Below are 114,510 nucleotides of genomic sequence, written 5' to 3'. Positions count from 1 at the left end.
GATCGACGCCGGCGGGACCGGGTCGCGGACGGGACTCAGAGCGAAAGTTACGCGCGCCGACGACAACGGCAACGTCCGACTTCTACTCCGGGACGGTTCCAGCGTCCAGGAGAACCGTATCGTGACGACCGCGATGGACAGAGAGACGGGCGAGTTCGTCCGCGACGACCTCAACGACGCGCTTACCGACGCCGAGTTGCGAGAACAGTAGCGGTCCGAGAGTGCTGTGCGACGCTCACTCGAGCGTGCCGGAGCGAATCGCGTCCTCGGCGGCCGCGAGAGCGCGCTCGCGGTCGAACTCGCGCACGATCGTCTCCAGTTCCCCCCGTGAGGCCTCCTGTAGCGTCCGCGCGTGTTCGGTGATGTTCGGCACTGCGCGGAGGATGTTGTCGATGATCGGCACTGTCGCAGTCTGTGCCGAACGCGACAGCGGGTTCAGGTCGATCACGATCTCCCGTTTCCCCATCTCGGCGAGCGCTTCGGCCCGATCGCCGTCTTCGAGCGGCACGAGCACGACGTCGGCCGATCCGATGCCGTCGGCATCGACTTTCGCGCGCTCGTGATCGAGCCCGGGGATCCGGGCGTCGGCGGTGAGCCCCTTGATTTCGACGCCCGCCTCGCCCGCGTCGTGCTCGCGGAGGTGTTCGACGATGGCCTGCATCCGCTCGTCCGTCCGGTTGAACAGATTGACCTCGATGTCGGCCCCGACCACCGACGCCAGTTCGATCATCTCGCCGGGGACGAGCGCGGCGGCGTTGCCGTTGACCGAGAGGACCGGATGATCCGCGAGAAGCAGCAACGCGGCGGCGGCGCGCTCGGCTCGATCGGCCGACTGCGTCGTCTGCTCGCCGAGCAAGTAGTCGAACGCCTCGCCGCGGCCCTCCGCGATGAGGCCCTGCTTGCTCGTGATCCCCTTCTCTACGCCCGCTTCGATGCGGTGTCGCGTGAGCAGCGACTCGTATCGGGGGTGGCTCTCCGGGACGTCGATCTCGCTCATACCCCGATATTTACGGGGCAAACAAAAAGCGAGCCGATTCGACGAGCAGCCACAGCAGCCGTCACGCGTCGATCGCGGACCGTCGGCGGAAACGTCAGGTGTCAGGTTCGCTCAGGCGTCGCGTGCGCCCTGCGCGCGGAGCGTCGCCCCCGCGGCGTGGACGGAACAGACCTCGGGGTCGTAGCCCGCCGCCGAGAGGTCCCCTCCGAACGCGAATACGGTGTCACCCAGCATCGCCATCGCTGCGTCGCCGCCCGCGGCGCGAACGGCCGCGATGGCGTCGGCGACGTGGTCGGTCAGGAGGTCGGCCTCGCGAGCGAAGCGGCGCGACAGGGAGACGAGACGGTCAGGCGTGGGCCGCTCGCGGAGGTCCGCGAGCGCACGCTCTCCCGCAGCCGTCAGCGCGCGGGTGTCACCCGAGAGGACTTCCTCTGTGGAAACCGAGCCGAACGAGAGGTACTCGACGCGCGGGCTGGCCGGGACGCCGTCGAGCCGGCCGTGTTCGGGCGCGCCCGGTTCGAGCCGGATCGGGAGTCCGCCGCGGGCCTGCGCGACCACGTCGCCGAGCCCCGTCCCCGCCTCGACTTCCGCGCGGTGGGCGACGGCGACGAGGGCGTTCTCGGTCCGACGACAGTCGTACGCCGCGTTGACCGCGTAGGCGGTTCCGAGCGCCATCGCACCGGAGACGCCGAAGCCGGCTCCGAGCGGGAGGGGCGTCTCGGCGGTCACGGCCGCGTCGGTCGCGCCGAGCGCGTCGAGTACGGCGTCGACGGCGTCGACGGTGAGAACCTCGCCGTTGAGCGTCACGTCCGAGGCTCCGGCGTCGCGTTCGATCCGCACCTCGACGCCGTGTGAGAGGGTGATGCCCGCACCGCGCGAGCCCGCAACTAACGGGTCCTCGTCCGGGTGCGCGCTGAAAAACCCCGTGACGTGCCCGGGAACGAACGCCGTCGCCTCGTCGGTCATCGTGCGTCGGTTGCGCACGCGCCGTTAAATCGGGCGCGGTTTCGGCGGGGGTTGCGTCGCCACAGCCGACGTCACGATACTGCGGCCTATGAGAGCGTCATAAGCGACTTTCCACCCGAGAAAAGGAACCGCTCACGCAGCGTGTACAGATATATAGTAGCGTTTGCAAGTCTTCACTCACCTAATCGCACGCAGTCGTGCGATTGGCTGTGTAATCCGTTGCAAACGCTACTATAGCGTTCGCTCGGAGCCTGTCGTCTGATAGGGATTATCGTAACTATTCGGAGATTCTCGCCGTACCGTCCGGCGAGAGATCTATGCGGACTTACGATAATCCCTATGAAAATCGAGATGGTGTCTGTCGCTGTGAGCGACAGGTGTGTCTCGGTATTACTGTCGAACGACGTTCGCCGCGCGAGGCCCCTTGGGCGAGGACTCGATGTCGAATTCGACCTCAGTACCTTCCGTGAGGTCTTCGCCGCCGACATCCTCCATATGGAAGAAAACGTCTTCGTCGTCGTCGAGGTCGCCGTCGTCAGTCGAGATGAAACCGTAGCCGCCTGTGTCGTTGAAGAAATCAACCTTACCGTGTGCCATTACAACTAACCCGAAGGTCGTGGGAGGGATAACCCTTCTGAGGGTCGAGGTACCACGACCCCTCATTAGAGACGCCTTCGCTCTAGGGACTCAGGCGCTGGCGGTCTCGCAGGAACAGGGCGATCCCGAAGGAATCGCTTGCCCCCGCGATAGTGTCGCGTCGTCGCTTACGGCGACAGACGCTGGCGGTCTCGCGGGAACAGCGAAAAGCTCACTTCGCTCGCTTTTCTGGCTCCCGCTCGACAGCGACGCCTTCGCTCTAGGGACTCAGGCGCTGGCGGTCTCGCGGGAACAGCACAGCTTCCCGGATGTTATCGAGACCGAGCATCGTCATCACGAGACGCTCGCCGCCGAGACCCCAGCCGGCGTGCGGCGGCATCCCGTATTTGAACATCTTCGTGTAGTACTCGAACTGGTCGGGATTGAGACCCTGCTGCTCGAAGCCGGCGACGAGGTGATCGTAGCGGTGTTCACGCTGCCCGCCGGAGACGAGTTCCATCCGCGGGTGCATCATATCGAACCCCGTCGAGAGCTGCTCGTCGTCGTCGTGGTCCTTGATGTAGAACGGCTTGATCTCGCTGGGCCAGTCGGTGATGAAGTAGTGCTCGCCGACGTCCTCGCCGAGCGCGCGCTCGCCCTCGGTCGGGAGGTCGTCGCCCCAGACGAGCTGTTCGTCGAGTTCGCCCGTCGCGTTGATCCGCTCGATGGCCTCCTCGTAGGTGAGCCGCGGGAAGTCGCCCTCGGGCACCTCGAACTCCTCGTCGAGACCGAGCAGTTCGAGCTGACGCTGGCAGTTCTCTGCGACGCCCTCGTAGGCGCTCTTGACGACGTGTTCGCAGGCGTCCATCGCCTCCGTGTGATCGACGAACGCCGACTCGAAGTCGATCGAGGTCGCCTCGTTGAGGTGCCGCGGCGTGTTGTGCTCTTCGGCGCGGAAGATCGGACCGATCTCGAAGACGCGTTCGAGGCCGGAGCCGACCATCAGCTGCTTGAACAGCTGCGGCGACTGGTTCATAAAGGCCTCCTCGCCGAAGTAGGTGATCGGGAACAGCTCGGTGCCGCCTTCGGTCCCGGTCGCGACGATCTTCGGCGTGTTGATCTCCGTACAACCGATGTCGCGGAAGGCGTCGCGGACAGAGCGGAGGATCTCCGCGCGGATCTCGAAGATCGCTTTCACTTCCTCCTTGCGGAGGTCGAGCGTTCGGTTGTCGAGCCGCGTCGAGAGTTCGGCGTCGACCTTTCCGGAGGGGTCGAGCGGCAGTTCGGTGTCGGACTCCGCGAGCACCTCGATGCTCTCGGGGATGATCTCGACGTCGGTCGGCGCGCGCGGCTCCTCTTTCACCGAGCCGGTGACGGTGATGACGCTCTCCCGAGAGACGTCGAGTCCGGTCTCGACGAGATCTGCGTCCATCGAGTCCTCTTCGAGTTTGATCTGAATCTTCCCAGACTTGTCTCGGAGGATCAGGAAGGCGATCCCGCCGAGGTCACGGACCTCGTGGACCCAGCCAGCGACAGTGACCTCGTCGCCAGGCTCGGCGTCGGCCGTGAAGGTTCTGCCTTGCATACTCCGTGTTACCGACCGCCCGGTCTTAAAAACGGTCGGTTCGGACCCGAAGTGTGTCGTCCCCGCACGGAACTGCGAGCGGTGCGCGCGGCTCAAGCGATCGGTCGTCCGAGGAGACGCAAAAACGAAGGCGAATGCGAGGGCGAAGACAGCGACGAAACGTGCGGGAGAGCGGCGAAAATAGCGGCGGGGAGTGAAGGCCGGAGCAGAGCGCGCTACTCGACGACGGCTTCGGCGTGGGCGTCCTTGACGCCTTCGACGGTTTCCCGAACGGCGTCGACACCTTCGTCGTGGAGGAGGTCGCCGACCACGATCGTGTCGGCGTTCTGCCCCATCTCGTAGGCGGTGTCGTAGTCGTGGATCCCGCCGCCGTAGAACAGCGTCGACTCTTCGAGCGCGTCGCGGGCGGCCGCGACCTTCTTCGGATCGCCGAAAGTACCCGAGTACTCGATGTAGATGATCTCCTGGCCGAACATCTTCTCGGCGACGGCCGCGAACGAGGCGACGTCCTCGGCGGTCTGGTCGGTGTCTGCCTCGGTCACTTCGGCGACGGACGCGTCGGGGTTCAACACGACGTAGGCTTCCGTCGTCGTTCGGTCCCAGTCGAGGGGACCGTCGATGCGGACCCACTCTTTGTGTGCGCCGGTCACCCAAAACGAGGACTCGGCGTTGAACACCGTCGGGACGAGGTAGCCGTCGAGGTCCTCGGATTCGATGACGACCCCGGGATTCGACGGCTCCTGGTACAGCGGCACGTCGTAGCGCGAACACGCGTCGACGACGCGCTGCATCTTGTCGGTCGTGATGTCGAGCGTTCCCCCGATCTCGATCGCGTCGGTTCCAGTCTCACAGACGTCTTCGAACGTCTCGCCGTCGACGAGATCTTTGTCCGGGTCCACTTTCAGCACGTGGTCCCACTCCGTCCAAGGCCCGGTCATTGACGATACGTCTCCCGGGGAACGTTAAAAATGGCGCGGAAGCGGTGGCCGTCGACCGGCGTGCTAGGCCTGTTCACTGTCGTCTTCGCCGCCTTCATCCTCGTCGCCGTCGCCCTCGTCACTAGCGTCGTGAGCGTCGTCGTGCTTCGGGTCGTCGCCATCCTCGCCGACAGTGATCGTGACCGGCCCGACGCTCGTCTCGCCCTCGTCGTCCGCGTCGTCACCGAGTCGGCGGTCGAGGTTGAACACCGTGTTCAGTTCCGACTGCACCTGCTCGGCGACGCCGCGGACCAGTTCGCTCGGCGCGATCGCGGTGTACTCGTAGGGGTTGTTGCCCGCGCCGGCGCTCTCGCGCTTGCGACGGGTGACGGTCTCCTCGTCGTGCAGTTCGGCGAGCGCCTCGCGGACGGTGCTCGGGTAGAGCCCGGTCCCGTCGGCGACCTCCTCGCTCGTCGAGTGGGGGTTCTTCCGGAGATAGACGTAGATCCGCGCGCGGGTTTCCGTGTCGAGGAGCCACGCGAGGAGGTCGACGATTCCCTCGTCGAACTCCGAGACGGCGCGGTCGGCCTCCGCTTCGAGGCGTGCACGCGTACTCTCGCCGTCCGCATCGACGTCCGTCTCCGCCTCCTCGGCCGCCGCCGCGTCGCTGGATCCGTGGTAGGTGTCCTCGCCGACTTCGATGTCGATACCGTCGTCTTCGCTCCCGTCTGCCGCGTCTGCGTCAGTCAGTCGGTCAGTTCCGTCGCTCTCGGTCTCGTCTGTCGGCTCGTCAGGGGACATCGTGTTCTAGTCGAAAGGTCAAAACTCGCGAGACAAAAGCCTTTCTCGGGATCAGTCGAGACAGAGCGCTTCACAGAGTGCGTCGAGTCCCTCCTCCTCGTGAATCCGACGCTGCCACGCCGCGCCGCTCTCCATCTCGAAGCGCGTCCGGAGGCTGTCGATGCCGAGACGGTCGGACTCGGCAGCGACGAACTCGCCGAGCGTGATCGTGTCTTCGACGTCGCGCGTGATGAACGACGCGTCGTAGCCGTAGCGGATCGCGTGCCACTTGTTGGCGTCGAGGATCTCTCGGCGGATGTCTGTCCCCGACTCGCCGTCCTCGTAGCGGGCGGCGAGGTCTTCGACGAGCGCGTGCACGTACTCGACGAACGCCACGGTCGCCGCCGGGTCGGTCTGGGCGTCGGGCGTGCGGACTTCGACGGTCCCGTGGCCCGTGTGTGGCCGCACGTCGTACCAGAGCTCCCCGCGGTCCTCGATCGATCCGAGTTCGACCATTTTGCGCTCGAACTGCTGGTAGGTCTCGAAGTCCTCGAAGTACGTCGGCATTCCCGTGTTCGGGAGCGCCTCGAAGATCTTCGCACGAGCGGATGCTAATCCGGTGTCGAAGCCGTTCCAGAACGGGGAGTTGACAGAAAGTGCGAGCACCGGCGGGAGGTACCAGCGGAGCTCGTTGGCGATCCACGTCGCCTTGTCGGCGTCGTCGACGCCGACGTGGACGTGGAGACCGGCGGTCGTGTTGCGGTGCTGGGGATACTGGATGCGGTCCAGCTGAGACTTGTACCGTGGCTTCGTGGCGTGATCGAGTTCGCGCCACTTCGCCGCCGGGTGGAGTCCGGCGGCCGCGATCCGATAGCCGTGTTCGGCGGCGTGATCGACGAGAGCCTCGCGAACCTCACGGACCACCTCGTCGACCGCGTCGACGTCCTCGATGAGCGGCGTCTGCGTCTCGATCGTGAACTGGAACAGTTCGTGGTCGATTCGGTCCTCGAGGATTCCTCCGGGGGGATGATCGTAGACGAGATCCGAGATGCCCGACGCCGGGTAGCCCCGCTCGTCGACTATGTAGAACTCCTCTTCGACGCCGAGCGTGCCCATCCGGTCGAAGGCGTCCGCCGACCCTAGCTCCATCGGCACGTGGTTTGCGGCGGCCGATTAAATATGTCGCGGGCTGCGGCGAACGATTCGCCCATCCGCGCTGGGGGCGACCGTCGGCCCGAAGCCGATGGCGCCACTCCCGGAACCGACGCGGTCGTCGGCGCGCTCACTCGGACCCCTCCGGTCGCGGCTCGGCGACGACCGCGAGGTGATCGTCGTGGAAGCGGTCCAGCCGCTGGGTTTCGAGGATCTCGTAGCCCGCTCGAAGTTCGGCGAGCACGTCGTCGAAGACCTCCGCGGGGTCGCTGAGGACGTCCTCGCTCCGCGCCTTGAACGCGGCGAGCAGCCGGCCGTCCGGCGCGAGGAACTCCCGGTTCCGCAGCGCCACCGTCGCCTGCCCGCGGGTCGCGACGTCCTGGATCAGACAGTCCAGGTCGGATTCGACGACGTGGGCGTACGTCTCCGGCTCGCGGGCGTCTTTCAGCAGCGGGAAGAGATTCGGCCGCGACTCGGCGACGCCGACGAGGTCACGCGTCGGGCGCGGGGCGAACTCGACGGCGTACGTCGGGCCGGCGAAGTCCGCGACGTGCGAGACGGTCGTGCCCGAGGCCGCGCCGAGATAGAGCACGCCGTCGTCGCCGTCGATGCCGAGGTCCATCCCGATTTCGAGCATCGCACCGAGTTTCGACCGCCCGGCGTCCCACGCGCGCCAGCCCTCGTCGTCCTGCGGTTCGCCGTAGACCGGGTCGCCACGGGTGGCGAGTCGCTCGCGGCCGTCGAATCGCCGGCGCTCGACGCCGGCAGGGAGCGCGGGGCTCATTGGCTCACCTCCCGCTCGCGGATCGTCGCCATCCGCTCTGTGAGGTCGTCGTGGACGGACTGCTTGAACTCGCCCGAGTAGTAGTCGATCCGGGCTGCAATCGCGAGCTTGCCGGCGAACGCCCGCGCGGCCGACCCACGGTGGTCGGGGTGAGTCCCACGGACGTACTCGTGCGTGAAGATGACGCCGTGTTTCGGCGAGGAGCCGCGGCCGCGCAAGTGCGCGAAGAGCGCGTCCTCCGCGCCGAGCACCTGCACCGTCCCGGCGGGCTTTTTCGCCAGCGACTCCAGTCCGCCGGCGAGCGAGAGCAGTCGCGCTGCGAGGACGGGACCGGCCATCTCGGCGAGGTTGGGGGCGACGTCGGGGGCGTGTGACTCCACGAACGAGCGGAGCTCGGCGCGCTCGTCGTCGAGGTCGACGACCCGCTCGGCGAGCGAGACGACGCGCACCTCGGCGGGCGTCTCGGGGGTCCACGCTGCGACCTCGCGGGCACCGTCGACGCCGCCGGGGACGTCGCGGTCGAACGTGCCTGCCCACTCGGCGAGACGCTCGGCGAGTTCGTTCGCGGTTCGCTCGGCGTCGTCCATCGCGCGGACCGCGTGCGTGAGCTGTTTGTCGTCCGAGCGCTCGCGCTCCTGGACGGCCTCGCGGGTCGCCGCGAGCGTCGCCTCGTGAAGCGCGCCGTAGTAGTCGGCTTCGTCGGCAGCGAAGCCCGCCCGGACCGCTTCGGCCGGCCAGTCCCGAGGGTGCTCGGCCGTTCGGTCGTAGATCGCCGCCGCGCCGGCGTCGAGGTCCCCCGGATCGACGTCGACGAACCATCCCGCACTTTCGGGACGCTGATCGCTCATACCCGTCCTTGCGTACGGACTCGTATATGTATTCTCGAAGGCGTCGGCGGCCGTCGCCGCTCAGGCGATCGGGAGTTCGACGGCGAACACCGCACCCTCGGCGTCGGTCGCAGCAGCGGGCGCTGTACGCGTGTCGGCGGGCCGCCCCGCCGTCTCGTCTTCTATCCAGACGTCCCCGCCGTAGGCCTCGACGAGCGTGCGAACGAGATAGAGTCCGACGCCCGTGCCCTCGCTGTCGAGACCCTTCTCGCCTTTCCCGAAGATCGACGGTCGGAGGTCCTCGGGGACCCCGGGGCCGTTGTCGGCGACGCGCACGGTGACCGCCCCCGCGTCGTCGTCGACCGTCGCCGAGACCGTCACTTCGGGAACGTCCTTGTCGTTGTGCTGGACGGCGTTCTTCAGCAGGTTTCGAAACACCGACGAGAGCATATCGTCGGCCAGGACCTCGACCGCCGGCAACGACCCCGCCACTGCGACTGTGGCGCCATCGAACGTCTCACAGACCTCGGTGATCTGCGTCTGGAGGATGTCGTCCAAGCAGACACGGGTCGGGTCGCGGTCCGGATGGACCATCACTTCCGCGAGGTCGGCCGCCGTGTGGGTCAGTTCGACTGCCGACTCGGCGTTGTTCAGAATCTTGGTCAGGTGCTCGTTCCCGTCGGCGTCGACGTAGGGGCCGAGCAGGTCGCCGTAACCGAGCACGACCTGGAGGTTGTTCCTGATGTCGTGTCGGACGACCTTGTTCAACAGGTCGAGGCCGTCGCGCTGCTCTTCGAGTTGCTGTTCGTACGCCTTGCGTTCAGTAATGTCGCGGCTCACACCGACGAGTCCGATGATCTCGCCCGACTCGTCGCGGTAGGGGAACTTGTTGTCGATGAAGACGTGTTCAGTCCCATCGACGTAGCGGACGCGCTCCCACGTCTCCCCGGATCCGGTCTCGAAGACGTGGCGGTCGTCGGCTCTGACCGCGTCGGCGCTCTCGGTGTCGAACAGTTCGTCGTCGGTCTTGCCGACGACCGTCTCGGGCGTCTCATCGAAGATGTCAGCACCGACCTCGTTGATGAAGACGTACTCGCTCTCGCGGTTCTTGATGTAGATGGCTTCGGACGTGTTGTGTACGATCGCGTCGAGGCGACGCTTCGCTTCCGTGAGTTCCCGTTCGCGCTGTTTGCGCTCTGTAATCTCCCGTGAGAAGATCGAGAGGCCGTCCTCGTCGGGGTGGACATCGACTTCGACCCAGTAGTCGAACGGCGCTTCGACGTACATCTCGAACGACTGCGGCTCGTTCGTCTCCATCGCAGCCCGGTAGTTCGACTCGGCTTCCGTCCCGACGATCTCGGGGAACGCCGTCCAGAGCCGTTCGCCGAGGGCGTCCGCGGCCGACACGTCAGTTCGATCGGCCATCTGGTCGTTCCAGTACGTGATCTCCCACTCCGAGTCGACGGCGTAGTACGCGTCCGAGATGCGCTCTGTGAGCTGCTCGTACTGGCGCTTCTGGGCCTCCAGGTCTTCGCGGGCCAAGACGCCGCCGATCGCGGTCCCGATCGTCGCGCCGAGTTCTGCCAGGAGCGTCTGCTCGGACGCCTCGAAGGCCTCGGGCCGTCCGGAGTACACGTTCAAGACGCCGTACGCCCGATCGCCTTCGACGAGCGGAACGGCGGCGCTCGATTCGAACCCGTGGGCAAGCGCCTGCTCGCGCCAGGGTTCGTAGTCCGGATCGTCCCGAATGCGCTGCATAATCTGCGCCGTACCGGTGCGGAGCGCCACCGCGGTCGGGCCGTTCGCCTCCGCAGAGTCGTCGAGCGCGATCGAGATCTCGTCGAGGTACTCTTGTCCCGTCCCTGCAATCGCGCTCGGAACGACGGCGTTAGTGTCGGTATCGTGCACCCCGATCCAGGCGAAGACGTACGGCTCAGAGTCCGCAAAGGCTCGACAGACTGCGGCTTCGAGTTCGTCTCGTGTCTTCACTTCCACGAGTGCCTCGTGAACACGGCGGATGACCCCGTCGATGCGTAACCGCGTGTCGTCCCCCGAACTGCTCATTGTACAGAACAGTTATCTGTGAGAATGAATAGATTGTGATTCGTCTGTGATGTCTTGTACGATGGTTACACTATTAAGCAATTCAATATGTCGTCGCCCGTGAACACACCACGGTAAGAGTTAACACGCCAGGATCCTTTCAGGCGGAGTGATGAGTGGTCGACAATCCTTCGTCTGTCAGGACTGCGGTTTTCGCGTCTCTCCCGGCTCGTTCCGCGCTCGATGTCCCGAGTGCAACGGTGACCTCGGCGCACCCGACACCGCGCGGTGGGGCGCGGGGTGAGATGACGGAGCACGATGGGACGGGAGAGGACCCCTCTCGTCCACCTTCGTCTGTGGATTCGGCGTCGTCCGCGACGGGCCCGCATCGGATCAGATCGCTCGCCGTGACGACAGCGGACGTCGTCGACGGACTCGAAGCGGCGTCCCGGAGCCAGCGGGCGGTCGTGCTGCGCGTGACGCCGCCCTTCTCGGGTCGAATGCGAGCGCGGATCCACGACGCTGGCATCGTCGGTCCGGACGAGGAAGCGGCGTCCAGTTCGGAGACGGACACAGTGGCAGTCGACAGTGAGAGCGGCTCCGGCGACGCGCCGTCACCGATACACCTCGCCCCCGAGCGGTTCGTTGCAGACCCGCCGTCGTATCCGACCGTCGACGACACCGAAGACGAACTCCGCGCCTCGGAGACGCCCTACACGCGAGAACGGCATCGCGAACGCCACCAGGAGGCTGTCGACCAGTGGCGCGAACAGGTCCGGGAACGACTGGTTGAGGAAGTCACGTTGGAGACCGCGACTGGCCCACACACCGTTTCAGTCTCGTATCTCGGGTAACGAGATATAGGGATTATCGTAAGTCTCCATAGATTTCTCGCCGGACGGTACGGCGAGAATCTCCGAACAGTTACGATAACCCCTATAGTAGCATTTGCAACTGATTGCGCACCCGATCGTACACTGTCGGACGATCGAGCGGGTGATGACGTGCAAATGCTGCTATCGTCGACGTCGGGGTCGACCCGCGGATTTAAACCCGATCGGGTGAGTACCTCCGGTCGTGATATCGAACCGTCGCGTGGTAGCCGCTGTCGCCGTCGCGCTCCTGCTCTCGACGAGCGGCTGTATCGGCTTTCTCACTGGAAGCGAAGCGCTCACGTTCACCGCGGAACCGGCTGCCGTCGCTGATTCGGCAGTCGAAGAAGCGGGGTACGAGTCGAATGGGACGCGGGAAATCACCGTGAACCGGACGTTCGAGGTCGCCGGCCAGGAACGCCGCGTCGTCGCCACGAACCAGGTCACGAGCTACGATAAGAGTCTGGACCTCGGACCGCTGGGCGAGACGCGCCTCGGTGTCTTCACCGTGGTCTCGACGCCCGCCGTCGAGATCGCCGGCCAGACCCTCAACCCGATCGGGCAGTTCTCGAACGCGCGGCTGGTCGAGTTCGTCCAGCAGCGCTACTCCGGCCTGAGCGACATTCGACAGGTGAGCGAACGGAACATCACCGTCCAGGGGACCGAGACGACGGTGACGAAGTTCGCGGGAACGGCGACCGTAGAGGGCCGAGAGATCGACGTCTTCGTTCACGTGACGAAGTACCGCGACGGTGAGGACTTCGTCCTCGCGATCGGCGTCTACCCCCAGCAGCTCGACGGTGAGGAGGAGAACGTCCTGTCGATGATGCGCGCGCTCGAACACCCGGTCTCGGACTGATACTGTCAGACAGAACTATGTGAAAAGTATCGGCACCCCGTCGGTGCCAATATGATTCACGAACCTCTGTCTGACAGTATGACGACGCCGGAGCGCGCACCGTATCCGCTTTTGACCCGAACAACGCTTTTGTCCTCGCTCCGAGAGTGTCAGCTATGCGACGAACGCGGCTGATCGGAATCTCGCTCACCGCGCTCGCTCTCGTCGGGTACGCGGTCGGTGTCGCCGCGCCGTATCCGGGGCGCTCGGTGACGATCGTCGGCGTGATGGTCGGTGTGACGCTCTACGCCATCAGTTACGACGGGAGTGGGACGACGTGATCTCGGCGATCGTCTACGACGTCGGGCGGGTCGACCACCACACGATCGAGAGCGAATCGGACCTCCGAGCGGCACGCGAAGCCCCCGGAACGACGTGGGTCCGAGTGAGTGCGCCGACACGGGAGGAAGAGCAGATGGTCGCCGAGGCGTTCTCGTTGCACCCGCTGGAGATGGAGGACGTTCGCGGCGACGTCAGGCCGAAGACCGCAGAGTTCGAGGGCCACACGTTCGTGTTAGTGAAGACGGTCGCGCTCGAACGAGGCGAGACGACGTTCGACGAAGAGATCCGGACGCAGCCGATCGGGCTGTTTCTCGGCAGCGACTGGCTCGTGACGGTGACGGCCGAAACCGGGCACGTCGACGTCGTCTCCGACGTCTGGCAGTCCGTCGAGAATCAGGAGGGTCGGACGCTGAAACAGGGGCCGGACTTCGCGGCCTACCGCGTGATCGACCACGCCGTCGAGGACTACTTCGACCTGCTCGACACCGTCGGCGACACGATCGAAGAGATCGAGGAGGCGATCCTCTCGACGCCGGACGAGGAACTCATCGAGGGGCTCAACGCCGTCCGGCGGGACTTGCTCTCGTTCCGGAAGGTCGTCTGGCCGATGCGGGAGGCGGTCGGGGTGCTGGCGCGTGGCGACGTCGAGCGCGTCAGCGAACCGACAGAGAAGTTCTACCGCGACGTCTACGACCACCTGGTCGAGATCGTCGATCTCACCGAGACGTACCGGGATCTCACGCGTGGAACGCGCGACATCTACCTCAACGTCGTCTCTCAATCGACGAACGACGTGATGAAGCGGCTGACTGTCGTCGCGACGATCTTCATCCCGCTGACGTTCGTCGTCGGCGTCTACGGGATGAACTTCGGCGATCACGCGACGAACCTCCCGGAACTGACGTGGCCGTACGCCTATCCCGCAGTCGTCGGCGGAATGGGACTGGTCACGGCAATATTGCTCGTTCACTTTCGGCGAGAGGGCTGGCTCTGAGCGACGGCCCCCCGAAACCTTCGGAACGTATATATAGCCTTGGCGGGCCACCAGTGGCAGGTCGTTTGAGGGCTAATATGCACGTATTGGGGCTCAAAGATCGTGAATAATCGGCTTTCAGCCGCCAAAATATTTAAATACTTCGGGTACTTACAGATAGTAAGGTCAGTTCGGGCCGGGTTCTCTCTTATTCCTCCCGGTCGCGAACGAACCTCCCTCCCCATCATGAGTGATACACGCACCAGAGAGCACGTAGCGGGCCGCAGCACACGGCAAGCGGACGAACGCGAGGACGATACACAAGTGACAACCCACAATACTGAAACGCGAACCGACGGAGAACGCACCGAGAGCGAGCACGAAGAGCACGCTCACGAAGAAGAGACCGAAGCAGAAGAGCACGTCTGCCCGGAGTGTGGCGGCACGCTCATCACCGACGAAGCCCGCGGCGAGACGGTCTGTGCGGACTGTGGCCTCGTCGTCGACGAGGGCTCGATCGACCGCGGCCCCGAGTGGCGGGCCTTCGATAGCGCCGAGCGCGACCGCAAATCTCGCGTCGGCGCGCCGACGACGAACCTGATGCACGACAAGGGGCTGTCGACCAACATCGGCTGGCAGAACAAAGACGCCTACGGCAACTCGCTGTCGTCGCGACAGCGCGAGCAGATGCAACGCCTCCGCACGTGGAACGAGCGCTTCCGCACGCGCGACTCGAAAGAGCGCAACCTCAAACAGGCGCTCGGCGAGATCGACCGGATGGCCTCGGCGCTCGGCCTCCCGGAGAACGTCCGGGAGACCGCGTCGGTCATCTACCGCCGCGCGCTGAGCGAGGACCTACTTCCCGGCCGTTCGATCGAGGGCGTCGCGACCGCCGCGCTGTACGCCGCGGCCCGACAGGCCAGGACGCCCCGCTCGCTCGACGAGATCGAGCGCGTCTCGCGCGTCGACAAGATGGAGTTGACTCGGACGTACCGCTACGTCGTCCGTGAGCTCAAATTGGAAGTCGAGCCCGCAGACCCCGAACAGTACGTCCCCCGGTTCGCCTCGGAACTCGGCCTCTCGGACGAGGCCGAACGACAGGCGCGACAGCTGCTCCGAAACGCGAAGCAGGCCGCGATCCACTCGGGGAAGTCGCCGGTCGGCCTCGCGGCCGCGGCCGTCTACGCGGCCGCCCTGCTCACCAACGAGAAGGTGACCCAGAGCCAGGTCAGCGAGGTCGCCGACGTCTCCGAGGTCACGATCCGGAACCGGTACAAAGAGCTCCTCGAGGTCGACGACCCGGGGATGCTCGCGTAGGCGACGACGCAGCGCCGAGGGAGGACGTAGCGAATCGGGAAGAGAGGGAACGGGTCAAATCGTCCACGCGGACGAACGGCCCGGGACGGTTCCCGTCGAGCGGCCCGAGACAGCCCCCGTCGAGCAGCTATTCGGCCGTCGACGGTACCGGCGCAACAACCTTTATTGACGTACCGGGAGTCGATTGGGCTATGGTCGAAGCGTTTGTCCGACTGCTGTGCCCTGAATGCGGGAAAGGCTGGGAGGCGAAGCCGACGTCGCTACCCAATCACCGTGAAAACTATACGTGCTCTTCTTGCGGTGCGACCCGTCGGCTCGCGGAGTTTATGCGGACCGAACGCGACCTCGACACCGTAAAACAGTTCGAGTGAAGCAGCAGGCTGTGCCGACGGCCCGCGGCAGACGCGACTGGCATCGTGCTACGGACCTCGGGGCGACCCAGGTCCGTCCTCGCGACCGTATCAGAGGTCAGGAACCGTCGAGAGCGCGCCGCAGGCGTCGCATTTCAGCATCGTCGTGCCGCGCTCTTCGACGAGTCGCGTGTCCGGCGATCCGCATTCGCTGCACGTGACGAAGTCGTCGACGTACGTTTCGAGCGCCTCCGCGACCCGCCGTTGTTTGAAGTCGCCCGTGAAGCGCGCGCGGCCGCGGTCGTCGATCTGCGCGCTCGTCCCGAGCTCCGACTGCAGAAACCGGACCAGATGATCCGGGTCGCGCGCGAGCCGGTCGTGCGTCGACTCGAAGTTCTCCCAGACCGTGGCGTTGCCCTCCTGGCGGACCTCCGGATCCGGGACCTCGAACCGGTCTCCACCTTCGGCGATGTCGGGCGACTGGTCGAGTGCGCGGTCGAGTTGATCGTCGTAGTCCATACCCTCGTTATGGGGCCGCGTCGTGTAAAGCGTTCATATACTGTCGATCCTGTCGTGGTTCGTGTTTCTCTAGAAACACTTTTTACGGCCCTGATGTATAGAACAGTATAACGATCAATGACACTTGTCCAACAATAACCGGATAATCGGTGGGCCGTCCCGGAATCCTTCATCATTGTCGACCTGAAATCGGTCGATTTGGGGCGTTTCATCGGGATATTCGGCAGGTCCGTGTTAACGAGACTCAGGATAGTAATATATTCTTCGAGTCTCAACAGACTTTTGCTCATGAAGAAGCAGGAGCTCATCCACCTTCACGGCCTGCTTGCGGAAGTACACACACAGGTCGAAGCGTGGGAAGACGAGGAAGTTTCGCTCGAAGCATACAACGAACTCGGCGTCCGACCGACCTCGATTCACAAGTCGAAAACCGATCACAAAGCCGCCGTTTTTAAACTAGTCAAAGGAATCACCTCCTCGATGGACGAAGTCGAGCAGGACCGCGTCGCAGCCGCCGCCGACTGACCCCCGACGACTCGCCGCATCCTCCGCACACCACGTCTCAGAGCGATAGCCACAGCGACACACGGGGCCGTCGTCCGCCGGCGCACCCACGCGCGTCGCATCCGATCTACCTACGATCGCGTCTGTAGCCGCCTGCTCACCGGTCCGCGCGCGCCAGTAACTCCTCCTCGTACGCCGCGACGGCCTGCACGACTTTCGCGGCGTCGTCTTCCGGAACGTCGAACGCGTCGAGACTGTCCGAGAGGTGCTCGATAGCGCGCTCGATATGCTCCTCAGTGAACGGGACGTGAAGGTGCGCCTCGCGGATCGGGGCGGCGTCGTACGTTTCGGGTCCACCTGCGGCCTCACACAGAAAGTCGGTCTGTGTCTGTCGGAGACGTTCGACGTCAGCGTCCTCGAAGAACGGGCCTATGTCCTCGTCCGCGACGAGTCGGTCGTAGAAGTCGTCGACGACGGTGCGAATCCCCTCGCGTTGGCCGAGTCGATCGTACAGCGTCTCGTTCACCATATCTCGCGGTGAGTACTGCAGCCTCACGATACTGTCGGCTGTCACGGATACGTACCTAGAGAGAAGAACCGCGCGGCCACCCGTCCGCAACGCCGATCAGCCGTCTTCGACGAGGTCGTCGAACTCGGGGATGAGGTCGTCGTCTGCCGAATCGTCGGTCGATCTGTCTTCGGTCTCGGAGTCCGCGCCGTTTCTGCCGTGCTCGTTGGATTCGTCCTCGCCTGTCGCGTCCTCGTCGGTCTCGTCACCCTCCTCGACGGACTCGACCGAGAGAACCTTCAGCGGGACGTTTTCGAGCCGCTGGCCGATCTCCTTCCGGGCGATCCGGGAGGCGTGTTCCTCCTGTTCGACGTTGAAGACCGTCATCTCCAGTTCCAGCGCGACGAGCGCCTCGTCGGCCGCGATGAACGCTGGCGGGAGTTCCTCGCCGTCGGGCGAGGTGCGCGAGCCCATCGAGATCTCGACGTAGCTCAGATCCGGATTCAGCATCTCTCCCGTCTTCGAGATGGCGATCCGAATCGCCTCGTCGGGCGTCGTCACGTCGTACACCGGTATCGCGGCCTCGACGACGACTCTGCAGTCCATACAGGATAGTACGGTCGCCCGTGGCATCAAAGGTTCGCCGATCGATACCAATATCCGATCAAACCGATCGCCGGTCAGTCGTCGCCGCGAGCGCGGAGGTAGTAAAAGAGGTACGTCTGGGCGTAACCGGCGTACTCGCCGCCGAGACGTTCGCGGAGGGCGCGCGACGTCTCGGTGTAGTTGCCGCGGTCGCACTCGGGGAAGTGCTCGGCGATGGCGCCCTGTATCCAAGTGTCGAGTGGGACCGCCTCCAGATAGCCGAGCGAGAACAGCAACACGCAGTCTGCGACCTTGTCGCCGACGCCGACGAACTGCGTCAGATACTCGCGGGCGTCCTCGTAGTCGCGACCGACGGCCTCGCTGGGGTGAGCCTCTCCGCCGGCGACCATCGCTGCGGTCCGCTGTACGTAGGGCGCGCGGTAGCCGAGTTTCAGGTCGCGGAGGTCGTCCTCGCTCTGTGCGGCCAACTGCGCAGGCGTCGGGAACGCCTCGAAGGCCTCGCCGTCGACATCGTGGTGCGTCCCGAACTCACTGGCGAGCGCCATCTGCATCCCGTGGATCCGCGAGACGCGCATCTGCGCCGAACAGATGAACGAGACGAGACAGGGAAACGGCGGGTCGCGGACGAGTCGCATCCCGCGGTAGGCGTCGTAGGCGCGCTCGATGAGGTCGTCGTCGGGCGTCGCCGCGTAGATCGCGTCGAGGTCGTCGTCGAGGCGCAGGAGGTGCGTCAAAAGCGGCACGGGGTCGGTCGTCGCTTCCCACTCCAGGTCGCCGTCGCGCTGGCGGACGCGGACGACGACGTCCTCGTCGGTGACGCCGTCGACCGGCGGCACGACCGTCTCGTACCACGCGTCGCCGCCGTAGACGTCCATCGACTCGTACATCCGTCCGTCGGCGCGGTCCCACAGGTACGACTGGCCGCTTTCGAGCGTCGCCTGGAGATCGAACGGCCCGGGGATCGAGGAGAGCGGGATCGCGCCGGATTCGAACGTCATCGAGACAGTGGACGGCCCAGGCGCGTATCGGGGTTTCGATGCGTCGAGGAGCGGGTGGGAACTGGGCGGCGGGGAGCGTAGTGCTCAGTTCCGGATGTGCTCGTCGGTGGCGCGCGCGAGCCGCGCCGCGGTGTCGTCTTCGAACGCCTCGTCGGTGCAGCGCCACGTCCAGTTGCCCAGCGCGGTTCCCGGGCGGTTGAATCGCGCGTGTTTGTCGAGGCCGAGGACGTCCTGCATCGTCGTGAAGACGAGCACGGCGTCCGAGCGCCAGACTGCCTCGATCATCGACCAGTGGATCTCCGAGCCGTCCGCGCCGATGTTGTACTCAAGGCAGTCGCGCTGGCGCGGCGGGAGCGCGTCGTAGTACCCGACGAGGGTGTTCGTGTCGTGCGTCGAGGTGTAGCCGACGCTGTTTTCGGGGTAGTGCATCGGCTGGTACATATCGCCCTCGCGGCACCAGTCGGCGTAGTGAGGCACGCGCATCGACGGGAAGTCGAAGCGCTCGCGGAGGTCGACGAGCCCCTGATCGAGGAACCCGAGATCCTCGACGACGAACGGCAGTTCGCCGAGTTCCGCTTCGACGGTCTCGAAGAAGTCCACGCCCGGCGCGTCGCGCCACTCGCCAGCCGCCGGCGACTCGGCGTCGGCGGGGATCGCCCAGTACTCGTCGAAGCCTTTGAAGTGGTCGATACGCGTGACGTCGACGAGTTCGAGGAGGCGTTCGAGTCGCGCGAGCCACCAGTCGTATCCGGTCTCCGAGAGCGCGTCCCAGTCGTAGACGGGATTCCCCCAGCGCTGGCCCTCGTCGCCGGGGTTCGGCGGGACGCCGGCGACGGCCGCCGGCTCGTGGTCGTCGGTCAGATCGAACGCCTCCGGGTTCGCCCAGACGTCGGCGCTGTCGAGCGCGACGTAGATGGGGAGATCGCCGACGAGGTCGATGCCGCGCTCGCTGGCGTACTCTCGCATCGAACGCCACTGCCGATCGAAGACGAACTGGACGAACTCGCGGTAGGCCACCTCGTCGGCCAGTTCCTCGCGGTGGGTCGCGAGCGCGTCCGGGTCGCGCGTCCGGATCGGTTCGGGCCACGACGTCCACGCGCCGTCGTACCGCGTCCGCAACGCCATAAACAGCGTGTAGTCGTCGAGCCAGGCCGACTCGCGCTCGCGGAACGCCGCGAACGCCTCGCGGTCGGCGTCGTCCGCGTCGGCGTGGAACCGCTCGGCCGCGAGCCGCAACTTCCCGGTTTTGTACTCGCGGACGCGGTCGTACTCGACGTCGTGCGCCGGGAACGAGGGGACCGGTTCGAGGTCCGCCTCTTCCAGATACCCGGCGTCGACGAGTCGGTCGAGGCTGACGAGCAGCGGGTTCCCCGCGAACGCGGAGTACGCCTGGTACGGCGAGTCGCCGTGGACCGACGCCGTCGGGCCGACCGGGCAGAACTGCCAATACGACTGCGCTGCGTCCGCGAGCCAATCGAGGAACGTGCGGGCGCCGCGGCCCAGGTCGCCGATGCCGTGTGGGCCGGGCAGGGAGGTGACGTGGAGGAAGACCCCGGACCGTCGATCGAATCGCATACTCGGACCACCCCGGGCAGAAAGTTAAGCGTGTGGCAACGGACCGACGCCGGCGCGCACCGGGGCGGGCGGCCTGCCGTGAACCGCACACAATTAACACCGCGCGGGTCGTTGCTCGGATCGTGCATCCGAAGACGGTCCTCATCACCGGCTGTTCGTCCGGCATCGGCCGCGCCACGGCGCTCGCCTTCCTCGAGGAGGACTGGTGCGTCTACGCCACGGCCCGCAACCCAGCAGACATCGAGACGCTCGGTGAGAAGGGCTGCAACATCGCCACCCTGGACGTCACCGACCAAGACGACGTCGACCGCGTAGTCGACCGCATCATCGAAGAGGAGGGTCACGTCTCCTGTCTCGTCAACAACGCCGGCTTCGGGCAGATGGGGCCGGTCGAAGACGTCCCCACCGAGCAGGTCCACCGGCAGTTCGAGGTGAACGTCTACGGGCCGCATCGACTGCTTCGCGCGGTCCTCCCGCATATGCGCGAACAGGAGGACGGCACCGTCGTGAACGTCTCCAGCGCGGCGGGGCGAGTCTCGTTCCCCGGCGGCGGCATCTACGCGGGGTCGAAGTTCGCGCTCGAAGCGATGAGCGACGCGCTCCGCAACGAGGTCGACGAGTACGGCATCGACGTCGTCGTCGTCGAACCCGGCCCGGTCGAGACGCAGTTCACAGACCGCGTCGAGCGTGAGGTCCACGGCGACGACGGGGACAGAGGCGACGACGACGCCGACGACATCCCGGGAATCGAACGCTCGGGCGCGTACGAGTCGTTCTACGAACTCTTCTCGGACACGCAACTGATCGGCGGCGGCGGACTCGGCGCAATCTCGGCCGAGCGCGTCGCAGAGGACATCCTCGACGCCGCCTCCTCGACGAAGCCACGACCCCGGTATCAGCCCGGGACGGCCGCGCGGATCTCGGTGCTGGCGCGACACCTCCCTGCGCGGTGGCTCGACACCGCCTACCGGTACCTCAGAAAGCTCTAGCGTGCGGTTCTGCGCGTTTCGCTACTCCAGACACGCCGCGACGACGCGGAGCGCCCGCTCGCCGCGCACTTCTTCGGCCAGAAGCGGCACGCGCTTTACGTCCCGACTCCTGAACAGTTCGGTCGCGCGACCGATGGCGTCCTGCTGGACCTGCCAGCGACGCTGACAGAACTCACAGTGCTCTAAGTCCGGCGAGACCACCCAGCGGTCGTCGACGTCGGCGCTCGTCACCTCAGCGAGGTCCTCCATCACGCGGTTGACGACGAGCGTCTGGACGGGGATGCCGTAGCCGTCGAGGCGCTCGACGAGGCGCTCGGATTCGACGACGCTCATTTCCTCGGGAATCATCACCACGCGGAAGTCCGTCTTCGCGGGATCGCGCAGGACGGTCCGGAGGCGTTCGATCCGCTCGCGGAGTTCGTCGAGGTCGGGCGCGGCGGCGTTCTCCTCGTTGCCCATCCCGAACATTCCTTTGACGCCCTCCATCATCCCCGAGAACTGCTGGCGGAACTTCGCGATGCGGCCGACCATCGAGTCCATCAGTTCCGGGAGTTCGAGCAGTCGGAGCGTGTGCCCCGTGGGTGCGGTGTCGACGACGACCCGGTCGAATCGGGGGTCGTCGAGGTACTCCATCAGTTGCTGCATCGCCGCCGCCTCGTCGGCGCCGGGCATCGACCCCGGACCCATCGCGCCGCCGATGAGGTCCTCCATCCCGCCGAGGTCGCCGAAGGGCGACGCCCCCGCGCCCGCCGCGTCGCCGCCGGCGAAGGGGTTGTCCTCGACGTCCGCGTTCTGATCGAATCCGCTGCTGGCGTCGGCGTCAGATCCGAACCCGGCTCCTGCGCCCGCATCGCCCGCAGCGCCCGATCCGGCCGCCCCCGGTCCGCCCTCGCCGCCGAACGGGCCGGCGACGACCGAGTCCGGATCGATCTCGGCGGCGTACAGCGGGATGTCCTCGCGAATCCGCGTCGGCTCGGCCGGCACGTCGACGTCGAGCGTGTCCGACAGCGAGTGCGCCGGGTCCGTAGAGACGACGAGCGTAGCCGTGCCCGCGGCCGCGGAGGCGAGCGCCGTCGAGGCCGCCATCGTCGTCTTGCCGACTCCCCCCTTCCCGCCGTAGAGGACGTAGTCGGGAGCGTCGACCTGGTCGGGCAGCCCCGTCGCGTCCTCGGCGTCTTCGATCGGGTCGACGTGATCGACCGCCTCGACGTCGACGGTGTGGTCGTGGCTCTCCTCCGGCGAGTCGCTCTCGGTACGCGCGTCGTCGCCCTCGTCGGCGGCGTCGACGTCGATACTCGACATACGAGGGGGGACGAGATGCGGACTTGTGTACTTCTCGGTCGGCGGATGCGAGAGTCGCCCGAGCCAACGCGGTCCGCTCAGCGTACGCTTGCACCGCCCGCAGCCTTCAGCGGTCGTCGAAATACGCGGCGAGTCGGTCCGCCGCCTCCGCCGCCCGGTCGGTACAGAGCGCAAAGCGGATCCAGTCGTCGTAGGCCTCGCCGAACGCTTCGCCGGGCATCCCCGCGACCCCGGCCTCGTCGATCAGCCGCTCGACGTTCGCCATCGTCCCCGGGAAGTCCTCGAAGCGCGCCAGGACGTAGAACGCGCCCTCCGGGGTGGTGTAGTCCGCGCCGGCCGCGTCGAGCGCGTCGGTGAACGCGTCGATCCGCTCGCGGAGCGTGTCGCGGACGGACTCGTAGTACGACGGAGGCGTCTCCTGTAAGGCGTTGGCGACGGCCGCCTGCGCGGGGCGGCTCCCGGTGACGTTGACGAGCATATGCCGCGCTCTCGCGTCGCCGACGAGGTGGTCGGGGAAGACGCCGTAGCCGACGCGAAAGCCCGTGATCCCCATCGACTTCGAGAACGACGAAGTGACGACGACGTGCTCGCGGTCGAGCGTGAGCGCGCTCTCGAAGCGTCCGGTGAAGTCGAAGTGGTCGTACACCTCGTCGACGAGGAGGAGGGCGTCGTGCTCGGCAGCGGCGTCCGCGATTTCGGCGACGGCGTCGCGGCTGTAGACGGTGCCGGTGGGGTTGTTCGGCGTGTTGAGCACGATCATCGCCGTGTCGGACGAGGCCGCCTCGCGCATCCCCGGGACGTCGACGTGGCCGTCGTCGTGGACGGGCACGCGCGTCACGTCGCCGCCGAGCATCGTCGCCTTCCCCGGGTAGTACGGGTAGACGGGGTCGGTCAGGAGGAACTCCGAGCCCGACCCACGCTCTATCGCCTCCGCCATCGCGAGGTAGTTCGCCTCGGCCGCGCCGTTGGTGACGACCAGCCGCGATTCGTCGACGTTCCGCCGTTCAGCGATCACCTCGCGAAGCGCACCGAGCCCCTCGCTCGCCGGGTACTGGAAGTCTCGCGGGTCGCTGTCGGCGTAGGATTCGAGTCCATCTCGGAGCGCCTCCGGTGGTCCCCAGTCGGGGTTGCCCGAGACCATCGTCACGACGTCGCGGTCGGCGGCGACGGCGTACTGGATGACGCGGTAGAAGAGCGGTTCGTCGTACGCGTCGTCCGTCTCTGTCATCTCGTCTGCGGCGACGGATGCGAGAAGGGTGTGTTTTTCGACCGCGCCGTGCGGGCGTTCTTTACTGTTCGCCGCCCACCACACGGGTATGCGAGAGTTCGCATCCGATCCCCCGGTCGAAGTCCGCGTCGGCGACGCCCTCCGCGAGACGGGCGAGACGGTCGCCGTCGCCGAGTCGTGCACGGGCGGCCTGATCGGGTCGCTCCTGACCGACATCCCCGGCTCTTCGGACTACTTCGACCGTTCGCTGGTGACGTACTCCTACGACGCGAAACTGACTGCGCTCGGCGTCTCACGGGAGTCGCTGGACGAACACGGGGCGGTCTCAGAGCCGGTGGCCCACGAGATGGCGGCCGGCGTCCGCGACACCGCCGGGACCGACTGGGGAATCTCGACCACCGGGATCGCCGGGCCGGACGGCGGCACGGCAGAGAAGCCGGTCGGGACCGTCTTCATCGGCGTCGCCTATCAGGGCGAGTGGGGAACAGGGGAGTCCTACACGCGCGTCGAGCGCTACGAGTTCGACGGCGGTCGAACCGAGATCAAAGAGCAGATCGCACGGCAGGCGCTCGAAACAATCCTCGTCGCCGTGGAGGCGTAGTCGGGACGGTCTGACGGGGTGAGAAAGTGGCCGACGGCGCGGCGCTCGATGAGACACAACGTTTGTAGGGGCGGCACGCAGACTCACAGCCGATGAACAAAGACGGGCACGTGCTGAACGGGGCGATCCTCGCGATCGGGCTCGGGGTGATTCTCTCGGTGGATCCGACGTCGGGACCGCTCGTCGGGGGAGAGAGCGGGGCCGTCACGGTCGACGCCGCCGTGACGCTCGCCAGCGACACCGCCTGGTCGGTCGCGGAACTGTCGCTGCCGGTCGTCCTCGGCGCGCTCTTTCCCGACGTCGACACCGCGTTCGGCCGCCACCGAAAGACGCTGCACAATCTGCCGATCCTGGCCATCTTCCTCGCGTTTCCCTACGTCTTCGGGAACCTCCAGTTCGTCTGGATCGGGGTCGCGACGCACTACCTCCTCGATATGGTCGGCTCGAAGCGCGGGATCGCGCTCTTTTACCCGTTTTCGGCAACCGAGTACGACCTCCCGACCGGCGTGGCGACGTCGAGCAGCTGGGCGATCCGAGTGACGGTCCTCGTGACAGTGCTCGAACTGGTGTTGCTCGCGCTCGTCCACAACTACGTCTTCGCGCTCGACACGTCGCTGGCGGAGGCGACGAACACGTTCGGGGTCTTCATCGGACTGTGAACGAACAGCACTGAACCGGTCTCCGAGACGGAGGTCAGTACTCTCTGACGTCGTCGAATCGATTTTCGTAGGCGACGTGTCCCGGATGGGTTGGCTCCATTCCCGAGAGAAACAGTCGGTCGATCTTCCCCCAGGAGTTCTCATAGCCCAGATGCGCGAACTCGGTCAGTCCGCGAACGGAGTGAGCGAGGCCGCTGCGCCGGAGAACGCGACGGGGCGCTTGCTCTCGGAGCGCGTCGACGAGGTCGGTCGCGGAGTCGATCGCGCGCTCGAACGTCGTCCACACCTCGCCGACGCTGCCGCGGAGGTGGGCGTACGAGGAGCCGAACCCCGGGAGACCGACGTCGTTCGCGAGGGTTCGAGCGTGGCGGTTCTGCCGCGAGGGCACCTTGAAGTTGTGCGTCTCGACGGCGTGGATTCGCTCGGCGAAGGCTGCGATCGTCTCGCGGTCGAGACTCACGTTGAGGAAGTTCGGGTGGGGGACGAGCACGGCCGCGTCCTGTCTGTCGAACTCCGCGAGCGCGCCGTCGAGCGAGATGAAGTCCGGGACCGGTTCGGAGAGCCCGATCGCGAGGACGTGGTTCCGATTCCGCCAGGAACCGGTGAACACCTCGCGGGCGGGGACGACGAGCAGGTCGTCGTCCGAGAAGCGTTCCGCGCGCTCGCGGATCGTCGGCAGGCGGACGAAATGCGGCGCGTACACTAAGGCGTCGAGGCCGCGTGCCTTCGCACGAGCGACGACGCGCTCGTTCAGGATCTTCACGTGAGGGTCGACTCGGGTAGTCGTCGCCGCGCCGCCGTCGGTGCGTACGGCTGCCGCCACGTTCGAATCGGCGTCACTCGTTTGGTCCGGTCCGGACGCGGCCGTGTCGGTCACGTCCGTCGGTCTGCACGGCGCCGGGTTAGTGATTTCTATTTCTCATCCGCTGCGGAACGGTTTTGTCGGACCTGTGCGTGCGTTCCGATATGTCCCTGTGGAAGTGCGGCATCGGCGACTGTGGGGAGCGCTTCGAGGACGTCGAGTCCGCGATCATCCACCAGACGGTGGAACACGCCCGCCACGAGTGTACGGTCTGTGGCAGCATCGTCCCGGACGGCTACTTCGCGATCCGACACGCCTTCGAGGAACACTCCCGAGCGGAGTACGTGCGCGCCTACGACGCAGATTCGACGGCCGTGCGCGTCCGCGAAGACATCAAGGCAGATATCGAAGACGAAGCTAACCTCCGGGACGTCGTCGAAGAACTCAAACGGCGCGACGCGCTGTGAGCGTCGCCGGAGCGCCCCCATCCGTATTCGCCAGGTCCCGTCCGCAGACGCCGGGATCGTCGTCGCCGTCGCCCTCCTGACACTGCGACCCAGTGCCCGTTTTCGCGTCTCGACTGCGCACAGGCCGCTCTCACGACGACGTGGACACTACCGACCGGCGGGAAAACGGCTCAGCGCTCGTCGCTGTCGAGGACGCGGATCTGGTCGCCGCGGACGGTGACCGGAATCGGAACCGTCGCCTCGTAGAGTTCGACTGTGACCTGGTCTTTCGTCTCGTCGATCCGCTGGACGCGAGCCTTCTCGCCCTTGAACGGACCGGCGATCAGTTCGACGATGTCGCCCTCGGCGATGCCTTCGACGTCCGGCGTCGGCGAGAGGAAGTGCTCGACTTCCGCGATCGAGGAGCGGCCGGCTTCCCCGCCGCTCTTGACGAGGCCGCGAGCGTGCGGAATCTCCTCGAGAACGCGCGTGATCACGGCATCGTTGTCCGATTCCACCATCACGTAGCTCGTGAGCGAGTCCGGAGCTAACACGGCGTGGATCTCCGGTTCCTCGCGGTTGGCGATCATATCGGCGACCGTCCGCTCCTGGCTGGCGGTCGTCTTCACCGAGTAGATCGGCACGTCAGACACCCCCCGGGAGGAAGCTCATCACCGCGTAGATGAGAAAGCCCAGGAAGCCGACGAGAACGATGCCGGCGCCGGCGATGAGACCAATCTGTGAGAATTCCTCCCACGAGGGGGTGCTCGCCAGCTTCAGCACCCGCACGTAGCTGGTCAGGTCGTACTTGACGTCCATCGTTGTGCCGTAGCTTGTATGCCGGGCTTTTTCTATCTATTGATGCCCGCTTCGCGCTGCGGCAGCACTGGAGGGAAGTGATGAAGCAAAAAACCGGAAGTCCCAGAGCAGCAGTACGGAACCAACAGTCGAGGGTCCCGAGAGACGGAACCACGCGACGGGGATAGGGTCGCTATTCGACGTAGTCGATCTCGGCGCCGCCGGCCTGTCCCTGTGGCGGGGCCTGCGGTTGGGGTTGGGCCTCGTCGTCGTCGCTGCGGCCGTAGATCTGCGGCGATTCGACGCCCGTGACGACGATCATCGTCCGCATCGTGCCGTCGATCTCCTCGTCGACGGAGGTCCCCCAGATGATCCGTGCGTCGGGGTCGATCCGGTCGTAGATCTCTTCGACGACGCCCTCGGCCTCCTCGATGCTCATATCCGACCCGCCGGTGACGTTTACGAGCGCGGAGTTCGCCCCCGAGATGTCGACGTCCAAGAGCGGCGAGCGGAGCGCGCTCTTGACGGAGTCTTGGGCCTTCGATTCGGAGTCGGACTCGCCGAGGCCGATCATCGCGACGCCGCCGCGCTCCATCACGGTCTTCACGTCGGCGAAGTCGAGGTTGACCAGCCCGGGCTTTGTGATGAGTTCGGTGATCCCCTTCACCGAGCGCATCAGCACCTCGTCGGAGACTTTGAACGCCTGGCGAACCGGAAGTTTGCCGACCGCGTCGAGCAGGCGGTCGTTCGGCACGACGATGACGGTGTCGGCGACGTCGCGGAGGCGTTCGAGCCCCGCTTCGGCGTTGGTTCGGCGGACCTCGCCCTCGGCGGTGAACGGCGTCGTGACGATGGCGATGGTGAGTGCGCCGGACTCGCGAGCAGCCTTCGCGACGACCGGGGCCGAGCCGGTGCCGGTCCCGCCGCCGAGCCCGGCCGTGACGAACACCATATCCGAGCCGTCGATCGAGTCGTAGATCTCCTCTTGGGACTCTAAGGCGGCTTCCTCGCCGACCTGCGGGAGCGAGCCCGCGCCGCGGCCCTGCGTCTTCTGTTCGCCCATCAGGATCTTCGTGTCGGCTTCGATCTCTACGAGGTGCTGGACGTCGGTGTTGGCGGCGACCAGCGTCGCGCCCTCGATGCCCTCTTCGTGCATTCGGTTGACGGTGTTGCCGCCGGCGCCGCCGCAGCCGACGACCGTGATGTCAGTCTGGAGGTCGACGAGGACTTCCTGCAGTTCCTCGTCGGTCATCGTTCCGGTGCGGGGCATCTCCCCGCCCGTGGGTGCGTCGACGGCGTTCCCATCCCCCGTCTCCTCGGCCTCGTCTATCGCATCGTCGACGATGGAGTCCATAGTATGGCCATTCGTACCGAATACAGCCTAATTATCTTTCCCCCTTTCGTCGGACGCGCGTCTGACGCTCAGGTGGCTTGACGAGGGGGTTCGGCGGAGTTCCCGGGGGCGAGGGGATGATCCGCTGGGAGTCGACAGTCAGATCGACCAGGGATCGATGGGCGAAGCGGTCAGGAATCGGCGGCCGTATGAGGTCGAATGCGACGCGCAGACTACGGCGAGTTCGTCGGCCGGGGCGCGCTGCCGACCGGGAACGTTACGGTCTCCTCGGCGTGGACCTCCGCGGGCGTGACCTCGCGCCCGTCGACCTCCACGGTCTCGCCCGCGGACAGTCGGCCGAAGGCCGGCCCCTCCGGGACGCCCAACTCGGCTGCCGCCGCCGGGTCGAACGTCTCTCGCGTCGCGACGACGCGGCCGTCCTCCCTGCGGACCTCGTCGTACTTCGATTCGAGGATGGAAGCGAGCGCGTCAGCGAGCGCGTCGAGAGCGCTGGCGTCGTCGACAGCGGCGTTCTCCTGGGGTTTCGTCCCGCCTTCGACCGTCTCGAAGGCGAGGAGCGTGGCGCTTGCGGCCTCCATCGTCGCCGCCTGGTCGATGCCCGAGGCCTCCGCGAGGAGGTCGTCGGGGAGCGAGACGACGTCGAAGGCGTCGCGGTCGGCCACGTCGTCGGTGGCGTCTCTCGCCGGGGTCCCGAGCCGAAGTCCGGCGTCGATCGGCGAGAGCGCTGCTTCGAGGGTTTCGACGAGGTCGAGGTCGACGCCGGTCGTGACGCGGAGCCACGTCTCGCCGACGACGCGGTAGCCGAGGTCGTCGATGACGGCTTCGAGTTCGGGATCGTCGGCGGCGACGAGCGCGCGTGTCGCCGCCGACTGCTCGAACGCCTGGTCGACGACCGCCGCGTTCGCCTCGGGGGCGCCCATCGACTGGAGGACCCAGTCGGCACCGATGTGGCCGATCGCCCAGTCCGTCTCGCGGAGGACCCGTTCGAACTGGGGTGCGTAGTGGCCACCGCCGAATCCGACGATCTGGCGCGGTTCGTGGCCCGAGTCGGCGCCGCCGGTCGGGGCAGCGTCGACGGACCGCGTTGCGTCCGGAGCCGTCCCCGAAAGCGAAAGCACTGCGCGGGCGACGGCCGCGGCACCCTCGGGGTCGTCCCACTCGGTCTCGCTGCTGCCGAGTTCCACGAACAGGGAAGGGGCGCCGACGTCGCTCGGGCCGTGGTGCGTGCACTCGATGCCGACGTCGTAGCCCTCGGGCGCGTGGCGGTCGAACGCCTCGACGACCGCTCGCTGGGCGTTCGGACACGTGCGAGCCAGCTCGCCCGGTTCACCGCCGTGTTCGGCCGGGCCGAAGTTCCCCGTGAAGTGCGCTGTCAGGAGCGGACCGGTATCACCCGAGTGCCGCGAGAGAAAGGCGACGAAAGCGGGCTGTTCCGAAAAGGCGGCCGCGACGCCGTCGAGTTCGAGGTGCCAGGCGTCGAACTCCCGGAGCTCGAAGTCCTCGTAGCGGTAGTACGTCCCACCACCGTCGGCGTCGCTGCGCGCGGTGTCTTTGTGCGATTCCCACTCGACGAGCGAGCGGAGTGCCTCGCCGATCGCGACCGAGGCGGAGTCGGCGCGGCTGACGACCAGTCCGATCACGACCGGGAGTGGTCGCCGCTCGGTATAAAAACTCTCGGAGCGGCGGGAAGGCGGACGCTTCGTCGCTCAGTCCGCGCGCTCCGGTTCCGGCATCGGCGTCCCGCGGATGTTGGCGACGGTGAGTTTGGCGAGCCGCTGGAGGTCACGCCGACGGCTGGTGAGGAGTCCGGCGGCGAGCACGACGTAGACGACCGAGTACGCCAAGAGCAGGTAGATCGAGTACGTCTCCGCGAGCGCTTCCGAATAGACTCGGATGAGCGCGAACTCGATGACGACCTGCGAGACGAACAGGACGAGAAGCGTCACCGCCTCGCGGACGCTGATCCGGAAGTTCACGAGGACCGCGAGCGCGAAGAAGCTCTGTGCGGCGGTGAGCCAGATTTCGGCCGCCTGCTTGAACTCGAACGGCAAGACGCCGTAGGAGCCGAGCGAGATGCTGTAGACGACCGAAAGCGTCCCGATCAGGAGCGTCCACTGATTCAGCTTCGAGGAGATGAGCGCGTTGAACGCCGCCGTCGCCCGCGCCTTGTTCACGAGGTAGGCGGTCACGATGAGTTCGGGGCTCTCAGACGCCAGCGGCGCGATCCACTGGATCATAAAGAACTCCGGGATACCGTACTGCAGTCCCAGTCGCTCCAGTCCGTGCGCGAACGGTTCGACCGCGGTGATGATCAGGAAGCCGGAGTAGACGAACAGCGTGAGGACGATGGGGACGCGGACCTTCCGGGGATACGACTGGAAGTACGCCGGCACGCCGACCTGTTCGTCGTGGTCGTCGACGTCACCGCGGACGATGATCGCGATGTAGGTGACGTAGAGACCGACGAGGACGACCGTGTCGACGATGTCGATACCGCCGCTGAGCGGGACGAAGAAGGCGAAGATCGTAGCCAAAAAGAGGAAGAGAATCTCCGTCGAGATGCTCGGATCGAGTTTCACGGCGTCGCGGAGCGTGCCCTCACGGTTGACGACGCTCCCATCGTCACGGCCGCTGGCGGTCGCTTTGTAGATCGAGAACAGCGCGATCCCGGACCAGCCGAGACCGATGAGGATGCGGTTCGCGCCGGTCATATTGGCGACCGCGAGGTTCGCCTTCGCCGGGTCGGTCGCCGCCTGCCAGGCGTACAGCGCGTCGACGGCGTACTCGGGGGCGACGGCGAGAACGGCGAGAACGGCCAGCGCGAACGCCCGCGGCACGTCTTTCTCAGCCGTCTCAGCCCCCCACGCGAGGAGGAAGGACGCCCCGAGGACGGCGAGGCCGCTGACGCCGACGATCGAGAGCGGCGCGAAGCCGTCGGCCAGTCCCGTCGCCCACGCGACGACCCACGGGAGCGTCAACACGACGCCCCCCGCGACGGCGGTGAGCGGGTGGCGTAAGCGCGAAGTCATCACTCAAAGTGGCCGCTTGCCCCGCCTATCTCTTGCGGTTCATACTGTCGGACAGAACGATGTGAAAAGTATCGGCATCCCGTGGGTGCCAACATCATTCACGAACTGCTGTCCGATAGTATCAGTGATAGCGACAGCGTGAGCGCGGCCGCGACGCCGCCGGAGACGCGCGAGACTGGCCGCCGGGCGACCATTTAATTCGATCGCGTGGCGACGCGTGGGTATGGATGTATACGGACTCTTGGGGAATCCGGTCGAGCACTCGCTGTCGCCGCCGATGCACGAGGCGGCCTACGAGGCGCTCGGGATCGACGCGCGCTACGTCACCTTCGAACCCGACCGCGACGCCGCTGCGGAGGCCGTCGCGGCCGCGGAGACGCTCGGAATCGCGGGGTTGAACGTCACGATCCCGTTCAAGCAGGACGTCCTCGACGCGGTCGAATCGGACGACGTCGCCCGCCGCGTCGGCGCGGTAAACACGATCGACTTCTCCGACGAGACGCCGCGGGGGTACAACACCGACGTCGCCGGAGTCGAACGCTCGTTCGCGCACCACGGCGTCGTCATCGACGGTCGCGACGCGGTCGTCGTCGGTGCAGGCGGGGCCGGGCGGGCCGCGTCGTTTGCGCTCGCGGACGCCGGGGCGTCGGTCCACATCGCGAACCGGACAGTCGAGAGCGCGGAGTCGCTCGCGGCCGACGTGCCCGGCGCGACGGCCGGCGGCCTCGACACACTTGACCGCGTCGCCGACGCCGATCTGCTCGTCAACGCGACGAGCGTCGGAATGGAACCCGACGTGGGCGAAACCCCCGTTCCAGTCGACCATCTCCACGCTGACCTCGCCGTGCTCGACGCGGTCTACGCGCCGATCGAGACGCGATTGCTCCGGGAAGCCGCCGAGGTGGGCGCGACGACCATCGACGGCGCGTGGATGCTCCTGTTCCAGGGCGTCGAGGCGTTCGAGCGCTGGACCGGACGCGACGCGCCGGTCGACGCGATGAACGAGGCGCTGCGGGCTGAGTTGGAGTAAGGATCGAGGGACTGGCGGGGGCGAGAGCGAAAGGTTGACTCAGTCGTCGGCGTCACTTTCGACGCTCGTTCGCGAGGCGCGGCGGCTGGCGCGCTCGACGAACTCCTCGGGCAGTTCGTCGATCTCGCCGGCCTGGACGCCCCAGAGGTGCGCGTAGAGGTCGTCGTTCGCCAGCAGCTCCTCGTGGTCGCCGCGTTCGGCGATACGGCCGTCTTCGAGGACGACGATCTGGTCGGCGTCCTTGATCGTCGAGAGCCGGTGCGCGATGCTGAACGTCGTTCGGTGCTCGGTCAGGCGGTCGAGCGACCGCTGGATGAGCATTTCTGTCTCGGTATCGACGTCCGAAGTCGCCTCGTCGAGTACGAGGATCTCGGGATCGCGGAGGACGGCGCGAGCGATCGAGAGCCGCTGGCGCTGGCCGCCCGAGAGCTTCACGCCGCGCTCGCCGATCTCGGTGTCGTAGCCATCGGGGAGGTTCTGGATGAAGTCGTGCGCTTCGGCGGCCTTCGCGGCTGCGACGACCTCTTGGTGGGTCGCGCCGAACGTCCCATAGCGGATGTTCTCTTCGACGGTGCCGTAGAACATGAATGTCTCCTGGCTGACGTAGCCGATCGAGCGCCGGAGGCTCGGGATCGTGACGTCGCGGATGTCGGTTCCGTCGATCGAGATCGATCCCTCGTCGACGTCGTACATCCGGAGGAGCAGTTTGAGCACGGTCGACTTGCCAGCCCCGGTCGGCCCGACTAACGCGAGCGTCTCGCCGCCGTCGACGCTGAACGAGATGTCTTCGACGATCGCCTCCTCGTCGCCGTAACCGAATGTGACGTCGTCGTAGACGACGCGACCCTCGTCGACGACGAGGTCCTCGGCGTTCGGGTCTTCCGCGATCTGGGATGGCTCGTCCATCAGGCCGAAGATCCGGGCGGCGGAGGCGTACGCACGCTGGTACATATTGATGATCTGGCCGAACTGCGCCATCGGCCAAATGAAGCGCTGGGTGAAGAGGATGAAGCCGACGAACTCGCCGGGCGTGAGTTCCCCGGTGAAAAACAGCGGCGCGCTGCCGGTCTGACGATAGGTGAGCACCCAGGCGCCCCCGAGGAGGAACGTGAGGACGAATCCGACGCCCGAGAGAATCCGGAGGCTGGGGAAGAACTTGATCCGCGTGCGGATCGCCCCCCAGTTGGCGTCGAAGTAGTCCTGGGAGACGTCGTCGACGCGGTCGGACTCGAAGTCCTCCGTGTTCGCGGACTTGATGACCTGGATTCCGCCGAGGTTGTTCTCAAGTCGGGAGTTGAGTTGCCCGACCGACGAGCGCACGTCGGCGTACTGCGGCTGGATCGTCTGGACGAAGCGGTAGGTGAAGTAGCCGATCAGCGGGACGACGGTCAGCGTGATTGCCGCCAGTTGCCAGTTCCAGTACAGCAGGATCGCCGCGATGCCGAGGACCATCACGCCGAGGCGGAACGCCGAGTTCATCCCGTCGTTGAGGAAGCGCTCTAAGCGATTGACGTCGTTCGAGAGGATCGACATCATCTCGCCGGTCTGCTTGTCGGCGAAGAAGTCCATATTCAGCCGCTGCATCTTGTCGTAGGTGTCGGTCCGGATCGCGTGCTGGATATGTTGGGCGAAGGCGTTCCAGCCCCAGTTGCGCGTCCAGTGGAACGCCGCGCCGCCGAAGAAGGCGACGGCGATCAGCCCCGCAGAGAGATAGAGTTGCTCGGCGGACGTCGCCGGCAGCCACGCGTCGGGGACGAGCCACAGCGAGAACGGCCGCTCGTCGAAGAAGATGGAGTCGACGGCGACCGCGAGGAGGATCGGCGGCAGGAGATCGAGCACTCGCGCGACGACGCTCGAAACGAGCCCGATGAGGAACGCAAACGCGTTCTCGCGGCCGTACTCGGCGAAGAGTCGGCGCATCGGGTTCTCCGCGCGCTCGCGCTGGCGCTCGAAGGGATCGTCTTCGTCCGCGAGGGAGTCCATCATCGCGTCTCAGGGCTCGTCGGTACTAAAGGGTTGGATCGTAGCGGTATTCGAGGAGGCTCACAGGGACCGGCGTTCGACGTCGGGATCGATCCCTGCCGCTTCGAGGTCCTCGCGAACGCGCCTCCGGAGTGGATCGGGAACCGTCTCCCGGCCGACGGGGACGGCGGTCTCGCCGTCGCCCTTCACCTTCCAGTAGAGGACGCACTCGGAGGGTTCGTAGAACTCGATACTGTAGTGGTCGTCGGTGCCGCGGTAGTGAACGCGCGCAGCGTAGCCTTCGGCCTGCCAGCCGTCGAGGGAATCGAGGCCGTCGAGCGAGCCGTCCATACGAACCCCGACGGGCGCGGTCACCCTCGGCCTTTCGTTCCGGGCCGGTGCGTCGACGACGGGAGTGCTACCCGTCTGCCGGCCCCCAGCGTCCCGCGACTCGAATCCGATCGCCCGGCTCGATACCGTGTTCTGTGGTGTAGTTGTACGGCACTTCCAGCACGTACTTGCCCCGGCCGCGGTAGCGCGTCAGGTCCGAGCCGGAGGTGCCCTCGGGCGGGAGTTCGGCGTGGTGGATGGTCGTGATCGTCCCGTTAGCGTCGACGAAGGCGATGTCGAGCGGGAAATCCATCTCACGCATCACGTAGGCGTGCTGTTCGTCGGCGTCGTGGACGAAGAGCATCCCCTCGTTCGGGCCGAGCGAGTTGGTGTCGCTGAGTCCGGTGTAACGCTTCTGTCCCGTGTCGGCGACGCGGACGTTCACCGACGCGAGCGCCTCGCCGGTCGCGTCGTCGACGACAGTGACTGTCGTCCGCTCGTACTCGCCGGTCGGAAGCAGCCCGGGGTTCATCGCGACGGCGACGATGCCGAGCGCGAGGAGGGCAGCGAGCGCGAGCGCGACGGTACCGAGCGTCGACCGATCGACCATACGCTGGGATTCGAGCGAGTCGGCGTAAGGATTCCGTCGTCGGGATTGGAAACCGTTCATCTTATACACGTGTGCAGACTGGTGTCGCCTACGGGCTCGTGGTCTAGCTGGTTATGACGCTTCCCTTACAAGGAAGAGGCCGGTGGTTCGAATCCGCCCGAGCCCATACGAGTGCCCGAGCGTAGGGAGGGCCGAGTCTGTCCCGAGCGGTGGATTCTGAACCAGGGAGCGAACGCAGTGAGCGACCGAGGTTCGAATCCGCCCGAGCCCACTAATTCTGTGCGAGCGACAGCGAGCACGAATTCGTGAACTGAGGAAGGAATCGAACTCAGAGAGTCGCAGCGTCGAGCGGAGCGAGGCGACCGTCTCTCGATTAGTTCGAATCCGCCCGAGCCCATCAGATTTTGTGACGGCAGCGACGACGAGTCCGAATGCCGTTACAGAGGTGGTGGGTTCGATGCAGGAAACGATGCAGGTCGGGCAATCGAATCGACCGACACCGGCGGCGGCGCGACAATCCGAAACCCTTTTTTATATACTCGGCTTCGATCGAAGTGCGCGCCGCCTTAGCTCAGACTGGGAGAGCACTCGACTGAAGATCGAGCTGTCCCCGGTTCAAATCCGGGAGGCGGCATTTTCCTGCGACCGAAGGGAGCAGTGAAAATGTTCCCGACCGCGATTTGAACCAGACGAGTCGCGCACAGCGAACGAAGTGAGCGAGCACGTCTCGGCGAGGTTCACAATCCGGGAGGCGGCATCCAGTTTCTACACGGTTTCCATTCGAGCAGCTTCCGCACTCGACTGAAGGTCGAGCTGTCCCCGTTCCCGCGAGCGGAGCGAGCGGGAAGTCGGAAGACGAGCGCAGCGAGTCTTTCGGGAGTTCATACTGTCGGACAGAAGTTCGTGAATCATATTGTCACCCACGGTGTGCCGGTGATTTTTACAAGTTCTGTCCGACAGTATCAGATGAGCAGGAGCGGCTCGTCGAGCCGACGGGCGACCTCGTGGGCGATGTGGCCCAGATGGACCGCTTCGTAGCCGCTCTCGCCGTGCGTGCCGAGGACGACCAGTTCGATCCCGTGGGTATCGACGTATTCGAGTATCTTTTCGTGGGGCGTTCCTCGGTCGACGTGAGTCTCGACGTAATCCACGGAGGAGTTGTACGCCTGCGCTTCGAGATCTGCGACGATTCGTTGGCCTTCGTCCTCGAGGTCGTCGAGCATCGTTTCGATCTCCGCCTCCGGTTTATCCGCAGAGAACTGCTCGGAATCAGCCACGTAGAGCAGGTGTAGGTCCGCGTTGAACAGGGTGGCCAACTCGATCGCTCGTTCGACGGCGTTCTCGGCGCCGTCGCTGCCGTCGGTGGGGGCGAGAATCGTCTCGTACATAACTAGCGTTTCTCCGCCTAGATAGTAGTTTGTTGGGGTGTAACACGGTGACGCTGCCCGCGATATTATGTGTATCCGCACTGAACGTACGGCTATGGCACCCGACGTCGAAGCGGAGAGCGACCTGCCGGCCAGCCTCGAGGAACTGTTGGACCAACACGAACCCGAGACGATAGCGGCGATTCGCGACTACTGTGATCAGTTGCTCGAAGCGTACGACATCGAAGAGGACCTCGACGAACGGACCTACGGGTAGCCGGCTGGAGAGCCGAGAACGACTAGGTGTAGCTGTCGATGAGCGCGGATACCTCGTCGATGTAGTCCTCGCGGACGCGTCTGTTCGACATCTCCTGGACGTGCGTCGACGTCTGATCGATACCCGGGCTCGTTCCGAGTGGTCGATCGACGAGGTCGTACTGTGAAATCAGTTCGACCGTTCCCTCGACTGCTTCGAGATTGTCGATGATCGCGTCGACCGCCTGCCTCACCTCGGTCCGGTCGGCAAAGTCGGGGCACCGCGTCATCCACCCACGATCGCCGCCGTGTTCGTAGGCGGCCCACACGTCGGCCTCGAAAAAGCTCGTTTCGCCCCGGTGTTCGATGTTCGAGGTGGCGTCGTCCTGCACGTAGATGGCGTACTCGGGCGCTTCCTGGTCGAGTCCGAAGATAGAGAAGAAGTCGTCCCACTCGGTCGGCAGGTCGTCGAGTTGGCCAGTCAACGCGACGTCCCACACCTGATTGCGGGCGTTCGTCCGCTCTGCGCGCCACGAATCGAAGCGGCCTTCGTCGACGAAGACGGGGATCGAATTTCGGCCGATCCCCTCGTACAGCCCCGCGTAGTAGACGCCCTCCATCGGCTCCAGCCGGACGACCGGTTGCCCGGAGCTGATGCTGACGAGCGCGTCGATACTGGTCGGTGCGTCTGTCGAGAGGGCGTCTCTGAACTCGAAGTGTCGCTGCTTGATGAGTCGTGGATCCCCGAAAATCATCGGGGCGTACAGAGACAGCGTCCCCTCGACTGTAACGTACGACCCAGTGTCGAGCGTGTCTCGGCGATGGGCGCTCCAGAACTCCTTGACCCCGCCGATTTCGTCGACGCCCCCGTCTGGCACGATGGACTTTCGCTGGTGGTAGGCACTCGCGGCGTTGACACCAAGCGTCAACGCTCCGAGCGTCGCCGAGATCGGATCGACCATATCGTACCCTCCAAACGACACTACTTAACAGTCATCGATCCCGACATCGGGCGTCGGTGCTCCGAGGACTCATAGTGATTACTCTCACTGTGTACCGCCGAGCGCCACTCTCGGTGGCGATGGTCGGCGGTAAGTGACGAGAGTAATCATTATCACACGTGCTGGGGGCTGCGATTTTTCCGGACTTGCCCGGGGGGCGAGGACGACGGACCACTATAGTAGCATTTGCGACTGATAGGGATTATCGTAACTATTCGGAGATTCTCGCCGTACCGTCCGGCGAGAAATCTATGCGGACTTACGATAATCCCTATGATTGCGACCCGATCACACGCTGTCGGGCGATCGGGTGCGTGAAGACGTGCAAATGCTACTATAGACAGAGACGAGAGCCAGCAACACCGGGCGGCCGCGAGTCCAGTTCTGGAGGCTCTCGGTCACACGGCGTGGTACCACGAGTCGCACAACAGTTATACATCGGCGGGGATTCGGTACGGTCGCAATGGCAAACGGCACTGTCGACTTCTTCAACGACACAGGCGGTTACGGCTTCATTTCCACCGAGGACGCGGACGAGGACGTCTTCTTCCACATGGAAGACATCGGCGGCCCGGACCTCGAAGAGGGTCAGGAACTCGAGTTCGAGATCGAGCAGGCCGACAAGGGCCCGCGCGCGAAGAACGTCGAGCGTCTGTAAGAAGTCGACGTACCACATACGTAGCGGACGGAGGCTGGCGGTCGAGCGGGCAGCTGATTCCGGTTCGGTTGCGGCAGTTCTCTGAAAAATCCTTCTTTCGGCACCGCGATCCCAGAGTTGCGACGCCGTCTCCGAGCCCACGATGAGATCGGGAGCCGATCGGTTCCGACCCCCACAATAGCCGACACGTTCTCGGCGACGGCGGTCAAAGCAGGCGTATGGTCGAGATGGAGTACGTCGAGGCGTACGGCGCGCGCGTCCCGAAGGTGGGACTCGGGACGTGGCAGCTCACGGGCGAGGAGTGCTACGAGACGGTGTCGACCGCGCTCGACGTGGGCTACCGGCACATCGACACCGCGCAGTTGTACGACAACGAGACGGAGGTGGGCCGCGCGATCGCCGACGCCGACGTCGATCGCGAGGACCTGTTTCTGACCACGAAGGTCTCGCCGCGAAACGCCGGCTACGACGACGTAATCCGATCGACGAAAGAGAGCCTGGAACGACTGGACACGCCCTACGTCGATCTGCTGTTGTTGCACTGGCCGAATCCGCTCGTCTCGGTGGGTGAGACGATGCGTGCGATGGATCGGCTCGTCGAGCAAGGGCTCGTCTACAACATCGGCGTCAGTAACTTCCCGAAGGTCTTCTTGGAGCGCGCACGCGAGGCTGCGGAGACGCCGATCGTAACGAATCAGGTCCAGTTTCACCCCTACAAGCCCCAGCGGCGAATGCTCGGCTACTGCCAGCGAGAAGAGATGTTCCTCACCGGCTACAGCCCGCTCGCCCGCGGCACTGCACTCGAAGACGATGACGTCCAGCGGCTCGCCGAAGCGTACGACAAGACGCCCGCCCAGATCGTTCTCCGGTGGGCCATCCAGCACCGCGACGTCGTCGTGATTCCGAAAGCCTCCGGCGAAGCCCACCTCCGCGAGAACCTCGAACTCTTCGACTTCAAACTCACCCGCTCGGAGGTCGAAGAGCTCACCAAGTCGTCGCTGCTCAGATCCGGGAAGGCGATGCTCGATGGGATGCTGAGCGAGCTCCGCTGATGGCTGCTCGCGGACGCACCCCGGATCGATGACCGACGCCGACGACCGCGGACGCGAGCACCCCTCTCGATCCCGACGCAGAGCGGGGAGCGTCGCTGCCGCGTGGACACTCATCGTCGTGCTCGCGTCGGTCGTCGACCCGGCAGCGATACTCGGCCCGGCCGCCGGCGGGGCCCCAGCGCAGAGCACCGGGACCGCGGGGGCAGTCGGGATGGACGTCTACACCGTCGCACACCTCGTCGCCTACGGTGTCCTCGCGTGGCTCGTGGGGGTGTGGTTCGACTCCGGCTCGGCCGACTCGAACGCTGTCCGCACCGCACTCGTCGCGGTCGGCGTCGCAGCGGCTGTCGGCTTTGGTGTTGAGGTCCTGCAGATCCCGGTGGCTGCGCGGGCGGGGAGTACGGCTGACGCCGTCGTGAACGTCGTCGGCGCAGTAACGGGCGTCACGACGCGTGCGACCGTCCGGACGGTCATACTATCGGACAGAAGCTCGTGAATCATTTTGGCACCCACAGGGTGCCGGTAATTTTCACATCGTTCTGTCCGACAGTATCAGGACCGCGCGAGATGGCGCGCGCCGGGGTCGGTGACAGCGGGGACGCGCGGTTTTTATTCACAGAGCCGAAACGGGATGGAGATGTCGGTCACGACGCTGCACCGCCCGACGCACCGCGACGCGCTCGGACTCCTAGAGACGGCGTTCGGCGACGGGCGGCTGGTGACCGTGTTCGGCCGATGTACCGTCGAGTACGACGGGCGAGCGTCGTCCAGCCTCGGCCCCGGCGATCGACTCATTATCTGCAAGCCCGACGGCACGATCCTCGTGCACACCGACGAGAAGCGCAAGCCGGTGAACTGGCAACCGCCGGGCTGTACTCATCGGGTGAGCGTCCGTGAGGGCCGGCTCAGAATCCGGAGCGAACGCTCCGCTCCCGAAGAGCGCCTCGACGTCGATTTCGAGCGGATCGAACAGGTCTCGGCGTACGAAGTGACCGATCGGAGCGATCTGACGTTGACCGGGAGCGAAGAGGACCTCCGACAGCGGATTCTCGACGATCCCGCGTTGATCGAACCGGGATTCGTTCCGGTCGCCACCGAGCGCGAGACGACAGCGGGGCCGGTGGACGTCTTCGGTGCCGACGCCGACGACCGGCCGGTCGTCGTGGAGTTGAAACGGCGGCGCGTCGGTCCCTCAGCAGCGAGCCAACTGCAGCGATACGTAGACGCACTCGACGAGGAGTTCCCCGGCGAAGACGTGCGCGGCATCCTGGTTGCCCCCTCCGTGACCGACCGGGCGGCCGCACTCCTCGAAGAGCGGGGCCTGGAGTTCGTCGCGCTGGACCCGGTCGGGGGAGACGGCGACGACAGCGAGAGCGACGACAGCGAGAGCGACGACAGCGAGAGCGACGACAGCGAGAGCGACGACAGCGAGAGCGGCACCGTCGACGGCGCGTAGGGGCCAAGGAGTCCCCGCGTGCAGACCCAGTGACTGCGGGCTCGGCGGCGAACAGTTCGAAGCGCTTTTAGGTCGTCTGGGCGTCGTTCCGCACAAGTAACTATGTCCGACAAACCCGCCTCCATGTACCGGGAACTGTCGAAGCCGTCCTACACGCGGCGAGAGTACATCACGGGCATTCCCGGCTCGAAGATCGCACAGCACAATATGGGTAACCTCCAGACCGGTCCCGAGGACTACCCGATCCAGATCAGCCTCCGCATCGAAGAGGAGTGTCAGATTCGCCACGGCTCGCTCGAATCCGCGCGCCTGTCGGCGAACCGCGTGATGCTCAAAGAGGTCGGACAGGAGAACTACAAGATGGTCCTCCGGAAGTTCCCCCACCAGGTCCTGCGTGAGAACAAGCAGGCGACCGGGGCGGGTGCGGACCGTGTCTCCGACGGAATGCGTCAGGCCTTCGGCAAGCCCGTCGGCACCGCCGCGCGCATCCAGCGCAACGAGCGCGTCTTCACCATCTACTGCAACCCCGAGGACGCCGAGGTTGCGAAGGACGCGCTCCGCCGCGCGTACAACAAGATGTCGCCGCCGTGCCGCGTCGAAGTCGAGAAGGGCGAGAAGCTCCTGGTCTCCTAGAGCCGCCGGGCACGCCGGTACCCGAACGCCACGCCGCGACGACTTCGCACCGCGAACCGGCCGCTTTTTGCGCTGTCGCTTCCACGCAGTAGTCGATGCTTCGACTCGCCGTGACGACGTCCTCGGAGACGTTCGAGCGGATGCGCGACCCGCTCGCCGCCCGCGACATCGCCGTCGAGCACCTGCAGGCGAAAGAGCGGGTCGTCGATCTCACGACGCCACCGACCCGTCACTTCGACGTCGGGTTCGTGTATCCCAGTCGCTTGATGGAGGGCGGCGTCGTGGACGGGCGCCACGCGATTCCGTGGGTGAACGACCGGGACGCGGTCGTCACCTCGCGGAACAAAGCGGGCGTGATCGCCGCGCTCTCCCGTGCTGGCGTGCCCGTCCCGGAGACGCGCCTGGTCTCGAACCCCGTCAGCGACGAGGACGTCGCCGCGGCCGTCGCCGACCTCGACTTTCCCATCGTCGTCAAGCCGAACTCCGCGACCCGGGGCGTCGGCGTCGCGAAAGCCACCGATCTCGACTCCCTTTTGGGCATCGTCGACTACCTGAACCTCGTCCACGACTACCGCGCGACGGGCGATCAGTCCTATCTCCTGCAGGAGTACCTGCCGAACGCGCGCGATTACCGCATAATGGTCGTCGACGGGACCGTCGTCGGGGGCGTCGAACGCCAACTTTCGGACGACGCGCGCGAGGCGGGGCGCTGGAAGCACAACGTCCACCGCGGGGCGACGGCGACAGCGGCCGACGTTCCTGACGACCTCCGAACGCTCGCCGCCGACGCCGCCGCCGAACTCGACATCGACTACCTCGGCGTCGACGTGCTGGTCTCGGACGGCCGGGCGGTCGTCTCGGAGACGAACGCGCGGCCGACCATCGACGACGAAAAGTACGCGGACGGCTTCTGGGACCGACTCGCAGCGCTGATTCGGCGGACAGCGAGCGAGTGATCGGCTCGGGCCGAGTCGAGGACGTACCTGCGGAATCAGGAGCAGGAGCGGGAGCGGTCGCGTCGCTCGTGTAAGTGGTTCCGAAAGAGTCCAGTGGGGGTGCGGCCGAGCCGCGTTACAGCGGCGTGGCGAAAGCGCCCTCAGTCGAGGTCGATCGAGGCCGAGTCGTCGACCTTCTGCAGCGTGACCTGGAGGATACCGTTGTTGAACGACGCGCTCGCGCTGTGTTCGTCGACGCGAGTCGGCAGGCGGATGCGTTCGTCGTACTCGCGACGGTCGCCGGCAGCGGAGATCGTGAGCACTTCGCCGTCGCACTTCAGTTCGATGGCGTCCTTCGTGACGCCCGGGAGGTCGGCGACGAGTCGAAGCTCCTCGCCCTCGTCGTAGATGTCGACGTGGGTCTCGGAAGCGAACCCGGTGGCATCGTTGCCGGTCATTTCGTCCATCATCCGTTCGATCCCCTCGAAGAAGTCGTCGAACGGGTCGTCGCGGTCGTCTCTCATCACCCCCTGCTAGGTCGGTTTCGATGAAAAGCCTTCTCCCCCCGGCGGGATCGGCCGGACGACAGAGTCTAGGCGGGCCGTGCGGCGGTTTTCCGAAGCGGTCCAGCCAAAAAGTGAGACACAGATGAGAGAATGTCGAGAGCGGCGAGCGTATCGAGAGCGGCACGGGAAGACGGAGGCGGTACCTGTGCCCGGGGAGATAGAGTATTAAATTTCTGATCTTTTTGATCCTCAGCGACTGCCGACGCCGAAGCCACTGGCGGTTCTCCAGTAATACCGAGTCACGAGACGGTCGTGCGAGACGCCGAGACCCGTTCTGGTGCCCGTCTTAGCCGCAAACTCGATGACACCGGGATTCAAGTAGGATGGAATAGTAAACTCGGATATGAGTGAACAATCGGATATGAACGCAGACGTGGACGACGGCGACGCCGTTCGAGTCGCGCTGAACGGCTTCGGTCGGATCGGTCGCAACGTACTCCGGGCCGTCCGAGACGACCCGCGAGTCGAACTCGTCGGCATCAACGACGTGATGGATTTCGAGGATATGGCGTATCTCGCGAAGTACGACACGGTGATGGGCCGCCTCGACGACGTCGCGCTCGACGGCGACTCGCTCGTCGTCGGCGACACGTCGGTCCCGCTGTACAACGTCCAGAATCCGACCGAACTGCCGTGGGGTGAACTCGACGTCGACGTCACGCTGGAGTGTACCGGCATCTTCCGCACGAAGGACGACGCCGCCGCGCATCTGGAGGCCGGCGCGGACAAAGTCATCATCTCTGCGCCGCCGAAGGGCGACAAGCCGGTCAAGCAACTCGTGTACGGTGTCAACCACCACGAGTACGACGGCGAGGACGTCGTCTCGAACGCCTCCTGTACGACGAACTCCGTCAGCCCCGTCGCGAAAGTGCTCGACGAGGAGTTCGGCATCGAGAGCGGTCTCCTGACGACCGTCCACGCCTACACCGGCAGCCAGAACCTCGTCGACGGCCCGATGTCGAAGACGCGCCGCGGCCGCGCCGCCGCCGAGAACATCGTCCCCACCTCGACCGGGGCGGCGCAGGCGACGACCGAGATTCTGCCCCAACTCGAAGGCAAACTCGACGGGATGGCGATCCGCGTGCCGGTCCCGAACGGCTCGATCACCGAACTGGTCGTCTCCCTCGAGGCGACGCCCTCCGTCGAGGAGCTCAACGACGCCTTCCGCGGCGCCGCCGACTCCGGGCCGCTCGCGGGCGTCCTTGGGTACACCGACGACGAGGTCGTCTCCTCGGACATCCAGGGCCTGCCCTTCTCCTCGACGGTCGACCTCCAGTCGACGAACCAGGTCAACGGCGGCGGCCTCTACAAGATCCTGACGTGGTACGACAACGAGTACGGCTTCTCCAACCGGATGCTCGACGTGGCCCACTACGTCACGCACGGCTGATCGGCAGACGGTTTTTTCTACTGTCGTGGTAACAGACCACACACCGGACTCGCATCCGAACACGACTAAGTAACACCATTCCGAGCACACGGGACAGAGAGCGATGTCCACCCCCACAGCCACGTTCAAAACGCTCGACGACCTCGAATCCGACCAGCGCGTGCTCGTCCGCCTCGATCTGAACTCTCCCATCGAAGACGGCGAGCCGCAGGACAACCGCCGCTTCGAGCGCCACGCCGAGACGGTGCGAGAGCTCGCGGACGCGGGCCACCGCGTCGTTCTGCTGGCGCACCAGGGGCGACCCGGCCGCGACGACTTCGTTTCGCTGGCCGGCCACGCCGACATCCTCGCCTCGCACGTCGGCCGCGACGTCGGCTTCGTCGCCGACACCTACGGCGACGATGCTATCGACGCTATCGGGGCGCTCGAACCCGGCGAGATTCTCCTCTTAGAGAACACGCGGATGTGCGACGACGAACTCCCTGAGGAGGACCCCGAGGTCAAAGCCGAGACCGAGTTCGTCCAGTCGCTCGCGCTGCACTTCGACGCGTACGTGAACGACGCGTACTCGGCGGCGCACCGCTCGCACGCCTCGCTCGTCGGCTTCCCGCAGGTCCTGCCCGCCTACGCCGGGCGCGTGATGCAGACCGAGTACGAGGCCAACACCGCCATCGCCGAAAAGGAGTTCGACGGGCAGGTGACGATGGCCGTCGGCGGCACGAAGGCGACGGACGTCATCGACGTGATGAACAATCTCGGCGACAAGGTCGACGACTTCCTGCTCGGCGGCATCGCGGGCGAGCTGTTCCTCCGCGCCGCGGGCCACCCGGTCGGCTTCGATCTCGACCCCGAACAGGACCTCTACGACACCCAGTGGGAGCAGAACCACGAACTCGTCGAGGAGATGCTCGCAGAGCGCGGCGAGCAGATCACGCTGGCGACCGACCTGGCCTACGAGGCCGAGGGCGAGCGCGCGGAGATCGACGTCGACGAGATCGAGGAGAAAGACGTCTCGTTCCTCGACGTCGGCACCGACACCGCCGAGGGGTATGCGGATGTCGTCCGCGACTCCGAGGCCGTCTTCGTGAAGGGCGCACTGGGCGTCTTCGAGGACGAGCGCTTCTCGGTCGGCACCGTGACCGTACTCGAAGCTATCGCCGAGACCGACTGTTTCTCCGTCGTCGGCGGCGGCGACACCTCCCGCGCGATCGGGATGTACGGGATGGACGAAGCCGACTTCGACCACGTCTCGATCGCCGGCGGCGCGTACATCCGCGCGCTGACCGGCCAGCCGCTTGCGGGCGTCGAGGCGCTGAAAGAGCAGTAACGTCGCGAGCGAGGATCGAATCGCTAGCGACGCCCCCGTCGAAGCGCTGAAGCAGGCGTGCGTCGAATCGGATACCGATGCGCGTCGGACTCTGTTCTGATACCCACGACAACCTCGATCTGGCACGCGCCGCCGTCGAAACGTTCGAGAGCGAGGGCGTCGACGCCGTGATCCACTGCGGCGACGTCGTCGCGCCGTTCACCGCCGCCGTCTTCGACGCCGACTTCGCCTTCCACGCCGTCCGCGGCAACAACGACGGCGAGTGGGCGCTCGCGGAAACGATCGAAGCGTTCGGGACGTACCACGGCGAGAGCGCCGCGCTGACGTTCGACGGCGTCGACCTCGCCGTCTATCACGGCACGAGCGAACGGCTCGTGGACGCGCTCCTCGCGTGCGGCGACTACGACTACGTCGTCCGCGGGCACACCCACGAACGGACGCACGAGGAACGCGATGGCACGGTTCACGTCAATCCGGGCGGACTGCCGTTCCCCGACGCGGACGACGTCTATCACGTCGCGACGCTCGATACCGAGACGCGCGAGGTGACGTTCCACGAGATTCGACCGGAGGAGTAGCGATTTTCGTCGGTCCCGACGCAGTCACGTCGCCGGGAGGATGTCGCCGAGCGCCGCGCCGATGCTCATCGGTACGAACGCGACGGCGACGTCCGCGAGCGCCAAGAGCGGCGTTCCCCACTCGACGCGTCCCCACCCGGTCATCACGACCGCCGCGGTGAGAAACGAGACGCCGAGGACGCCCACGAGTCGCCGGGGGAGGACTCCGAAGAGCGGTTCCTGCACGCGGACGTCCTGAATGTCGGCGACGTAGAGGATGCCGATGACGAGTCCGACTCCGGCGAGGAGCGTTCCAACGAGCAAGGGCGGATGCGCGGCGAGGAATCGGCCCACTTCGTTCGTGCCACCCTCGACGAACATCGGGATACCGAACAGGACACAGCCCAGAAACGCCTCCGCGAGGTCGCCGCGGTCGAACCCGCGGACGACCCGGCCGAAGACGCCAGCGTTCCGTGCGGCCGACACGGCGGCGCGGCGGGCAGTTCGGACGCGTTCTCGTTCCGCCGGAGAGTCGACGGTCGCTTCGAGCGCGTCGAACTCTGCGAGGAGGCGGTCCATCTCGTCGTCCGGCGGCGCGTCTGAACCGGCGTCGGCGGCCGCTGAGTCGGTTGTGTGGGCGTCGTCGGTCACGGACGCGACCACTCGGTGAGAACAGATAAACGTGGGCGGCGGAACGGTCGTCGGTGCGGCCCGTCGAGCGGGTCGGCGGCGTGTCGTCGATCAGTCGTCGGCGGCCTCGGCTTCGACCTGGCCGGACTCGCTAAAACCCGCGGGATCACCCGAGAGACCGACGCCGAGCGTCCGATTCGTGCGCTCGATGCTCTCGTCGGCGTCCGCGGACTCGGTCACGGCACGGATCGCGTCGACGTTCTCGGGGACGACGTCGGACTCCTGGTGGATCGCCTGGAAGAGATAGAGGTCACGACCCTCGGTCGCGATCGACTCACCCCACAGGCAGTTCTCCCAGAGGTCGCCGCGGGGTCGGCCGGCGTCGAGCGCGAAGTCCTTGAGCTTTCCAGCCCCGTCGAGACCGAGGCCCTCCGGAATGACGTAGACGCGGGATTCGCCCTCTAGCAGTTGGCGGACGTGTGCGGCCGTGACGTCCGATTCGAGCGTGACGTTGAGCGCGTGAACGTGCATCAGCGTCGCCGGGACCTTCAGCCCCATCGTGTCGATTTCGAGATCGGGGAAGATCGTCTTGACGTCGGGGCCGTGGTGCGACGGGATGCCGATCGGGTCCGGAAGAATGTCGTTGATCGGACCGCGGGAGTTCTGGCCTGGGTCGCCGCCACGGCGAACGAGCGTCGCGCGAACCTTCTCGACGCCGTAGGCCTCCTCCAGCGGTGCGACGAGCCGCGAGATCCCGGTCGTGTTACAGGAGACGACGCGGACGGAGTCGGCGCCGCGGGCGTCGTCGTAGTTCGACCGGGCGTTGAAGCTCACGTCGGCGACGTCCGCGTCCTCGCCGCCCTGGAAGATCGCCGGCGTGTCGTAGGAAGCGTACAGCGACTTGTTCTCGGCGCCGATGCCCGACGGCGTGGCGTCGACCATCACGTCGGCGTCGGCGACCAACTCGTCGACGATGCCCGCGGTCTCGATGCCAGCGTCCCCGAAGAGCGGGGCGCGCTCGGGGATGGCGGCGTACATCGGGTAGCCGCGCTCGACGGCGGTGTGGGCCTCGAAGTTGGGCTGCGTCTTGGCGACGCCGGCGACTTCCATATCTGGCTGGGCCGCGACGGCGTCGGCGACGCGCTTACCGATCGTTCCGTAACCGTTGACACCCACTCGTATCATCATTCGAGAATCCGGGGAGCACACGCATAGTTATTTCGGAGCATAATGGAAAGAAATTAACTCCGCGGCGAGTAACGCGGGCGATTTTCCCGAGGGCGAGTAACGAACGAGCGAGGCCCTGAAACGGGTTCACACGCATCTTCGTCTCCGAGGAGGATTTCCGAGAAACCGCCCCGATGCGAACGCCTAACTCCGCGGACGCCTCACCGGATAGTATGTCGAACGACGGACTCGCGACTGCCGCGAGGACGGCAGTCGAGCAGTGTATGGCCCTCGAAGCGTCCGAATCGTGCGTCGTCGTCACCGACGACAAACGCCGGCCGATCGGCGAAGCGCTCTATGAGGCCGCGTGCGCGGTCTCAGAGGACACGACGATCCTCCAGTATCCGCCGGGCGATCAGCACGGCGAGGAACCGCCCGCGACGGTGGCCGCCGCGATGGCCGCAGCCGACGTCTTCCTCGCGCCGACGACGAAGAGCGTCAGTCACACGCGCGCCCGCGGCGACGCCTGCGAGGCTGGCGCACGCGGCGCGACCCTCCCCGGAATCACCGAAGACGTGTTCGTCACGGGTCTCGACGCCGACTACGAGACCATCGCCCAGCACTGCCGCGACGTGCTCGCGCAGGTCGCAGACGCAGACGAGATTCGCGTGACCGCGCCGGCGGGCACGGACATCACCTTCGAGACTGGCGACAGGGAGTGGAACACCGACACGGGTATCGTCCACGACGCCGGCGGCTTCTCGAATCTCCCCGCTGGCGAAGTGTTCGTCTCGCCGACGAACGCCGACGGCACCTACGTCGTCGACGGGACAATGCGACCGCACGGCCTCCTCGACGACGGGCAGAAACTCCGGTTCGAGGTCGAAGACGGCTACGTCACCGAGATTTCGGACGACGAGATCCGATCGCAGGTCGAGGAAGCCGCCGAGGAGGTCGGCCGCGACGCGTACAACCTCGCGGAACTCGGCATCGGGACCAACGTCGGGGTGACCGACCTCGTCGGCTCCGTCCTCCTCGACGAGAAGGCGGCCGGGACGATCCACATCGCGATCGGCGACGACGCCGGAATTGGCGGCGACACGAACGCACCGCTGCATCTCGACGGGATCGTGCGAGAGCCGACCGTGTGGGCGGACGGCGAGGAAGTGGAGCTTCCTCGGTGAGCGAGCGGCGGAGCCGCGAGCGGGGACGTCGTCGACCTCCCGAACGTCGAGCAGTAAGCCGCGAGAACGGAGGGCAGGTGGGCCTGCCTCGACAGACGGCGAGGCGGGCACCAACGCAGCACGAAACCCTCGTGAGCCAGCGACTCGCACGCTGCCCCGCGGAAGGGCGGACTTTTACGGCCAGACGGGTTACGGAGCCGTATGAGCACGCCACAGGACCGCATCGCGGTCGAATGTCCCTCCTGTTCGCCCGCTGAACCGACGGTCCACGAGGTACTGAAAGAAGGCAGCGGTCACCACACCGTCCGCTGCACGGAGTGCGGTCACGTCCACAAGGTCCGCATCGAGACGGAGACCGAAATCGAGCGCGACGTCGTCGTCTCCCAGGACGGCGAGTCGTTCTCGACGAGCGTCGACGCGCCGCCCGAAGAGACCATCGCCGTCGGCGAGGAGTTCATCGTCGACAGCGAGGAGGCCATTATGCTCGTTCGGATCACCGGCATCGAGGTCGGCCCCGAACAGCGCACCGAGGAGGCGACGATCGAGGACGTCGACACCATCTGGACCCGCGCGGTCGACAACGTCACCGTCAAAGTGACCGTCAACCCCAAAGAGGGGACCGGCGACCGCGAGTCGACCCGAAGTTTCGAGTTACAGCTTCCGGGCGACCACGAGTTCGTCGTCGGCGAGACCGAATCCTTCGGCGACGAGGAGTTCGACGTGAAGGCGATTCAGGTTCGTCAGGACGCCCCCGAGTACCGCCACGGAAAACTCGACCACGAGGGAGATATGGTCTACGCGAAAGACGTCAAGCGACTCTACGGTACCGACAAGACGACGTCCGCCTGGTCGGCCTGGTAGCGATACAGCGACGTTTTCGGGTACTCACGGTGGCAGATGGCCGCCCGTATTCCTGTTTTGAACGATGCAGATTTGAGTCACCGATACGCTTACGTTATCATCGGAAAAAACACAATTCCGAAGTGACACGAATTGCCGCCCACGCCCTCCTCGTAGTCGCGGGTACAGCCGCCGTGCCGATCGTCTTCGGGGGAGTGCTCTTCCCGGAGTGGACGTTCGCGACCGTCGGCTTCCTCGGTTACCTAGCCGCTGTCGCGCTCGTGGTCGTCACGGGGATGAGCCTCGCCGTCGTCGACCTCACGAGCGCCGTCGAGCGGCTGCTCGGCCCGTGAGAGGAAACGATTCGGCCCGCTGGAAACAGCGGTAGCGTGTATCCGGGGGCGACGGACACACGCGCCATCCCTCGTCGAGCGACTGCGCCGCGGCGGGCGGAGCGTGCAGTTGATTAGTGCGCACCTCCGAGAGCGACGTATGGATCCCGGGGAACTGCGCGGGGATATGGTCGACGGCCTCGAAGAGCGGCTGACGGTCGATGCGGCCGTCTCCCTCGCGATGCGGACGGTGCCCCGTCAGGAGTTTGTCGACGACGCACCGTACGACGATCGAAGCGGCGACGCGGCCGGCACACTCTCACCGGAGATCGTCGCGCGGCTCCTGACGGCGCTCGACGTCGACGCTCCAGAGAGCGCAGCCGCGGCTGAGCCCACAGCGGGGACACGTCGGGAGACCGAGGGCGGACGCGACCGAACTGGCGACGTCCTCGTCGTCGGCGCGGGCGTCGGCTACACCGCGGCCTTGCTCGCGGAGATCCTCGACGAGACGCGCGTCCACGCCGTCGACATCGACCGACGGCTCGTCTACGCCGCGCGCTCGAACCTCGATTCGGCGGGCTACGGCGGCGTCCTCGTCGACGCCCGCGACGGAGCCAACGGCCTCCCCGAGTACGCTCCCTTCGACCGGATTCTGGTCGAGGCGGCCGCGATCGACCCGCCGAAGCGACTCGTCGACCAGCTCGCTCCCGACGGACGGCTCGTCCTCCCGCTCGGCGGTCCCGAGCAGACGCTCGCCGCCGTGGACGCCTCGGGCGACGTGATCGAGCGCCACGGGCCGGTAGCGTTCAAGCCGCTGCTCGTCGACGGGGAACAGGGCAGCGCCCCGGCCCGGAATCGGACGGTGAGAGAGGACGCCGAACGGGCGAGCGCGGACGGCTACTTCGCGAAGACCGGCTGGGAACAGGACTGGATCGACTGGGACGAGCAGTTGCGTCGTCATCGATAGCGTCGGCGTCGGTCGAGCCGGTCCGGGTCGCTTTTTCGAACGCTACTGCGTTTTCAGCCCGCTTCCGGTGAGCGGGACGACCACGTCGTCGTCGGGAGCGACGACGCCGCGCTCGCGGTAGGCGGCGAGTGCGGCGGGCGCGACCGCGCAGGTGGGCTCGACGTAGAAGCCGTGTCGGTGTAAGGCGTCGCGCTCGCGTTCGACCGCCGCCGCCGGGACCGCGATGGCGTCGCCGTCGGTGGCCTCGATGCAATCGAGAATCTGCGTCTTTCTGACAGGGTCGCGGATCTGAATCCCGTCCGCGACGTCGTTGGAGCCGGCGGCAGCGTCCTCGCCGTGGAGCTCGGCAGCGATGGGCGCATAGCCCGCCGCCTGTGCGCCGAGGAGACGCGGCAGCTCGTCGATCCAGCCGGCCTCGCGGAGGGCACGAAAGCCGCGGTACGCGCCCAAAAAGAGCGTGCCGTGGCCGAGCGGCGTCACGACGGCGTCCGGCGCGGTCCACTCGCGCTGGGCGCACACCTCGTAGGCGAACGTGGCCGTCCCCGCGAAGAACGCCGGGTTCCACGCGTGTGAGGCGTACCACGCGTCGCCGGACTCGACGGCGTCGACGCAGGCGCCGGTCACGTCCTCGCGACTCCCGTCGATCGGGACGGGCGTCGCGCCGGCGCGTTCGATCGCACGGCGCTTGGCGGGCTTCACCGACGACGGGACGTAGATGTCGGCGTCGATGCCCGCGCGGGCGGCGTACGTCGCGATCGCCGCACCGGCGTTCCCCGAGGAGTCCTCGACGACGCGCTCGACGCCGAGTTCCGCGGCGACCGACAGCGTCACCGTGGCGCCGCGATCCTTGAACGAGCCGGTCGGAAAGACGTATTCGAGTTTGAACTGGGCGTCCCAGTCGGGGGCGTCGACGAGCGGCGTCAGGCCTTCGCCGAGCGAGACGTGCGGGTCGACCGGGAGGAAGTCGTCGAACGACCACAGCCCGGCGCAAGTGTCCGCCCACGAGGTCGGTGGCTCGCGATCCGCGGGCGTCGGGGTCGACGCGAACTCCAGTGGCGCGCCGCAGTCACACCGCCAGGTCCACGCGTCGTAGGTCCGGTCGCACCCGGAGCAGTGGAGCGTGAGCGGGGAAGACATACGTTCAGTACGCGTCGACGTTGGTGCCGACAGAGCAGACGTACTCGCCGGTCGCGACCTGCGGGAGCCGACGGGTGCGCCAGAAGACCCCGTCGTTGTTCGCGGTCACGCGAGCCTTCAGTTCGCCGAAGACGTCCGTCACCTCGAAGAGGAGGTCGCCCGCGGAGACGCGCTCGCCGAGGTCGACCTGGAAGCGCACGAGGCCGCCGGTCGGCGAGCCGAACTGGTCGAACCCCTTCGCACGCGTCTGTGGCTCGGGAGTCACCGATCCATCGAGGAAGCCGTAGTCGTGGAGGACGTTGAAGACGCCCTCGACGCCCGCCTCGATGCTGGTCTCGTCCCAGCCGACGCAGCCGCCGAGTTCGGGGTCGATCGTCGGGATCCCCTGGTCGGGGCCGGCGCGGGCGAGTTGCCCCTCCGGACCTTTCTGATCGAGGACGTACCCGCAGCCGAAGGTCTTCGCGAGTTGGAGACACTCGTCGTGAAGACGGTGCCGGCGGCCACAGCGGACACGCACCTCGTCGATCATCCGCGAGGTCGAGCCCTGATGCAGGTCGAGAATCAGGTCCGCGCGGGTGGCGGCGTCGAACGTCGCGGCTGCGATCCGCTCGGAAGACGTGCCGTTCTCGTCGCCGGGGTACGCCCGGTTCATCTTCGTGTCGTCGATCGGGTTCCGGTGCTCTGCGACCTGGAACGCGTGGTAGTTGACGATGCCGACGACGAGGATCGTCCCGGACAGTTCCGCGGGGTCGAGTTGGGGGACGACCCGGTTGATCACGCCGACGCCGTTCAGTTCGTCGCCGTCCGAGGCCGCCTGCATATAGAGAGTCTTGCCGTCGGACGCGCCGTTGATGACCGCACAGGGGAGTCCGACGGAGGAGCCGTCGCGGGCTTCGCCGACTTCGAGACGGCCCGTGTCCATCTCGCCGGGACCCGCACTCGCCGTTCCGAGTGTCGTCATTATCTGACACTCGGAGGCACCCGCCTTTAGGGGTTCGGTCTCCGCCGCTCGTCGCCGTCTACTGGCCGTTCTCGCTGTTCCGGTACCGAAAGGGAGTGGCAGTATTCGCCGGAGATGCCACGGGACCGACGACGCTTTGTCGACGCCACCGAAAGGACAGGATGTGAGCGATGAGGTTCCAGACCGGCCGCCGCAATCGGGGCTGGTCCGAGCGTTGCACGTCCCACGGAACGCTGCGGTCGGCGCCGGCGTCGGCGTCGCGCTCGCGGTCGTCGCGTACCTCGCCCGCGTACTCGAACTGTTTGGGCCGTTCGCAGGCACGCGCGAGTATCCCGTCCTGGGTCCCGAGGGCTGGTTTCTGGTGCTCGCGTTCGTCCTCGCGACGTCGACCGCGCTGCTCGTCGCGTCGGCGCTGACCGTCGTCGAGGCCGTGCGGCTGACGCGGCGGCTGTAGACTGCGGCCGAAAAGAGAGCTAGATCTCGAACTCCTGTTCGTCGCCGACGAGTTCGCCGAGCCGTTCGGCCCCCGCCCGCGTCCCCTTCGCGATGATGACGTCTCCGCCGCGGAGTTCGGTCGTCGGGCCGGGCTGGACGACCCACTCGCCGCCGCTCGCGCGGCGGACGGCGATGACGCGCATCCCGGTCTGCGTCTTGACCATTTCCTCGCCGAGAGTGGTGCCCGCGAGCGGCGCGTCGGTGGCGACCGTGAGGCGAACGATCACCTCGTCTGACTCCTCGACGGCGGCAGCGACGACCGGATGAGCGTCGATACCGCGGAGGACTCCCTCGCTGATCTCTAAGGCCGCATCGGAGATGACCTCCGTTGCCGACGCCAAGTGGACGAGCCCGCGGAGTCGGACGGGGTCTTCGACGCGACTCGCCGCGCGGAGCGTCCAGGCCTCGAAGCGCGACTTCAGCGCGTCGACCTCGGCCTCCAGTTCGTGGACTTCCTCGGCGACGCCCTCGCTGTCGAACAGCACCGCGCCGTAAGCCAGATCGACTGCGAGTTCGCTCATATCCTTCATCAGGATGATCGAGTCGACCGCGCGTTCGAGGTCCTCGATCGGCGGTTCGACTGCCTCCGGGGGTTCGTAGGCATCGCCGGTCACGTCCTCGAACACCCCCGAGATGCCGTCGAGCGGGCCGCGAAGCAGGAGCGAGTCGTCGGCCTGGAGTTCGCTGTCGGGGCCGGGGTTCATCAGCCAGCGGCGCTTGCCCGTCACCGACTCCCGACGGATCGCGATGACGCGGACGCCCATCTCGGTCTCCATATTGATGTCGCGGAGCGTCCGCCCGACGTAGGACGAATCGGGCGCGACAGTCGCACGGACCAGCACCTCGACGGCCTCTGGGAGGGCCGTGCGGATTGCGTCCGGCATCCCGATGTCTTCGATGACGATTTTCGCGATGTCGCCGGCAGCGTTCGAGATCTTCTCTGCGGCCCCCATCACTCCGAGGACCGGCGCGAGCTGTTCGGCGTCCTCGGGGCTGCGGGCGGACATCAGGAGGCTCATCCGACCCTGAAGCTGGAGGATGTCCATTCGGCCTTCGAGTTCGAGGACCTCACGGGCGATCTCGTCGCTCCCGTTGAGGACGGCGGAGTACGAGAGATCGATGAGGAGCTCTGCGGTGTCTTTCATCTCCGCGAGCACCTCCTTGACGCTGACCGGCTCGTACTCGACGTCCTGTGGATCCATACCCCGCCGTTCGCCGCGGGTCGCAAAAACACTTGGTGGTCGACCCAGGGCTGGGATGAATGTCACTGACACCCGGAAACGATAACGCTTTTTTCACGTGGAAGGGAACCGCATAGGTATGTCAGACGACCTGAAGCGCGGGCTGGAAGGCGTCCTCGTCGCCGAATCAGAGCTTAGTTACATCGACGGTGACGCCGGAAAACTGGTCTACCGCGGGTACCCGATCGAGTCCCTGGCCCGTGAAGCGTCCTACGAAGAAGTCGTCTATCTGTTGTGGCACGGCGAACTTCCGACCGCCGAGGAACTCGCCGATTTCGAGTCGTGGATGGCCGGGACAAGATCGCTGAACGACGAGGTGCTCTCGGAGATCCGGAAACTGGCGGAGGCCGACGAGGTGCCGATGGCGGCGCTCCGTACCATCGTCTCGTCGCTGTCGGCGTACGACGAGGACGCCGACCACGAGGACGTGACGGATCTCGAAGCGAACCTCCGGATGGCGTGTCGCATCACGGCCAAGATTCCGACCGCACTCGCCGCCTTCGAGCGGTTCCGGAACGGCGACGACGCGCTCGAGCCGCGCGAAGACCTCAGCCACGCCGCGAACTTCCTCTATATGCTCAACGGCGAAGAGCCCGACGAGGTGCTCGCAGAGACGTTCGATATGGCGCTCGTCCTCCACGCCGACCACGGCCTGAACGCCTCGACGTTCTCGGCGCTCGTGACCGCCTCGACGCTGTCTGATCTCCACAGCGCCGTCACCTCGGCCATCGGGACCCTCGCCGGATCGCTTCACGGCGGTGCGAACGCCAACGTGATGCGGATGCTCAAAGAGGTCGACGAGAGCGACGTCGACCCGACGACGTGGGTCGAAAACGCCCTCGACGAAGGACGGCGGATCCCCGGGTTCGGCCACCGCGTCTACGACGTCAAGGATCCGCGCGCGAAGATCCTCGGCGAGAAGTCGAAGGCGCTCGCGGAAGCCGCGGGCGACACGAAGTGGTACGACTGCTCTGTCGCCATCGAGGACTACATCACCGAGGAGAAGGGCCTCGCGCCCAACGTCGACTTCTACTCGGCGTCGACGTACTACCAGATGGGCATCCCGATCGACATCTACACGCCCATCTTCGCGATGTCGCGCGTTGCCGGCTGGATCGCCCACGTCCTCGAACAGTACGACAACAACCGCCTGATCCGTCCGCGGGCGCGCTACGTCGGGCCGAAAGACCTCGACTTCCCGGCGCTCGACGAGCGGTAACGTAGACGCCTCCCGTTACACTTCTTCGACGACGCGTCCGTGTCCCAGAAGTTCCGTGGCTGTTCCAGCACAGAGGCTTTGCAGGCCCGCTCTGCGGGCAACGAAAACGGTGAATCGCCCGACTGCGGCCAATTTCCGGCAGACGTGCGACAGACAACCGTCAGACAGCGGCCGGGAGGGCGTCGCTGTCGGCCGATTTCACTTTCACCGTGCGTGGGGGATATTTATGTACTTCGCGGGTGCATAGACAAGTGCACGTCACACGCGTGCATTCCCCCTTTCCCCTTCAACGCCTCTGAGCGACAGCGCCGTCCGTCGGTGGCAGTTTCACCCGTGAGGCGGGCCCCTCTCGATCGTAGAGGCCCGGCCAGGACGCGTGCGGGCGACAGAGACAGCCGTACAGTCGACAGTATTAGGCCCGCCGCCGGGGAACGGTCGTCCATATGCTCTCTCTCGCTGACGTCGAGGCCGCGCGCGACCGGATCGAAGACATCGCCCGGTGGACGCCGCTGGAGTACTCGCACACGTTCTCGGATATGACCGGTGCGGACGTACACCTGAAGCTCGAAACGTTCCAGCGCACCGGCGCGTTCAAGATCCGTGGGGCGACGAACCGGATCGCGACGCTCTCGGCGGCCGAGCGCGAGGCGGGCGTCGTCACGGCGAGCGCGGGGAACCACGCCCAGGGGGTCGCGCTCGCCGCCAGTCGCTCGGGCGTCGACTCGAAGATCGTGATGCCGGAGCACGCGCCGATCTCGAAGGTCGAAGCGACCGAGCGCTACGGCGGGCAGACGGTGCTCTACGGGGCGGACTACGACGAAGCGCAGGCGAAAGCCCACGAGATCGAGCGCGAGGAGGGCCGAACGTACGTCCACGCGTTCAACGACGAGGTGGTGATGGCGGGACAGGGGACGATCGGCTTAGAGATCGTCGACGACTGCCCCGAGGTCGACACCGTCGTCGTCCCAATCGGCGGCGGCGGGCTCATCTCCGGCATCGCGACCGCGGTGAAGGGCCGGAATCCGGATGCGCGAGTGATCGGTGTCCAGGCCGAGGGCGCGGCGTCGCTCCCGCAATCACTCCAGGCCGGCGAGATCCGCGAACTCGACGCGGTAAACACGATCGCCGACGGGATCGCCACCCGGAAGGTCGGCGAGCGCCCCTTCGAGGTCATCCAACAGCGCGTCGACGAGGTCGTCACCGTCTCCGACGAGGAGATCGCCGTCGCACTGACGTACCTGCTGGAGCGCGAGAAGACGCTCGTCGAGGGGGCGGGGGCCGTCCCGCTCGCGGCACTGCTGTTCGAGGCGTTCGACTACAAGGACGGCGAGACGATCGTCCCGGCGCTCTGCGGGGGCAACATCGACACGAATCAGTTGACGACTGTCCTCGTGCGCGGGCTCGTCGAGACGGGGCGCTACCTGAAGATCCGGACCGTGCTGCGCGACCGTCCCGGCGCGCTGCAGGACCTCGTCGAGATAATCGCCGATCAGCGGGCGAACATCTACGCGATCCAGCACGACCGAACGTCCCGGGACGTCGCGATGAACGAGGCCGACGTCGAGATCGACATCGAAACGCGCGGGCACGACCACATCGAGGAACTGCTCGTAGCACTCCGTGCGGCAGGCTACGACGTCGACGTGCTGGCCTAGCAGCCCCGTGTAAATATAAGCGAGGCAAACCTTCTCATTCGGTGAGAACCAACGGCCGACACAATCCCGCGTAGCGAGTAGCCACCAGTACCCAAGAGTCGTCGGCGGTCCGTGGCCTCTCGTCCGTCAGTACGTCGGCGGTGGGTCGGACGGTCCACCGGTAGTCGAATCCGAAATACGAACGAAATCCGAACGCCACCCGGTGCACGCGCGTATGCCGCGTGCGTGCGACACCTCACCATCAATGATCGAACCCGCCCTCGCGAGTAGACTTCAGTTCGCGCTCACGACGATCGTCCACATCATCTTTCCCGTGATGAGTATGGGGCTCGCCCCCTTTCTCGTCTACTTCACGTGGAAAGACATCCGGACCGGAGAACCGATTTACGAGCAACTGCGGCGTTTCTGGACGAAGATCTTCGCGATCAGTTTCGTCGTCGGGACGGTGACGGGGATCGTCTTGGAGTTCGAGTTCGGGACGAACTTCGCCGCGTTCTCGACGGCCGCCGGCGAGTTGTTCGGCGGTCCACTCGCCGTCGAAGGGATGATGGCGTTTATGCTCGAGGCGACGTTCCTCGGCATCTTCGTCTTCGGTCGCGAGCGCGTCGGCAACGTCCTGTACATGATCTCCGCCGTCGCGGTCGCGCTCGGCACGTGGCTATCGGCGGTCTGGATCCTGATCGCCAACTCCTGGATGCAGACGCCCCAGGGCTACGAGTTGGTGACCGAGAACGGCCAGATGATCGTCTCGCTCGTCGACCCGATCGCGGCGTACGCCAACCCACGGTTCCCGTGGATGTACGTCCACATGCAGAACGCGGCCGTCCTCTCGGTCGCGCTGTTTATGGCCGGCGTCGCCGCCTACCACCTGTTCCGGCACTACCACTGGGAGTACCCCGTCGATCACCCGCAGTTCTGGGAGAAGACGCTGAAGATCGCGCTGGTCGTCTTGATCATCACCGCGCCGTTTCAGGTGCTCCACGGCGACGCCTACGGACGACACGTCGCCGAAACCCAACCGCAGAAGTTCGCTGCGATGGAAGCGGTCTGGGAGACCGAGAGCTACGTCCCCGAGTACATCATCGCGGTGCCGACGAACCTCGAAGACCTGACGAACCCACGCGCAAAGGAGATATTCGGGATCGGGATCCCTGGCGGCGCGTCCTGGCTCGCAAGCGGGGGTGATCCGAGCGCCGAAATTATAGGCCTAAACGAGTTCGAGACGGAAGCACCCCCGGTCGCGATCGTCTTCTGGTCGTTCCGCATAATGGTCGGACTCGGCTTCTGGTTCGTCCTCTTGGCCTTCTGGGCGGGCTACCGCTGGTGGCGCGGCCAGTTGCTCGAAGACGACCTGTTGCACAAGTCGCTGATGGCGTCGTCACTGCTGGGTATCCTCGCCGTCGAAGTCGGCTGGATCGTGACCGAGGTCGGCAGACAGCCGTGGGTGATCCAAGGCGTGATGAAGACCGCCGACGGCGTCTCCCCCGGACTGACCGGCTTCGAGGCGACGCTGACGCTCGTCAGTTTCGCGGCCGTCTACCTCGGACTGCTGGCGCTGTACAGCTACGTCGTCTTCCGGATCGTGCGGGCCGGGCCGCCGAGCATTACGCCGGACGCACCCGAGACCGACGTGGTCCGCGAGGAGACGGGGGCAGGACCGAAGCCCGCCGGAGGCGACGATGACTGAGCCGGGGGCGACAGCGGCGGTTACGTCCATCTCGACAGCGTTGAGTCCGTCCGCAGCCGCGACACTCGACCCCGGATTCGCGCTCCAGACAGGGGGACTCGCCGACGGCCCGCTGTTCGGGCTCCCGCTGACAGAGCTGTGGTACGGGCTGGTCTTCTTCATCCTCGGGACGTTTCTGTTCCTCGATGGCTTCGATTTCGGCGTCGGCGCGATCTTCGTCACCCGAAGTGAGGAGTCCGCTCGCGAGCAGTTGCTGGCGGCGATCGGCCCCTTCTGGGACGGCAACGAGGTGTGGCTCGTCGTCTTCGGCGGGGCGCTTTTCGCCGCCTTTCCGGCCGTGTACGCCAACCTGTTCAGTCGCCATTACCTCCTGATGTTCGCCATCCTGGGCGCGCTCATCGTTCGCGGACTCGCGCCGGAGATGTACGAACAGCGGCACGACGAGACCTGGCAGCGCTGGTGGGGCCGGGCGTTCGTCGTCGGCAGCGTGGCGGCACCCCTCCTTTTGGGGATCTTCGCTGGCAACTGGCTGCTGGGATCGACGGCGCTCGTCTCGCTCCCCTCGCTGGTCGTCGGCGTCGCGCTGGTCGCGCTCTCGACTGCCGGCGGGGCCGCGTTTCTCGGATTGAAGACCCGCGGACGACTCCAGCAGGAGACGGCGGCGTACGGCCCGAAAGCGCTCGTGGCGTATCTCGCGCTCGTCGTCGTCGCCGTCGGCTACCTGTTCGCGACGCGGCCGGACCTCCGGGGCGATCTGCTCTCACCGGTCGCGCTCGGTCTCGTCGGGGCGAGCGTCGTCCTCGGTGCGGGCTACGTCGTCGCGATGCGCCGCGAGTCCTACGTCGGTGCGCTGGCAGCGACGGCCGGGCTCACCTACGGACTGGTGGCGCTGGTCGCGGCACTCCTGTATCCCGTGATCGACCCGGTCGCGGGGCTGACCGTCGCCGACGCGATCGTCTCGACGCTCCCGCTGAATCTGATGAGCATCGGGGCGGCGCTGTTGCTCCCACTGATCTTCGCGTACTTCGTCGTCCTCTACGCGGCGTTCTGGGGACCGGTGGAGGAAGGCGAAGGATACGCCGGCGAGTAGTCGCCGCCGCGCAGCGAGAGATTTTAGACGACGCGACGGCGATGTCCCGTCGTGAACCGAACTGCGTCGGCACTACTGTGGGGGCTCGTCGGGACGCTCGCGTTTCTCGTTCTCGTCCAGGGCTACCGGCTGCTCGTCGGAGCGCTGGGATTGGACTTCCTCACGGCGTCCGGGGTCGCCCTCCTCGTCGGCGGCGTCGTGACCGCCGCGTCCTACGTCGCCGAACCCCGGTTGGCGGCGAAGGGAAGGACTTAAACGACTCAGTAGGCTACCTCAGACCGAGCCGGGATGGCCGAGTGGTAAGGCGCACGCCTGGAAAGCGTGTTCCCTCTGGGATCCAGGGTTCAAATCCCTGTCCCGGCGTTTTTCCTGCGATCCAACGTCCGAGAGTGATCTGTCCGGCGTTCACCGCCGCGTCCGGGAGTTGTGTGGTACTAATTGGCACAGGCACAAAGTTAATCACTGTGGGAGACATCAACACGGTTGACAATGCCTGACACGAAATCTGGACGGGAGCGAAAGGGGCGGAACAAGCGCAACCAGCTCCAAGAAGAACTCTACGATGAGGAGATCGAAGCGCTCGAAACCGACGAGGATCTCCCCCCGTTCGAGCCGTCGAGCGATCGGCCGTTTGTCGCCGACGAACTGCCAGACAGGGAGTGATAGGGACTATCGTAGGTCTCCATAGATTTCTCGCCGGACGATACGGCGAGAATCTCCGAACAGTTACGATAATCCCTATGAGCAACGAGGACTTCTTTTCAGGTACGGGATTATCGCTGTCACGGCGGAGGCGACCCACTACGAACGCGCGGCAAGTGATGCCCACGCAGTGGCTTCGCACTCGCGTCGCGCACGAAACGCCTAAAGCCCGCAAGAAGTATGACGACGGGAGACAGCGTCGGGAGCCAAAGCCGTGCGAAAATAGCCCGCTCAGCGGGGGCGTGAAGAAGTATATAAATAACCGTCGGACACCTGGATTCGAACAGTATTATGTGACACTTTCCCACACACAAACATCGGCTGATAGTAGCCATCTGGCCTCGATGCGACGGTTCTCGGGAGATGCGTTCGCCGGACAGTGAGAACCCGATAGCGAAGTTTTTATATAGAATCACAAACAATCGAACGATGTCTATGAGTCAGCGAATGCAGCAGGGTCAGCCGATGATCATTATGGGCGAGGACGCCCAGCGCGTCAAGGACCGCGACGCGCAGGAGTACAACATTCAGGCCGCTCGTGCCGTCGCTGAAGCCGTACGATCGACACTCGGCCCGAAAGGGATGGACAAGATGCTCGTCGATTCGATGGGAGACGTCACCATCACGAACGACGGCGTCACCATCCTCCAGGAGATGGACATCGACAACCCGACGGCCGAGATGATCGTCGAAGTCGCCGAGACCCAGGAAGACGAGGCCGGCGACGGCACGACGACCGCCGTCGCGATCGCGGGTGAACTCCTGAAGAACGCCGAGGACCTCCTCGATCAGGACATCCACCCGACGGCGATCATCAAGGGCTTCCACCTCGCGAGCCAGGAAGCGCGCTCTGCAGTCGACGACATCGCCGAGTCGGTCGAGCCCGACGACACCGAGCTCCTGCAGAAGGTCGCCGAGACCTCGATGACCGGCAAGAGCTCCGAGCTCAGCAAGGACCTCCTCGCACAGCTCATCGTCGAGACCGTCGAGGCCGTGACGGTCGAAGCCGACGACGGCTCCTACATCGTCGACCTGGCGAACGCGAACATCGAGACACAGACCGGTCGCTCGACCGGTGACTCCGAACTGCTCAACGGCGCAGTCATCGACAAGGACCCCGTCCACGACGATATGCCCTCGTCGTTCGACGAGGCGAGCGTCCTGCTCCTCAACGAGCCGATCGAGGTCGAAGAGACCGACGTCGACACGCAGGTCAACATCGAATCGCCCGACCAGCTCCAGAAGTTCCTCGATCAGGAGGAAAAAGAGCTCAAACAGAAGGTCCAGCAGATCGTCGACTCCGGTGCCGACGTCGTCTTCTGTCAGAAGGGCATCGACGACCTCGCACAGCACTACCTCGCGAAGGAGGGCATCCTCGCGGTCCGCCGGACGAAGAAGTCCGACATCGCGTTCCTCCGCGACGTCGTCGGCGGCAACGTCGTCTCCGACCTCGACAGCCTCACCGAAGACGATCTCGGCTACGGCTCGGTCAGCCGTGACGGCGAGGACGAACTGTTCTACGTCGAAGGACTCGGCGACGAGGCCCACGGCGTCACGCTGCTGCTTCGCGGCTCCACCGATCACGTCGTCGACGAGATCGAACGCGGCGTCACGGACGCTCTCGACGTCGTCTCGACGACGGTCTCCGACGGCCGCGTCGTCGCGGGCGGCGGTGCCATCGAGGTCGAAGTCGCTCGTCGGCTCCGCAGCTACGCCGGCTCCGTCGGCGGCCGCGAACAGCTCGCCGTCGAAGCCTTCGCCGACGCGCTCGAACTCGTCCCGCGCGTCCTCGCGGAGAACGCCGGACTCGACTCCATTGACACGCTCGTCAAGCTCCGTGAGGCCCACGAGGACGGCGACGTCCGCGCCGGCCTGAACGTCTTCAGCGGCGACGTCGAGGACACCTTCGAGGCCGGCGTCGTCGAGCCCGCACACGCCAAAGAGCAGGCGCTCTCGTCTGCCACCGAGGCCGCGAACCTCGTCCTCAAGATCGACGACATCATCGCCGCCGACGAACTGAGCACCAGCGGCGACGGCGACGAGGAAGGCGGCGCCCCCGGTGGCGGAATGGGCGGTATGGGCGGAATGGGTGGAATGGGCGGCGCGATGTGACGTCCGTCTGAGGACACCCACCACCCCCCGACACACCGAGCATCGCTGTCTCACCGTCGGCTGACGCGGTCCGCAGCCGATCTCTCGATCGTCTATCTTCTGCTTATTCTTGTGTCGATCGTCGAACTTCTGCTTACTCGTGCGTCGCTCGCTCGACGCCGTCGCGCTCGGCCCCTATTCCCGAATCAGTCCATCGTGGCGGATCCACTTGTGGCGGCCCGATCGCGGCGCATTCGGAGCCACCGCAACGCGGCCCACGAACCAAGGCGTGTGAGCCCGGACCCACGTTCCGTCGTCAGGTGATATTCCGTCGTCCAATTCGGCGAATAGCATATAGGTTGTAGTAAAATCTGTATTTTCCCTCTAAATCAGATTCTGATTCGATTATAGTATGAATTAAGTGCGGACACTTCGAAGCGCAAGTATGGAGACGCTTCTGTTGAACGGTACCGACGTCCGCGAGAACGCCGCGATGGCGGAGCTCGTCCCCGCCATCGAGGACGCGTTCGCCGCCTTCGAGCGCGGCGACGCACAGATGCCGCCGAAGTCCTACATCGATCTCCCGGCGTACAACGGCGATTTCCGGTCGATGCCGGCGTATCTGGACGCAGGCACGTGGGACGCCGCGGGCATCAAGTGGGTGAACGTCCACCCGGACAACCCCGAGAAGTTCGACCTCCCGACGGTGCTGGGGACGATGATCTACTCCGATCCCGAGACCGCCGTCCCGCTCGCAGTGATGGACGGCCGAGAGCTCACGATGCTCCGGACCGGCGCGGCGGCCGCTGTCGCGACCGACCACCTCGCCGTTCCCGACGCCACGTCGCTCGGAATCGTCGGCGCGGGCGTCCAGTCTTACACACAGTTGCGCGCCATCTCGCAGGTGCGTGACATCGAGACGGTCGTGATCTCCGACCTCGACGAGGAGCGCGTCGCCGATTTCATCGACGCCTTCGAGGACGAGTTCGACGTCCGCGCGGGATCGATCGAGGACGCCGCGTCCTGCGACGTGCTCTCGACGGTCACCCCGGTCGAGTCGCCGATCGTCTCCCGCGACGCCGTCGGCGACCACACCCACATCAACGCGATGGGTGCCGACGCCGAGGGGAAACACGAACTCGACGACGAGATCCTCCTCGATTCGAAGCTAGTCATCGATGACTACGAGCAGACGACTCACTCGGGGGAAATCAATGTCCCTTGGAGCGAGGGCGTCCTCGACGACGACGACATCTACGGCTCCGTCGGCGAGATCGTCACCGAAAAGAAACCCGGCCGAACCGCAGCAGACGGGATCTCCGTCTTCGACTCGACGGGACTCGCGATCCAGGACGTCGCGGCCGCCCACATCGTTTACGAGCACGCCACGGAGAACGACAACGGCTACCCGTTCGATCTGTTCGGCCTGAGCGAGTAGTTCGGAGCGGCGACGAGCGAGCGACGTCCGCGGCGTCCGTCCGGTAGCTTTTACAGAGCCGACGACGCGGACCACGTATGGTGTGGGTACGTTCGGAGTACGCGGGGGCGCTGGCGGTCGTCTCGACGTGGTTAGCCGCGCTCGTGCCCTGGAACGTCACGTACTCCAGCGGCGTCTCCGGCGGCTCGGTGCTGTTCGTTCGCTTCCCGTTCTTCCAGATCCGCTACGCGTTCGGCGTGCCTGTCGCCCGTCGCGTCAGCGTCTCGGATCCGCTCTCGGCGGTGGCGTTTCAGGCCGGACAGACGATCCAGGCGGCGTATCAGGTCTGGGCGGTCGGTGCGGCCGTCCTCGCCATAGCGGTCGTCGTCGCCGCCGCGTACTATCACGACGAGGCGCGCGTGGAATCGGGCCCCCTCGACCCAGTTCGATTGCTCGGCGGCCTCCTGGCGCTCTCGGGCGTCGTGCTCGCGGGCGCGACGTACCTGCTCGCGACGCGCGGCTTCCCCGGCGTCCCGCTGCCGATCGGCGTCGTCTTCTTGCTCCTATTCGGCGGCGTGCTGCTGACCGTCGATCGGGAGTAGCAGCCTGTGTTCGGAACGCTCGCCTGGTGTCGGCCGGGCGAAACGAAAACGGCAAATAGTCACTGTTCGGATGGTTGAGGTAATGAGTGAGTCGGGAGCGGATGCAGTCTGCGTGTTACACGTCGAACCCGATCCGCAGTTCAGAGAGCTCACCGAGACGTTCCTGGAGCGCCAACAGAACTCGTTCACGGTGACGGCTGCCGCCGGCGCCGACGCTGCGCTCGACCGGCTCGATGCGGACGTCGACTGCATTGTCTCTGACTACGACCTCCCGAGCCAGGACGGAATCGAGTTGCTCCGGACCGTCCGGTCGGAGTATCCGGACCTCCCGTTCGTGCTGTTTACCAGTCAGGGCTCGGAGACGATCGCCAGCGACGCGATCGCGGCCGGCGTCACCGACTACTTGCAGAAGGGGACGACCCCAGAGCGGTTCGAGTTACTGGCCAACCGCGTCCGCAACGCGGTGTCGGCCTACGAGTCCGAGCGAGCGGCGAAAGAGCACCACCAGCGACTGCAGCAGGTGATGAAGACCGTGCCGACGGCGATCACGCGGGTCAACCGCGACGGCGAGATCGTCTTTGCGAACGAACGCGCGCAGTCGAACCTGGGGTTCGAGCCGAACGAGGTGACCGAGCGGACGTACAACGACCCGAAGTGGGAGATCAGAGATCTCGACGGCGATCCGATCCCCGACGAGGAGTTGCCCTTCCAGCAGGTGCTGCAGTCGGGCGAACGGATCGAAGGATACCGACACACCATCGTGTGGCCCGACGGGGAGCGTCGCGTCGTCGAGATCAACGGCGCACCGCTGTTCGACGACGACGGCGAGGTCGAGAGCATCGTCTTCTCGAACACCGACGTCACGACGCAGACCGAACGTGAACGAGCGCTCCAGCGGGAGCGCGACCGACTCGACAATTTCTCTAGCGTGGTCTCACACGACCTTCGAAATCCGTTGAACGTGGCGAGCCTCAGCCTCGAACTCGCAAAAGAGGAGTGTGACAGCGACCACCTGGGGCGCGCCGATCGCGCGCTCGATCGGATGGAGCGGCTCATCGACGACCTGCTGGCACTTGCGCACACGGACGATCTCGTCGACAGCATCGAACCGATCGAGATCGAGCGCGTTGTCACCCAGTGCTGGCGAAACGTGCAGACAGAGGAAGCACGGCTCGAATTACAGACGAGCGCGCGAATCTGTGGGGATCGAAGCCAGCTCCGCCGGGCGTTCGAGAACCTGTTCCGGAACGCGATCGAACACGCTGGCGACGGTGTCACCGTCACTGTCGGTGCGCTCCCGGACGAAGACGGGCTGTACGTCGCCGACGACGGAGCCGGCTTCGACGCGGGAGACGACGATCGAGTGTTCGAGAGCGGATACTCGACACAGCGGACCGGTACGGGCTTTGGCCTCGCGATCGTAGAGAGCATCATAGAGGCCCACGGAGGGGAGGTACGCGCAACCCCCAGCGAGGATGGCGGGGCACGGTTCGAGATTGCAGACCTCGAATGCGACTGTTGAGGCCTCCCGCCTCCGATCGCAGACCGCCCATCCGCACGGCCGACAGTATAAGTCGCTTCGCCTGAAAGAGTCGGCACACGCGAAACCACGCAGCTATGGGGGACCCAGACTCGAATCGAAGTGCGGGGGCACACACGACCCACGAGCGAACCGCCTCTCCAACCGGCGGGCGTACCGGAGACGATTCCGGCAGCGTACAGAACGGCGAGAGCGACGCGCCACTCCGAGCGGACGGCGGTTCGCTCGCTGCGACCGTCGAGGCGCTGACGGACGACTCCGAGGGAGCCGTCGGCGACCTGCGAGAGCGGATCCAGCGCGCTATCGACGTCCTGCGAGGATCGTCGATCGACGTCCGTCCGTACCGCCCGGAAGACGGCAACTTCGCTGCATTCGACACGCCCGCCGGCGAGGAGATCGTCGACCGCTACTGGGTGAACGCGCCGTACGCCTACGTCGTCATCACCTACGACGACGAGGACAGCGAGCACTACTACTACGCGATCGAACCCGAACTCGACGAGTTCGAGGCCGAGCTCCTCGCGCGCGCCCGAGTCGACATCAGGGACCCGCTCCTGTACCGCACCGACGAGGAACCGACCGCAGAGGAGACGCTCCGAGACGAGCTCAAGGAACTGCTGGAACGGTACGGCGTCGACGTGTCGATGCTGACGTTCCACACGTTGCTGTACTACCTGGCTCGCGACTTCCGGGGGTTCGGCCGCATCGATCCCCTGATGCACGACCCCCACATCGAGGACATCTCCTGTGACGGCTACGACCTCCCGATCTTCGTCTACCACGACGAGTACACCGACGTGGAGACGAACGTCGTCTTCGGCTCTGAAGACCTCGACGACTTCGTGATCCGACTCGCCCAGGAGTCCGGGCGGCACATCAGCGTCGGCGACCCCGTCGTCGGGACGACGCTCCCGGACGGGTCGCGGATCGAACTCGCACTCGGCGAGGAAGTCACACCGCGCGGATCGGCGTTCACGATCCGAAAGTACGCAGAAGAGCCGTTCACGCCCGTCGATCTCGTCAACTACGGGACGTTCTCCGTCGAGGAGATGGCGTATCTCTGGCTCTGCATCGAGAACAACAAGAGCCTCATCTTCGCCGGCGGGACCGCTTCGGGCAAGACGACGTCGATGAATGCCGTCTCGATGTTCATCCCACCGCGCGCGAAGGTGCTGACGATCGAGGACACCCGCGAGCTATCGCTGTATCACGACAACTGGCTCTCGTCGGTCACCAGAGAGCGGCTTCACGAGGGGGCCGACATCGATATGTACGACCTGCTGCGGTCTGCGCTCCGGCACCGCCCGGAGTTCATCATCGTCGGCGAGGTCCGTGGGAACGAGGCCGTGACGCTGTTTCAGGCGATGAACACGGGTCACACGACGTTCTCGACGATGCACGCAGACAGCATCGAAACGGTGATCAACCGACTGGAGAACGAGCCGATCAACGTCCCGCGTGCGATGGTGCAGTCGCTCGATCTCCTCTGTGTCCAGACGCTCACGCGCGTCGGTGGCGAGCGCGTCCGCCGCTCGAAGGCGATCGGCGAAATCGGCGAGATCGACCAGCGGACCGGCGAACTCGACTACTCGCGGGCGTTCACCTGGCAGCCGGAGGCGGACGCGTTCCGGCAGTCGGACTCGAACCTCATCGACGAGATCCAACGTGAGCGGGGCTGGAGCCGGACCGAGCTGAAACGCGAGCTGAACCGCCGAGAGCGGTTCATCCGACTGCTCGCGGAGTTGGATACGACCGACTACCGCGAGTTCACCGCGCTGGTCAACGAGTACTACGCCAACCCCGAGCGCGTGATGGACCGCCTCGAAGCCGCCGAGGAGTCGTCCGGCGAGCACGCCGACGTCGTCGTCGGAGCCGACGGCCTGCACGGCGAGGAGGCGAGCGTCGATGGCGGCGATTGAACTGCTCGGCTACGCGCCGCTCGTCGTCGTAACGCTGCTCGCGCTCCCGGTCGCGCTCGTGCCGTTCAGCCCACGGGCGCGTCTCGTCGTCTCCCGGCTGGCGCTACCGATCTTCGGGCGGTACGTCGCCGAGTCGAGCGCGAAGCGACAGCAGCAGATCGAGCGGATGCGAGCCGCGTTCGTCGGCGAGAGCCACCGCGTGTTCGCCTCCCAGACGCTGTTAGTCGCGGCCGTCGCGGGCATCGCCGGAAGCGTCTACGGCGTCTATCTAGGGGCGCTGATACTGCGCTCGCTCGCCGTCAGTCCCGAAGTGATCAGATCGACGCTCCCGGGACCGCTGGGCTTTCTCGCGGCGATCGTCAACGTCCCGGACCTCTCGCTGCTCCAGTTGTTCGCGTTGTTGTTCGTTTCGAGTGCGACCGTCGGGGCGGCACTCGCGGTCGGGACCTACTGGGGCCGCTGGACGTATCTCGATCAGCGTGCCCGCGCTCGCGGCATCGAGATCGACGCGACCCTCCCCCGAACGGTCGCTTTCGTGTACGCGCTCTCGCGGTCCGGGATGCCGTTCCAGGCGGTGTTGCGGACGCTCTCGGAGAATCAGGACGTCTACGGGGAGGCGTCGCGAGAACTCGGGGTCAGCGTTCGCGATATGAACGCCTTCGGGACTGACATCCTGACCGCGTTACACAGCACGGCGAGCCGGACCCCGAGCGAGAACCTCGAGGAGTTCACCGAAAACCTCGCGAGCGTCCTCTCGTCGGGGCAGAGCGTCTCAGCATTCCTGCGCGAACAGTACGAGCGATTCCAGGAGGAGGCCGAAGCCCAACAGCGACAGTACCTGGAACTCCTCTCGACGTTCGCGGAGGTGTACGTCACCGTCCTCGTCGCCGGACCGCTTTTTTTCATCACCGTCCTCGTCGTCGTCGGCCTCGTCATTCAGGACACACTCACGCTCGTCCGACTCGTGGGCTACGCCGCGATCCCGCTCTTGACGTTCGGCTTCGTCGTCTACGTCGACAGTATGACCGAGGGCCTGAACGTCCCGGGAGGCGGCGGCGAGGACACCGATCCCACGAACGTCGGCAGCGCACGCGGGAGCCGCCACGACGGGTCAACACAGGCAGACAGCGACGCCGTCGAGGTCACCGACGGCGGATCCGTACGTGACCGAACCGGGGCGGACGCCGAGAACTGGGCACGGCTTGCGGTCTACGATCAGATCGGCTCGGTCCGACAGACGCTGTCGAATCCCGTCGGGACGCTCCTTCGGAACCCGACGTATACGCTGCTTCTCACCGGTCCGGTCGGACTCCTGATCATCGGGCTCTCGATCGACAGCGCCGTACTGGAGGCAGTCGGCGGGATCCTGGTGGGTACGCCGGGAGCGCTCACGCGACTCGTCGAATTGCTCGACGGGGCGATCGTTCAGGCGACGATTCTCGTCCTCGGTGGCATCGCCCTCGCACACGAGATCCAGAAACGGCGGCTGCGCGCAATCGAGGCGGAGATGCCCGACTTCCTCGACCGGATGGCGAGTATCAACGAGGCGGGCGTCACCATCGTCGGCTGTCTGAACCGGCTCTCGGACGCCGAACTCGGACGGCTCGGCGACGAGATCGGCCGGGTGTGGCGGGACATCCAGTGGGGCGCCAGCGTCGGCGAAGCGCTCACCGGGTTAGAGCAGCGGACGGGCACGCCGACGGTGTCGCGTGCAGTGACACTCATCAAGAACGCGATGGCCGCAAGCGGCGACATCAGTCCGGTACTCCACATCGCCGCCGACGAGGCCCAAGAGACCCGGCGGCTTCGGCGCGAGCGTCGCCAGGAGATGCTGACGTACCTCGTCGTCATCTACGTCTCGTTTCTCGTCTTCCTCGGGATCATCATCGCGCTGACGGTTTCGTTCATCCCGGCGATCGAAGCCGCGAGTCAGTCCGCCGGGGGCTCGACTAACCAGATCGGCGGCGTCGACACCGGCGTCCTCGGCGGCTTCCAGACGGTCAACACGGACGCCTACGAACTGCTCTTCTTCCACACGGCGGCGATCCAGGGCATCTGTTCGGGCATCGTCGCCGGACAGTTAGGAGAAGGGAGCGTCGCGGACGGGCTGAAGCACGCGGCCGTGTTGCTGACGCTGACGTACGTGGTCTTCGCACTGCTGTAAACGGACATCGCGGCGTAACAGTGGCAGTGGCAATGGCGGCGGCGTAACAGTGGTAGTGACGGATCGTCGCTGTGCGCTGGGCATCACTCTCTGAATCGACCTGCCGTTGCCTGTCCACCGGACCGTCGGTGCTTTGTGTGCCCGCCGCCTCGCGTTGGTATGGACGACGAGCGGACGGCGACGCCCGAACCGGTCACAGAGACGTACGACCGGATCGCAGAGCACTTCGCGTCGACGCGGGAGTACCCGTGGCCCGAAGTGGCGGCGTTTCTCGGCCGCGACGTGGGCGGCGACCTCGCTGACGACGCAGCGGCGCTCGCCGACGGTGCCGCGCCGGCGTTAGAGCGCGTCCGATCGGCAGCCGACGACGCAGGGGGGGTCGGGCTGGACCTCGGCTGTGGAAACGGTCGCCACGCCGAGCTGCTAGCCGACGACGTCGAACGCGTCGTCGGCGCCGACGCCAGTCGCGGGCTCCTGGGGACCGCTCGCGAGCGGGCACAGGACCACGAATTCGACGATTCGCTCCATCTCGTGCAGGCAGACGCAGCGGGGCTTCCGCTTCGATCCGGCGTCGTCGACGTCGCGGTCTACGTCGCGACGCTGCATCACTTGCGCACGCGGGACCAGCGCGTCGCGAGCCTCTCGGAGTTGGCCCGCGTGCTCGCACCGGGCGGCCGCGCTATCGTCAGCGTCTGGTCGACCGCACACGACCGATTCGAGGCGACATCGGGGTTCGATACGACCGTCGAGTGGACGCTCCCCGGTGGCGAGCGCGTCCCTCGGTACTACCACATCTACGACCCGGCGGAGTTCGAATCCGACCTGGCCGCGAGCGACCTGCAAACCGTCGACAGCGTCGTCTCCAGCGGGAACTGCTACGCCGTGGTAGAGGCCGGAGCGAGGACACGGTCCGACAGCTAACCGCGCGCGAGAGCGAGTGACCGGGTGCGAGCGGGGGAACAGATATACTCGTTCCTGTGTACTGTCTACTATGGGTCGTCGTGTCACACGGCGTGACTTTCTTGCGGGACTGACCGCTCCCGTTGCAGCGGGGGCGATCCCCGGAATCACGCGTGCCCAGTCCGAGAGCGACGCCGGTGGGTTCACTCCGATAGAGCACGGCTACGGGTTTCGGAACTGGGGGGTCAAAGACCAGTACTTCGACTCCCCGCCCGCCCCGACACAAGCGGAGATCCGCGAGCGGATCCGGACGAAGTGGGTCGAACAGGCTCGGGCCGTCCTCGGACTCGACGTCGGCGCACTCTCGCGGGCGATGGTGAGTGCGGTCGCCACGCAACTCCGCGCGGCAGTGGTACAGCGGGCGGGAACGAACGGTCACTGCTACGGGATGGCGCTGACGGCCCAGCGGTACTTCGAGCGGCCGGAGACCATCCCCGTCGACCGGCGGCGCGCGAGCGAGATCGAAGTCCCGACGGTTCCGGTCGACGAACCGATCGCCCCGGTGTACGACGAAATCGTACAGCGGCAGGCCGATCAGTATCTCCGGTTTCGGGCGTTTCTCGCACGGCAGGCGATCCTGTATCGTGACTGGATCGACACGGAAGCCATCCTCCGGGACGTCGGGAACGTCATCGAGCGGTTCGGGACCGCGACGCTCATCCTCTTCAACAACACCCTGCTCTCACATCAGGTGCTGGCGTACGGCTTCGAGGACCGCGGCGACAGCGTGGTCGTTCCGATCTACGATCCCAACCTCCCCGCCTCGGCGTATCGGCGGCGCTCACCGCGGTTAGAGTTCGAACGCGACGGCGAGTCCGTCTCGATGCATCAGTACGGCCAGTACACGGGGATGCTGTTCAGTCGGTACGATCGGATCGAAGACGCAGCCGACCGCACCGCGCCGACGCCGATGGATCACGTCACTGTCGACCAGAGGAGGGTCCGAGAGTCGCTGTTCCCGTTCACGCTCGTTGTCGCGACCTCAGAGGACGTCGATCTCACCGTCGTCGGTCCCGGCGGGAGCCAGATCGGACGCATCCGCGGCGTGTACACGGACCGAAGTCGCGGCGAGTACGGGCGGGTGCGGAGCCAGCACGGAGCGGAACCGGGGACCTACCGGATCAGCGTGTTCGGAACCGCCGACACCGAGTACGAACTGACAGCGATGGTGACCGACGCGGACGGGGCGTCCGTGAACGCGGCGCGGACCGAGACGATTCGGACAGGTGACGAACACGAGTACGACCTCGAAGTCACACAGGAGGGAGCGGGGAGCCTCCGCAGGGTTCGTACCGGCCGAAATCTGCCGGCACTCGTGGGAACGGGTGTCGCCGGAGCCGCCGCCGGAGCCGTCGGCTATCGGACAGTGAAGCGCCTGCGGGAGCGCGACCGCCACGAATCGTGAGTCGTTTCGGGGGCTGTTCGGAGCAGAGACAGCGGCGGCATAGCGACCGAGAGCGGCGGCAGCCGTCCTGGCCGGCCGACGCTTCTTGAACGGTTCGCGGGTGGTCGGTCGCGGCGCACTCGAACTCTGCGTTTAAGTCGGAGCGACCGCTATCAGGAGACGAATGAGCGAGACAGAGGACGTACGCGACTACGAAGTAGTCGTCGTCGGTGGCGGTCCGGCGGGTATCCAGACCGCCCTGTACACGACCCGACTGGGCCACGATACGGTTGTCGTCGACCGCGGGGGCGGCCGGGCAGCGATGATGCTGGACACGCACAACGTCATCGGCGTCCCCGAGCACACCTCGGGCAACGAATTCCTCCAGACGGCGCAGGAACAGATCGAATCGTACGGCGCCGACGTCGTCCGCGACTTCATCGTCGAGGCCGAACGGACCGACGACGGTCGCTTCCGGCTCGTCGGCAACGACGCGGAGTTCCGCGCCGACCGCGTCGTCCTCGGCGTCGGATTCAACGACGAGCGCCCCGACCCGCCCGTACCGCGGACCGGCAAGGGACTGCACTACTGTCTCCACTGTGACGCGTATATGTTCATCGACCGTCCGGTCTACGTGATGGGGACGGGCGAGGCGGCCGCCCACGTCGCGATGATTATGCTCAACTTCACCGACGACGTGGATATCCTGCTCCGCGGCGACGCGCCCGAGTGGAGCGACGAAACCGACGAACAGCTCCGCGGGCACCCGATCGGCATCGTCGAGGCCGAGATCACCGGGATGCAGAAGAGCGACGACGGCTGGCTGAAGGCCTTCGAGTTCGACGACGGGACCGTCCGCCAGTACCGCGGCGGGTTCCCGATGTACGGTTCGAACTACAACGACGCGCTCGCAGAGCAGTTGGGCTGCGAGCTGAACGACGACGGCACGGTGGTTGTCAGCGACAATATGGAGACGACCGTCGAGGGCGTCTACGCCGTCGGCGACATCACGCCCGGACACAATCAGATTCCGGTCGCGATGGGCAAAGGCGCTCAGGCGGGCATCGACATCCACTACGGCCTCCGGGAGTTCCCGCGTGATCTCAAGACGCTCCGGGCGACCGGCCCCGTCGGCGCCGACGAAGTGCCGAGTTCCGGTGGTCGTGGTCGCGTCCGCGCCGCCGCCGCGGAGTTCGAGGAGGCGCGCGCGCCGCCGATCGAACCCGCCGATCCCGAACCGGCCGACGACGACTGATACTGTCCGACAGTATGACCCTCTCTCGTTCGGACCTGTCGAACACAGTACCCTGCTGGGAACCAGTACGCCGAGCGACGACTCCAAAGGGTAACACCCTTATTTGGGGACCGGGAACGGATGAGTGAAGGTCGTCACCGCGCGGTCGTGGTGATCGATCCGGACGAGCGCCGGTGGTCTAGTGGTAGGACCTGAGCCTTCCAAGCTCATGGCCCGGGTTCAAATCCCGGCCGGCGCATTTTCTGCCGAACGAAGTGAGGCGAAAATCGTCCAGAGGGATTTGAACTAGCGAGCGACCGGGGGGAGCGAGTGAAGTTCACAATCCCGGCCGGCGCATTTTCCCGAACACCGCGAGCGAGGAGCGGTAGCGACGAGCGAGCCGTGAGGGAAATGCAACTCGACCGGATTTGAATCAGGGAGCAAATCTTCGATTTGCGACCGTGGTTCACAATCCCGGCCGGCGCATTTCTGCTGCGAACGAACTGATCAGAGAAATTGCCAAGGGAGATTTGAGCGAGACGAGTCGCAGCCTGCGAGCGAAGCGAGCGAGAACGGGGCGTCGCGACCGAACCGCGCTCACTCTGCGTCCGCTTTGTACGCCTTGAGGAACACGTCGTGGGTGTCGCGTCGGAGGTAGATCGGTTCGACCTCGAACCCCGCGCCGTAGAACACGCGGACGAGGTCGGTGAGCGACCAGGCGTCGAGGTAGTCCTGGAAGACGTCGTCGGGGCGCTTCCGCTGGAACGTCGTCGGGAGGTGTGCCTCCAAGTAGACGAGACGGCACTCCTCGCGCGCCAGCAGTTCTTCGAGCGCCTTGACCACGTCGAGTTCGGCTCCGAACACGTCGATCTTGACGACAGTCGGGAGTGGAATCGTCTCGTCGTCGAGGATGTCGCGGGCGTCGACCGTCTCGAATCCGGCCGCGTCACTGTTGCCGAGCAGACCGACGCGTCCTTGATGAGAGTGGTAGCCGTCGCCTGCCTGCTGGCTGATGGCCGTCTCCGAGAGAATGACGTTCGAGCGCTCTCCGGTGGACGTTCTGAGTTGGGACGCTCCGTCTCCCGGTTCGAAGGCGACGACTGTCCCCTCAGTGAGGTACGCCGCGACCGGTCGGGTGAAGATACCGACGTGTGCACCCACGTCGTAGAAGACGTCGTCCCGCCGTAGATTCGCGAACAGGTCTGCGAACACCGGCCGTTCGTCCGAGACGGCCGCTTCCAGGCCGGTGCCGACGTCGATGTCGTACCGTAGTTGCCACCACAGGGCAGTCAGCGCTCCGACGGCGTACCACCAGGCGTGTTTCGCGAGCGAGCGCGGCCCGCGCTTGCGGAGCACGTGGAACGCCCGACTGACGAGCGACGGGGTCTGGGTGCTCATTGCCCCACCTCCGCGCGGCCCGCCGTCCATCCTATGGAGAGCGTGTCGCCTCTCATCGTTTCCGTGCGACGAAACCGGTCCACGGGAACCACTTGAAGAAGATGTCGACGTCCCGGTCGACGTCGAACCCCGCGTCGGTGAGGATATCCTCGTACTCGGCGACGGTCAGCGGCCGGAGTTGCCCACGGAGCGTCTTCGCCTTCCCGATGATCTCCTCCTCGGTAAGGCCCTGGCTGGCCTTGAAGTCCCAGTACTCCTCGTTCCAGATGTCCTGGAACTGCGAGGACCGGGCCCGCGTCTTCTCGGCGAAGACGAACGCGCCGCCGTATTCGAGGTCGTCGTAGATCTGCTGGACGAGCTCTCGCCGGTCCTCCTCGCGGACGAAACTCATCGTGAACAGGCTGATGACCATCGACGCCCCGGGGAACGACATATGTGAGGAGACGTCGGCCTGCAGGAAATCGACGTTCGGGCAGTCACCGATGCGTTCCCGCGCGCGATCCAGCATCGGGGCCTGGATGTCGATGCCGATGAACGATGGCGGCCCTTCCGTCCCGTAGCGATTGACGAGCTGTTCGATGGTCGTCCCCGTCGCACAGCCGAGATCGTAGACTTTCTCTTCGCCCTCTGATTGGAGGAACCAGTCGGCCAGATCGACGACCTGCGATTGGACCTGTTCGTAGAGCGGGATCGACTTCCGGACGTGTGCGTCGAACTCCTCGGCGACCTGCTCGTCGAACGTCCACCCACCCTCGCTCTGTTCGAGACTGCCATCCACCGTCGTCTTCTCTTGCATAGTTGTGGATCTGCCGACCGGGAGGACCCGATCGCGTTGTCTGTTGATGACTGTCAAGGGGCCAATTGTAATGCCGGTGCTACCACACCAACCCGCACAGTAGCGACGTGGTTATCGACGACTTACGCGGAGGATAACCGCCACAGGAGAACCGTACTGTGCCCCGTCTCGTCGCCGTGCAGTACTGGGGTTTCGACGCTCCTCTCACCGATAGCGGAGTCGGTATCAGTACAGTGTAGATGCGGCCAAATCCAAACCGACAGTGTCCGACTACCGTAGCTGCTGGAGAGCGACCATAGTGGCGCGCGGTTCGTGTTCACTGACAGGAAACAGACAGCAGCCGAACCACTCGGAGAACGGACGACCACCGCGTCTCGCCGGATGTCGCGTCCTCGTCGATGTAGTTCGTCGGGCGTCGAACTATTATTCACTCGGATTTGTATTATACTAATAACCTTATATGTGGTTAGTGAACCCTTATGCTTTCAGGAGAAGGCCCTTTAGGGGGCAAGTCAAGGGGGACATATGACCAAGCCACAGAGACACACGACTGGCGAGTCCTGCGGGCTCGCGGACCCGTCGGACGAGCGGTCGAACTGCGGCGTAGGTGCCGTTATCGACCTCGACGGCGGCCGATCCCACGAAACGGTCGCCGATGGGATCGAACTGCTAGAGAATCTCGAACACCGCGGGACGACCGGAGCCGAGGAGAACACCGGCGACGGGGCCGGGATTATGATCCAGCGCCCCGACGAGTTCTTCGACGCCGTCGTCGACGCCGATCTCCCCGACGAGTACGCGGTCGGATCGCTCTTTATGCCGCAAGACGGGGCCGCGCGCGAAGGTCTCATCGCCATCTTCGAGCGCGTGCTCGATGCGCACGGACTCGACGTACTCCACTGGCGCGACGTCCCCACCGACAACTCTGATCTCGGCGCGACCGCACTCGACTCCGAGCCTGACGTCTGGCAAGTGTTCGTTGCACCCGAAGACGACCTCGACGCCGAGGCCTTCGACCGCGCACTGTACGTCGCACGGCGCGATGTCGAGAACGAGGTCGAGGAACTCGAATCCGAAGGTGCGGCTCGCTTCTACATCTGCTCGCTCTCGCAGAAGACGCTGGTCTACAAGGGGCTGCTGAAAGGCGAGCAACTCGCCGATTACTACCCGGACCTCGACGACGAGCGGCTCCGATCGACGCTGACGCTCGTCCACGCGCGCTTCTCGACGAACACGCTGGGTGCGTGGCACCTCGCACACCCCTACCGCCACATCGTCCACAACGGCGAGATCAACACGATCCAGGGCAACATCAACTGGATGCGGAGCCGCGAGACCGACCTCGAACATCCGGACTTCGGCGAGGACCTCGAAACGCTGAAGCCGATCATCAACGATCCGGATCAGTCCGACACGGCCTCCGTCGACAACGCGGTCGAACTGCTCCTACAGGGCGGTCGGGACCTCCCGCACGTCCTCCGGATGCTCATCCCCGAGGCGTACCGCGGCGACGACCAGATGACCGAGGAACGCCGCGAGTGGTACGACTACCACGCCTCGCTGATCGAGCCGTGGGACGGCCCCGCGCTCGTCGCAGCCACCGACGGCGACCGCGTCGCAGCCGTCCTCGACCGAAACGGCCTCCGTCCGTGCCGGTACGACGTCACGACCGACGACACGCTCGTGATGGCCAGCGAGGTCGGCGCACTCGACACCGACCCCAGCGAGATTCGCGAGCGCGGTCGACTCCAGCCGGGACAGCTGTTCGTCGCCGATCCCGAGGAGGGCCGCGTCATCCCCGACGAGGAGGTCTTCGAGTCCCTCACCGACGAGAAGTACGGCGAGTGGGTCGACGACGAACAGCAGCAACTCGACGAACTCGCCGACGTCGACGACTACACGCCGCGAGAGAACGTCGACCACCTCCGCGCGGCGCAGGCGGCGTTCGGCTACACCCACGACCAACTGAGCCACCTCATCGAACCGATGGCCAAAGAGGGCAAGGACCCGGTCGGCTCGATGGGCGACGACACGCCGCTGTCGGTCCTCTCAGATTTCAACCGTCCGCTGTTCACGTACTTCAAGCAACTGTTCGCGCAGGTGACGAACCCGCCGCTCGACTACATCCGCGAGGAACTCGTCACCTCGCTGGAATCGCGGCTCGGTGCCCAGCGCAACCTACTCGACGAGACGCCCGAGCACGCGCGACAGCTCGTTCTCGACTCCCCCGTCCTGACCGACGCGCAGACGGCGAGCATCAAGTCGCTCGGTGAAGACGCCGATTCGATGTCTACGACGATCGTCGATATCACCTACGACCCCGAGCGCTCGCTCGAAGCGGCGGTCGAGCGCGTCCGCGACGACGCCGTCGATGCCATCGAAGCGGGTGCCGACGTCGTCGTGCTCTCGGATCGGAACCTCGGACCCGACCGCGTCGCGGTCCCGAGTCTGCTCGCGACGGGCGCGGTCCATCACTGTCTCGTCCGGAACGGCCACCGGAACCACGCCGGCCTCGTCGTCGAGTCCGGCGACCCCCGCGAGGTGCACCACGTCGCGACGCTCGTCGGCTACGGTGCGGATGCAGTGAACCCCTACCTCGCCTACCAGACGATCGCCGACGTCGTCGCCGGTCCCGACGGCGCCGACGAGAGCGAAGCCATCGCAGCGTACAAGAAGGCCCTCGAAGACGGCCTCCTGAAGACGATGGCCAAGATGGGCATCTCGACGGTCGAGTCCTACCAGGGCGCGCAGATCTTCGAGGCCGTCGGCCTCGATTCGGGCTTCGTCGCCGAGTACTTCGAGGGCACGGAGATCCGCACCGAGGGCATCGGTATCGACGTCATCGAGGAGGACGTTCAGACGCGACACACCGTCGCGTACGGGAACGATCCCGAACTCGACCGGCAGGGCGAGTACGAACACCGCTCGGACGGCATCCACCACCAGTGGAACCCCCAGACCGTCGGCACGCTCCAGCAGGCGGTCCGCTCGGGCAACTACGAGAAGTACCAGGAGTTCGCAGAACTCATCAACGACCAGACCGAGGAACTCCAGACCCTCCGCGGCCTGCTCGAGTTCGACTCCGACCGCGAATCGGTGCCGATCGAGGAGGTCGAACCCGTCGAGGACATCGTCACCCGCTTTTCGACGGCCGCGATGTCGCTGGGGAGCCTCTCGCCGGAGGCCCACGAGAACAACTCGATCGCGATGAACCGCCTCGGCGGCAAATCGAACTCCGGCGAGGGCGGTGAACCGCCGGAGCGGTTCGGCACCGAGAAGGAGTGCAACGTCAAGCAGGTCGCTTCGGGCCGCTTCGGCGTCACCTCCGAGTACCTCACGAGCGCCGACGAGATCCAGATCAAGATGGCGCAGGGCTCGAAGCCCGGCGAGGGCGGGCACCTGCCCGGCAAGAAGGTCAACGAGATGATCGCGCACGTGCGGTTCGCGACGCCCGGCGTCGGCCTCATCTCGCCGCCACCGCTGCACGACATCTACTCGATCGAGGACCTCAAGCAACTCATCCACGACCTGAAGACCGCCAATCCCGACGCCGACATCAACGTGAAACTCGTCTCGGAGGCCGGCATCGGCACGATTGCGGCCGGCGTCGCGAAGGCCAACGCCGACGTAGTACACATCTCGGGTCACGACGGCGGGACAGGCGCGTCGCCGAAGACGTCGATCAAGAACGCGGGCCTCCCGTGGGAACTCGGCCTCGCGGAGGCCAACCAGATGCTGCGGGCGACGGACCTGCGTTCGCGAATCCGCGTCAGCGTCGACGGGGGGATGAAGACCGGCCGCGACGTCGCCGTCGCGGCGCTGCTCGGCGGCGAAGAGTACATCTTCGGGACGGCCTCGCTCGTCACGTCCGGCTGTGTGATGGCTCGGCAGTGCCACGAGAACACCTGTCCGGTCGGCGTCGCCACCCAGCGCGAGAACCTGCGCCAGCGCTTCCCCGGCCAGCCGGGTCACGTCATCAACTATATGACGTTCATCGCGCAGGAACTGCGCGAGATTATGGCCGACCTCGGCTTCCGCTCGCTCGAGGAGATGATCGGCCGACCGTCGCTTCTCACCCAGCGCGAGACCGACCACGAGAAGGCCAAGCACCTCGATCTATCGGACGTCATCGCGGAACCGTCCGGCGACGCGCGCCAGAAGACCGAAGATCAGGTCCACGAGGGCGTCGAGACCCAACTCGATCACGACCTCATCCGGCGGGCCGGCCCCGCGCTCGAAGAGGGCGAGCCGATCGCACTCGACGAGGAGATCTCGAATGTCGACCGCGCGGTCGGCGCGATGCTCTCGAATCGGATCTCCGCGGCGTACGGCGGCGACGGCCTCCCGGACGATACCATCCACTGCACGTTCGACGGCGTCGCCGGCCAGTCCTTCGGCGCGTTCCTCGCCAACGGCGTGACGATGGATCTCACCGGCGCCGCGAACGACTACGTCGGCAAGGGGCTCTCCGGCGGGAAGATCATCGTCGAGACGCCCGACAACGCCGCCTACGAGCCTGACGAGAACGTCCTCATCGGCAACGTCGCGCTCTACGGTGCGACGGAAGGTGAACTGTACGTCAACGGCGTCGCTGGCGAGCGCTTCGCCGTCCGCAACTCCGGCGTGAAAGCCGTCGTCGAGGGCGTCGGCGACCACGGCTGTGAGTATATGACCGGCGGCGTCGTAGCCGTGCTCGGCGACACCGGACGCAACTTCGCCGCGGGGATGTCCGGCGGCGTGGCCTACGTCTACGATCCCGACGACGAGTTCGCCGCGAAGACGAACACCGGAATGGTCTCGCTCGAAGACAGCCTCGACGACTCCGACCGCCAGATGCTCCGTCGCCTGGTGGAGAACCACGCGACCTACACCGACAGCGACCGCGCGGCGTGGATGCTCGACGACTGGGGCGAGGTCGTCACCGACTTCGTGAAGGTGATGCCCGACGCCTACGCCGAGGTCATCGAGGAGCGCGCCCGCGACGACGTCCGAAAGGAACTGCCGCCCGCCGCGGCCGCGACCGCCGCGGAGGACGGCGACGCGCTCGCACAAACCAGCGACGACTGATCGGGTCGTCTCGGTCGTCTCGGCCGTCTTTTTTGAATGACGAGAGTGGCGAACAGTCGGCACAGTCGCACCCCGGAGAACGGGGGACCTCGCGCCGACGTGCTGAACGACCGCGGCCCGACGCGAGGCGGAGCTTACGTCACGGCGGTCGTGGGGCCGTCATCCGATATAAACGCACGCCGCAGCGAGACGCACGCCACAACGAAACGCGCACAACAACGAGACGCACAGCGGCGGGCCACTCGACGGCACACTTAATGTTGCGACGGCGAAAGCGGCCCGTATGAACGGCGACGAACGCGCTGTGAGCGAGACAGTCAGTTTCGTGCTCGTCTTCGCACTCGTCGTCGCGTCCGTGGGGACAGTCTACGCCGTCGGCGTCTCGGAACTCGAAACGGCGCGGGACGCAGAGCGCGTCGAGAACGCCCAGCGCGCCTTCGACGTCCTCGCGGACAACCTCCGGGATATCACCGAGGGCGCACCGAGCAGAGGGACGGAAGTGAAGCTCTCGGAGGCGACGCTCCGCTCGGTCGACGACGCCTCGATGAACGTGACTGTCGATCCGGACGGTGCGTCACCGACGTACTGGGAGTACGCGCTGTCACCGATCGTCTACGACGTCGAGGCCGGCGGAGAGATCCGGCTCAGCAACGGCGCAGTGCTCCGGGACAGCGAGCGCAGCGGGTCGGCAGTCGTCCGTGGGCCGCCGCTCATCGTCGACGACGACCACATTCAGCTCACACTGATCAGACAGGAGCACGTCGGATCGGCTGTCACCGGCGGGTCACAGACGGTTCGGGTTCGGATGGCCGCGACCCGGTCGCGGCTCTTCTACGACAACGAGTCGGTCAATCACGAGATGGTTCGCGTGAACGTCACGACACCGTACACGGACGCGTGGGGGCGGCACTACGAGTCCGCCGGCTTCGCGTGCACGGAGATCAGCGAACCGGCGCCGGACACCCCCGGACGCGTCTCGTGTACAGTCAACGATGTTGACCGTGTCACGGTCATCTGGGTGCGCGTGACGACAGCCTTCGAATGAAGACGGGAACGGACAGTCGTACTGACCGACCCGGATCAGTTCAGGTCGATCGTGACGTTGTTCTGCGTGACGTGGAGATACGTGATGTACGACGAGGCGTCGGTCGTGTCGTACCGGAGGACGCCTCCTGACGCGCTCTGGTCGATCTGGGTCGTCCCGCGGTCACCGGGGCCGTGGTCGACGTGGAGTTTGAACTCCCCGTCGAAGGTCGCGAAGTAGTGGCGCGTGAGGATTCGGAGCGTCTGTTCGTCGCCGTCGTAGTACGTCGTGTTCTCCCCGTCGTCGCCGGTGTGATTGAACGAAACCGGGTCCACGCTGCCCCCATCGTCGCGGGCGTCCCAGTCGATCGCAGTGTCGTGGCCGACGTTGCTCGATCCGTACGTGAAGTTCTGTGCGGAACTCGTGAAGTCGACGTCGATCACCGTGTCACCGCCCTCACAGGCGAGTTGCACCGGGCCGGAGTCCGACGGGATGCTATCGTTCGACCAGCGGTGAACGTCTTCGGACGTCGAGGCGTCGTCGTAGTAGACGTCCATCACCAACTGCTCGGTGGACGCACCGCCGTTGCAGTAGTTGTTGCCGATCCCGTTCGGGACCTCGATGGCAACTTCGTAGGCCTTGTCGCCGTCTTCGATGTAGAACGAGGCGTAGAGGTTGTTGAACGTCCCGTGGTCCTTTTTGATCGACGTCTGGAAATTCGTGACGGCGTGCCCGTCTGCGATCCCGCGTATGGCCACGCTGCCGTCTTTTTCGGGATACGGGAAGACGCCCACTGCCCCGGCCGTCTCGAGGACGACCGTCGCGGTCCGGTTGCCATCGTCGGTGGAGACGTTGCCAGTCGTTCGCGTGCGGAAGTACTCCGCCCAACCCTCGTAGAACCGACTGTGGACAGTCACCGCGACGGTGCCACTGCGTACCGGGTTGTGATACTGTTGTGTCGCCCCGTCCACGTCCTCATCGTACGGCGCGCCGACGCCGTCGTCGGTCGCCGCCGTCTCGTTCGGGAATATACGGGTGGTCGATGCCGAACGACGGACGGTCGCTCGCGCGTTCCCGGTCACAGTGTCACTCGACCGAACGCGGATGACCGGCAAGGTGAGCGTCTGATCCCGATAGTGGAACTCCGGGGGCGACACCATCGTCGTGCCGCCGTCGCGGTACCGCCAGACGCCGCCGCCCTGATAGGCGATCTCCGTCTCGGCGGTCTGGTAGGTGACCGATCCGAGCGACGCGTTGTAGATCGTCTCGGTCTCGTTGTCGGTGTAGTTGCGATGCCGAATACGGAGCCACCCGCTCTCGGACTCGGAGGAATACTGACCCCCGCCGGAGCGCCCGAGTTGGACCGTCTGCACGGATCCTTCTCCGAGTCCAACGACGGCAGTGCGGGCGTCCAGAAGCGTCATCGCGTGTGCCGCTCGGTCGGCCGTCGCTTCCTGTTGCACGTCGGCCAGCGCCGAGGAACCGATGGCGACGACGACGCCAGCGCTGGTGATCGTCAGCGCGAGGAGCAATACGAGTCCGATGTTCGACGACTGCGCGCGGTGATTCATCCTTCGAGAGCCCCCTCTGTCGGCCCGGTGAGCGATAGCGACGCCTCGGCGTCGCCGTCGGCGACCACGAGCGTCGGGTCCGGACCGCTCGTGTCGAGTCGAACGGCCGTCCACCCCCCGGTGACCGATCCGTCTTCGATACCTACCGTCGTCGAGACAGTAAGCGTGACGCTCACGTCAGATCGAGACGGCCGCAGCGTCAGTTCGTGTCTCGCCGGCTGGTCGGCCGGGTCTGAGACTTGCCTGACGTAGATTCGATAGGACTCACCGGCCACGCGCTCGGGGAGGTCGACGCCGACACGGACGGAGCGCGAGCGCGCCTGCGACTCCGACAGCCGATCGGCGTCGGCGATCCCCGCAGCGAGTTGCTCGGCGACGACGTCGAGTTCTTCGCGGACGACCTGTTCGCGCTGGTTTTCGACGTACCCGCCTGCGCCGACGAGCAGCCCCGAGATCAGGACGGCGGTGATCCCCAGCGCGATGACGTAGTTCACCGTGATCGAGACCGCGCGGTCGCAGGAAGACGTCATTCGGGGACCACCTCGATTCGCGCCTCGTAGTCGAGTTTCGGCGTCCGGTACGTGACGTGGAGGTCTGCCGCGTAGATGGCGGGCGTCGAGTAGGGGTCGCTAGACGCGGGGCCGACCCCGGGCTCGTCGACGACCATCGTGTACCGTCCGCCCGCTTCGTCGCCGTTGGTGTACGCGATTTCGAGGTCGTCACCGACGTCGTCGACGACCGAAAGGTTCGGGCACGGCGACCCGCCGACGGACGCGTTCGCGACGTCGATCCGGAACGTGTCGCCGGAGAACGAACCGGGCGAGCAGGTGTCGACGACAGACCCGTTCTCTGAGACCTCCACCGTCGGCCCACTGTCGTCGTAGACAGAGATGTTCCGAGTCCCCGCGTCCGAGGCGACGTTCAGGTGGAACGCGTCGTCGCTGGGACCGCTCGCGAGAGTGGTCTCGTCGACGGTCAGACGCAGCGAGCGGAGCCCCGAGAGGTCGGGGTCGGACGCAACGGTCCAGTTTGCTACGCCGCCCGCGGTCGTGAATTTCTGTGTGACGTCGTCCTGCTGGATCCGCGTGCCGTTCGTGGCACCGACGAGATCGACGTCAGCACCGTCACCGACGACCGCGCGATGCTGTGCCGCGGCGTCGTCCCAGATCCGCAGCGTCGACCGGAGCGAGGTGTTCAGCGCCGAGTGCGAGGAGTTGTTACGGTAGTTCACCGATCGGATCGCGTCCTCACCCGCCGTCCGCGCTTTTGAGGCGTACTCGATCGCGCCAGCGGAGTCGACGCCAGCCTCGCGGGTTGCCAAGTTCCCGGTGTAGATGGCAGTGTTCAAAAGCAGCGCGAGCGCGACGAACAGGACCGCGAGGGCGAGCGCGCCCACGAGGAGGAGTTGAGCGCGGTCCACACGCTCCGAGGGACGCTCGGAGCTCCGCCCGCCTGACTGCCGCCTCAGATCCGCCATACGACGAGCTCCACCTCCACGACCGTGTACAGTTGTTGCGTCGGGTCCGCGTCGTCGACAGGGTAGGAGGCGTTCGAGAGCGTCGTCGAAGAGACCGACCCGTCGGGGTCGCGTAGGTGGTCGTCGTCCGAGAGGGTGACGAGCCGGCGCGCGCTCGAGGCGTGATCGCTCGGCTGACCGAGATCGACGATCGGTTGCGGCTGGCGCTCGCCGTCGTCGTCGATATAGTACAGCGTCAGGTCAAAGGCGATTCCGCGATCCAGAAACGTCTCGTTGAGGACGGATCCGAAGGCGGTCGGCGGACCGCTCCGAACGTAGCCGTCGTCGGTCGCTCCGTGCCAGGTTCCGGCCGACTCGTTCCAGTACAGCAGCGTCGGCAGCAACGTCCCCTCCTCGTCGGCCGACGCGAGGACGCCCTCGGCGACGGCGGCCTGTTGGTTCTCGATGTGCTGGCTGGACGTGCTGCCGGTCAGCGGCGTCACGGCCGTCACCTGGAGCGCGAAGACGAGACTGGAGACGAGGATCATCGCCGCCGTGATCGCTTCGAGCGTATGGGCCTGTGCGCGGTCCATCACCACGTCCTCACGAGTAGTCTGTGCGTGTCGCCCTCGAACGAGACCGCGCGCCGCGCAGACGTGACAGAGGTCGTCTGCGGGACTGACGGCCCGGCCGTGAGCGGGTCGCCGTCGGCTCCGGTCGCGACCGCGCCGTCGAGCGTGCGAATCGAGACGTTGACCGACCGTGACTCGGGGAGCGCAAAGGCCGTCCGTGCCGTATCGGCAGTCGTATTGAACCGACAGGAGGTCGGCGCGTCCGTGCCGGTCGAGACCTGCTCGAAGAACGCGTTCGTGCACGTCGCGTTCAGAACGTACGGCTCGGACGGCTGCCCCAGTCGATCCGTCGAGAGTGATGTCGAGAGGCGATCAGCCGTCTGGGAGCCGTCGACGCCCTGAAACGGCGCGAAGATCGTCGGGACGAACGCGACCACGACCGCGACGACGAGCAAGAAGAGACTCACGCCGATCGCGAAGTCGATCGTCGTCTGTGCGCGCGTCTCAGCACGCGCGTCGTCGCTCACGCTCGATCTGCGCAGCGTCATCCGACCACCATCCAGACGACGAGCGCGATCGTTTGCAAGATGACGACGAACTTCACCCCAGAGACGATCTCGGCGTCGCGAATGTAGCCGCTGATGAATCCCGAGAGTGCCGCCTGCAGCGTGACGGCGTGGAAGAAGAGCACCGAGAGCAGGTCGGTGTCGACGCCGCTCCCGAAGTTCATCCCCTGTCCGGAGAGGTTACTGCTCCCGCCCGAGCCCGCTTGCGACGCCAGTCCAGCCATCACGTCGAGGAACTGCGTCTTGAGGATGGCCATCACCCCGAGCAGCGTCAGATACGTCATCAGGATGATCGCCACCTGCATCCGGGTTCGGGATTTGCGCTCGCGCTCGATGTCGTCTTGGTTCTCTGAGGCCTGCGCCGCGGTTGTCAGGACTTCGGTGATCTGACTCGACGCCTCCTGTGCCTTCGAGATGAGTTTGACGGTCCGCGCGAGTCGCGGGATGTGGTACTTGTTGTTGAACTCGACGAGCGCGCTGCGGAGGCTCATCCCGTAGTTCACCTTCGCGTGCATTATCTCGAACTCCTCGGCGATCTTTCCAGAGGAGGTCGAGGCGACGGTTTCGACGGATTCGAGCAGCGTCTGTCCGGTGTCGTTCGCGCTGGAGAGTTTTCGGAGGTTGTCCGAAAGCTTCCCGATGACGGCGTTCCGCGAGCGCACGTTCCAGGAGTGAAAGGCGGCGAGCGGAATCCCGACGACGTAGACCGGCACGTACCACCAGATGAACGTCCCCCAGACGGGATTGTCGAGCATTCCCTGCCAGGCGAGTGGGGCAGCGCCGTTGACGACGGCGATACCGAGGAGCACCAGCGCCGCGGGCACGGTCACGACGAGCGTGTACAGTGGGTGATCGCGGAAGAACAGGTGCGGGCGCCGCAGTAGTTGCGCGGTCTTGTACGTGCCCTCCCGTGAGCGAATGTGGTCGAACACGCGGAACTCGCCGACGAAGCTCTCGATCAGCCCCATATGAATCAGCCCCTCGCGGTTCACCTGTTCGAGCCGATCCGAACCGTTTGTGGGCTGGAGATAGCCGTCGCCGGGTTCGTCCTGTTTGACAGTCGAGACGAGCACGAGAAAGCCGACGCCGGTGAGCGGCACGAGGCCGTAGACGGTGCCGTACAGGAGGCTCTGTTGGGCCTGCCCGAGCATACTCATAATCACGAGGATGATGATGAGAAGCAGCGGAAACAGCGAGAGCGTCATATACATCTCGCCGAAGAGTTCGAGCGTCTCCAGGACGGTCTCTTGCTCCTGTTTGGCCGTCCGGAGGTGCTTTTCTTTCTTGTCGTCGAGGAACTGCTCCATATTACCCCCGGAGTTGACGATCGAGAGCATATCCGTCAGGAACTGCGAGAGTTCCTCTGAGGGCGTCGTCATCGCCTGATCGCGGATCGCGTTTCGATAATCGGTCCCGAAGTACTCGGTCTCGCGGACGATGCTCTGAAACTCCTTTGCGACCTCGCCGTAGGTGTCGTCGGCGCGGCCCATCGCCTCCAGAATCTCCAGTTGGTTCAGCCCCCCGACCGAGAGAGCGTACATAAACGAGATGGCGTCGGGGAGCAGCATATTGATCTCGCGCTTCCGTCCGGAAGCCTTCGAGTACGGGACAGCGACGAGGCTCCCGAACCCGATACCGAACCCGATCGCGCCGAAGACGACACCCGAGACGATCGTAACCGCTGGCACAGTGAGCGCGTCCAGCGCGGCGGCCGTCGCTTCGTCTCCGGTAGGGAGGCCGATGCTGATGACGTCCGGCGAGATCAGCCCAAACTCGAAAATCGCCCACCCGACGAAGGTTCCGAGGAGCCAGAGGAACGCCCCGGCGATGACGCCGATGGCGATCGCGTGGGAGAGATACAACTCCACCGTCGCCGGCATCCGCGCCTGTTCCAGTTTCGTGCCGACATCGTTGACGAAGTCGCCGTCCTCGTCGAAGAGGAACTGGAAGACGGGGTAGAAGATGTCGCCGAGCGCGTCGTTACTTCGGTCGAGTCCCTCCCCCTCGGCGTCGCCGACGTCGAGACTCACCGGTCCGCACCTCCTGTCTCGTCGTCCGCGTCTGTCTCCCCGGTGTCGGCGGCGCCGTTCGCCTCGGGGTCGTCCGTGCCCGTCTCCTCGGGGTCGTCGGCATCGTTCTCTCCGGTTGCGTCCTCCACGTCTGTCTCGTTGGCGTCGTCACCGCCACCCGGTCTATCGCCCGAATCATCCGAATCACCGCCTCGGGCGCGCGCGCTGTCGTCTGCGTTATTATCTCCCGTCTCGTCGCTCGGCTCGACGCCCTCGAACTCGCTGAAGTCCCACATCTCCTCGCCGTCGACGTCAGCGTCCGCATCGGCAGCCGCTGTGCCCTCCTCGAGTAAGTCCTCGATGCCGAACTCGTCGGACTCCCCGCGGGACTGGTTCGCGTCCGTCTCCTGGGGATCCGCTCGCGAGCGCTCTGTCCCGGCCGGGCCGTCGTCGCCACTCTGGTCGATCGAGTCGCTCTCGAAGGCGTCGAACGGGTCAGCAGCTCCGTCGTCCCCGGCATCGACGTCTCCGAGGGCTGCGTCGCTGTCACCCGTCTCCTCGTCCCCGACAGCCCGCTCGTCGTCTTCGAGGCGCTCGTCGTCGGAGACCGGTTCCGCATCTGGGAGCGCGTCAGCGGCGGTGTCGCCTTCGAGGACGCCATCGACGTCGGTGTCTCCGTCGTCGCCGTCGAGCGCCTCCGTCGATTCGGAAATCGAGTCGAGTGCGGGCTGGTCGGTCTGCTCGTCGAGCGCGTCGAGTTCCGGATGCTCGCCGATGTCGGCGGTGACGTCCGGCGCGGCGTCGACGTCGACCAGTGCATCCGCGACGTCGACGTCTTCGAGGTCCTGGTAGTCCGGCCAGAGTTCTTCCGCCGCACGGTCGAGGATGTCGCGACAGAGGTCGCGGATGTCCTCGTCGGGATCGGGTCGGGGGACCATCTCCTCTTTCTCGGGGTCGACGTCGATCTCGACGGACTCCATCTCGCGGAGGTCTTCGAGGCTCCGTTCGAGGTCGTCGCGCGCCATCAGCGCGAGGATCGTCTCCTGATCGTTGATGAACGCCTGCAGCGTCGCCGCGACCTGCGTGTACGTGTTGAGGCCGCGATCGATCAGGTACGCCAGGACGACGCGGCGCTTGAACAGTTCCTCGTCGAGTCGCTCTCTAGTCCACCCGCGGTCGAACCGGACGTCTTCGAGCGTGTTCGACGAGCCCATCTTGAGGAACTCATCGCCCTCGGCCTGCCACTGGTAGACGTCCTGGACGTTGATCTCGTCGTTCTCGGCGTCGTAGTGGTTGATCTCGGTCAGCGACTTGTTCCGTCGGACCTTGTCGCCGTGGACGCGGGTCGACGTCTGGATCGAGACGAGATCCAGCGCCGTGAACATCGTCTTCGAGACGTTGATCGGATCGGTCGTGAAGCGCTTGAGGACCTCACCGACGCTGTCGGCGTGGAACGTCGTGTACGTGGTGTGACCCGTCGACATCACCTGAAAGAGCGTCCGCCCCTCCTCGCCGCGGATCTCGCCCATCACGATGTAGTCGGGGCGCTGTCGCAGCGCGGCTTCCAGTAAGTCGAACTCGTCGACGTCGCCGCGGTCGTCGTCGCTGAACGACGGGCGCGTGACGGAGGCGACCCAGTTCCGCTGGGGCAGTTCGACCTCGCGGGTGTCCTCGATCGAGACGATCTTGGAGTTCGAGGGGATGAAAAGCGACACCGCGTTCAGCGACGTCGTCTTCCCCGAGGCAGTCCCGCCGGCGAAGATCAGGCTCTTGTCGTTCTCGATGCAGAGCCAGAGGAACGCCATCTCCTCTAAGGAGAAGGTCTTCCAGTTCACGAGGTCGATCGGCGTGAACGGGACGTCCTTGAACTGGCGGATGGTGTAGTTGGTCCCGTGGTCGGACACCTCCCGACCCAGCGTCAGTTGGGCGCGAGAGCCGTCCGGGAGCGTCGCGTCGACCTGCGGACGGCGCTTCGAGATGCCCTTGCCCGACCGCTGGGCGAGTTTGACGACGAAGTCGTCGAGTTCCTCCTCCTCGTGGTAGACGTTGGTGATGATCTGCTCGTAGTCGGAGTGATAGACGAACACCGGGGAGTTGTAGCCGTCACAGGAGATGTCCTCGACGTTCACGTCGTGTTTGATGCCGTCGATCCGCTCGTAGCCGATGAAGTCCCGCCGGAGGACGTACAGCAGTTTCTCGACCTGGTAGTCGGTCAGCTCTGTCGGGTCCTCCTCGAGCACGGCCGGTTCGGGCCGCGCGGCGATCCCGTCGAGTGAGGGATCGGAGTGTGCCGTCGTCGACTCGGCGAACAGGCCGTCGAGGCGGCCGCCGAGCGAGCCCTCACCGAGGCCGAGCGAGCGCGCGATCGACGCGAGCGGCCGTTCGGAGGCGGTCGCTGCCGACCCGGATCCGGCAGATTGGGCCGCGGCGTCACCGTTGCCGAACGCTCCCCCGAGGTCGAAGTCGAACTGCGAGAGCATCCCATCGTCCGTAGAGCCGGTGGAATTCGACGGAAGGATCGAGAGCCCGGTTTGTCGTGGGCGGTCGGGGACCTGATAGAGGTTGTAGCGATCGAGGAGTTCGAGCGCCTGCTGTTCGATCACGCGGCGGCGGGTGTCGGGACCGTCGCCGACGACGCTCTCGTCGTCGTACTTGATTGCCGTTCGGAGTTTGCCGGTCAGAAACTCCACCAGGTCGGCTTCGATCCGGTTCTGGTAGGGCTCGACGACGTAGTACTTCTTCTCGTTCTCCTTCGTCGAGTGGAAGATGATGACGAACGAGTGCGGCTTGTCGACCCAGTAGCGCTCGACCTCGCGGAAGTGCGTCTTCTTCGAAAGCGGCACCGCCTTTTCGAGATCGTAGCGGTTTGCGACCGTCGTCGCCCCACGCGCGTCGGTGAAGAAGGCGTCCTCGTCGAACTCGGGGTCGACGTCGACCGTGCGCTCGTCGACGACGTCTTTCAGCTCTGCGGCGCGCTGCCCGCCGCGAGCGAGCGCGTTCTCCATCACCTCGGGGTCGAAGCCGAGCGCGTCCTCGGCGTCGAACCGCTCGATTTCGCCGTCTTCGTCCCGCGGGCGCGAGCCGTCTTCCTCGTAGTAGTACTCGCGCTTGTAGTGCTCCCACATCCAGACGTCCTTGACCACGGGCGTCGTCTCCGGGTCGCAGAACGCCTCGAACTCCGCTGAGATGCGGACCGCTTCCGCGATTGCGGCCTCGACCTCGTCGTCGGTGTCGACGGGGTGGAACTCGAGGTACGCCTCGGGATCGAGGCTCACGTCGTCCCACTCCTCGCGCGTCGGCGTCGGGATCTCGACGGTCTCGCCGTCGTCCCAGCGGGCGTTCTCGGCGTCGTCGCCGTCGTCTACCTCGCGCGGGTCGTAGCCCTGATAGAGCGTGGTGACGTCGCCGTCGACGCCGTACTCGTCGAGAAAGTCCGCCCAGGTGTACTCGCCGACTGCGACCTTCGGGCCGTCCTCGGCCGGCCCGGCTGCGGCGTCCTCGGTCGCGTCGCCACTGTGGTCCTGCGCGTCGGAGTCGCGCGCAGCCTGGTCGTCAGATCCCTCCGCCGGAACGTCGGCGGCGTCAGTCGCCGGGAGCCCCCCAGCTTCCTCGACTGACAGTTCCCCCGCGTCGTCGGCGGTCCGATCGACGATGTCCCCCTCGTGAGGCGACGGCGAAGCGTCCCCGCCCCCCTCCAACGCGTCCTCGCCGTCCGACTCGGAGTCGGCGGCGGACGCGTCGTCGTCGGTTGCCATCGTTCGGGGGTCGGCTTCCCCACTGAAAAAGACTTCTGCCGGACCGGGCGAGTATTTATGACCGCGTCGGCCTGAAAAAATGTGTTCGGGTTGTTACGTCCACAGCGGGAAGAACCGCCACGACCCCGGCCGACGCTATCAGGAACGGTATTTTGCCCGGTTGTTTTATGTGAGCAGTTTCGGTAAGGTGGTCTATGAGCCACGAGTCCGACGCCGATAGAACGACCGCCGTGTCAGACGACGACGTGCGCGTAGAGAAGTCGTTCGCCGGCGACGAGTTCCCGGTTCCGGCGATCAAGTTCCGGCTCGACTCCGAGAGCGACGAGCCCGTACACGTCCGGCTCGTCGATCAGATCCCCGAGGACTTCCCGATGGAAGGGGTCGGCTTCCATCCGGACTACGAGAGCGACAACTGGACCGCCTACAAGGACCACCGCGTCGAGTACGAGCGGACCCTCGACCCCGGTGAGGAGACCACGACGGTGTACGGGATCCGTCTCGAACAGGTCTCGGACGTCGAGGGATTCCTCGGCGAGCCGATTCTCGAACGCCCGCCCGCACCCGAAGAATCCAGCGACGACCAGACCGGCGCCGAGGTCGAAGACATCCTCGGCGCGGACCGGAGCCAACTCGTCCGCGACGCCCTGCAGGGCAACGGACGGCTTGCGACCGAAAGCGAGCCCAACGGAGACATCGGACACGAGCAGCCGGTCGGACACGAATCAGAGCCCGAACAGGATCCGGTGCCGGACGCCGTCGAATCGTCCGCAGCGGTGGACGCCGACGACGCGCGTTCGGACGACCCGGGACTCGGCGCGGAGGCCAGTGCGGAGGCGACAGCCGAGAGCGTCACCGACGACGCCGCAGTAGAAGACCCCACAGGCGACACAGCAGAAGGAGACGCGGACGGCATCGAGGGAGAAGTGGAGGCAGGAGACGCGGACGGCGTCGCGGGAGAAGTCGACGCAGGCGACGCCACGGCAGAGAGCGGTGCGGGAACGGCGGCAGCGGAGTCGGAGGCGACCGCCAGCCTGGCGGACGCATCGGACGTGGCCGCGGGGCCCGGAGCCATCCCGCGCGAGATAGCGACTGATCTCACGCCCGCACTACGCCAGCGAGACGACGGCGAGAGTACGCCAGTGGAATCAGACGAGACCGACGAGGAGAGTGCGGAGCCGGTGGAGTCGGATGCAGAGGGCGAAGAAGATGCCGACGTCGACGCGGCCGACGAGGCACCCGAAACAACGGCGTCCGGAGAGAGTGACGCAGACGACTATCTCGACATCGACGAACACGTCGAAGAACACGTCGACGAGCCGGGTGTGAACGCTTCTGACGTCGCAGTGACCGCCGCAGCCGACGAGTCCGGGACCGATGCGAGCGCCGAGTCCGGCACCGACGTAAGCGCCGAGCCAGCATCGACGCAGTCAGCCGATTCTCAGTCGGCGTCCGCCGCTGCGGAAGCCGGAACCGCAGCGTCCGGGGGCCTGGCGGCGACGCTCGCCGAGGAAATCCGTGCCGGGGAAGTCTCCGAGTCCGATCTCGATACGCTCCGCGGCGAACTCGACGTCGGGCTGCCACGGAGCGCGGACGTTCGCCTCCGGCGCGTACAGGCGCAGATGGAGGAGCTCAACGCCTACGCCGACGCGCTCGCGGAGTTCATCGACGAGGAAGGCACCGGCGCGGAACTGGTCGAACGTCTCGACACGGAACTGAACGAGATCACCGCGGAACTCGACGATCTGCAGGCCTCGCTCGACGCCGCCGAAACGGACCGCGAGGAGATTCGCGCGGACGTGTCGAGCCTCCACGAGGACGTCGACGCGAACGACGGGCGAATCGCGGAGACGACGCAACGACTCGACGAGGTCGACGAGACCGCCTCGGCTGCCGCAGCCGGCCTCGAGGACCTTCGTGAGCGGGCCGACGGGCTCGAAGAGCGACTCGACGCGACCGCAGACCGTGTCGCGGACGTCGAGGTGGGCGTCGACGACGTTGCGAGCGACGTCGATACCGTGGCAGCCGACGTAGACGACGTCGCAGCCGACGTCGACGAAGTAGCCGCCGAGATGGGTGAGGTCGCGGCGGACGTCGACGGACTCGCGGCCGACGTAGACGGGATGTCGTCCGATCTAGAGGGCGTCGCAGCCGACGTCGACGACGTCGCGATGGACGTAGACGAGACCGAGGCGCGCGTCTCGCGGCTCGACGAGGAGATGGGCGACGTCCGCGAGGACATCGCGACGCTCGACGGCGACGTCGTCGACGTTCGCGACTCGCTCGAAGCCGAGATCGACGAGCTTCGGGCCGATATGTCCGCGCTCTCGGCCGAACTCGATCGCTTCGAGTCCATCGAACGCGACATCGAAGAACTGCAGACGTTCCGCGACCGCCTCAACGACGCCTTCGGCCCCGGCGGTCAGTGAGCGGGTCGAATCCCCTCCGAGAGCCGTAACCGCGAAGCGCAATCTGTTTAGCGCGCCACCCCGTGCGTTCGACAATGACTGAGACGGAGGCGATTCGCGTCGCCGTCCCCCGCAAGGGCCGACCCCTCGAAGCCGTTCTCGAACGCGTCGCCGACGTTGCCGAGCGAAGCGCCGCCGGCAGCGCGGCCGACGTCGAGACCGTGGCCGACGAGATCATCTCGACGCTCCGCCACGAGAAAGCGGTCACGAAGGGCCATACCCAGCCGGGCGCGGACATCTACCAGCGGCTCGCGACGTACTCCGATCTCGAGGACGACTACGAGCCCGAGTACACGCTCCTCCGCGACGACCGCCAGGGGATGCCCCGTCGGATCGTCTTCGACAGCCTCACCGTCGACATCGGCGGCGTCCCGGTCCAGTTCGTCGGCCGCGAGGAGCCCTTCCGCGCGCTCCGCACCCACGAGTTCGGCCTGGGCTTCGACAGCGCGGATCTGGTCTTAGAGGAGGTCGTCGAACTCGAACCCGAAGGCGTCGGCTCGATAGCCGACGTCAACGCCCGGATCGACCCGATGAACACCGACGTTCGGGTCGTCTCGGGACTCGGCGACACCGTCTATCACACCCTGATGGCGCGTCCGGAGATTCTGCCACCGGGGGCCGACCTCGACCGCGAGTTCGTCGCCGGCTACGAGGGCGAACTGTGCATCTCGCCGCGGTACGAACGGCTCGTCGAGGCCGTCCTCGGTACGCGACCGCTCGACGGCATCTCCTTTGCCTACCCCGACGACGACCGCGAGGAGGAAGCGGCCATCGCGGACGTCGGTCTCGGCGTCTACCTGACGATGACTGGCTCGACCGCCCGCGATCACGGCCTCGTCCTCGGCGAGCACCTGTTCCCCTCGGAGACGGTTCTGATGGAGAACGTCGCGGAGGCCGAGGAGCTCGACGCCGCCGAAACCGTTCGCGACGCGCTCGCGACCGCGGCCCACGAGACCGAAATCGCGGTGTGAGCGCGCAGATGGCGTGCACGCGCTGTGCGCTCCGGGCTTGTCGCTGGCGGGGTGACGCGCAGTTCGATTCGAGCCACATCGCTGGCGGATAGCGCCCGGTTAGTCCTCACCGAGCGGCGTGGCACCGCTGTCGGCGTCGGTCGGCAGCGACTCGCGGACCTGGGTGTACACGAGAACGAGCGCGACGAGCGCCGCGACCGCACCGAAGGTGAACGGCGTCGACAGCCGACCGGCGTTGTACAGGAAGCCGGCGGTGAGCGGCCCGACCGCGACGCCGAGCCCGAACGCCATCGTCAGCACCGAGAGGGTGCTCCCCGATTGTCCCTCGCGTGCCAGGTCGCCCGCGAGCGCGAGCGACGGCGCGAACACCAGCGCGACCGCGACGCCCTGGAGGAGACGTGCGACGAGCATCGTCAGCGGCGTCGAGACGACGCCCTGCGCGAAGACGGCGGGGACGAGGATCACGAATCCGGCGAGCAGGAAAGGCCGACGGCCGTAGGTGTCGCTCGCGCTTCCGATCGGGATCTGGAGCAGGACGTTCGCGATGACGACGGCCGCGAACTGGACGCTGAAGAGGAACGTACCCTCGTTCAGGCGGGCGCGGATGGGCGCTTCCAGCGGCGCGAACAGCGCGATCGTCATCGCCATGAAGAACGTGGCGACGCCGAGGACGAACACCGAGTCGAACCGTCCCGGCCCGCTCCGTTCGAGAATCCGAACCGAGAGGTCGTCGCCGGCCTCGGCGTCGAGCGTCGGCGGGTCGTCCACCACCGCGTAGACGAGCAGGAAGCTCACGATGGCCCCGGCCACGGCGACGCCGAACGCCGCGTCGAAGCCCGAGAGCAGGCCGAACGGAGTCGGGTACGGGCCGAATCGGATGACGACGCCGGCGACGATCGGACCGAAGCCGAAACCGATCAACCGAAACGTGTTGAAGACGCCGAAGTTACCCCCGCGTTCGCTGTCCGACCGGGCGTAGTCGTTGACGAGCGCGACGGTCGCCGGAACCGTGAACGCGGCACCGATCCCCTGGAATCCACGGGCGACGAGGACCGCCCAGTAGTTGGTCAAGAACGGATACGCGACGCTCCCGATAGCGAACAACACCAGGCCGAAGAGGACGAACGACTTGCGCTTGCCCAACCGATCGGACAGACGACCGGTGAACGGTTGCCCGAAACTGTTGACGAACCCGAAAAGCGACAGGACGAACCCGATGAGTAGCTCCTCGCCGACGGCGACGCCGAAGAGGTCGCCGCCGACGAGACCGCCCAGCGATACCTGGCCACTCGCGATGTACAGCGGCAGCACGATGATGAGAAAGGAGTTGCCGAGCGCGTCCGCCATCCGGGCGAGCCCGAGCGCGATCACGCGCCCGTCGGTGTCACCGATCATCGTACGGCCCCGCTCTGTGTCCGCGTTCGAGCGACGACAGCTGGCCCCGAGCGTCTCCACATACTCGGGGCGACGGACGCCGCACGGAAGTCGTTTTCAGTCGGGACAGATCCGCAACGACGTGTCAGCCAGGACAGATCCGCAACAGGGCCTCAGTCGGCGTTCGCCTGCCACTTCCGCACCGTGTCGGGTCCGACGCCGTCGACCTTTTCGGCCAGCGCGTCCGGTTCGACCTCTTTGAGCGAGGCGACGTCCTCGACGCCGGCGTCTTTGAGTTTCTCGGCGGTCTTCTCGCCGATGCCGCTGACGCTTTCGAGGTCGGAACCGCTCTCGCTCTGCTCGGCCTGGTACTCGCGATAGTTGCAGATCGGACAGCCGAGGTCCCACGGTTCGCTGTCGTCGTCGTAGGTGATCCGGAGTTTCGGGAGGTCGTGTTCCTCACAGGTCTCGTCTGTCACCTCGATGTCACCGCGGCGCGGTAAGGGAAGCGAGTACTCACAATCGGGATAGCGCGTACAGCCGACGAGCCGTGACCCCGAGCGGAGGCGTTTGATCGCGAGTTCGCCGCCCGCTGCGGCGGCGTCGTCGCCTTCGTCTCGCGGCGTCTCCGACGCCGCGCTCTCACCACATTCGGGACACGGCCCGATCACCAGATCCTCCTGCTCGTCGGCCTCCTCGGCCTTACAGAGCGGACAGCCGTGGACGAACGTCTTGCGACCCGCGAGCATCTTGATGTGGTGCAGGCCGTGTTCGTCGCAGGTCTCCTCTAAGATGAGCGGCTTGCCGGTCGAAGGCAGCGGGAGCGTGTAGGTGCAGTCCGGATAGGAGTCACACCCGATGAAGTACGAGCCCTGCCGGCTCTTTCGGATCACGAGGTCGCCGCCGCACTCGGGGCACTCGCCGACGGTCTTGTCCGCCTTCAGCGACTCCTGGAGGTGTTTTCCGACTTCTTCGCCGGACTCCATCAGCCCCTCGAACACCGATTCGAGAATCTCGCGGGACTCGTCTGTCACCTCGTCGAGCGTCGCCTCGCCGCGGGCGATGGCCTGCATATCTTCCTCCAATTGGGCCGTCATCTCCTCGCTCACGATGCGGTCGGCGAACTCCTCGGAGGCCTCGACGACCGACCGAGCCAGTCGCGTCGGTCGCGGCGGGTCGCTCTCGATGTACCCGCGGTCGTACAGCTTCTGGATGACGTCGTGGCGGGTCGCCTTCGTCCCGATTCCCATCTGTTCCATCGTCTCGATGAGCCGCGACTGGCCGTAGCGCCGCGGCGGCTGGGTCTGCTTTGCGTCGAGGCGAGTGTCGGTGACGGTCAGTTCCTCGCCCTCGGCGACGTCGGGGACGAACGACTCGCTGGCGTTGGAGTACGGGTAGACCGCGTGATAACCCGGGTCGAGGAGCCGCTTGCCGTTGGCCTTCAGCGAGAGGCTCTCGTCGTCGCCGGCGACGGTCGCGACGACGCGGAGGTGCTCCCAGGTAGCCGCCTCGGCGACGGTCGCGAAGAACCGCCGGACCACGAGTTCGTAGACCTCCCACTCGTCTTCTGTGAGTTCAGAATGACTGGGCAGTTCGCCTGTCGGGTGGATCGGCGGGTGATCTGTCGTCTCCTCGTCGCCGGCGGTCGGTTCGATCTCCTCCTGGTCGAGCAGCGATTTCGCGTCGTCGCCGAAGTCCCGCGTGCCGGCGAACGAATCCAGGAGCTCTCGGGGGTCGAGGTCGTCGGGGTAGACGGTGTTGTCCGTCCGCGGGTAGGTGAGATAGCCGGCGGTGTAGAGGTCCTCGGCGATGCTCATCGCGCGCTGGGCAGAGTAGCCGATCGAGCCCGCGGCGCGGATGAACTGCGTCGTGTTGAACGGCGCTGGCGGATCGTCGGTCCGGGTGCGCCGACGGACCGACTCGACCGACGCCGTCGACGACGACCGGAGCGTCTCGTAGGCCGCGTCCGCAGCGTCTTCGTCCCAGACGCGCTCGGCTTCGTTGCCGTCCTCATCGAGGTAGAAGTACTGCGCCTCGAAGGAGCCGTCTTCGTCGGCGTCGTCTTTTTCGAGGTCCGCAAACAGTTCCCAGTAGTCTTCGGGATCGAACGCCTCGATCTCGCGCTCGCGATCGACGATGAGCTTCAGCGTCGGCCCCTGCACCCGGCCGACAGAGATGAAGTCGTCACCGAGCTGGCGCGCCGACAGCGAGAGAAAGCGCGTGAGCGCCGCCCCCCACACGAGGTCGATGATCTGGCGGGCCTCGCCGGCGGCCGCGAGGTCGAAGTCGAGTTCGTCGGGGTTCTCGAAGGCGTCGGTCACCTCGTTCTCCGTGATCGAGGAGAAACGGACGCGGTCGACCGGGACGTCGTCGTTGACCTCTCGGACGAGTTCGTAGGCCTCCTTGCCGATAAGTTCGCCCTCGCGGTCGTAGTCGGTCGCGATGACGACGCGACCCGCGCGGCGGGCGAGACGGCGAAGCGCCGCGACGATGTTCTCCTGGGTCGGGTGCTTGTCGATCGGTGCGTCGATCAGTTCGACCGGCTCGACGTCCCGCCAGTCGTTGTACTCCGGCGGGAAGTCGACGCCGACGACGTGGCCTGAGAGGCCGATACAGCGCTTGCCGCCCCACTTGTAGACGTTCACGCCGTTGAGGCGGTCGGCCTCGGCGGACCCCCCGCTCAGGATGTCGGCGATCCGCCGAGCGGCGTTGTCCTTCTCGGTGATGATCAGTTCCGGGCCCTGACTCATTGCCCGGCGATAAGCGAGGGCCCGGCCTAAAGCTTTCGCGCCGAATCGTGCAAAATCAGCGGACAGCGCGCCCGTGCGCGCGAAACAGCTGTTTCAGGAGCTCGCAGTGTGGCGGGCGTCGCAGATCCTCGAATCGAGACGAGGTCGTTACTCGTCGAGTTGCTCGCGGAGCTTCTGGTTCACGTCGCCGGGGTCGGCGCTGCCGCCGGTCTTCTGCATCACTTGCCCCACGAGGAAGTTGATCGCGCCGCCCTCGCCGGCGTGGTAGTCCTCGACGGCGTCGGGGTTCTCCTCGATGGCTTCCGCGACCGCGACGTCGACCTCGTCGTCGTCGGCCGTGCCGAGGCCCTCCGCCTCGATGACCGTGTCGGGGTCCTCGCCCTCGTCGAGCATCGTCCGGAGGACGATCTCCTCGGCGTTCTTCGTCGTAATCTCGTCGGCGTCGACGAGTTCGACGAGACGCGTGAACTCCTCGAGGCGGTCGTCGACGTCGGTGATCGCCATATCGCGGTAGTTGAGTTCGCCCAGTAAGTTGTCCGCGACCCACGTCGCCGCCAAGTCGGGGTCGAACTGGGAGGCGACGTCCTCGAAGAAGTCTGCGACCTCCTTCGTCGAGGTAAGTTTCGCCGCCGACTCGGCGTCGAGGCCGTACTCCTCGCGGAAGCGCTCGCGGCGGGCGTCGGGGAGTTCGGGGATGTCGATCTTCGTTTTCCAGTCGGAGACTTCGAGCGGCGGCAGGTCGGCCTCGCGGAAGTAGCGGTAGTCCTTTTCTTCTTCCTTCGAGCGCATCGAGACCGTGATGCCGCGTGACTCGTCCCAGTGGCGCGTCTCCTGTTCGACCGCGCGGCCGCGCTGGACGGCGTTCTTCTGCCGCGTCACCTCGTAGGCGAGCGCCTGCTCTGCGCCCTTGTGACTGGAGATGTTCTTCACCTCGGTCCGGTTGGCCGCCTCCAGCGACTCGACGCTGATCGAGCCGTCGTCGTCGACCTCGTCGGCCGGGACGAGCGAGATGTTGGCGTCGACGCGGAGCGACCCGTCGCGCGTAGAGTCGAAGACGCTGAGGTATTCGAGGACCTCTTCGAGTTTCGCGAGGAACGCGCGGGTCTCCTGAGGACTGCGGAAGTCGGGGCGGGTGACGATCTCCATCAGCGGCGTGCCGGCGCGGTTGTAGTCGACGAGCGTGTAGTCTGCGGTGTCGATGCTGCCGCCCTTGTGCTGGAGGCTGCCCGGGTCTTCTTCGAGGTGGGCGCGTTCGATGCCGATCTCGCGGCGCTCGCCCTCAACGGAGACTTCGAGGGTGCCGTCGGCGCAGATCGGGGCGTCGTACTGCGTGATCTGGAAGTTCTTCGGCAGGTCGGGGTAGTAGTAGTTCTTCCGGTGGAACCGGGTGTGTTCGGCGACGTCGGCGTCGAGCGCCTTGCCGACCTTCACGGCGGCCTCGACGGCCCCTTCGTTCAGGACGGGCAACGCACCCGGCAGGCCGAGACAGATCGGGCAGGTACGGCTGTTGGGCTCTTCGTCGTCCGCCGGTTCGGTCGAACACCCACAGAAGATCTTCGTGTCCGTCTCGAGTTGGACGTGGACCTCCAACCCGATGACGGTGGCGAGATCGCGCTGGGAGAGCGCCTTCGCGGTCATTGACGCGTGATTCGACGTAGCGGGGCTAAAGGCTAACGGGACGGTCGGATAGGTGGGCACCGAAAGCACCCTGACCACTGTCCGCTAGCGCCCATACCACCGGGAGTTTTTTCGCCGGACGATCAATAACGCTCGATTGGAACTGTGGGCCCAAACTCACCGCCGCGTTCGACGCGGGTCGGTCAGTTCATCGACGTCCGGCGGCTGTTGGCCGGGCTGGATCTCTACTACGGTTGGTTCGTCGTTGCCTCGTGCTTTCTCGGCGGGCTGCTGATCTACGGGCTCCTGTACTCGTTCAGCGTCTTTTTCGGCCACCTCGTCACCGCGTTCGGAATGTCGCACGCTAACACGTCTCTTATTTTCTCTCTGCAGTCGGTGATGATGTACGTCGGCGCGGCGGTGTTCGGGTTCACCATCGACCGGTACGACGTCCGCCGACTGTTCGCGCTCGGGTCTGTGCTGATCGTCGGCGGCCTGTTCGGGACGAGCATCTTCTCCAGTTTCCTGGGCGTGCTGGTGTGTTATGGGATCGCAGTCGGCATCGGATTCAGCATCGTGATGGTCATCGCATACGTGACACCGGTGTTCTGGTTCGAGCGGCGACGGGGCATCGCCACAGGGATCGCGACCGCGGGTGCCGGGGTCGGGATGATGGCGATGCCACCGTTCGCTCGTCTGTTGATCGAAGCGCTGGGCTGGCAGCGCGCGTACTTCGCGCTGGCGTTGTTAGTGAGCGTCGCCCTCGCAGTTGCGACGGTCCTGATTGCCGACCGACCGGAACGACTCGGTATCGACGCCTCCGCGGAGTTCGTGACGACTGCCGACGACCGGTCTTACCCCTCCGCCCGTGAACAGTTGCGTGACGTCCGGTCTATCGTGCTGTCGCCGTCGTTCGCCGTGTTCTTCCTGGCGTTTCTCGGATCGTATCTCGTGCCGTTGTCGCTGACGGTCAACTTCGTCGAGTTCGCCCGGTCGGTCGATATCGGAGCACAGGCCGGCGTCTTCGCAATCAGCGTGATCGGAGCGACCAACACCATCGGGAAGTTCGTCACCGGCTACCTCGCCGACCGGTTGGACACGACGCACGTCCTCGCCGGCAACGCGGTCGTGATCGGGGTGCTGACGGTTCCGATCACGCAGATACACGACGCGGGAGTGGTGCTCGCTATGTCGGCGCTGTTCGGGTTCGGATACGCCGGACTCGGGGCGCTGATGACGCCGGTGATGGCAGACCTCTTCGGTGCGGAGAATCTGAACGGACTGTTCGGTGTCGCGTCCGTCTCCTCAGCCTTCGCGGGTGCGCTCGGCCCTTATCTCGCGAACCTCTCGTTCGACCTGTACGGGACGTACATCCCCGTGTTCCTCGGGATGGCACTCATCAGCGTCCTCTCGGCGGGGCTGTTCCTCCTGGCCCGGCAGTGGGCCGAGACGGGGGTTCGTGCGTGACGGAGGGGACACGGCGCTATTCGACGTCTTCCTCGCGCTTCCGTAACCTATTCCCTCGGTCCCATCGACGGCACGCCCGATGAGCGACTCGCTGGCCGACGCTGCCAGGATCGACGTTCGCCGCGGGGTCACCTTCGCGGCCCCTGACGGCAGCCCCCTCCATCTCGATCTCTATCGCCCGGCGACGGCCGGGGTCGGGACAGCCGACGCTGCCCGCCGCGCCGCCGTCGTCCTCGTTCCCGGCAGTCGCGGTCGCGCCCCCGACAGCGGCGAACTGGCGCGGTACGCGCTCGATCTGGCCGAGCGCGGCTACGTCTGCGTCGTCCCGGCGTATCGCGGCAGCGACGTCGCGAGCTTCCCCGCCCAGATTCGGGATCTGAAGGCCGCGATCCGGTGGCTTCGCGCCGCGGACGACGTCGGCGTCGACCCGGACCGCGTCGGCGCGTTCGGCCACGGCACGGGCGCACACCTCGCCGTCCTCGCCGCGGTGACGGCCGGAGAGGCGTCGTTTGCGCCCCACGAATCGGCGTTCGCCGGTGTTCCGATCGACGCCGCGGCCGCATCCAGCGCACACGACGGGCTCGCCGCAGTCGTCGGCGTCGCCGGCACGTACGCACTGGAACACCAGCCCGAAACCGACGGTCTCGTGGCGCTGCTGGGCGGTGACCGCGAGTCGGCACCGGACGCCTGGGAGCGAGCGTCGCCGTCGACGTATCTGGGCGGTAACGGACAGCCGGGAGCGCGGGACACCTCACAGACGGACGCCGCGGCCGACGTGCCCCCAATTTTGCTCCTCCACGGCGAGGACGACGACGTCGTTCCGGCGATGGCCTCGGAACTGTTCCACGATATGCTGGAAGAGAGCGACGTCACCGCCGAGTGCGTGGTCGCGGCCGACGCCGGCCACGGCGTCCACGAGACGCAGCGGCCGTTCACGCTCGGCTGGACCGAAGCGTTCTTCGATCGGCATCTCCGGTGAGAGGTTCGGCGTCCCGTCGCAGCCGGTGCTACCGGCGTCCGTCGAATCGGATATTCACGTCAACTATCACTTCCTGGGTAGGTGTCTGACGTACGTTTATGTGGCCGGAGACGGGCTATCTACCCTATGAGCAACCGTGTGGAGGAGCTCGAGTCGAAGGTCGCGGAGCTACAGGCCGCCGTCAACGGGCTGACCGAAGAGCTCGTCGAGACGAAAGAGCGCGTTCGGCTCCTCGAAGAGGAGGTCGAAGTCGACCTCGCGGCCGGGACCCGTCCGGTCGGGCACGACAACGTCGTCGCGTCGGAGCCCGAATCGGCATCGGAGCCCGAATCGGCGTCGGACGCCCAGTCCGAACCCGAGGCGGCCGCCGAATCCGACGCCGAGGCGAACACCGCGGAAGACCCGATGGACCCACACCAGGAGTCGCCGGCGCAGGCGGAGTCGCGCCGCGAAACGTCCGCACAGCAGTCCGACGACGCGGACTTCATCGACGCCGACGCGGACGACCACATCCCGAGCGAGGTCGAATCGAAGGACGACGATACTAAGACGAACGAAACCGAGGGTGACGACGAGGCGGCGACCGAAGACGACGACATCATCGTCGCATAATCGGGCGCTCCGCCCGCTACGAGCAACCTATGCACATCAAAGAGCTCGTCCTCGACGGCTTCAAGAGCTTCGGGCGGACCACGCGTATCCCGTTCTACGAGGACTTCACAGTCGTTACGGGGCCGAACGGCTCCGGTAAGTCGAACATCATCGACGGCGTACTGTTCGCGCTCGGGTTAGCCCGGACGCGCGGCATCCGCGCCGAGAAGCTGACTGATCTCATCTACAACCCCGGTCACGCCGACGACAGCGACGGCGGCGGGGGCGGACCCAAAGAGGCCACCGTCACGGTCGTCCTCGACAACGCGGACGGCACGCTGGAGCGTTCGCAAGTCGTCAACGCCGCGGGCAGCGACGACGTCGGCGACGTCTCCGAGATCCGCGTCAAGCGCCGCGTGAAAGAGACAGAGGACAACTACTACTCGTATTACTACCTCAACGGCCGCTCGTGCAACCTCTCGGACATCCAGGACCTCCTCGCGCAGGCGGGCATCACGCCCGAGGGCTACAACGTGGTGATGCAGGGTGACGTCACGGAGATCATCAATATGACACCCCACCAGCGCCGGGGCATCATCGACGAGATCGCCGGCGTCGCCGAGTTCGACGCCAAGAAGGAGGACGCCTTCGAGGAACTCGACGCCGTCGAAGATCGGATCGAGGAGGCCGACCTCCGGATCGAGGAGAAAGAGACCCGGCTCGACCAGCTCGAAGACGAGCGCGAGACGGCGCTGGAATACCAGTCGCTCCGCGAGGAGCGCGAGGAGTACGAGGGCTATCAGAAGGCCGCCGAACTCGAAGACAAGCGCGAGGACCTCGAAGCGACCCGGGAGCGAGCCGAGAGAACCGAATCGAAGCTCGAATCGCACCGCGAGGAACTCGACCGCCGGCAGGGTCGCGTCTCGCGGCTGGAGGACGAACTCGAAGCGCTCACGCGGGAGATCGAACGGAAGGGCGAGGACGAACAGCTCCGGATCAAATCCGAGATCGAGGAGGTCAAAGGCGAGATCGACCGGCTGGAGAACGCCATCGAGGCCGCCGAAGAGCGAATCGACGACGCCGAGAGCGAGCGGCGGAACGCGTTCGTCCAACTCGACCGCAAGCAGGAGGAGATCGACGAACTCGACGCGGAGATCCGCTCTGTCAAAGTCGAGAAGGCCTCCGTGAAGTCCGACATCGGCTCGCTGGAGACGGACCTGGCCGAAGTCCAGGCCGAAATCGACGACGTCGACACCGAGTACGACGAGCTGAAATCCGATCTCGCCGAGAAGAAAGCCCGGCTCGAAGAGCTGAAAACGGAGCAGAACGACCGCCAGCGCGAGAAGGATCGCCTCCTCGACGACACGCGACGACGGGCGACCGAAATCTCCGAGACCGAAGCGGAGATCGAGGACCTCCGCGAGACGCTGCCCGATCTGAAAGCCGAGGTGTCGGACCTCTACTCGGAACTCGACAAGGCCGAGAAGAACGAATCGAAGATCGAGGGCGTCGTCGACGACCTCCAGGCGGAGAAGGCAGAACTGAAAGACGACCTCGACGACGTCGTCGAGGAGATCCAATCGAAGCAATCGGAGTACGCCACGCTTGAGGCCCGCGCGGGCGACGACGGCGACAACTCCTGGCCGCGCGCGGTCACGACGATCCTCAACGCCGGGATGTCGGGTATCCACGGCACCGTCGGCCAATTAGGCGCCGTCGACGGCGAGTACGCGACCGCCTGTGAGACGGCCGCCGGCGGCCGCCTCGCGCACGTCGTCGTCGACGACGACGGGGTCGGCTCTGACGGCATCGACTACCTCAAGTCCCGAAACGCCGGCCGGGCGACGTTCCTGCCGATCACGAAGATGGACGACCGGGGGCTGCCGCGACTCCCGGATCACCCCGGCGTCGTCGACTTCGCCCGCAACCTCGTCGACTACGACGCCGAGTACGAGTCCGTCTTCTCGTACGTGCTGGGCTCGACGCTCGTCGTCGAGGATATGCAGACCGCCCGCGACCTGATGGGCGACTACCGGATGGTGACGCTCGACGGCGACCTCGTCGAGCGCTCCGGCGCGATGACCGGCGGGTCCGGCGGTGGCTCGCGCTACTCCTTCTCGAAGTCCGGCAGCGGCCGGCTCGAACGGCTCGCAGAAGAGATCGAGGAGTTAGAAGACCGGCGTCGGAGCCTACAAGCGGAGATCCGCGAACTCGACGAAGACATCGAGGACGCCCGGAGCCGGGCGGCCGACGCCCGCGAACGCGTCCGCTCGATCGAGTCCGAGATCGAGGGCGCCGAAGCCGACGTCGAGGAGGCCGAACGTGAGATCGACGACCTCGAAGCCGAGATCGAACGCCTCCGCGAGAAGCGCGCCGAGGTCGACGAGGAGATGCGGACGATCGACGCAGAGATCGACGACCTCGAATCCGAAATCGCCGACGTCGAAGCCGAGATCGACGACCTCGAATCCGAACTCGAAGACTCGAAGATCCCCGAACTCACGGCCGAAGCCGACGAGATCCGCGCGTCCATCGACGAGAAAGAAGAGCGAATGGACGACCTCGACGGCCGGCTCAACGAACTCCAGTTAGAGAAGGAGTACGCCGAAGACGCCGTCGCAGACCTCGAAGAGACGATCGAGAACGCCCAAGAGCGGAAGGCCGACGCCCGCGACGTCATCCGCGAGAAAGAGGCCGGAATCGAAGACCGCGAGGAGGCGCTCGAGGCGAAGCGCGAGGCCGTCGAGGCGCTCGAAGAAGAGCTCAAAGAGCTCAAATCGGATCGCTCGGACTTGCAGGCGACGCTTCGGGAAGCAAAGAGCGAGCGCGACGAGAAGCGCGACGACGTCGACCGCGTCGAGTCGAAACTGGACTCGCTCGAAGATAGCGTCGAGCGGTTGTCGTGGGAGATCGACGAGTTGGAGGGGGAAGTCGGCGACTACGACCCCGAGAACATTCCGGACCACGAGGAGGTCGAATCCGAGATCGAGCGGCTTTCATCTGCGATGGAGGCGCTCGAACCGGTGAATATGCTCGCGATCGACGAGTACGACGACGTCGAAGCGGACCTCGACGACCTCCAGGAGCGCCGGGACGTCCTCGTCGACGAACGCGAGGCCATCGAGGAGCGAATCGATCGCTTCGAGGCCCAGAAGAAAGAGACGTTTATGCGGGCGTTCGACGCGATCAACGAGAACTTCACCGAGATCTTCGAGCGCCTCTCCGATGGGACGGGCGAACTCCACCTCGAAGACGCCGAAGATCCGTTCGAGGGCGGATTGACGATGAAAGCCCAGCCGGGCGACAAGCCGATTCAGCGGCTGAACGCGATGTCCGGCGGCGAGAAGTCTCTCACCGCCCTGGCGTTCATCTTCGCCATCCAGCGGCACAATCCGGCGCCGTTCTACGCGCTCGACGAGGTCGACGCCTTCCTCGACGCCGCCAACGCCGAGCGCGTGGGTGAGATGGTCGACGACCTCTCGGCGGACGCTCAGTTCGTCGTCGTCTCGCACCGGTCGGCGCTCCTGGAGCGCTCCGAGCGCGCCATCGGCGTGACGATGCAGGGCGACAACGTCAGCGCCGTCACCGGGATTCAGTTGAGCGACGACGGCGACGAGGAGGAGGCGGAGGTGCCGGCGGATGACTGACTCCGCGGGGTCGGCTCCGGGAACCGGCGCTCTCACCGATGGCCTCCGCGCCGACCGCGGCCCAGAGCGCGACCCGTCGGCCGACGTCGACGACGACGAAGTCGAGCCCGTCGAACTGCTCGTCCAGTTGGCCGAGGAGGGCGAAATCGACCCCTGGGACGTCGACCTCGTCGAGGCGACAGACGCGTTCCTCGAACGCCTCGACGAGACCGATCTGCGGACCTCGGGGCGGGCGCTGTTTTATGCGGCCGTCCTCCTGCGGATGAAGAGCGACGCGCTGCTGGAACCGGACGACGAGGAGCCCGAAGACGAGATCGAGCCGTGGGAGGCCGCACTGGAGAGCGGCGGGCCGATCGCAGACAGCGAGGGCGACGGCGCGGGCGCACCGGGGTTCGATCCGGTCGACGCGCTGGAGGCGGAGATGGACCGGCGTCTCGAACGCAAACAGGCGCGTGGATCGCCAGAGACGCTCGACGAACTCGTCCGCGAACTGCGGGAGGCCGAGCGGCAGTCGTGGTGGAAGCGCCGCCGCGAGTACGACACCTCCGAGTCGCCGCACGGCCACCGCCGCGGGACCCAAACGCTCGATTACCGCTCGGCCGACGAGTTCCGCGAGGCCGACGAGCCGACCGCGGCCGACGTGACCGACACGGCCCACACCGAGGACATCGAGACGTCGATCGCGGCCGTCCAGGAGTCCATCGACGTCCACTACGACAACGGCCGCGAGGAGGTCCTGTTCAAAGAAGTCGCCGACGCCGCCGAGACGCCGGTGACGTCCTACCTCGCGCTGCTCTTTCTCTCGCACCGCGGCGACGTCCGACTCCAGCAGGACGACCTCTTCGGGGACCTCTGGATTCGGAATCCCGACGCGGAGTTCGCGGACCCGGACGCCGACGGCGACGAGGACGTGAGCGGATCGGGAGCCGGCACCAGGACGGACGGCGACACCGACGCGGAAAGCGAAAAAACAGCGGACGAGGCCGTCGCGCCCGCCGCGGACGACGATTGAGGCGCGGTCCGCGTCGGCTGGCGGGTCAGGTCGTTCGTGACCCACAGGAGCCGGCGAGTCGTTCGTGACCTCCCGGGAACTGGCGGGGTCGTTCGAGACGACCGGACTTACTCGACGTACGCGCCGATGAGCGGTTCGAGGTCGTCTTTCGTCGCGTCCGGAATCGCGTCGTCGGGCGTGTTGATCGTGCCGTCGAGCGCCGTGTGGCAGTCGCAGGCGTGGTCTTCGGGGATCGCCTCGATCGCCGCCTCGACGGTCTCTTTGATCGCCGTCTCGTTCTTCGCGGCGTTTTCGAGCACTTCGTCCAGCGTGACCTCGCTGTCTTCCTTCCAGACGTCGTAGTCGGTGACGCCGGTGACGGTGGCGTAGGCCATCTCGGCCTCGCGGGCGAGTTTCGCCTCGGGGATGGTCGTCATCCCAATGACGTCCCAGCCCTGGTCGCGGTAGAACTCGCTCTCGGCGCGCGTGGAGTACTGCGGTCCCTCGATGCAGACGTAGGTGCCGCCGCGGACGACGTCAGCGTCGGTCGTCGATTCGGCGGCGTCCGCGAGGATCTCGTTGAGGTCCCCACAGTACGGATCGGCGAACGGTTGGTGGACGACGACGTCCTCGTCGAAGAACGTCAGGTCGCGGTGTTTCGTCCGGTCGTAGATCTGATCGGGGACCACGAGCGTCTGCGGTGGGAGGTCCTCGCGGAGGCTCCCGACCGCGTTCGAGGCGAGGACGTGCGTGACGCCGAGTTTCTTCAGCGCGAAGACGTTCGCTCGATACGGCAGCGTCGTCGGCGAGCGCTGGTGGTCGGGGCCGTGTCGCGGCACGAACACGACTTCGCGGCCGGTGTCGCCGAACTCACCGACCGTCAGGGGTGCCGAGGGTTTCCCGAACGGCGTGTCGACGTCGACCTCCCGCGTGTCTCGCAGCGGTAGCGCGTCGTAGATTCCGCTCCCGCCGATGAATCCGATAGCCATAGTCGTGGCTTCGAGCGACGGCGCTAAAGCGTGATGGGTCGGCGTCGGTTCGGTGATCGTTCGCACGCGATCGGCGCGGGCCGCAGCGCCGGCGTCACAGCGGCCTCGTAGGAGTATCGTACGTCCCCATAGATGTCTCGCCGGACGGTCGGCGAGAATCTCCGAACAGTGACGATACTCCCTATCAGAGCACCACGCCGCTCTCTAGAACGGCGATGAGGACCGTCAGCGTGAGCACGGAGACCACCGTGGTCGCGAAGATCGCCGTCGAGACGAACTCGGTAACGGGGACACCCGCGACCTCGCCCTCGGCGAACTCGCCGACGAGGATCAGCGGCGTGACCGCCGACGGCATCGCGGATTCGAGGACGAACGTCCGCGCGACGGCGGGATCCGAAAAGCCAACCAGGAGCGCGACGCCGACTGCGATCACCGGCGCGACGACCATCTTCAGGCCGACGACGCCGCTGACAGACGACAGCGTCGATGCGACGTTCGTCCGCGCGAGCTGGATTCCCAAGAGGAGCAGCATCACCGGAATCGCCGAGTCGCCGACGAGTTGGAGCGTCGACATCGCGGTCGAGTCGACCGGCGGGACGACGCCGAGCGCGCGAGCGAGGAGCGCGGCGGCGACGGCGTACACGAGCGGCACGCGGAAGACCTGCCGGACGCCCGCAAAGCGGCTCTCGGCGCTTCCACGTGAGGCGAGGAAGACGCCCACGGTGTAGATGAGCGCGGCCTGCACGGAGAGATAGACGACGGCCGTCGCGCGGCCGGTGTCGCCGAAGGCGAAACTGGAGACGGGGACGCCGTAGTTGCCGGTGTTCGGAAAGGCGATGACGAGCGTCAGCGCCGCCAGCGCCGTCTCCGACGCGCCGAAGAGACGGCCGGCGGCCTCTGCGAGCGCGATCGCGAGAACGTGAAAGACGAGAATCGCGACGGTGATGCGCGCCAGCGTGGACTGTGCGAGCGTCGTCGTCGCGAGGCTATGAAAGACGAGGGCCGGCGCGAGCACGTAGACGACGACGGTGTTGAGCGCGTCCGTCTCGATGTCGCGGACGCGCCCCAGCAGGTATCCGACGCCGCCGACGGCGACGATCGGGAGGATCGCGGTCGCGAAGACGGAGACCAGAGAGACCACGTCAGAGGGCACACGAAGTCGCTATTCAAACGCTTCGGTCGCCGGCGTGACGGGAGCGTCCGTATCGGAGGCTCGGATCCGCCCCGACCGACCCTACGCGCCGATACCTTCGTTGTCGACGAGTCGCCAGGCGTCGGTGTGAGCCGATTCGACGTAGCCGCGCCGCTCCATCTCGGCCATCACTTCGCTCATCCGGTCGGGCTGGGCGATCTCCATCTCGATCCGGTCGACCGAGTGGAACTCCGAGAGGTAATGGCGGATGTCCTCGACCTCGAAGGTCTCCTCGTCGGCCTTCTCCATCACGCCGGAGATGAGGTCGATCATATCCTCGATGAAGTTCCAGGGGTAGACGATCCACGTCCACTCCTCTAAGCGCTCGCCGACGAAGTCGGGCTCGAACTCGCTCGTCTGCAGGAGTTGCAGCGTCGCGGTCCGGACCTCGCCCGCGTCGCGGTCGGTCACGTACTCGTAGGCGCGCTCGATCGACCCGCCGGTGTCGGCGATGTCGTCGATGATGAGCACGTCTTTGCCTTCGACGCTGCCTTTCGGCATCGGGTAGCGCACCTCCGGCTCGTCGGCCTTCTCGGCGGTGCCGACGTAGTGCTCCATCTTCAGGCTCGTCAGATCGTCGAGTCCGAGGAAGTCGCAGATGCACCGACCTGCGAACCAGCCGCCGCGAGCGAGCGCGACGACGACGTCCGGTTCGAAATCGGCGGTCTTCACCTGGTCGCTGACGTCGCGACAGAGCCCGTAGATGTACTCCCAATTAGTGATCGTGCAGTTGAACTGGTCGGGCAGGTCGCCCATAGATTTCGGTCACCGTTCGGTGAAGGGTGCGGCTGGACCCTTAATCTGTTCGTCTGGGCCGGCTTCGGAAGCGTCACGCGAACGGCCAGCCTCAGCTCGTGACCGGGAGTGTGATCGAAACGACCGTGCCACGGGGGTCGTTGTCGGTGATCCGGATCCGCCCGCCGAGTTCGGTCACGACCCAGTTGACAAGCCACAGGCCGAGCCCGCTGCCGTGGAGGAGCGGCGTCTCTTCGCCCTCTTCGAGCACGAGCCGTTCGTTCTCGGGGATCCCCGGCCCGTTATCGGTGACAGTGATCGTCGCGTGGGGATGCGCAGCAGACTCGGAGACGTCGACAGTCAGCCGCACTTTCGGAGTGTCGGCATCGTTGTGCTGGACCGCATTCCGAAGCAGTTCCGTGAGCGCGGTTTCGAGTTCGGCGTTGACGCGGTGCTGCGTCTGCGGGATCTCGACCGATTCATCGACGCCGGCAGTAGTGTCGAGGACGTCCTGCTTTGCCCGCCGGATCACTGTTTCGAGGGACCGGACGACGTTGCGCTCGTTGTCGTCGCTGAACGTGCGTTCGATCTGCTGTACCTGGTCGCTGATCCGGAGGAGTTCGTCCGCCGAATCGATGATCCTCGAGACGGCACCCCCGGCGTCGGTCCCGTGATCGGAGAGCAGGTCGGCGTAGCCGCTGATGATGTTCAACTCGTTGCGGAGGTTGTGTCGGAGCACTCGATAGAGCACCTGGAGCTGTTGTCTGCGCCGCCGTCGCTCCGTGATCTCGGTATTGACCGCGACGAACCGTTCGACGGCTCCGTCGTCGCCGAAGAGAGGTGCGATCGTCTGGTCGATGTACTGGCGCCGGCCGTCTTTGCGGCGGTTGATAACCTCGTTCTCCCATATCTCGCCCGACGTGATCGTCTCCCAGAGGTCGCGGTAGAACCGCCGGTCGTGCTCGCCGGAGCGGAGGATGCGCGGTGTCCGCCCCAACGCTTCCTCTCGACCGTAGCCAGTTGCCTTCTCGAACGCCCGGTTTACGTACTGGATCGTGCCCTCGACGTCGGTGATATAGATCGCGTGTCCGGTGTGTTCGATCGCCTTCTCGAAGAGTTCCGCCTCTTCGCGTGCGCGGATTCCCGTGATCTCGCGACCGATAGCGCGTCCGAGGTTCGCAAGGGTCTCTCGTTCCTCCCCGCCAAAGGCGTCTTCCCGCGAGGTGTAGAGATTGAGGACACCGAACAGTTTGTCGTCGTGCTGGATGGGGACGGCGGCCGTCGCGCGGACATCGAATTCCGATAACGCGTCGTGCCACGGGGTCATCTCTGGATCAGCCGTGGCGCGCTGGGCGGTTTCGACCTCACGAGACCGAAGCGCGCGGCCCGTCGGCCCCTGCCCGGTCGGGGCTTCGCCGGCGGTGATGTCGACCTGATCGAGATACGCCGCCGCGCCGCCACCCGTCGCCCGCGGCACGACCGGATCGCCGCCCGTCTCGAACTGCCGCTCGCCGATCCAGGCGAACTGATAGGACTCGGATTCG

At 65.9% G+C, this 114,510-nt stretch carries 102 protein-coding genes and 4 tRNA genes (2 of these 106 cut by a window edge); 56 read left to right on the top strand and 50 right to left on the bottom strand.

The window, feature by feature from the left end; all coding sequences use genetic code 11:
• Positions 1-211, top strand: partial view of a DUF2103 domain-containing protein gene (locus NO362_RS05720; RefSeq protein ID WP_121568896.1) — the 3' portion only. 515 nt of this gene lie to the left of the window's left edge; only the last 211 of its 726 coding nucleotides appear in the window; its start codon lies beyond the left edge, outside the window; it ends in the stop codon at positions 209-211.
• Positions 212-235: 24 nt separating this feature from the next.
• Here NO362_RS05720 and NO362_RS05715 read toward each other — a convergent pair whose 3' ends face one another.
• The 10 genes from NO362_RS05715 to NO362_RS05670 form a co-directional block, all read right to left on the bottom strand.
• Positions 236-997 carry a 4-phosphopantoate--beta-alanine ligase gene (locus NO362_RS05715; RefSeq protein WP_256546443.1) on the bottom strand — a complete coding sequence of 254 codons (762 nt, stop codon included), beginning with the start codon at positions 995-997 and terminating at the stop codon, positions 236-238.
• A 111-nt stretch (positions 998-1,108) separates the two neighbouring features.
• Positions 1,109-1,963: a pantoate kinase gene (locus NO362_RS05710; RefSeq protein ID WP_256546442.1), complete on the bottom strand. Its 855-nt coding sequence runs from the start codon at positions 1,961-1,963 to the stop codon at positions 1,109-1,111.
• 390 nt (positions 1,964-2,353) lie between these two features.
• Entirely contained in the window at positions 2,354-2,560 is a 207-nt protein-coding gene (locus tag NO362_RS05705; protein ID WP_004978121.1) for a cold-shock protein, read from the bottom strand.
• A 259-nt stretch (positions 2,561-2,819) separates the two neighbouring features.
• Complete coding sequence (aspS, locus tag NO362_RS05700; RefSeq protein WP_256546441.1) at positions 2,820-4,124, bottom strand: aspartate--tRNA(Asn) ligase; 1,305 nt, start codon at positions 4,122-4,124, stop codon at positions 2,820-2,822.
• 215 nt (positions 4,125-4,339) lie between these two features.
• Entirely contained in the window at positions 4,340-5,062 is a 723-nt protein-coding gene (locus NO362_RS05695; protein ID WP_121568900.1) for a phosphoglycerol geranylgeranyltransferase, read from the bottom strand.
• Positions 5,063-5,125: 63 nt separating this feature from the next.
• On the bottom strand, positions 5,126-5,842 hold the full coding sequence (locus tag NO362_RS05690; RefSeq protein WP_256546440.1) for a winged helix-turn-helix domain-containing protein: 717 nt from the start codon (positions 5,840-5,842) through the stop codon (positions 5,126-5,128).
• Positions 5,843-5,893: 51 nt separating this feature from the next.
• The gene (locus NO362_RS05685; RefSeq protein ID WP_256546439.1) at positions 5,894-6,970 is read right to left on the bottom strand and encodes a glutamate--cysteine ligase; all 1,077 of its coding nucleotides are present in this window, start codon (positions 6,968-6,970) and stop codon (positions 5,894-5,896) included.
• Between the two features lie 133 nt (positions 6,971-7,103).
• Entirely contained in the window at positions 7,104-7,757 is a 654-nt protein-coding gene (locus NO362_RS05680; RefSeq protein ID WP_256546438.1) for a fibrillarin-like rRNA/tRNA 2'-O-methyltransferase, read from the bottom strand.
• On the bottom strand, positions 7,754-8,605 hold the full coding sequence (locus NO362_RS05675; protein ID WP_256546437.1) for an NOP5/NOP56 family protein: 852 nt from the start codon (positions 8,603-8,605) through the stop codon (positions 7,754-7,756). The genes NO362_RS05680 and NO362_RS05675 overlap by 4 nt, the downstream gene beginning before the upstream one ends.
• Before the next feature lie 60 nt (positions 8,606-8,665).
• The gene (locus NO362_RS05670) at positions 8,666-10,648 is read right to left on the bottom strand and encodes a PAS domain-containing protein (RefSeq protein ID WP_256546436.1); all 1,983 of its coding nucleotides are present in this window, start codon (positions 10,646-10,648) and stop codon (positions 8,666-8,668) included.
• A 284-nt stretch (positions 10,649-10,932) separates the two neighbouring features.
• On the opposite strand from NO362_RS05670, the gene NO362_RS05665 reads away from it, so the two are divergent.
• From NO362_RS05665 to NO362_RS05640, 6 genes are all read left to right on the top strand, one after another.
• Positions 10,933-11,481, top strand: a complete 549-nt coding sequence (locus NO362_RS05665) for a DUF8009 family protein (protein WP_256546435.1) — start codon at positions 10,933-10,935, stop codon at positions 11,479-11,481.
• Between the two features lie 226 nt (positions 11,482-11,707).
• Positions 11,708-12,358, top strand: coding sequence for a DUF6517 family protein (locus NO362_RS05660; RefSeq protein ID WP_256288407.1), 651 nt, complete (start codon positions 11,708-11,710; stop codon positions 12,356-12,358).
• A 155-nt stretch (positions 12,359-12,513) separates the two neighbouring features.
• Positions 12,514-12,678, top strand: a complete 165-nt coding sequence (locus NO362_RS05655; RefSeq protein ID WP_256546434.1) for a hypothetical protein — start codon at positions 12,514-12,516, stop codon at positions 12,676-12,678.
• Positions 12,675-13,673, top strand: coding sequence for a magnesium/cobalt transporter CorA (corA, locus tag NO362_RS05650; protein WP_256546433.1), 999 nt, complete (start codon positions 12,675-12,677; stop codon positions 13,671-13,673). The genes NO362_RS05655 and corA overlap by 4 nt, the downstream gene beginning before the upstream one ends.
• Before the next feature lie 225 nt (positions 13,674-13,898).
• The gene (locus NO362_RS05645) at positions 13,899-14,969 is read left to right on the top strand and encodes a transcription initiation factor IIB (protein WP_256546432.1); all 1,071 of its coding nucleotides are present in this window, start codon (positions 13,899-13,901) and stop codon (positions 14,967-14,969) included.
• Positions 14,970-15,160: 191 nt separating this feature from the next.
• On the top strand, positions 15,161-15,340 hold the full coding sequence (locus NO362_RS05640; protein WP_121568908.1) for a DUF7836 family putative zinc-binding protein: 180 nt from the start codon (positions 15,161-15,163) through the stop codon (positions 15,338-15,340).
• Between the two features lie 90 nt (positions 15,341-15,430).
• Here NO362_RS05640 and NO362_RS05635 read toward each other — a convergent pair whose 3' ends face one another.
• Positions 15,431-15,838, bottom strand: coding sequence for a translation initiation factor IF-2 subunit beta (locus NO362_RS05635; protein WP_121568909.1), 408 nt, complete (start codon positions 15,836-15,838; stop codon positions 15,431-15,433).
• A gap of 288 nt (positions 15,839-16,126) precedes the next feature.
• Here NO362_RS05635 and NO362_RS05630 point away from each other — a divergent pair, with 288 nt between their 5' ends.
• Positions 16,127-16,363 carry a UPF0058 family protein gene (locus NO362_RS05630; protein WP_121568910.1) on the top strand — a complete coding sequence of 79 codons (237 nt, stop codon included), beginning with the start codon at positions 16,127-16,129 and terminating at the stop codon, positions 16,361-16,363.
• A gap of 136 nt (positions 16,364-16,499) precedes the next feature.
• Here NO362_RS05630 and NO362_RS05625 read toward each other — a convergent pair whose 3' ends face one another.
• The 4 genes from NO362_RS05625 to malQ form a co-directional block, all read right to left on the bottom strand.
• Complete coding sequence (locus NO362_RS05625) at positions 16,500-16,871, bottom strand: group I truncated hemoglobin (protein ID WP_256546431.1); 372 nt, start codon at positions 16,869-16,871, stop codon at positions 16,500-16,502.
• A gap of 96 nt (positions 16,872-16,967) precedes the next feature.
• Positions 16,968-17,456 (bottom strand): DUF555 domain-containing protein, encoded by a 489-nt coding sequence (locus tag NO362_RS05620; protein ID WP_256546430.1) that lies wholly within the window; start codon positions 17,454-17,456, stop codon positions 16,968-16,970.
• Between the two features lie 74 nt (positions 17,457-17,530).
• Positions 17,531-18,454 carry a DNA-3-methyladenine glycosylase family protein gene (locus NO362_RS05615; protein ID WP_256546429.1) on the bottom strand — a complete coding sequence of 308 codons (924 nt, stop codon included), beginning with the start codon at positions 18,452-18,454 and terminating at the stop codon, positions 17,531-17,533.
• Between the two features lie 84 nt (positions 18,455-18,538).
• Positions 18,539-20,029 (bottom strand): 4-alpha-glucanotransferase, encoded by a 1,491-nt coding sequence (malQ, locus tag NO362_RS05610; protein WP_256546428.1) that lies wholly within the window; start codon positions 20,027-20,029, stop codon positions 18,539-18,541.
• A gap of 122 nt (positions 20,030-20,151) precedes the next feature.
• Here malQ and NO362_RS05605 point away from each other — a divergent pair, with 122 nt between their 5' ends.
• The gene (locus NO362_RS05605) at positions 20,152-21,018 is read left to right on the top strand and encodes an SDR family oxidoreductase (protein ID WP_256546603.1); all 867 of its coding nucleotides are present in this window, start codon (positions 20,152-20,154) and stop codon (positions 21,016-21,018) included.
• A 21-nt stretch (positions 21,019-21,039) separates the two neighbouring features.
• On the opposite strand, the gene NO362_RS05600 is transcribed toward NO362_RS05605, so the two are convergent.
• The gene (locus tag NO362_RS05600; protein WP_256546427.1) at positions 21,040-22,320 is read right to left on the bottom strand and encodes an ArsA family ATPase; all 1,281 of its coding nucleotides are present in this window, start codon (positions 22,318-22,320) and stop codon (positions 21,040-21,042) included.
• Positions 22,321-22,426: 106 nt separating this feature from the next.
• Positions 22,427-23,548 carry a pyridoxal phosphate-dependent aminotransferase gene (locus tag NO362_RS05595; protein WP_256546426.1) on the bottom strand — a complete coding sequence of 374 codons (1,122 nt, stop codon included), beginning with the start codon at positions 23,546-23,548 and terminating at the stop codon, positions 22,427-22,429.
• Between the two features lie 88 nt (positions 23,549-23,636).
• On the opposite strand from NO362_RS05595, the gene NO362_RS05590 reads away from it, so the two are divergent.
• Together NO362_RS05590 and NO362_RS05585 are read left to right on the top strand one after the other, a co-directional pair.
• Positions 23,637-24,149 (top strand): CinA family protein, encoded by a 513-nt coding sequence (locus NO362_RS05590; RefSeq protein WP_256546425.1) that lies wholly within the window; start codon positions 23,637-23,639, stop codon positions 24,147-24,149.
• 92 nt (positions 24,150-24,241) lie between these two features.
• Positions 24,242-24,808 (top strand): metal-dependent hydrolase, encoded by a 567-nt coding sequence (locus NO362_RS05585; protein WP_256546424.1) that lies wholly within the window; start codon positions 24,242-24,244, stop codon positions 24,806-24,808.
• A gap of 34 nt (positions 24,809-24,842) precedes the next feature.
• Here NO362_RS05585 and NO362_RS05580 read toward each other — a convergent pair whose 3' ends face one another.
• Entirely contained in the window at positions 24,843-25,631 is a 789-nt protein-coding gene (locus tag NO362_RS05580) for a PHP-associated domain-containing protein (protein WP_256546602.1), read from the bottom strand.
• 143 nt (positions 25,632-25,774) lie between these two features.
• On the opposite strand from NO362_RS05580, the gene NO362_RS05575 reads away from it, so the two are divergent.
• A complete protein-coding gene (locus NO362_RS05575) occupies positions 25,775-26,077 on the top strand; it encodes a DUF7565 family protein (RefSeq protein ID WP_121568919.1) in 303 nt (100 codons plus the stop codon).
• Between the two features lie 170 nt (positions 26,078-26,247).
• Here the strand turns inward: NO362_RS05575 and NO362_RS05570 are convergent, their stop codons facing one another.
• The 5 genes from NO362_RS05570 to NO362_RS05550 all read right to left on the bottom strand — a co-directional run bounded on the left by NO362_RS05570 (position 26,248) and on the right by NO362_RS05550 (position 31,237).
• Positions 26,248-26,700 carry a transcription elongation factor Spt5 gene (locus NO362_RS05570; RefSeq protein ID WP_121568920.1) on the bottom strand — a complete coding sequence of 151 codons (453 nt, stop codon included), beginning with the start codon at positions 26,698-26,700 and terminating at the stop codon, positions 26,248-26,250.
• A 1-nt stretch (position 26,701) separates the two neighbouring features.
• Positions 26,702-26,875 (bottom strand): protein translocase SEC61 complex subunit gamma, encoded by a 174-nt coding sequence (locus NO362_RS05565; protein WP_103992772.1) that lies wholly within the window; start codon positions 26,873-26,875, stop codon positions 26,702-26,704.
• A gap of 172 nt (positions 26,876-27,047) precedes the next feature.
• Entirely contained in the window at positions 27,048-28,208 is a 1,161-nt protein-coding gene (gene ftsZ / locus NO362_RS05560) for a cell division protein FtsZ (RefSeq protein ID WP_121568921.1), read from the bottom strand.
• Between the two features lie 212 nt (positions 28,209-28,420).
• Positions 28,421-29,848, bottom strand: a complete 1,428-nt coding sequence (locus tag NO362_RS05555) for a D-aminoacyl-tRNA deacylase (RefSeq protein WP_256546423.1) — start codon at positions 29,846-29,848, stop codon at positions 28,421-28,423.
• 66 nt (positions 29,849-29,914) lie between these two features.
• The gene (locus NO362_RS05550) at positions 29,915-31,237 is read right to left on the bottom strand and encodes a calcium:cation antiporter family protein (RefSeq protein WP_256546422.1); all 1,323 of its coding nucleotides are present in this window, start codon (positions 31,235-31,237) and stop codon (positions 29,915-29,917) included.
• Positions 31,238-31,460: 223 nt separating this feature from the next.
• On the opposite strand from NO362_RS05550, the gene NO362_RS05545 reads away from it, so the two are divergent.
• Positions 31,461-32,267 carry a shikimate dehydrogenase gene (locus NO362_RS05545; protein ID WP_256546421.1) on the top strand — a complete coding sequence of 269 codons (807 nt, stop codon included), beginning with the start codon at positions 31,461-31,463 and terminating at the stop codon, positions 32,265-32,267.
• Positions 32,268-32,306: 39 nt separating this feature from the next.
• Here the strand turns inward: NO362_RS05545 and NO362_RS05540 are convergent, their stop codons facing one another.
• From NO362_RS05540 to NO362_RS05530, 3 genes are all read right to left on the bottom strand, one after another.
• A complete protein-coding gene (locus NO362_RS05540) occupies positions 32,307-34,250 on the bottom strand; it encodes an ABC transporter ATP-binding protein (protein WP_256546420.1) in 1,944 nt (647 codons plus the stop codon).
• 60 nt (positions 34,251-34,310) lie between these two features.
• Positions 34,311-34,580, bottom strand: a complete 270-nt coding sequence (locus tag NO362_RS05535; protein WP_256546419.1) for a DUF7538 family protein — start codon at positions 34,578-34,580, stop codon at positions 34,311-34,313.
• 67 nt (positions 34,581-34,647) lie between these two features.
• Positions 34,648-35,169: a DUF192 domain-containing protein gene (locus NO362_RS05530; RefSeq protein WP_256546418.1), complete on the bottom strand. Its 522-nt coding sequence runs from the start codon at positions 35,167-35,169 to the stop codon at positions 34,648-34,650.
• Positions 35,170-35,261: 92 nt separating this feature from the next.
• Between NO362_RS05530 and NO362_RS05525 the strand changes: the two genes are divergently transcribed.
• Positions 35,262-35,335: transfer RNA gene (locus NO362_RS05525), tRNA-Val, on the top strand.
• 394 nt (positions 35,336-35,729) lie between these two features.
• Positions 35,730-35,803, top strand: a tRNA-Phe gene (locus tag NO362_RS05520).
• A gap of 328 nt (positions 35,804-36,131) precedes the next feature.
• Here the strand turns inward: NO362_RS05520 and NO362_RS05515 are convergent.
• Positions 36,132-36,557: a universal stress protein gene (locus tag NO362_RS05515; RefSeq protein ID WP_256546417.1), complete on the bottom strand. Its 426-nt coding sequence runs from the start codon at positions 36,555-36,557 to the stop codon at positions 36,132-36,134.
• Between the two features lie 94 nt (positions 36,558-36,651).
• On the opposite strand from NO362_RS05515, the gene NO362_RS05510 reads away from it, so the two are divergent.
• Positions 36,652-36,813, top strand: coding sequence for a hypothetical protein (locus NO362_RS05510; RefSeq protein WP_256287816.1), 162 nt, complete (start codon positions 36,652-36,654; stop codon positions 36,811-36,813).
• Between the two features lie 22 nt (positions 36,814-36,835).
• Here the strand turns inward: NO362_RS05510 and NO362_RS05505 are convergent, their stop codons facing one another.
• Positions 36,836-37,753 carry a hypothetical protein gene (locus NO362_RS05505; RefSeq protein ID WP_256546416.1) on the bottom strand — a complete coding sequence of 306 codons (918 nt, stop codon included), beginning with the start codon at positions 37,751-37,753 and terminating at the stop codon, positions 36,836-36,838.
• 502 nt (positions 37,754-38,255) lie between these two features.
• On the opposite strand from NO362_RS05505, the gene NO362_RS05500 reads away from it, so the two are divergent.
• The 6 genes from NO362_RS05500 (at position 38,256) to NO362_RS05475 (ending at position 42,547) form a co-directional block, all read left to right on the top strand.
• On the top strand, positions 38,256-38,450 hold the full coding sequence (locus NO362_RS05500; protein ID WP_121568930.1) for a cold-shock protein: 195 nt from the start codon (positions 38,256-38,258) through the stop codon (positions 38,448-38,450).
• A 227-nt stretch (positions 38,451-38,677) separates the two neighbouring features.
• Complete coding sequence (locus NO362_RS05495; RefSeq protein WP_369335099.1) at positions 38,678-39,502, top strand: aldo/keto reductase; 825 nt, start codon at positions 38,678-38,680, stop codon at positions 39,500-39,502.
• A gap of 28 nt (positions 39,503-39,530) precedes the next feature.
• Positions 39,531-39,998, top strand: coding sequence for a VanZ family protein (locus NO362_RS05490; RefSeq protein WP_256546414.1), 468 nt, complete (start codon positions 39,531-39,533; stop codon positions 39,996-39,998).
• 141 nt (positions 39,999-40,139) lie between these two features.
• A complete protein-coding gene (gene nucS / locus NO362_RS05485; protein ID WP_256546413.1) occupies positions 40,140-40,958 on the top strand; it encodes an endonuclease NucS in 819 nt (272 codons plus the stop codon).
• A gap of 102 nt (positions 40,959-41,060) precedes the next feature.
• Positions 41,061-41,591, top strand: a complete 531-nt coding sequence (locus tag NO362_RS05480; protein WP_256546412.1) for a 50S ribosomal protein L16 — start codon at positions 41,061-41,063, stop codon at positions 41,589-41,591.
• Positions 41,592-41,686: 95 nt separating this feature from the next.
• Positions 41,687-42,547 (top strand): ATP-grasp domain-containing protein, encoded by an 861-nt coding sequence (locus tag NO362_RS05475; RefSeq protein WP_256546411.1) that lies wholly within the window; start codon positions 41,687-41,689, stop codon positions 42,545-42,547.
• Between the two features lie 140 nt (positions 42,548-42,687).
• Here the strand turns inward: NO362_RS05475 and NO362_RS05470 are convergent, their stop codons facing one another.
• Entirely contained in the window at positions 42,688-43,053 is a 366-nt protein-coding gene (locus NO362_RS05470; RefSeq protein ID WP_121568935.1) for an Hsp20/alpha crystallin family protein, read from the bottom strand.
• A 382-nt stretch (positions 43,054-43,435) separates the two neighbouring features.
• On the opposite strand from NO362_RS05470, the gene gap reads away from it, so the two are divergent.
• The 3 genes from gap (at position 43,436) to NO362_RS05455 (ending at position 46,387) form a co-directional block, all read left to right on the top strand.
• A complete protein-coding gene (gene gap, locus NO362_RS05465) occupies positions 43,436-44,482 on the top strand; it encodes a type I glyceraldehyde-3-phosphate dehydrogenase (RefSeq protein ID WP_256546410.1) in 1,047 nt (348 codons plus the stop codon).
• A 103-nt stretch (positions 44,483-44,585) separates the two neighbouring features.
• Complete coding sequence (locus tag NO362_RS05460) at positions 44,586-45,809, top strand: phosphoglycerate kinase (RefSeq protein ID WP_256546409.1); 1,224 nt, start codon at positions 44,586-44,588, stop codon at positions 45,807-45,809.
• A gap of 77 nt (positions 45,810-45,886) precedes the next feature.
• Positions 45,887-46,387: a metallophosphoesterase gene (locus NO362_RS05455; RefSeq protein ID WP_256546408.1), complete on the top strand. Its 501-nt coding sequence runs from the start codon at positions 45,887-45,889 to the stop codon at positions 46,385-46,387.
• Positions 46,388-46,411: 24 nt separating this feature from the next.
• Here the strand turns inward: NO362_RS05455 and NO362_RS05450 are convergent, their stop codons facing one another.
• Together NO362_RS05450 and NO362_RS05445 are read right to left on the bottom strand one after the other, a co-directional pair.
• Positions 46,412-46,945, bottom strand: a complete 534-nt coding sequence (locus tag NO362_RS05450) for a DUF2391 family protein (RefSeq protein WP_439331168.1) — start codon at positions 46,943-46,945, stop codon at positions 46,412-46,414.
• 162 nt (positions 46,946-47,107) lie between these two features.
• Complete coding sequence (locus NO362_RS05445) at positions 47,108-48,181, bottom strand: type II glyceraldehyde-3-phosphate dehydrogenase (RefSeq protein ID WP_121569196.1); 1,074 nt, start codon at positions 48,179-48,181, stop codon at positions 47,108-47,110.
• A 215-nt stretch (positions 48,182-48,396) separates the two neighbouring features.
• Between NO362_RS05445 and NO362_RS05440 the strand changes: the two genes are divergently transcribed.
• The 4 genes from NO362_RS05440 (at position 48,397) to NO362_RS05425 (ending at position 51,486) form a co-directional block, all read left to right on the top strand.
• Positions 48,397-49,347 carry an aminopeptidase gene (locus NO362_RS05440; protein WP_256546406.1) on the top strand — a complete coding sequence of 317 codons (951 nt, stop codon included), beginning with the start codon at positions 48,397-48,399 and terminating at the stop codon, positions 49,345-49,347.
• Positions 49,348-49,548: 201 nt separating this feature from the next.
• On the top strand, positions 49,549-50,208 hold the full coding sequence (locus tag NO362_RS05435) for an HVO_0476 family zinc finger protein (protein ID WP_256287804.1): 660 nt from the start codon (positions 49,549-49,551) through the stop codon (positions 50,206-50,208).
• A 122-nt stretch (positions 50,209-50,330) separates the two neighbouring features.
• A complete protein-coding gene (locus tag NO362_RS05430) occupies positions 50,331-50,540 on the top strand; it encodes a hypothetical protein (protein WP_256287803.1) in 210 nt (69 codons plus the stop codon).
• A gap of 139 nt (positions 50,541-50,679) precedes the next feature.
• Positions 50,680-51,486, top strand: a complete 807-nt coding sequence (locus tag NO362_RS05425) for a protein-L-isoaspartate O-methyltransferase family protein (protein WP_256546405.1) — start codon at positions 50,680-50,682, stop codon at positions 51,484-51,486.
• Positions 51,487-51,528: 42 nt separating this feature from the next.
• Here the strand turns inward: NO362_RS05425 and NO362_RS05420 are convergent, their stop codons facing one another.
• Positions 51,529-52,623 (bottom strand): pyridoxal-phosphate dependent enzyme, encoded by a 1,095-nt coding sequence (locus NO362_RS05420; protein ID WP_256546404.1) that lies wholly within the window; start codon positions 52,621-52,623, stop codon positions 51,529-51,531.
• 4 nt (positions 52,624-52,627) lie between these two features.
• Positions 52,628-53,584, bottom strand: a complete 957-nt coding sequence (locus NO362_RS05415; RefSeq protein ID WP_256287800.1) for a succinylglutamate desuccinylase/aspartoacylase family protein — start codon at positions 53,582-53,584, stop codon at positions 52,628-52,630.
• 163 nt (positions 53,585-53,747) lie between these two features.
• Between NO362_RS05415 and NO362_RS05410 the strand changes: the two genes are divergently transcribed.
• Positions 53,748-54,038 (top strand): DUF7536 family protein, encoded by a 291-nt coding sequence (locus NO362_RS05410; protein WP_256546403.1) that lies wholly within the window; start codon positions 53,748-53,750, stop codon positions 54,036-54,038.
• Between the two features lie 19 nt (positions 54,039-54,057).
• On the opposite strand, the gene NO362_RS05405 is transcribed toward NO362_RS05410, so the two are convergent.
• Positions 54,058-55,281 carry a potassium channel family protein gene (locus NO362_RS05405; protein ID WP_256287798.1) on the bottom strand — a complete coding sequence of 408 codons (1,224 nt, stop codon included), beginning with the start codon at positions 55,279-55,281 and terminating at the stop codon, positions 54,058-54,060.
• A gap of 118 nt (positions 55,282-55,399) precedes the next feature.
• Here NO362_RS05405 and citZ point away from each other — a divergent pair, with 118 nt between their 5' ends.
• From citZ to NO362_RS05320, 17 genes are all read left to right on the top strand, one after another.
• A complete protein-coding gene (gene citZ, locus NO362_RS05400; RefSeq protein WP_256546402.1) occupies positions 55,400-56,539 on the top strand; it encodes a citrate synthase in 1,140 nt (379 codons plus the stop codon).
• Between the two features lie 443 nt (positions 56,540-56,982).
• Positions 56,983-58,194 (top strand): threonine ammonia-lyase, encoded by a 1,212-nt coding sequence (gene ilvA, locus NO362_RS05395; protein WP_256546401.1) that lies wholly within the window; start codon positions 56,983-56,985, stop codon positions 58,192-58,194.
• Between the two features lie 244 nt (positions 58,195-58,438).
• On the top strand, positions 58,439-59,881 hold the full coding sequence (locus tag NO362_RS05390) for a cytochrome ubiquinol oxidase subunit I (protein WP_256546400.1): 1,443 nt from the start codon (positions 58,439-58,441) through the stop codon (positions 59,879-59,881).
• The gene (locus tag NO362_RS05385; RefSeq protein ID WP_256546399.1) at positions 59,874-60,971 is read left to right on the top strand and encodes a cytochrome d ubiquinol oxidase subunit II; all 1,098 of its coding nucleotides are present in this window, start codon (positions 59,874-59,876) and stop codon (positions 60,969-60,971) included. The genes NO362_RS05390 and NO362_RS05385 overlap by 8 nt, the downstream gene beginning before the upstream one ends.
• 51 nt (positions 60,972-61,022) lie before the next feature.
• Positions 61,023-61,226, top strand: coding sequence for a DUF7981 family protein (locus tag NO362_RS05380; protein ID WP_121568952.1), 204 nt, complete (start codon positions 61,023-61,025; stop codon positions 61,224-61,226).
• 27 nt (positions 61,227-61,253) lie between these two features.
• Positions 61,254-61,334 (top strand) — tRNA-Ser (locus NO362_RS05375).
• 126 nt (positions 61,335-61,460) lie between these two features.
• On the top strand, positions 61,461-61,634 hold the full coding sequence (locus NO362_RS05370; protein ID WP_199723018.1) for a hypothetical protein: 174 nt from the start codon (positions 61,461-61,463) through the stop codon (positions 61,632-61,634).
• Positions 61,635-62,138: 504 nt separating this feature from the next.
• Entirely contained in the window at positions 62,139-63,785 is a 1,647-nt protein-coding gene (gene thsB / locus NO362_RS05365; protein WP_256288405.1) for a thermosome subunit beta, read from the top strand.
• Positions 63,786-64,209: 424 nt separating this feature from the next.
• A complete protein-coding gene (locus NO362_RS05360) occupies positions 64,210-65,202 on the top strand; it encodes an ornithine cyclodeaminase family protein (protein WP_256287793.1) in 993 nt (330 codons plus the stop codon).
• 77 nt (positions 65,203-65,279) lie between these two features.
• On the top strand, positions 65,280-65,783 hold the full coding sequence (locus tag NO362_RS05355; protein ID WP_256546398.1) for a DUF7549 family protein: 504 nt from the start codon (positions 65,280-65,282) through the stop codon (positions 65,781-65,783).
• Between the two features lie 82 nt (positions 65,784-65,865).
• Positions 65,866-67,305 carry a receiver/sensor box histidine kinase gene (locus NO362_RS05350; RefSeq protein WP_256546397.1) on the top strand — a complete coding sequence of 480 codons (1,440 nt, stop codon included), beginning with the start codon at positions 65,866-65,868 and terminating at the stop codon, positions 67,303-67,305.
• A gap of 95 nt (positions 67,306-67,400) precedes the next feature.
• Entirely contained in the window at positions 67,401-69,242 is a 1,842-nt protein-coding gene (locus NO362_RS05345) for a type II/IV secretion system ATPase subunit (protein ID WP_256546396.1), read from the top strand.
• On the top strand, positions 69,229-71,406 hold the full coding sequence (locus tag NO362_RS05340) for a type II secretion system F family protein (protein ID WP_256546395.1): 2,178 nt from the start codon (positions 69,229-69,231) through the stop codon (positions 71,404-71,406). The genes NO362_RS05345 and NO362_RS05340 overlap by 14 nt, the downstream gene beginning before the upstream one ends.
• 159 nt (positions 71,407-71,565) lie before the next feature.
• Positions 71,566-72,327 carry a class I SAM-dependent methyltransferase gene (locus NO362_RS05335; protein WP_256546394.1) on the top strand — a complete coding sequence of 254 codons (762 nt, stop codon included), beginning with the start codon at positions 71,566-71,568 and terminating at the stop codon, positions 72,325-72,327.
• 70 nt (positions 72,328-72,397) lie between these two features.
• A complete protein-coding gene (locus NO362_RS05330) occupies positions 72,398-73,771 on the top strand; it encodes a hypothetical protein (RefSeq protein WP_256546393.1) in 1,374 nt (457 codons plus the stop codon).
• A gap of 163 nt (positions 73,772-73,934) precedes the next feature.
• The gene (locus NO362_RS05325; protein WP_256546392.1) at positions 73,935-75,005 is read left to right on the top strand and encodes an NAD(P)/FAD-dependent oxidoreductase; all 1,071 of its coding nucleotides are present in this window, start codon (positions 73,935-73,937) and stop codon (positions 75,003-75,005) included.
• Positions 75,006-75,172: 167 nt separating this feature from the next.
• Positions 75,173-75,243 (top strand) — tRNA-Gly (locus NO362_RS05320).
• A 338-nt stretch (positions 75,244-75,581) separates the two neighbouring features.
• Here NO362_RS05320 and NO362_RS05315 read toward each other — a convergent pair.
• Together NO362_RS05315 and NO362_RS05310 are read right to left on the bottom strand one after the other, a co-directional pair.
• The gene (locus NO362_RS05315; RefSeq protein ID WP_256546391.1) at positions 75,582-76,382 is read right to left on the bottom strand and encodes an FkbM family methyltransferase; all 801 of its coding nucleotides are present in this window, start codon (positions 76,380-76,382) and stop codon (positions 75,582-75,584) included.
• A 52-nt stretch (positions 76,383-76,434) separates the two neighbouring features.
• Positions 76,435-77,178, bottom strand: coding sequence for a methyltransferase domain-containing protein (locus NO362_RS05310; RefSeq protein WP_256287784.1), 744 nt, complete (start codon positions 77,176-77,178; stop codon positions 76,435-76,437).
• 525 nt (positions 77,179-77,703) lie between these two features.
• Here NO362_RS05310 and gltB point away from each other — a divergent pair.
• Together gltB and NO362_RS05300 are read left to right on the top strand one after the other, a co-directional pair.
• Positions 77,704-82,245 carry a glutamate synthase large subunit gene (gene gltB / locus NO362_RS05305; RefSeq protein WP_256546390.1) on the top strand — a complete coding sequence of 1,514 codons (4,542 nt, stop codon included), beginning with the start codon at positions 77,704-77,706 and terminating at the stop codon, positions 82,243-82,245.
• 283 nt (positions 82,246-82,528) lie between these two features.
• The gene (locus NO362_RS05300) at positions 82,529-83,290 is read left to right on the top strand and encodes a DUF7289 family protein (protein ID WP_256546389.1); all 762 of its coding nucleotides are present in this window, start codon (positions 82,529-82,531) and stop codon (positions 83,288-83,290) included.
• 35 nt (positions 83,291-83,325) lie between these two features.
• Here NO362_RS05300 and NO362_RS05295 read toward each other — a convergent pair whose 3' ends face one another.
• Genes NO362_RS05295 through NO362_RS05265 form a run of 7 tightly spaced genes read right to left on the bottom strand, consistent with a single transcriptional unit; the run spans position 83,326 to position 93,198 of the window.
• Positions 83,326-84,840, bottom strand: a complete 1,515-nt coding sequence (locus tag NO362_RS05295) for a DUF7289 family protein (RefSeq protein WP_256546388.1) — start codon at positions 84,838-84,840, stop codon at positions 83,326-83,328.
• A complete protein-coding gene (locus NO362_RS05290; protein ID WP_256546387.1) occupies positions 84,837-85,370 on the bottom strand; it encodes a DUF7266 family protein in 534 nt (177 codons plus the stop codon). The genes NO362_RS05295 and NO362_RS05290 overlap by 4 nt, the downstream gene beginning before the upstream one ends.
• Positions 85,367-86,317, bottom strand: a complete 951-nt coding sequence (locus tag NO362_RS05285) for a hypothetical protein (RefSeq protein WP_256546386.1) — start codon at positions 86,315-86,317, stop codon at positions 85,367-85,369. The genes NO362_RS05290 and NO362_RS05285 overlap by 4 nt, the downstream gene beginning before the upstream one ends.
• A complete protein-coding gene (locus NO362_RS05280; RefSeq protein WP_256287778.1) occupies positions 86,305-86,889 on the bottom strand; it encodes a DUF7288 family protein in 585 nt (194 codons plus the stop codon). Before NO362_RS05280 ends, NO362_RS05285 begins: the two co-directional genes overlap by 13 nt.
• Positions 86,889-87,416, bottom strand: a complete 528-nt coding sequence (locus NO362_RS05275) for a DUF7287 family protein (protein WP_256546385.1) — start codon at positions 87,414-87,416, stop codon at positions 86,889-86,891. Before NO362_RS05275 ends, NO362_RS05280 begins: the two co-directional genes overlap by 1 nt.
• Positions 87,413-89,464 carry a type II secretion system F family protein gene (locus NO362_RS05270; RefSeq protein ID WP_256546384.1) on the bottom strand — a complete coding sequence of 684 codons (2,052 nt, stop codon included), beginning with the start codon at positions 89,462-89,464 and terminating at the stop codon, positions 87,413-87,415. Before NO362_RS05270 ends, NO362_RS05275 begins: the two co-directional genes overlap by 4 nt.
• A complete protein-coding gene (locus tag NO362_RS05265) occupies positions 89,461-93,198 on the bottom strand; it encodes an ATPase, T2SS/T4P/T4SS family (RefSeq protein ID WP_256546383.1) in 3,738 nt (1,245 codons plus the stop codon). Before NO362_RS05265 ends, NO362_RS05270 begins: the two co-directional genes overlap by 4 nt.
• Before the next feature lie 194 nt (positions 93,199-93,392).
• On the opposite strand from NO362_RS05265, the gene NO362_RS05260 reads away from it, so the two are divergent.
• Both NO362_RS05260 and NO362_RS05255 read left to right on the top strand, forming a co-directional pair.
• A complete protein-coding gene (locus tag NO362_RS05260) occupies positions 93,393-95,624 on the top strand; it encodes a coiled-coil domain-containing protein (RefSeq protein WP_256546382.1) in 2,232 nt (743 codons plus the stop codon).
• A gap of 74 nt (positions 95,625-95,698) precedes the next feature.
• The gene (locus NO362_RS05255) at positions 95,699-96,634 is read left to right on the top strand and encodes a phosphoribosyltransferase HisG-related protein (RefSeq protein ID WP_256546381.1); all 936 of its coding nucleotides are present in this window, start codon (positions 95,699-95,701) and stop codon (positions 96,632-96,634) included.
• A 99-nt stretch (positions 96,635-96,733) separates the two neighbouring features.
• Here NO362_RS05255 and NO362_RS05250 read toward each other — a convergent pair whose 3' ends face one another.
• From NO362_RS05250 to gatB, 3 genes are all read right to left on the bottom strand, one after another.
• Complete coding sequence (locus NO362_RS05250; RefSeq protein ID WP_256546380.1) at positions 96,734-98,029, bottom strand: MFS transporter; 1,296 nt, start codon at positions 98,027-98,029, stop codon at positions 96,734-96,736.
• 152 nt (positions 98,030-98,181) lie between these two features.
• Positions 98,182-100,758 (bottom strand): DNA topoisomerase I, encoded by a 2,577-nt coding sequence (locus NO362_RS05245; protein ID WP_256546379.1) that lies wholly within the window; start codon positions 100,756-100,758, stop codon positions 98,182-98,184.
• 147 nt (positions 100,759-100,905) lie between these two features.
• Positions 100,906-102,396 carry an Asp-tRNA(Asn)/Glu-tRNA(Gln) amidotransferase subunit GatB gene (gatB, locus tag NO362_RS05240; protein WP_256546378.1) on the bottom strand — a complete coding sequence of 497 codons (1,491 nt, stop codon included), beginning with the start codon at positions 102,394-102,396 and terminating at the stop codon, positions 100,906-100,908.
• A 144-nt stretch (positions 102,397-102,540) separates the two neighbouring features.
• Here gatB and NO362_RS05235 point away from each other — a divergent pair, with 144 nt between their 5' ends.
• The 5 genes from NO362_RS05235 to NO362_RS05215 all read left to right on the top strand — a co-directional run bounded on the left by NO362_RS05235 (position 102,541) and on the right by NO362_RS05215 (position 110,071).
• Positions 102,541-103,842: an MFS transporter gene (locus tag NO362_RS05235; protein WP_256546377.1), complete on the top strand. Its 1,302-nt coding sequence runs from the start codon at positions 102,541-102,543 to the stop codon at positions 103,840-103,842.
• Positions 103,843-103,921: 79 nt separating this feature from the next.
• Complete coding sequence (locus NO362_RS05230; protein WP_256546376.1) at positions 103,922-104,821, top strand: alpha/beta hydrolase; 900 nt, start codon at positions 103,922-103,924, stop codon at positions 104,819-104,821.
• A 126-nt stretch (positions 104,822-104,947) separates the two neighbouring features.
• Positions 104,948-105,433, top strand: a complete 486-nt coding sequence (locus NO362_RS05225; RefSeq protein WP_256287767.1) for a DUF7518 family protein — start codon at positions 104,948-104,950, stop codon at positions 105,431-105,433.
• Positions 105,434-105,462: 29 nt separating this feature from the next.
• Positions 105,463-109,059, top strand: a complete 3,597-nt coding sequence (smc, locus tag NO362_RS05220; protein WP_256546375.1) for a chromosome segregation protein SMC — start codon at positions 105,463-105,465, stop codon at positions 109,057-109,059.
• On the top strand, positions 109,052-110,071 hold the full coding sequence (locus tag NO362_RS05215; protein WP_256546374.1) for a segregation and condensation protein A: 1,020 nt from the start codon (positions 109,052-109,054) through the stop codon (positions 110,069-110,071). Before smc ends, NO362_RS05215 begins: the two co-directional genes overlap by 8 nt.
• A gap of 107 nt (positions 110,072-110,178) precedes the next feature.
• Here NO362_RS05215 and mtnP read toward each other — a convergent pair whose 3' ends face one another.
• The 4 genes from mtnP to NO362_RS05195 form a co-directional block, all read right to left on the bottom strand.
• Positions 110,179-111,039, bottom strand: a complete 861-nt coding sequence (gene mtnP / locus NO362_RS05210) for an S-methyl-5'-thioadenosine phosphorylase (RefSeq protein WP_256546373.1) — start codon at positions 111,037-111,039, stop codon at positions 110,179-110,181.
• 184 nt (positions 111,040-111,223) lie between these two features.
• On the bottom strand, positions 111,224-112,180 hold the full coding sequence (locus tag NO362_RS05205; protein ID WP_121568983.1) for an AEC family transporter: 957 nt from the start codon (positions 112,178-112,180) through the stop codon (positions 111,224-111,226).
• A 93-nt stretch (positions 112,181-112,273) separates the two neighbouring features.
• Entirely contained in the window at positions 112,274-112,987 is a 714-nt protein-coding gene (locus NO362_RS05200) for a phosphoribosyltransferase (protein ID WP_121568984.1), read from the bottom strand.
• Positions 112,988-113,078: 91 nt separating this feature from the next.
• Positions 113,079-114,510, bottom strand: partial view of a PAS domain S-box protein gene (locus NO362_RS05195; protein WP_256546372.1) — the 3' portion only. It continues 935 nt past the right edge of the window; only the last 1,432 of its 2,367 coding nucleotides appear in the window; its start codon lies off the right edge, out of view; it ends in the stop codon at positions 113,079-113,081.

It is taken from the genome of Halobellus inordinatus, from assembly GCF_024498335.1.
In the GTDB taxonomy this organism is placed as follows: Archaea; Halobacteriota; Halobacteria; order Halobacteriales; family Haloferacaceae; genus Haloquadratum; species Haloquadratum inordinatus.
Note: the sequence above shows the minus strand (reverse complement) of the source record. Positions and strands in the feature narration are given on the sequence as shown.

Excerpts from the sequence above, each read along its gene's own strand:
- NO362_RS05530 (WP_256546418.1), bottom strand. The coding sequence starts at position 35,169 with ATGGTCGATCGGTCGACGCTCGGTACCGTCGCGCTCGCGCTCGCTGCC.
- NO362_RS05670 (WP_256546436.1), bottom strand. The coding sequence starts at position 10,648 with ATGAGCAGTTCGGGGGACGACACGCGGTTACGCATCGACGGGGTCATC.
- nucS (WP_256546413.1), top strand. The coding sequence starts at position 40,140 with ATGTCGGTCACGACGCTGCACCGCCCGACGCACCGCGACGCGCTCGGA.
- NO362_RS05360 (WP_256287793.1), top strand. The coding sequence starts at position 64,210 with ATGGAGACGCTTCTGTTGAACGGTACCGACGTCCGCGAGAACGCCGCG.
- NO362_RS05495 (WP_369335099.1), top strand. The coding sequence starts at position 38,678 with ATGGAGTACGTCGAGGCGTACGGCGCGCGCGTCCCGAAGGTGGGACTC.
- NO362_RS05595 (WP_256546426.1), bottom strand. The coding sequence starts at position 23,548 with ATGACAGAGACGGACGACGCGTACGACGAACCGCTCTTCTACCGCGTC.
- NO362_RS05600 (WP_256546427.1), bottom strand. The coding sequence starts at position 22,320 with ATGTCGAGTATCGACGTCGACGCCGCCGACGAGGGCGACGACGCGCGT.
- NO362_RS05490 (WP_256546414.1), top strand. The coding sequence starts at position 39,531 with ATGACCGACGCCGACGACCGCGGACGCGAGCACCCCTCTCGATCCCGA.
- NO362_RS05635 (WP_121568909.1), bottom strand. The coding sequence starts at position 15,838 with ATGGACTACGACGATCAACTCGACCGCGCACTCGACCAGTCGCCCGAC.
- NO362_RS05625 (WP_256546431.1), bottom strand. The coding sequence starts at position 16,871 with ATGGTGAACGAGACGCTGTACGATCGACTCGGCCAACGCGAGGGGATT.
- NO362_RS05655 (WP_256546434.1), top strand. The coding sequence starts at position 12,514 with ATGCGACGAACGCGGCTGATCGGAATCTCGCTCACCGCGCTCGCTCTC.
- NO362_RS05280 (WP_256287778.1), bottom strand. The coding sequence starts at position 86,889 with ATGGACCGCGCACAGGCCCATACGCTCGAAGCGATCACGGCGGCGATG.
- NO362_RS05310 (WP_256287784.1), bottom strand. The coding sequence starts at position 77,178 with ATGCAAGAGAAGACGACGGTGGATGGCAGTCTCGAACAGAGCGAGGGT.
- gatB (WP_256546378.1), bottom strand. The coding sequence starts at position 102,396 with ATGACCGCGAAGGCGCTCTCCCAGCGCGATCTCGCCACCGTCATCGGG.
- NO362_RS05245 (WP_256546379.1), bottom strand. The coding sequence starts at position 100,758 with ATGAGTCAGGGCCCGGAACTGATCATCACCGAGAAGGACAACGCCGCT.
- NO362_RS05200 (WP_121568984.1), bottom strand. The coding sequence starts at position 112,987 with ATGGGCGACCTGCCCGACCAGTTCAACTGCACGATCACTAATTGGGAG.
- NO362_RS05705 (WP_004978121.1), bottom strand. The coding sequence starts at position 2,560 with ATGGCACACGGTAAGGTTGATTTCTTCAACGACACAGGCGGCTACGGT.
- ftsZ (WP_121568921.1), bottom strand. The coding sequence starts at position 28,208 with ATGGACTCCATCGTCGACGATGCGATAGACGAGGCCGAGGAGACGGGG.
- NO362_RS05535 (WP_256546419.1), bottom strand. The coding sequence starts at position 34,580 with ATGGACGGCTCGCTCGACGGCCTCGATTCCCTCGACGGCTGGCAGGCC.
- NO362_RS05715 (WP_256546443.1), bottom strand. The coding sequence starts at position 997 with ATGAGCGAGATCGACGTCCCGGAGAGCCACCCCCGATACGAGTCGCTG.
- NO362_RS05460 (WP_256546409.1), top strand. The coding sequence starts at position 44,586 with ATGTCCACCCCCACAGCCACGTTCAAAACGCTCGACGACCTCGAATCC.
- NO362_RS05215 (WP_256546374.1), top strand. The coding sequence starts at position 109,052 with ATGACTGACTCCGCGGGGTCGGCTCCGGGAACCGGCGCTCTCACCGAT.
- NO362_RS05665 (WP_256546435.1), top strand. The coding sequence starts at position 10,933 with ATGACGGAGCACGATGGGACGGGAGAGGACCCCTCTCGTCCACCTTCG.
- thsB (WP_256288405.1), top strand. The coding sequence starts at position 62,139 with ATGATCATTATGGGCGAGGACGCCCAGCGCGTCAAGGACCGCGACGCG.
- NO362_RS05225 (WP_256287767.1), top strand. The coding sequence starts at position 104,948 with ATGAGCAACCGTGTGGAGGAGCTCGAGTCGAAGGTCGCGGAGCTACAG.
- NO362_RS05300 (WP_256546389.1), top strand. The coding sequence starts at position 82,529 with ATGAACGGCGACGAACGCGCTGTGAGCGAGACAGTCAGTTTCGTGCTC.
- NO362_RS05355 (WP_256546398.1), top strand. The coding sequence starts at position 65,280 with ATGGTGTGGGTACGTTCGGAGTACGCGGGGGCGCTGGCGGTCGTCTCG.
- NO362_RS05710 (WP_256546442.1), bottom strand. The coding sequence starts at position 1,963 with ATGACCGACGAGGCGACGGCGTTCGTTCCCGGGCACGTCACGGGGTTT.
- NO362_RS05415 (WP_256287800.1), bottom strand. The coding sequence starts at position 53,584 with ATGACGACACTCGGAACGGCGAGTGCGGGTCCCGGCGAGATGGACACG.
- NO362_RS05510 (WP_256287816.1), top strand. The coding sequence starts at position 36,652 with ATGGCACCCGACGTCGAAGCGGAGAGCGACCTGCCGGCCAGCCTCGAG.
- NO362_RS05680 (WP_256546438.1), bottom strand. The coding sequence starts at position 7,757 with ATGAGCCCCGCGCTCCCTGCCGGCGTCGAGCGCCGGCGATTCGACGGC.
- gap (WP_256546410.1), top strand. The coding sequence starts at position 43,436 with ATGAGTGAACAATCGGATATGAACGCAGACGTGGACGACGGCGACGCC.
- NO362_RS05255 (WP_256546381.1), top strand. The coding sequence starts at position 95,699 with ATGACTGAGACGGAGGCGATTCGCGTCGCCGTCCCCCGCAAGGGCCGA.
- NO362_RS05500 (WP_121568930.1), top strand. The coding sequence starts at position 38,256 with ATGGCAAACGGCACTGTCGACTTCTTCAACGACACAGGCGGTTACGGC.
- NO362_RS05435 (WP_256287804.1), top strand. The coding sequence starts at position 49,549 with ATGAGCACGCCACAGGACCGCATCGCGGTCGAATGTCCCTCCTGTTCG.
- NO362_RS05590 (WP_256546425.1), top strand. The coding sequence starts at position 23,637 with ATGCGAGAGTTCGCATCCGATCCCCCGGTCGAAGTCCGCGTCGGCGAC.
- NO362_RS05565 (WP_103992772.1), bottom strand. The coding sequence starts at position 26,875 with ATGGACGTCAAGTACGACCTGACCAGCTACGTGCGGGTGCTGAAGCTG.
- NO362_RS05515 (WP_256546417.1), bottom strand. The coding sequence starts at position 36,557 with ATGTACGAGACGATTCTCGCCCCCACCGACGGCAGCGACGGCGCCGAG.
- NO362_RS05695 (WP_121568900.1), bottom strand. The coding sequence starts at position 5,062 with ATGACCGGGCCTTGGACGGAGTGGGACCACGTGCTGAAAGTGGACCCG.
- NO362_RS05505 (WP_256546416.1), bottom strand. The coding sequence starts at position 37,753 with ATGGTCGATCCGATCTCGGCGACGCTCGGAGCGTTGACGCTTGGTGTC.
- NO362_RS05370 (WP_199723018.1), top strand. The coding sequence starts at position 61,461 with ATGCCTGACACGAAATCTGGACGGGAGCGAAAGGGGCGGAACAAGCGC.
- gltB (WP_256546390.1), top strand. The coding sequence starts at position 77,704 with ATGACCAAGCCACAGAGACACACGACTGGCGAGTCCTGCGGGCTCGCG.
- NO362_RS05645 (WP_256546432.1), top strand. The coding sequence starts at position 13,899 with ATGAGTGATACACGCACCAGAGAGCACGTAGCGGGCCGCAGCACACGG.
- NO362_RS05685 (WP_256546439.1), bottom strand. The coding sequence starts at position 6,970 with ATGGAGCTAGGGTCGGCGGACGCCTTCGACCGGATGGGCACGCTCGGC.
- mtnP (WP_256546373.1), bottom strand. The coding sequence starts at position 111,039 with ATGGCTATCGGATTCATCGGCGGGAGCGGAATCTACGACGCGCTACCG.
- NO362_RS05675 (WP_256546437.1), bottom strand. The coding sequence starts at position 8,605 with ATGAGCGATCAGCGTCCCGAAAGTGCGGGATGGTTCGTCGACGTCGAT.
- NO362_RS05405 (WP_256287798.1), bottom strand. The coding sequence starts at position 55,281 with ATGGATCCACAGGACGTCGAGTACGAGCCGGTCAGCGTCAAGGAGGTG.
- NO362_RS05690 (WP_256546440.1), bottom strand. The coding sequence starts at position 5,842 with ATGTCCCCTGACGAGCCGACAGACGAGACCGAGAGCGACGGAACTGAC.
- NO362_RS05350 (WP_256546397.1), top strand. The coding sequence starts at position 65,866 with ATGAGTGAGTCGGGAGCGGATGCAGTCTGCGTGTTACACGTCGAACCC.
- NO362_RS05330 (WP_256546393.1), top strand. The coding sequence starts at position 72,398 with ATGGGTCGTCGTGTCACACGGCGTGACTTTCTTGCGGGACTGACCGCT.
- NO362_RS05265 (WP_256546383.1), bottom strand. The coding sequence starts at position 93,198 with ATGGCAACCGACGACGACGCGTCCGCCGCCGACTCCGAGTCGGACGGC.
- NO362_RS05615 (WP_256546429.1), bottom strand. The coding sequence starts at position 18,454 with ATGACGTTCGAATCCGGCGCGATCCCGCTCTCCTCGATCCCCGGGCCG.
- ilvA (WP_256546401.1), top strand. The coding sequence starts at position 56,983 with ATGCTCTCTCTCGCTGACGTCGAGGCCGCGCGCGACCGGATCGAAGAC.
- NO362_RS05315 (WP_256546391.1), bottom strand. The coding sequence starts at position 76,382 with ATGAGCACCCAGACCCCGTCGCTCGTCAGTCGGGCGTTCCACGTGCTC.
- NO362_RS05340 (WP_256546395.1), top strand. The coding sequence starts at position 69,229 with ATGGCGGCGATTGAACTGCTCGGCTACGCGCCGCTCGTCGTCGTAACG.
- NO362_RS05450 (WP_439331168.1), bottom strand. The coding sequence starts at position 46,945 with ATGGACCGCCTCCTCGCAGAGTTCGACGCGCTCGAAGCGACCGTCGAC.
- NO362_RS05335 (WP_256546394.1), top strand. The coding sequence starts at position 71,566 with ATGGACGACGAGCGGACGGCGACGCCCGAACCGGTCACAGAGACGTAC.
- NO362_RS05295 (WP_256546388.1), bottom strand. The coding sequence starts at position 84,840 with ATGAATCACCGCGCGCAGTCGTCGAACATCGGACTCGTATTGCTCCTC.
- NO362_RS05545 (WP_256546421.1), top strand. The coding sequence starts at position 31,461 with ATGGATGTATACGGACTCTTGGGGAATCCGGTCGAGCACTCGCTGTCG.
- NO362_RS05390 (WP_256546400.1), top strand. The coding sequence starts at position 58,439 with ATGATCGAACCCGCCCTCGCGAGTAGACTTCAGTTCGCGCTCACGACG.
- NO362_RS05480 (WP_256546412.1), top strand. The coding sequence starts at position 41,061 with ATGTCCGACAAACCCGCCTCCATGTACCGGGAACTGTCGAAGCCGTCC.
- NO362_RS05475 (WP_256546411.1), top strand. The coding sequence starts at position 41,687 with ATGCTTCGACTCGCCGTGACGACGTCCTCGGAGACGTTCGAGCGGATG.
- citZ (WP_256546402.1), top strand. The coding sequence starts at position 55,400 with ATGTCAGACGACCTGAAGCGCGGGCTGGAAGGCGTCCTCGTCGCCGAA.
- NO362_RS05620 (WP_256546430.1), bottom strand. The coding sequence starts at position 17,456 with ATGGACTGCAGAGTCGTCGTCGAGGCCGCGATACCGGTGTACGACGTG.
- NO362_RS05455 (WP_256546408.1), top strand. The coding sequence starts at position 45,887 with ATGCGCGTCGGACTCTGTTCTGATACCCACGACAACCTCGATCTGGCA.
- smc (WP_256546375.1), top strand. The coding sequence starts at position 105,463 with ATGCACATCAAAGAGCTCGTCCTCGACGGCTTCAAGAGCTTCGGGCGG.
- NO362_RS05230 (WP_256546376.1), top strand. The coding sequence starts at position 103,922 with ATGAGCGACTCGCTGGCCGACGCTGCCAGGATCGACGTTCGCCGCGGG.
- NO362_RS05445 (WP_121569196.1), bottom strand. The coding sequence starts at position 48,181 with ATGATACGAGTGGGTGTCAACGGTTACGGAACGATCGGTAAGCGCGTC.
- NO362_RS05540 (WP_256546420.1), bottom strand. The coding sequence starts at position 34,250 with ATGGACTCCCTCGCGGACGAAGACGATCCCTTCGAGCGCCAGCGCGAG.
- NO362_RS05585 (WP_256546424.1), top strand. The coding sequence starts at position 24,242 with ATGAACAAAGACGGGCACGTGCTGAACGGGGCGATCCTCGCGATCGGG.
- NO362_RS05290 (WP_256546387.1), bottom strand. The coding sequence starts at position 85,370 with ATGACGTCTTCCTGCGACCGCGCGGTCTCGATCACGGTGAACTACGTC.
- NO362_RS05345 (WP_256546396.1), top strand. The coding sequence starts at position 67,401 with ATGGGGGACCCAGACTCGAATCGAAGTGCGGGGGCACACACGACCCAC.
- NO362_RS05275 (WP_256546385.1), bottom strand. The coding sequence starts at position 87,416 with ATGACGCTGCGCAGATCGAGCGTGAGCGACGACGCGCGTGCTGAGACG.
- NO362_RS05575 (WP_121568919.1), top strand. The coding sequence starts at position 25,775 with ATGTCCCTGTGGAAGTGCGGCATCGGCGACTGTGGGGAGCGCTTCGAG.
- NO362_RS05385 (WP_256546399.1), top strand. The coding sequence starts at position 59,874 with ATGACTGAGCCGGGGGCGACAGCGGCGGTTACGTCCATCTCGACAGCG.
- NO362_RS05420 (WP_256546404.1), bottom strand. The coding sequence starts at position 52,623 with ATGTCTTCCCCGCTCACGCTCCACTGCTCCGGGTGCGACCGGACCTAC.
- NO362_RS05550 (WP_256546422.1), bottom strand. The coding sequence starts at position 31,237 with ATGACTTCGCGCTTACGCCACCCGCTCACCGCCGTCGCGGGGGGCGTC.
- NO362_RS05425 (WP_256546405.1), top strand. The coding sequence starts at position 50,680 with ATGGATCCCGGGGAACTGCGCGGGGATATGGTCGACGGCCTCGAAGAG.
- NO362_RS05630 (WP_121568910.1), top strand. The coding sequence starts at position 16,127 with ATGAAGAAGCAGGAGCTCATCCACCTTCACGGCCTGCTTGCGGAAGTA.
- aspS (WP_256546441.1), bottom strand. The coding sequence starts at position 4,124 with ATGCAAGGCAGAACCTTCACGGCCGACGCCGAGCCTGGCGACGAGGTC.
- NO362_RS05260 (WP_256546382.1), top strand. The coding sequence starts at position 93,393 with ATGAGCCACGAGTCCGACGCCGATAGAACGACCGCCGTGTCAGACGAC.
- NO362_RS05250 (WP_256546380.1), bottom strand. The coding sequence starts at position 98,029 with ATGATCGGTGACACCGACGGGCGCGTGATCGCGCTCGGGCTCGCCCGG.
- NO362_RS05285 (WP_256546386.1), bottom strand. The coding sequence starts at position 86,317 with ATGGCGGATCTGAGGCGGCAGTCAGGCGGGCGGAGCTCCGAGCGTCCC.
- NO362_RS05440 (WP_256546406.1), top strand. The coding sequence starts at position 48,397 with ATGTCGAACGACGGACTCGCGACTGCCGCGAGGACGGCAGTCGAGCAG.
- NO362_RS05325 (WP_256546392.1), top strand. The coding sequence starts at position 73,935 with ATGAGCGAGACAGAGGACGTACGCGACTACGAAGTAGTCGTCGTCGGT.
- malQ (WP_256546428.1), bottom strand. The coding sequence starts at position 20,029 with ATGCGATTCGATCGACGGTCCGGGGTCTTCCTCCACGTCACCTCCCTG.
- NO362_RS05640 (WP_121568908.1), top strand. The coding sequence starts at position 15,161 with ATGGTCGAAGCGTTTGTCCGACTGCTGTGCCCTGAATGCGGGAAAGGC.